Origin of the sequence: Mycoplasmopsis adleri, from assembly GCF_045276205.1 — a bacterium.
GTDB lineage: Bacteria > Bacillota_I > Bacilli_A > Mycoplasmatales > Metamycoplasmataceae > Mycoplasmopsis > Mycoplasmopsis adleri.
On the sequence record NZ_CP174162.1, the window covers coordinates 749,729 to 865,071 of the forward strand.

Here is a 115,343-nt window from a genome sequence, read left to right on the forward strand (position 1 = left end):
ATTGTAAAAGCAGCAACTTTACATAATTACAACTTTATAACTACATTGAATATTAATATTAACGATAAAGTTAAAATTATTAAAGCTGGTGAGATTATTCCTAAAGTTATTGAATTAAGTGAAAAAGATTCAATAGGTGTATTTCCAAAAATTTTAAATTGTCCCTCATGTAATTCATTATTAGTTGAAATTGATGATAATGTTGATCAATTCTGTATTAATCCAGATTGTCCAGAAATGAATATAAATAGTATTTATCATTTTTGTGATAGAAAAGCTTTGAACATTGTTGGTTTAGGTTTAACAACTGTTAAGGATTTATATCCAAAACACATTAAAAATATTCTTGATGTATTTTCTTTAAAGAACTATAAAACAGAGTTAATGGAATTAAATCGTTATGGAGAATTAAAGGTAAATAATTTACTTAATAATATTGAAAAATCGCTTAGTAGTCCATTTTTCAAAGTACTTTTTGCTTTAGGAATTAAGCATTTAGGAATTAGAGCAAGCAAGTTAATTGCTAAAGAATATAATAACTTTAATGAACTTTTAGAAGATAAAGGTTTAAGCAAAATTGTTAATATTAAAAACATTGGTCCAAAAATTATTGAAAGTTTAAAAGATTATTTAGCTAATGAAGACAACCAAAAATTACTCAAAGCATTTGATGAAATTTTCTCATATTCATCAGTAGCAAAAAAAGCTTCTAATATTTTTGAAAACTATTCATTTGTTATCACAGGTAAATTAAGTAAGCCTAGAGATTATTTTGCTAATTTAATCGAAAATAATGGTGGTTCAGTTCATTCATCTATTTCAAAAAGTACTAATTATTTACTTTTAGGAGAAAATGCCGGAAGTAAATTAGACAAAGCAAAAGAGTGGAATATTTCCATAATTAGTGAGCAAGAATTCGAAAATATGCTAAAAAAAGCATAATTTATTTAATTATTCGTTTAAATATTTAATGATTGATTATAATATAAGATATTTTTAGAAAACGAGGTTATATGAAAAAGTTTATTATTATCGGTAATTGAAAAATGAATAACACATTTACTGAAACATTAGATTTTTATGATCAATTTGCTAAAGAATATAAAAAATTTATTAAACAAAACCGTGATTTAGAAAAATATATTAATAATAATACTTTCGCAATTGCTCCCGCTCATTGTAATTTAGCAGCTTATTTTACAAATAAGATTGACAATTTAAAATTATGTAGTCAAAATATGTCAAGACATGATGAAGGTGCTTACACTGGTGAAGTTAGTGCCCGCATGTTACAAGACTTAAATGTAACTTATGCTTTATGCGGTCACTCTGAAAGAAGAAAATACCACTCACAACATGAAAATGATGAAATGATTAACAAAAAAATTCAACAATCAGTTAAATTTAACATTACTCCAGTAATTTGCATAGGTGAATCTAAAGAACAACATGATAATAATAAAACTGAAGAATCATTGAAAAGACAAATTCAAGTTTTATTAAATGAAGTTAATATTGACAAAGTTATTATTGCTTACGAACCAGTTTGAGCAATTGGTACAGGTATTACACCTAACCCCGAAGAAGTGCAAAAAGCATGTGAAATGATCCATAGATTAACAAGCAAAAATGTCCCAGTTCTTTATGGTGGGAGTGTAAATGTAAATAATATTTATGAATTTGCAGAACAACCTGATGTTAACGGTTTTCTTGTTGGAAATGCAAGTTTAGATATTGATAAATTTTTACAATTAATTTCAATTCACGTTGACTAAAAAAATTAAATTAGGTTATATTATAACAAAAAATACTCTATAAGTCTCTAATATGACTAAATAGGGTGTTTTCCTGAGTTTCCAAGTTGGAGCTCTTTTTTATTACTTTTTTCAGTGTTATTTATATATAAATAAAAAAAAGTTATTTTTTTACATAATTACATTGTAATTTGTGGTATAATAAAGATATGAAAAAAGACAAATGACTATTAATTTCAAGAAAAAATAAGAACTCTACTTACTTATCTTTAGCACTTTCAGGAGGATTTGGCAAAGGTTATAAGAAATCTATCGGTATCGGTACAGTTGAAAAATGAGAAAAATATTGTTCTGATCCAGTAGAAAAAATTAAAAAACTATCTCAAAACTACAATACTGATTGAGATAGAAATATGATAATTAGACAATTAGAGTTAGATATAAGCAAGGTTAAAATTGAAACAAAACAGTTCAATTATGGATATGATTTGTTATACAGTTTCTTAGAAAAATTAAATCCTTTTAAAGATGCTAAAGTATCAAAATCCAAGTATTTAAATGATTTATTAAAATATATGATTTCAAATAGAATTGTAAATCCGGGTAGCATGCTTTCATCCTTTAAAAATAAAGACAAATTCAATATAAATTTAGAAGTTGAAAAGACGACATTTTATAATACTTTAGACTATTTAGCTGAAAATAAAAATAACATTTTAAAGAGTGTTAACGATACATTGATCAAAGATAAAAATAGAAAAATAGATATTATTTGATACGACTCTTCAACGGTATATTTTGAAAGTTTTGTAAGAGAAGGATTGAGATATCCAGGTTATTCTAAAGATGGAAAATTCAAAGAAGATCAAATTGTTTTAGGTTTAGCAACAGATGAAAACGGCATTCCAATTCACTATAAATTATTCAAAGGGAACACTGCTGATGCATCAACATTTATTAATTTTATTTTCAATATAAAATCACAATATGAATTAAACAAAGTAACACTCATTGCTGATAGAGGAATGAGTACAAATAGAAACATAAGATTCTTAGAAGATAACGATATTGATTACATTTTATCTTATAGATTAAAAGCGGCTTCAAATGACCGAAAGACCTTTGCAATAGATGAATCCGGCTATTTTGGAGACAATAATTTTAAATATAAAGAAACTACTTTTTATTCGTTTTGAAAGAATAGAAGAGCAAACGGACACAAGAGAAGATTGGTAGTAACATATAGTAAAAAAAGAGCATTAAAAGATAAAAATGATAGACAAATTTTAATCGATAATTTTATTAAAAGACAAGATAAAGACGGACTAGTTCATGATCAAGTAATGTTCGGTCAAAAGAAATTTAAATTCTTCGAAAAAGTTGGTGGTAAAGGTTATTACAAACTTAACTATGACAAAATTATCGAAGATGAAAAGTTTGACGGATATTATGCTTATGAAACCTCTAGATTTGATTTATCACCTGAAGAAATTGTGAATTTATATTCAAAACAATGACAAATAGAATCAAACTTTAGAGCTTTAAAAAGTGCTTTAGCTGTAAGACCTATTTATGTATGAAGTGAAAAGCATATTGAAGGTCATTTCGTACTTTGCTTCTTATCTCTTGTTTTATTAAATTTTGTTATTTATTATTTAAACAAAGGTTTGAAAGAACTCGGTGTTGTAGATGAAAAAATCACAATCAAAAAATTACAAGATGTAATAAAAGAAACAATCAAAACATGCAAGATTATTGACGGAAAAATTGAAAGTGAAGAATATATTATTAACGACAACAATAATCAAGCAATTCAAGATTATCAAACATATTTAAGAATTTTAAATGAATTAAAATTTTAAATTATTAAAAACAGCTCATCAAACAGATGAGTTGTTAAAAATTACATTGTAAAAGTTGGAAACTCGGGAGCAATTGGTACAGGTATTACACCTAACCCCGAAGAAGTGCAAAAAGCATGTGAAATAATCCATAGATTAACAAGCAAAAATGTCCCAGTTCTTTATGGTGGGAGTGTAAATGTAAATAATATTTATGAATTTGCAGAACAACCTGATGTTAACGGTTTTCTTGTTGGAAATGCAAGTTTAGATATTGATAAATTTTTACAATTAATTTCAATTCACGTTGACTAAAAAAATTAAATTAGGTTATATTATAACAAAAAATACTCTATAAGTCTCTAATATGACTAAATAGGGTGTTTTTTCATATAAATGTGAGAAAAATACCACTTTATAATTAAAAAATTATAATTATATTGCTAATAAACGAATAATTTCAAGGAGTAAAAATGAAAAAAATTAAAAAATTTATATTAAGTGGTACAGCTTTGTCCACAATACCATTTATTTCTTTAGTTTCTTCATCATGTTCAGATAAGTATGCTGATTATAAAACAACAATTGAAAAAGAATTAGAAGAAACAATAAGCAAAATTAATGAATCAAATTTTGTTATTAAAAATAAAGCAAATTTACTTCCAAGTAAAGTTACTGTAAGTGAAAAGGCATTTGAAGCAAACACAAATGGAGCAAGTGCAAATATTACTATTTTAAAGAAAGATGATTCTACTGGTACAATAACTGTTCAAATCATTTTAACCAAAAATAATATTAAAACTGACCCTAAAGTAATTATTATCACAGGTTTTAAAGTTGCAACTACAGTTAAAACACGTGTTGATGAATTAAATGAAATGCTAGACAATATTAACGAATCTAGTTTAGTTATAGATAAAAATGTTGAAGCATCGAAATTTAATCCTTCTACAATTCAAGTAAAAAACAAAGTTGCTGGTATTAAATATATTTTTAGCGTACAAAATCCAGATGATGTAAATGGCAAATTAACTTTATCAATTCAACTAGAAGATGAAACAACAAAAGATAAATCAAATACTAAAACATTCACAATTTCAGGTTTTAAAGTTGCAACTACTGTTAAAACTCGTGTTGATGAATTAAATGAAATGCTAATCAATATTGATTTATCTAAGCTAGTTATAGACAAAAATATTGAAGCTTCAAAATTTGACCCTTCTACAATTCAAGTAAATGACAAGATTCCGGGTATTAAATATATTTTTAGTGTTTCAGAACCAGATGATGCTAAAGGTGAATTAACTTTATCCATTCAATTAGAAGATGAAAAAACGCACGATAAATCTGATACTGCAGAACATCTAATTGAAGGATTTAAAGTTTCAACTATTGTTTCAAAGGCTCAACTTGATGAAATAGTTGCAAAAGTTACTGCTGAGAATTTCTATTTCCCAAATATGAAAGACAAAAAACCTTCGGAATTTGATGTTAATACAATAAAAGCTAATTATAAAAATTATGGTCCTTTAAAAGCTGTTGCTAATGAAATTGATTTAAAAGTATCTAAAGTAAGTTTTAATGATGATGACGGAACAATGGTTATTAAGGTACAACTAAAGTCTAAAAGTGATCCATCGATTATTTCTAATGAATCGCCTGAATTATTAATTAAAGGTTTTGAAGCAAATAATGCAGCCCCCGTAGAAAATGATTTAATTAAATTCATAGAATCTGGAAAACCTTTATTTATAGTTGATGAAGCTAAAAAACAAGCAGTGTTTAATACACTTAAAGAAATTGCTGAGAAAAAATTAAATGATTCAACAATAACAATTATTAAAAGCAAAATTCAAACACAAAGAAAAAATGGAAAACCAATTATCGGACTTAGTATCAATAGTGAATTAGGTGAACCTCTTAATACTCATGGTGGAGATGCTAATATCGGTTATAAAAACATACCTGGTAATAAATCTAGAAAAGGTGTTTATATAACTTATGATAAAGCTAAAAATGAAGTGACCATTCATTTCCAAATAATAGTAAATAACAAATGAAGTAAAATTTATACTCAAGTTATTACAGCAAAATAAAAACATAATTTAACTATAAAATAGGCATCTTAGTATTTAAGATGCTTTTATTTTTGCTAGTATTAGCGCGCGGAAACATAAATTTATAACCTATTATAAAATGTAGAATCATTAATTTATATTTAATAATAATTATGTTAAAATATAAAAGAATTTATAAATCACAACGATTTTATCCTGAGTTTCCAAGTTGGAGCTCTTTTTTATTACTTTTTTCAGTGTTATTTATATATAAATAAAAAAAGTTATTTTTTTACATAATTACATTGTAATTTGTGGTATAATAAAGATATGAAAAAAGACAAATGACTATTAATTTCAAGAAAAAATAAGAACTCTACTTACTTATCTTTAGCACTTTCAGGAGGATTTGGCAAAGGTTATAAGAAATCTATCGGTATCGGTACAGTTGAAAAATGAGAAAAATATTGTTCTGATCCAGTAGAAAAAAATAAAAAACTATCTCAAAACTACAATACTGATTGAGATAGAAATATGATAATTAGACAATTAGAGTTAGATATAAGCAAGGTTAAAATTGAAACAAAACAGTTCAATTATGGATATGATTTGTTATACAGTTTCTTAGAAAAATTAAATCCTTTTAAAGATGCTAAAGTATCAAAATCCAAGTATTTAAATGATTTATTAAAATATATGATTTCAAATAGAATTGTAAATCCGGGTAGCATGCTTTCATCCTTTAAAAATAAAGACAAATTCAATATAAATTTAGAAGTTGAAAAGACGACATTTTATAATACTTTAGACTATTTAGCTGAAAATAAAAATAACATTTTAAAGAGTGTTAACGATACATTGATCAAAGATAAAAATAGAAAAATAGATATTATTTGATACGACTCTTCAACGGTATATTTTGAAAGTTTTGTAAGAGAAGGATTGAGATATCCAGGTTATTCTAAAGATGGAAAATTCAAAGAAGATCAAATTGTTTTAGGTTTAGCAACAGATGAAAACGGCATTCCAATTCACTATAAATTATTCAAAGGGAACACTGCTGATGCATCAACATTTATTAATTTTATTTTCAATATAAAATCACAATATGAATTAAACAAAGTAACACTCATTGCTGATAGAGGAATGAGTACAAATAGAAACATAAGATTCTTAGAAGATAACGATATTGATTACATTTTATCTTATAGATTAAAAGCGGCTTCAAATGACCGAAAGACCTTTGCAATAGATGAATCCGGCTATTTTGGAGACAATAATTTTGAATATAAAGAAACTACTTTTTATTCGTTTTGAAAGAATAGAAGAGCAAACGGACACAAGAGAAGATTGGTAGTAACATATAGTAAAAAAAGAGCATTAAAAGATAAAAATGATAGACAAATTTTAATCGATAATTTTATTAAAAGACAAGATAAAGACGGACTAGTTCATGTTCAAGTAATGTTCGGTCAAAAGAAGTTTAAATTCTTCGAAAAAGTTGGTGGTAAAGGTTATTACAAACTTAACTATGACAAAATTATCGAAGATGAAAAGTTTGACGGATATTATGCTTATGAAACCTCTAGATTTGATTTATCACCTGAAGAAATTGTGAATTTATATTCAAAACAATGACAAATAGAATCAAACTTTAGAGCTTTAAAAAGTGCTTTAGCTGTAAGACCTATTTATGTATGAAGTGAAAAGCATATTGAAGGTCATTTCGTACTTTGCTTCTTATCTCTTGTTTTATTAAATTTTGTTATTTATTATTTAAACAAAGGTTTGAAAGAACTCGGTGTTGTAGATGAAAAAATCACAATCAAAAAATTACAAGATGTAATAAAAGAAACAATCAAAACATGCAAGATTATTGACGGAAAAATTGAAAGTGAAGAATATATTATTAACGACAACAATAATCAAGCAATTCAAGATTATCAAACATATTTAAGAATTTTAAATGAATTAAAATTTTAAATTATTAAAAACAGCTCATCAAACAGATGAGTTGTTAAAAATTACATTGTAAAAGTTGGAAACTCGGGATAAAATGTAGAATCATTAATTTATATTTAATAATAATTATGTTAAAATATAAAAGAATTTATAAATCACAACGATTTTATTAATTCACATTTATGGAAACATAAATTTAAGCACTATTATGAATTCACTTGGGTGTGCCTTGAGAAAAGGTGCTAGGTGTTCGAAATAATAGGATGATATAACAAACTAAAGGAAACACAACATGGAAAAAGAACAAAAAGAAGTAGCTGAAAAAGTTACTAAAAAAACAGAAGAAAAGAAAGAAGTTGCTAAAGAAAACAAACCTCTTATCGTTTCAAAAGAAAAATTATTAGAAGCTGGTACATATTTTGGTCACAAAAAGAGTTTATGAAACCCTAAAATGAAGGAATATTTATACCCTCAAACAAAACGTGGAATGCACATGATTAATTCAAACTTTACATTACAACGTTTAGAATTCATTTACAACTTATTATTAAAATATGTTTCAAAAAACCCTAGAACATCATTTATTTTTGTTGGTACAAAGAAACAAGCTAAAGACACAATTAAAGATAATGCTTTAAGAACTGGTAGTTTCTACGTATCAGAAAGATGATTAGGTGGTACATTAACAAACGCATCAACAATTTTCAAAAGAGTTGGCGCTATGGAAGAATTAGAAAAACAAGCTGCTGAAGGTTTTAAAGGTTACACCAAAAAAGAAGGTCTTTTAAAACAAAAAGAACTTGATAAATTACACAAAAACCTTGAAGGTATTAGAAAAATGAGATCAATACCTCAATTCATGATTGTAGCTGATCCAAACGAAGATACTATTGCTATTAGAGAAGCTAGAAGCAAAGGCGTTAAAGTTATTGGTATTTTAGACTCAAACACAGATCCTGATTTAGTAGACTTTGGTATTCCTGCTAACGATGATTCAGCAAAAAGTATTACTTTAATTATTACAATTTTAGCTGATGCTATTGCTGTAGCACGTGGTGGAAAAGCTAAATTTGCTTACCAACCTGATGACAAAATTGTTTTACCTGAATTCAAATCAGAAAAACCAGTATTTCAAAGAAATACAAAACCATTTCAAAGAAGACAACACACAGTTGAAAATGTAACTGAAGAAACTTCAAACACAAGCGAAAGTAAATAATTATAAAGGCGGTATTCATTATGGATAAAATGGCTTTAATTAAAGAATTGCGTGAAAGAACAAACGCAGGTATGGTAGATTGTAAAAAAGCTTTAGAAGAATCAAACTGAGATATTGAAAAAGCTATTACATGATTAAAAAGCAGTGGTAAAATCAAAGCTGCTAAAAAAGCAGGTAGAGTTTCAGCTGAAGGTATGATCGCTGTTGCATCAGATTCAAACACAGCAGTTATGGTCGAATTGAACTGTGAAACAGACTTTGTCGCAAAAAATGAAGACTTTACAAAATTGCTTAATTTAATTGCTGAAACCATTTTAGCTCACTCAAATGTTAAAAATGTTGAAGAAGCATTAAAATTAACTCCAGCTAAATCAAAAGAAACACTTAAAGATTTAATTGAAGAATTTACAGCAAAATGTGGCGAAAAAGTCGAATTAAGAAGATTTGAAATCATTAAAGCAGGAAAAGGTGAAGTTATTTCATCATTCGTACACGTTAATGGTCAAATCGCAGCAGTTGTTAAAGTTAAAGGTGCTGATGCTGAAAGTGCTCGTAATGTTGCTATGCATGCAAGTGCTATGAAACCTGAATTCATCTTTATTAAAGATATTCCAGCTGAAAAATTAGCACAATTTGAAGCTGAATTTGTAATTCCAGCTAACTTCGATAAGAAACCAGCAAACATTCAAGCTATGATCAAAAAAGGTTCATTAGACAAGAAAATTGCTGAAGTTACTTTAGAAGTTCAACCATTTATGATGGATGATTCAAAAACAATTAACCAATACTTATCAGAACACAAAAACCAATTAGTAGAAGTAATTCGTTACGGTGTTGGTGAAGGTGTTGAAAAGAAAGAAAGTGACTTTGCAGCTGAAGTTGCTGAACAAATGAAATCAGCTCAATAATTTATTCATTTAATAATTACTTAGTAGCAATACTAAGTTTTTTATTTTTAAAAATTACGAATATAGAATAATTTCTACAAAATTTATAATTATCTAGCGATTTTTATATCAGAAATAATTCAATATTGATAAAATAATAACAATATGAATATCCTATATAGTATATTATTAAATTTATCATTAGTTTTAATCGGCTATTTCTTAATTGGTTCATTTAATACTTCAATTATTTTAAGTAAAAGATATAAGCATGACGATATTAGAAACCATAATAGCAAAAACGCCGGAGCAACAAACAGTTTAAGAACTTACGGTAAAAAATTTGCTTTAGCAGTTTTTGTTATTGATGTATTAAAAGCTTTCATACCAATTTTAATTGTCGCTTTAATGTTTCAATTGATACCTGGCTGAAAAGAATTTGGAACAACTTATTTTATTAGTTTTCAATCAATTGGCTTAGGAGTTGTATTAGGACATGTCTTTACAATTTATTATAAATTTAAAGGTGGTAAAGGTGTTGCTTGTACAATTGGGGTTGTAATAAGTATTAATATCATTTTATTTTTAATAGCTTTTCTTATATTTTTAATTATTGTTTTAACATCTAGATATGTTTCATTAGGTTCTATTTTAACTGCTGCTTTAATGTTAATTTTTGTTTGAATTCCATGAATGATTGATGGTCCAGTAGGCTATTGAATGAACAATGTAATGAGACAAACCTCATTTACAGCACTTTCAGATTATTGATATGTAAGTCCTATTATTTATACTATATTAGCTACACTAGTAATTTCATTGCACTGAAGCAACATTAATCGTTTAATAAAACATACAGAAAGCAAATTAAAATTTAAAAAAGATAAACAAAATAAAGATGATATGTTTTCTGATGATGATAAAAATAATATTGTTCAAAATACAGCTTGTTAATTTCTTATTTGGCTATAAAACAGTCAAATAAGATTTTTTTATTAATATTTATTAATATGAATTTAGCACCTTTATGATGCATTGACTTTGATTAAAATAAACATATTAAAAACTTTTGTTTACGTTACTGAATTTAAGGTAATTCATAAATTATTTTAAGTTGTCGTTATTTCTGCAAAAAATAAGGTATTGTTTTGTTTTTAAATTAATGCTTATTTTTAGTATTACAAAAAGCCACTTTATATTACCTATTATTAATCTATTTTTTAAAGATTTTATAACATATTATAAAACCCGCTTTTTAATGAATATTAATAGAACTTCAAACTAAACAAAAAACAAGATTTTAATTATTTACATTTTATTAACATAACAAATTTTTACAAAAAATTCATTTTTGCGATAAAAAACAACTAAAAACTAACTTTTTATATTTTATTCACAAAACTCAAAGTAGAAACTTTATATTAAAAATCGCATAATGAAACTTTATAAAATAGAATTATGAAAACAAATAAAAAAGATTTAATAAAGGTTGAATTACCTATTTTAAAACCGCTTCCATTAACATTAGAATTTGTTAAAAAAATAAAAGGAGATAACAAATTAGAAACAAATGTGATAATGTTAATTGCCGAAGACGGTGACGACTTATTTTTTGTAAATTGTTTACAAAAAGAAGACACAGAACAAACATTAATTAATAGTTTAGAAATTGATGTTGATCAAGGTATTTTAGATGATGGTTCATTTAAAAAGATTGAGTTATGTGACACTATTAATTTAGATGTTATTTATAAAATGGATAGAAACGAGTTAATTACAAAGATTGATTGGCTAAAAGATTATTCAAGCGATGAATTACCTTATTTAGCTATTAAAGATCAGTTAATTATTGTAGATAAAATTTCAGATTTATTAGCTGATGATAATACTAAACCAAAGTTAGTTTTAATTCGTAAGAAAACTCGCTTACAATCACCGACCAGTTCTGCAGAAGAGTAGCAAACGCTACTTTTTTATATTTATTATAAAAAAGCAAGGGGTTATCGCCCTTTCTTATTTTTAAAAATGCCTTTTTTGATATAATAAAACATATATTTTAGAATAAATAAGGAGCATAAATATGATTAATGTTAATACATTCAAACCTGGTATTACTTTCGAAGACGATGGCGAAATTTATGTAGTTATTGAAGCTCAACACTCAAAACAAGGTAGAGGTCAAGCTAACGTTAAAGCTAAAGTTAAAAACTTAAGAACAGGTAGTACAACAATTAAATCATACACCGGTGGTGTTATGGTTAACAAAGCACACATTGACAAACGTCCAATGTCATACTTATATTCAGATGGTGAAAACATTGTTTTAATGGATAATGATACATTTGAACAAGTTGAAATTCCTCTTTCACACGTTGAATGAGAAATGAACTTCTTAAAAGAAGGTATGATCGTTAAAATTAGAAAATATAAAGATGAAATTCTTGATATTGAATTAGACGACAATGTTACATTAGAAGTTACTGAAGCACCTGATGCTGTTAAAGGTAACACTGCTAACAACCCTCAAAAGAAGGTTAAAGTTGAAACAGGTTATGAATTAGAAACCCCTATGTTTATAAACGAAGGTGATCAAATCATTATTTCAACTGAAACTGGTAAATATGTAGGAAGAGCTAATAAATAATGAATTTATTAACTACAACTTGTGGAATTAATGAAACTTTTTCAGTAACTGAAGATGCTTTATTAGATTTAATTCACAACGCTATTGCGGATACTAAAAATATTAAATTGGCATCTGAACCTAGAATTTCATTTTTAGATGACCACTCAAATGTTTCATTTGTAATTGATGTAAAAGTAAAACGTAATAGTTCATTGAAAGAGACAATTGAATCATTGAGAACTGAAATAACCAGTCAGTTTGAAACATTATTAGATTTCAAACCTAAGAGTTTAAGAATTTGTTTTATAAGTTATTATTAATAATTTGAAGCACTATTTCAGTGCTTTTTATTTTGCTTTAATGTAGTTGAATAGCCCTTAATATTAAGAGGTTAAGTATCTTAAATTAAGGCAAAAATTGCGATAAAAAACTTTGCCTGATTAAAGTTCATTGGCAAAGTTATATGATTTTAATTATTATAATAAAGCACCATTAGCATGATTTATATGATGATAACAAGCTTTACGATTTTTTACATATTTGGCTATAAAACAGCTATATATTACAATTAATGTGATAGTGATTAAACCAACTACAATCATTCAAAAGAGAATTTCAATTTGGCTTTGAGTTAAGCTTGAATTTAGTGATTTCACGCTAATCATTAATTGGCAAGCAGGACATGAACAAGGCGCAGAATTAATTTGAATTATATTATCCATTTAGCCTCCTTATAATTGTTATACTACAGCGTAAAGAATACCATAAGCTATTCCAAAAATAATTGATGATGTAGCAAAGTCTAATAATGTATTAAGCATAATTGCTGAAATTGAGGTAGGATCTTTTTTGTTAGTAGCAAAAGCGATAGGAATTAATGCTCCGAATAAAGTTGAGATAATAATTGAGATAAATAAAGCTAATGAAGTAGCAATTATTAATGCTCAGTATTTTAATTTTTCATCGCCAATTAAATCTTTAGTTATAGCGAAGTAAGCACTTAAACGTCCAAAGTTTAATACGAATAAAACAAGTGCTACAAATAAACCGACTAAGAATTCTTTTAAGATAACTTTCTTATATTCTTTTCTTTCAATTTCATCTAAAGCAAGAGCTCTTGAAACACTTATATTAGATTGCAAGGTTGTGTTATTTGTTGCTCCAATAATTATTGGGATAATAGCGGCAAAAGCAATAGTTAATAAGTTAGTTGCTCCAAGTGCTGCGTTTTTGTTAATCAAAGTGCTTGTTTTGAATAAACATCATTGAATGATGATTTGAGTTACTGTTGAAAGAAGCAATAGAATTGAAAGTCATAAAATTCTTGATTGAAGTAATTTATATCATGGTGTTTTCATATATTCGCTATCAGCAGCTTTTTTATTAATACCAGCCATTTTATAAATATCTTCAGTAGCTTCATCTTGAATAACATCAATTACATCATCACTAGTTATCATACCAATCAATCTTTTTTCATGGTTAACAACTGGTAAAACTGACATATCATGTTCGCTAAATACTTTAGCAGCATTTTCTTTTTTCTCATTAGTTTCGACGTAAGCAACTGGGCTATAGATGTTATCGATTAATTCATTAGGATCAGCAAAAGCTATTTCTTCTAATGTTAAAGAACCTAATAATTTATTTACATTATCAGTAACATAGTAATAATGCACTAGTTCTTTTTTATTTTTATCATAGTCTCTTCTAATTTTATTAAGAGCTTGTTCACAAGTATAAGTATTAGGAATATTTGAAATATCAATACTCATAATACTTCCAACTTCATCGTCATTGTAACTTAATAGTTTATTAAGTTCGCTTCTTTTATCAGCAGGTGTATAAGCTAAAATCTTGCTTGTAACATTAGCAGGAAGTTCATCAAGCACGTCAACTAATTCATCACTTTGAAGTTGTTGAAGTAATTTCATACCTCAATCTTCAGTAAAACTTTGTGCTAGTTCAACTTGAATATCTTCATCTAAAAAACTAAAGATTTCAGCAGCTTCATCAGTTTTAATTAAACGCAAGAATGTTAATTGTTCTTCTGAAGTTAAATCAGGGAATAATGATGCTATATCAGCATTAGGAATTTCATCAACAAATTCTCTTGCTTTAGCAACATTTAACTCTTTTGTAATTTCTTTTAAACGTAAAACGTTTTTATCATGTTGTTCTTCCTCGTGCATTTCCTCAGAAATTTCGGGTTGAGTATTTTCCAAATTGTTTTGTTGTTCTTCGTTCATTTTAGTCCTTTAAGTATTTAACAAGTTGTTCTTGGAATTGTTCAATTTTTACATTGTAGAATGAACCATTCTTAACAAACTTGATGTTTCCTGTTTCTTCTGAAACGACTATAGTTGTAGCATCACATAATTCGCTAATTCCCATTGCAGCTCTATGACGAGCCCCATATTGGTTATCTATAGATTTTTTAGTAATTTTGTAAAAAGTTGATGCATAGTAGATTTTATTATCTCTAATAATTACTGCCCCATCATGTAATGGCGAATATTTATTAAAAATTGAGATTAATAAACTTGAAGAAATATTAGCATTAAGAATAATTCCGTCAGTTCTTAAGTTATCAATATTATCATTGTTTTCAATTGTGATTAAAGCACCAATTTTATTTTTAGATAAATATTCAACTGCTTCACGAAGTTGGTTGATCAATCTAATTTGTGTACTTTTACCTAGTTTTTTAAAACGGCTCTTTTTCACTTTCATTCTAAATAATGAAACTAAAAAAGGAATAATTGAAATAATTAATGATAGAGAAGAAATAACTAAAACTGTAATAATTAAAATTCTATCCATGTTTTATCTCCTTATAATTTACTAATCATAACTGCTACAAGTGTGCAAGTTACAATTACTAAAATACTTACTACTACAGCTAGAATTTTAATTGTTAAAGCCGCTTTATATTCAGCTGGACTCATATTTTTTCTAGCAATTTTGCATAAAGGATCATCACACTTTTTATTAATTGGTTTGTCTTCTTCTCTAATTGATTCTGGGTGAGCTAATTCATAAAGATTTTCTTCATGTAATTTAATTAATAATTGTCTTCTTTTTTCGATTCTTTCAGCACATGCTTCAGGATCTCTATCATATGATGCCATATAACTCCTATCTAGATATAAACATATCTTGCTATTTAATTCATATTTAATATTATATATTAATTTTAATTTTTATTTATATATGAAGTTAGCTCAAAAAGCGCGGTTTGGGACTTCAAAAATATAATGCTTTTTGCTTTATTAGTCTGTTTTATAGTTTAAAAAGAAAAACCAGAGAATAACTCTGGCTCTTTTTCAAAATTACTCTGCTGAAACTTGAGCAGCAACTTGTGATTGTTTTTTGAAAACATAATACAAGATAATTTGAGTTGTATAAATCAAAATTGCAATACTTTGGAATACAACAACAATTCAGAACATTGGTGCTACTATTGGTAATAATGTACATAAATAAATGAATAAAGTCATGTTTAAAACTAATCCGCTGTATAACATTGTGATGCTTAAACCTTCAGCGCTTTTTGCTTTTATTGTTTTAACAATTTGGATAGAAAATGGTAATGCTGTACAACAAGTTGCTAAGATTGTTAAAATAGTCATAACAACATTAGAAGGACTTTGATTTAATCTAAATTTAGGACTTGCGTATGCCATAATTGCTCAAATTAAAATGAATGTTGTAAGTGTTCAAAGCATTACACCAATACCAATTTTGAAACCTTTTGATTTATTTTTATCAAAAATAAAGAATGATGTAATAGTGAATGACATTAATATTGTAAATATTACATTACCTAAAATATTAATAATAGGATCAGTATCTTGTGTCTTATCAATATTAAATTCATATGTTCCAACTCCAGCTTTAATTACCATAATTAATGAAAATAAGAAACCGCCGAAGAAGTAAATTAAAAATGTAGCATATGAAATATTTCCAACTTGTTTAGTCTTATAAATTGAAATTAATTGTGGAATACATAAAGCTATCATGATAGCTGATGAAATAACACCAAAAGTTAAATTAACTATTGCTAGTGTAGACATTTTATCTCCTTAAATATAATTTAGCGAAAAAATGAGCCTAAGCTCAAATCGCACAATACAAATATTATTTTACAATAATTTTATTAAATTAAAAAATATTACATTAAGCAAAAATTTTAAAACCGTTTTTGATTTATTCCATTGTTTAATAGTGGTTTTAGGAAAACAGAAAATTATAAAATTTTGGTAAACGACGTAAAAAACATTATTGTTTTTGCAAGAAATTTTGTGAATGATAATTAAATATTAAGCTACTTTATGTTAAAATTTATATATGAATTAATATTCTAAATATTAATCATAATATTAATTAAAATGGAGACGTTATGGTAGATTATTCAATAAAAGATATATTTGAGAACGAAAAACAGTTTGCTGATAAATTCGTAGATATAAGAGGCTGGGTAGTTTCAAACAGAGGAAACAAAAAGATTCGTTTTATTTCAATCAATGATGGTTCAACTGTTGAAAGTTTACAAGTTACAATTAAGGATGAAAAATTTGATTTTGATTTATTGGATCAAATTCATTTAGGTGCTGCTGTAAGAGTTAAAGGAAATATTGTTTTAACTCCTAAAGCACAACAACCTTTAGAATTATTAGCTAGCAAATTTGAACTTTTAGCTAATGCTGAAAATGATTATCCAATTCAAAAACAAGAAATTAACTTAGAAACTTTAAGAGAAATTCCACATGTTAGACATAGAACAAATATTTTAAGATCAGTTATGTTAATTCGTTCAGCACTAGCACAAGAAATTCACTCATATTTTGAAAAGCATGGCTTTTTATATTTTAACGCACCAATTATTACAAGCAATGATGGTGAAGGAGCCGGTGAATTATTTTATGTAAACGATGAAAATAAAGAAGCACCATTTTTTGGAAACAAAAATGCAACTTTAGGTGTTACTGGACAATTACATGCTGAAAGTTATGCTTTAGGCTTTAAAAAAGTTTATACATTTGCACCAACATTTAGAGCAGAACACTCAAACACCAAAAAACATGCTGCTGAATTTTGAATGGTAGAACCTGAAATGGCATTCTACGATTTAGATGATGCTATTAGACTTGCTGACGATTTATTAAAAACGATTATAAAAAACACAATGAAAAAATGTCCAAACGAATTTAAATATTTAAATGAAAATGTTGATCAAACCTTAATTAAAAGACTTGAAGACTTTATCAAAACTAAATTAACAGTTATGGATTATAGAGATGCTTTAGTTGAATTGAACAAAGTTAAAGACATTTTTGACAACAAAAATATCGAATTTGGCTTAGACTTTGGAACTGAACATGAAAGATACTTAGCCGAACAAGTTGTTAAAGGACCAGTAGCTATTACCAACTTCCCTAAATCATTCAAAGCATTTTACATGCATCAAAATAATGATGGTCAAACTGTTGCTGCATTTGATTTATTAGTTCCAGGTATTGGTGAATTAATTGGCGGTAGCCAAAGAGAAGTAAGATATGACAAATTATTGCAAAGAGCTCTTGAAATTGGAATTAGTCAAGAAGAGTTGCAATGATATTTAGACTTGCGTCGTTTTGGTGATGCTGGCTCAGCTGGTTTTGGAATTGGTTTTGAAAGATTAGTAATGTATGTTACTTGTGTAGATAACATTAGAGATGTTATCCCTTATCCTAGAACAAGTGGAAATATTAAAATGTAAAAGGAGAATTTATGCAATTATCAATTATTGTTCCAAACATTGTAAATAATAAAAATCTAACTGCTACACTTGATACATTTAAAAATCAAGATAACCAAGATTTTGAATTAATTTTAGTACTAACTAACACCAATAAAACGATGTATAGTACTATAGAAAAGTATTTAAAGTTTTTTGGTACCAGATTAAAATTCATAACAAATAGCACTCGTAAAAGTATTCAAAATGATATTATTAGTGCTTTCCACTTAGTTAAAGGTCAATATACATACGTCTTCTTTTCAGATAATGCAGACAAGCATTATTATGTTTCAAGATTATTACAAGCTGCTCAAAAATATGATGTGGATGTCGTTGAATTTAGACCAAGATTAGTAAATTCAATTCGTTGAAAACCAGATCCTAGATTAACTTGCGATATGATTTACAAACAAGATAAAAACCCTGAATATATAGCATATGCTTATCCATTTATTTTCAATAAAATTTTCAAATCTACCTTAGTACATCAATTTGTTAAATACAAACAAAAAGAATTAAATGATACAAAATTTGCCGTACAACTTACTTACATGCTTTTAATCAAATCACAATCATATGTTTACATTAACGAAAGAATTGTAAGAGAAAATATTTCATCAAATATTTGATTAACTCCAAGCAACTTCATAGGTCAATTTGCTGACACTATTAGCTTTTTGAAATCTAATAATATTAAATTAACCGAAGAAATTAATTATGCTTCATTTTACTTTTTACAAATCTTTTTAGGTGGTTTATTAAAAACTTGAAGAAAAAGATTTAGCTTACAAATTTTTGCTGACCAAGCAAACTACAATGAAATGCGTTCAAAGAAATACACAGAAGATTTATATAAATATTTAAAACAACAACACGAAGAAAATCACTTATTCTTTGATACCAACATTTACATGATTAAAAATAACAATGAGGTGAGCTTAATTAAAAATTTACCTGAAATTAATAAATGAAATGATATTTTAGGTGAACTTTAAAATGACTCATAAAAATGTAAGTTTTTGAATTCGTATTTTATATCGAACCTTAGATTTAATTACTTTTGCTGCATTAATCTTTTTAACATTCTTTTTATTAATCCAAAAACCAATGAATGTTAAACATCAAATTAAGCCGTTAAATTATTATTTATTCTGAACCTTTACAATAATTTATGCTTTTGTTTTATACATTTTAATTCCGTTTTGTTTTAATGGTAGAACTTTATGAATGATTATTTTTAGAACCCAAGTTTTATTCAATGAAAATCCTGAAGTCATAAACAATAAAGCAATTTTTAAAATGTATTTAGCTAGAAGTGTTTATAACTTTTGAGTTTGAATAGTTATTGCTTTAATATATCTTGCATTAATTTATCCGCCAGATTTTAAAAGTTTTATTGAGTTCTCACTTAAAGCAAAAGATCCTAAATCTCAAAATTTTAAATTCTCAATTGTTTATTATTCAGTCTCAACTTTAATTGGAGTTATTGGAGCTTTTTATGTAATAGATTATGCATTCATTATCTTAAATAAAAAGCATTTAGGTTTAATCGATATGGGTACAAATTCAAGAGTAGTTTACTGAAAACACTATAAAAAAGACGTAAACGAACAAATTGTTTTAATTCCATTTAAAACAGAAAACCAAAAAGTAAATTTCATTAATTAAAATTCATCTTTGAGTTAGAAAGGACAAAATATGTTACAAGAAATGATTAACAACAAAGAAAATATGATTCTTGACGATCTTAATGAAGAACAAAAAGAAGCATTACTTTATTTTGATGGTCCACTGAGGATTATCGCCGGAGCTGGTAGTGGTAAAACTAGAGTTTTAACTCGTAAAATTGCTTACTTAATTAATATTATTGGTATTAGTCCAAAACAAATTTTAGCTGTAACTTTCACAAATAAAGCAGCTAACGAAATGGCTGAACGGGTAAAGCAATACACCAACACAAAATTTACAAAAGAAAATCCTGAAATTTCTACCTTCCACTCGCTCTGTGCAAAAATTTTAAGAGAAGAAGCATTCCATATTAATTTAAAAAATGATTTTCAAATCATTGATGACATCGATAAGAAAAATATTTTAAAATCGATTTATAAAAAATTAAATATTGAACCTTCCGATGCTAATTTCAAAAATATTATTCGTATCATTTCTTGAGCAAAAAACAAGAACTATACGTCAGATGAAATCAAACATCACCTCCAATCAGAATGAGGTGCTGCTTTTGCTGATGATGGTGAAAAAATTGCACATATTTTTAATGTTTATAATGAAACTCTTGCTGAAATGAGGAGTTTAGACTTCGATGATTTAATTATTAAAGTTAATGAACTTTTCAAAAAGAATAAAGATGTTGCTGATAAATGAGCTTCTAGATATTCTTACATTTTAGTTGATGAATTCCAAGATACATCTACTATTCAATATGAAATTATTAAAGCTTTAGCTTCTAAAAATGAACAATTAACAATCGTTGGTGACCCTGACCAAACTATTTATCGTTGAAGAGGTGCTAATGTTAATTTAATTTTGGAATTTGATCATGATTTCAAAAACACTAAAACAATTATTTTGAATAAAAACTATCGTTCAACCCAAAATATTTTAAATGCTGCTAACAACTTAATTAAATACAACAAGAACAGATTTAACAAAAACCTTGTAACAGATAAGGAAGTTGGACCTGAAATTGAATTCATTCATGCTTTTAGCCCAGAAGCTGAAGTTAGATGAGTTGTACAAAAAATTAATGAACTTAAAAAACAAAAAATTCAACTTAAAAATATAGCTATTTTCTATCGTTCAAATAGTTACTCAAGAAACTTTGAAGAACAATTAATGAATGAAAACATTAACTATAAAATTTTTGGTGGCGAAAAATTCTATCAACGTAAAGAAATTAAAGATGCTTTAGCTTCCTTAAGAGTTATTTATGATGCTAATGATTTACCATTTATAAGAATCATTAATATTCCACCTAAAAAAATAGGTGAAGCAACATTAAACAAAATTATTGATTTTGCTAAATCAAAAAATCTTTCTATTTATGAAGCTTTAATGAAATACATTAAAATCGTACCTATTCCAGATGAAGCAAAAAGAAATTTAGTTGTCTTTTTAAATACCGTAAACAAGTATAAAAAAGCCTTAAACAACAATTCATTAAGTGTTGTTTTAGACAAATTCTTAGAAGAAATTGGTTATTATGAATACATTAAAGAAGATGTTGCTCTTAAAGGAACTGGTGAAGAAAACATTAAAGCTTTAATTGATGGTATTAAATCATGAGAAGAAGCAAATAAAGGTAAAACTATCAAAGATTACTTTGAATATGTCTCATTATTATCAACTAATGACTCAGCTGATGAATCGTTAAGCTATGTTTCTTTAATGACAGTTCATGCCGCTAAAGGATTAGAATTTGATAATGTCTTTTTAGTTGGAATGAGTGAAGACATTTTCCCACATTATCGTTCAAACAATGATCCTGAATCTATTGAAGAAGAAAGACGCTTAGCATATGTTGCAATTACACGTGCTAAAAATAGATTATTTGTTAGTGATTCTCGTGGTAAATTGTTTAATTCAAACAAAGATAAAACACCAAGCCGTTTCCTTAAAGAAATGGGTATCGATGTTAATGATTATATTGTAGAAAAAGATATTAGTGCTTCTTATGGTGAAGAAATCACTGATGATAAAAAACTTAAAGAATGAAATAAAAAGATGATTCCAGGTGATGTAATTAGTCATACTTTCTTTGGTGAAGGAACCATCTTAGAAGTTAAAGGTGATACTATTATTGTTCAATTTGGAAAGAATAATATTAAGGCTTTAGCTAAAAATCACCAATCGATTAGATTGCTTAAAAGAAATGAATAATTATTAGGAGTCTTAAAATGTCTATAACATATGGTTTAACAATTGTTATGTTAGTTCTTCTGGTTGCGGCATACATCTTAATTTACTTATTTATGTATCAATCAGTTAAAATGGTAAATAGTTTTAACACCAATGGACTTATTATTTTTAAAATAGATCCAAGTAGAAAATCAGTTATGAGAATTAGCAGCCAGTCATTAAGCGGATCATTAAATTTTGATGATCCTGTTTATGGTATGGAATTAAACTCAATTGTTAACTTAGATGACTTCATTAAATACTTCGATGATAAGAAGCAAAAAATAGTACATAACTATTTGCTTTCGAAAGACTTTACACAAAGTTTAAATGTTTATACAAAATTAACTTCGAATAACTTTTTACAAAGCGAACTATATTTAAATTTCAAAAAACTCAGAATTGATATTAAAAATAAAGAATTTTTAGTTAAATTTTATCCTTCGCAAAAAGAAAGAAAATACTATTGTACAATCCATTGAAACACTAGTCCAAGAAGTCAATATACTTCTAACTTTTCAAAAATTAAAGAAAGTAGCGATTTATTAAAGCTTCCTTATAATTATTATTTATCTTATGCTTTTACAATCGATGATTATTTCTATAATAAAAATTTAAATAGTAATGAAACAAACCAAATTATTAAAGCATTTAAACTAAGTAAATATCAAGGCTCAATTTATTATAAACATGGTATTTTACAATTAATTGTAGGAACTAATTTTTATGGTCATTATCTTAAATTATTAAAAAGAGCAATTAAAACAGTTGAATACCAAAATAAATACAGACATGCTAATCCATTTTTTAATAATGTTGCATTAATTTCATTTACAAAACTAGAAAAAGAAAAAGATATTGAATTATTAAACAATAAAGCTAAGTTTTTACTTTACAACTTAGAAAATAATAATACATCTAAAAATTACAATTTTTGATTTTATAATGACAACAAGTTTTCTGCCGAATTTAATGATTTTATAGATAAATTAACATATTTTGAATCAAAAAATTTAGCCCAAGATTTTATTAAAGAAACATATTATGTTAAAAAATATAGTAATGATGCTAATACAAATATTAAAGTTTTAAAATGTCGTGTTTCAGGTTTTTCGAATGAAGAAATGAACTTTTTCAAAAATATAGGTTGATTTAAATTAAATTACACTAGCATTTGAAACCAATACTTATTGCAAAATGAAAAAAGTACTGATCGTGTTTTAATTCCAACTAATGAAGCCGATTTTAAACATTTAGTAAATTATACTCGTCCTAATACAACACTAGTTTTAGTTCCTAGTCAAACTGATTACAACTATAACTTTATAACTAATGGTTTAAATACTCTTTGAAGACCTAAAATTAATGAAGGTATTTCAATTGGTTTATATATTGATGATTTAAATGAAAGAATTTTTAACTTAATTCAACTTGAAGGTATTTCAACATATATTATTTCAAAAAGCATTTGCAAATATATAGTAGAAAATAATGAAATATTCTTGAAACTACAAGTTTTAATTCAAAAAATTCATAAAGATGAAAATACTTTAGTTATTTTTGAAAACCTTCCAAAAAATATTGAAGATATTATTGTGAAAAAATTAAATATCAAGTATTATTACAATATTAATAATTAAAAATTTCAATTAAATGTTGATTATTTATTGTTAAATAAATATTCGTAGAAAAGATATTATGAAAAAAATAGGATTTATTTTAGATTCATTTGCTTGTGAATCAAAAGAATTCATGGACAAGCATAACATCGGTTTCTTACCTTTAAGAAGTGAAATTGACGGCGTTGTCTATGAAGATGGTGTTAATATTAATCAAAAAGAATTATTAGAAAAAATTAAAAATAGTAAATCATCATGTAAGTCATCTATGCCTAATCCAGGTTTAATGGAAGAAGTATTTCAAGAAATGTCTGCTAAATATGATGATGTTTTATATTTGCCTATCTCAAGTGCTTTATCATCAACCTTTAGCATTGCAAATAATTTAGCGAAAGAATACTCAAATGTTCATGTTTTTGATAACACGTGAGGATCACAACAATTAATTACTGTAGTTGAATTTGCCAAAAAGTTTTACGAAGAACACGATGGCGACATGAAAGCTTTATTTGAAGAGTTAAAAAAGATAGAACAAAAAAGCTTGTTATTTGTACTTCCTCAAGATGTTATACATATTGTCGAAGGTGGGAGAGTTAGTTCGTTCAAAAAATTCGTTTTAAAAACTATTAGGTTATTAAAACTTAAACCATATGTAAGATTTGCAAACCGCGAGGCACATACAGGTGGATTAGCTAAAAGTTTAAAAAGAGCACTCGAACACATTTATTCTAAATTAATTGGTCATCTTTGAATTGGTGATCCAGAAGCTCAAAGCGATGAATATTTAGTTGATGTTACATGAGGAATAGATGAAGAATTCAATAAGCTAATTGATTCTATCGCCACTGATAAAAAAATTAAAATTAATAGTCATAAATTATTATGTTCAGCAGTAGCTGCCCACACAGGCTATGATGCTACAGCAATAAGCATTATGCCTAACTTAAAAAAATGAAAATAAATTTCACTTTATAGTTTCAATGCTTTAAATTAAGTGACATACTATATGTCATTTTTTTATTTCTGCTTTAATAATTAAGATATCAACACATTAAAAATTTATTTGAATTTTCTATAATGTTAGATATTTAATAGTTATTAGTTATATAACTAAAATTAGCATTAAAGAGCAAATATAACAAATATCAATTGTGGCAAAAACACGAACGATTTTTAGAATATTTTAATATTATCAAAATGCCCTTATACACTTATAAAACAGTCAAATATGAAAAATCATATTATATTTAAGGATATATTCAACATTCAATGATCAGCCCGAAATAAACAATAAAAATATAGCCGTAAAGCTATATTCTTAAATAATATTTTTCTCTTTTTTATCTAGTTTTGAAAAGGTACATTAAAGCAACAATTAATAATGGAACTGAGAATATAGCACCTATACACATAACTGATGCTGTAAATGCTTTATAGTCAACACTAGCACCAGCCATCATACAAATAGCATAAATTATAGTTAGTAACATACCTACTAAATAAAGAACAAATGTAATAATTAATGCAAGTCTATATGATTTGTTGCCGGCAAGATTATTAGAAGCGTTCATTACGAATGATGTGATTAATAATGCCATTAAAACAATTGCTGAACCTGAGAAAATTTCACCTGGTGTAATGTTGCTTTGACCTAAAGCAACACCAAAACCAACTAAAAATAAAATAAATATAATTGAGGTAGCAATAGTAACTTCGATTATAAAGCTTTTAAATTGTTTATTCATTTTTCCTCCATATTTTTTATATAAAAACGTATAATAATATTATATAATATTATTTACAAAAAACATTAATATATAACTATTTGTAGAAAGAAGTTTTATGACTAAAAAAAGAAAATTATTTTGAAATTTTTCAGTTATTTCTAGTGTTTTCGGTTTAAGTGTAATTAGTGCTGGTTGTAATCATAATCACAATCATGATGATGACAACGATGACCATAACGACTCAGATCATTCTCATCAAGCAGTTGATAAAAAGAACATTGGAAATTTAATTTTTTATAAAGATTCTCTTGAAAATACAGCAAAAAATATTACTGTCCAAGAATTTAATAAGAAATATAATGAAGAAATAAAAAATAATGAAAAACTTACTCTTCAAGAACAATCTAAAAATATTATTGCTTTTCTTAAAAAGTATTTTAGAATTGAAGGCGAAGTAAACACCAATGAATTTCTTTATATTTTTGAACGAGATATAGGACATTCACATTCAAGTAACGATTATCATATCGTATTTACTCTTAAAAACGTTAAAACGGATACAACAGTAAAGCAAAACTTTGTTTTTGAAGGTTTCAAAAAGGACTAATTGTGATGCGAGAATAAACTTTATGTTTATTTGTGAACTGAACTTCAAAAATAACGATTTTTTTAAAACAAATTAATTATTGGAAAAACATTAAAATTCTTCTTTTTTAAAAGAAAAAAACTATAATCATCTTGGGTAGATTATAGTTTTAAAATTTTAAAATCTTTGCGTTTAAATGACGTCGAGATTTTTTGATTCTATTTCTAAAAGTCATTTATGGAAAAACTCTAGAATTTCATCGTTTTGAACAACAATATTCTTTAATGTTTCATCATCTGGATCAAACTTAATTAAAGGTTCTTTAAGCTTAAAAACTAAGTCATCAAGCATTCTATAAAAAGAATAGCCTCTTTTAGATCATTGATATATTTCTTTCGAATATGACTGACTAGAATCAAATTTAAAGTGAATACAAAATTGCTGAAAATCATTTAGCTCCTTGTCTTTTAAAATTTCAGTTTTGTATTCTTTTTGGTTTATTGAGAAACATAAACTTCCATCACTTTTAATAATAAATGCAGCATCGTCATCAGGCGAAATAAATTGCCTTTTGTTTTCTTCATTAACAGCGACATAAAACTTATTTTGAAATTGTACAGTTGATGCGTATATCTTTCTTTTTATTGTTAAGTAGACACTACATTGACTTTCATCCATTTTAGAAAATATATTTTTCTTGTGCTCATAATCTTTTTTATTTCTTTTATTATAAGCTTGAATGATTTCTTCTTTATTGTGAATAAAATCTTCAAATGTTTTTATTTTCTTTAAATGTAAATATGGAGGTAAGAATTGTTGTAGAGAATTATTTGCTCTTTCAACATGAGGTTTAAAAATGGCAATACTAGAGCTTTGGAGTTCTATACCTTTTGAATTTAAATACTGTTTTAAAGGCGTATCCGAATAATCAGTACCTCAAAAAGTTCTTCTTTTATCAGTTCTAATTATTTTTGGTTTACCATAATTTCTAAATAAATCTTCCAATAATTTCATATAGCCTAGATTAGTCTCTTCTTGTTCAATATGTACTGCTAAAACTCTTGAAGTTGATGAATCTACAGCTACATAAATATTAGATTTTTCGCCATTCATTCAACGATGTTCACAAGCATCAAGTTCAACTATTTCACCAAAATCAAGGTTATTATCTCTACATTTTCTTGCTTTAAACATTGTCGTTTCCATAGTTTCATTATATTTAATTAATCTTTTTATTGCTATTACATCTCCATTATTTTCTTTAAGTTTTCTTAAATTTTCTCTTGCTTTTTTCTTTGTTTTCTTGGTCATATTTTTTGAATAAAAACCCTTAGCAACCAGATTCTTTATGAATGATTTATAAGTCATATTGTTCTTGTCAAAATCTTTTAAGCAATAATCATAAAAAAATATTAATGAAACAGAACAATCGCATTTTCGGTCATATACATCATCAATAAAAGTGAGATATTCATTAATCAACTCATCAATCCTATTAGTGCTAATTTTTCTATGGTGTTGATTACCTTTATTTTTATGAGAAATAATTAAGCAATTGTTTAACACTTTATCTCTAAGTTTCTTTGCTGTATGCCAATTAATTTGCAAATATTTACTAATTCAAGTGATGGATTTATTCATATTTTTTGCTATAAATTCTAATCTGTACTCATTTCTAAGTTCATAATTAGAACAATTTATTTTTTCAATTTTTTTCATAGCATAAATAAAGATACCAAAAAGTTAAAAATTCGTTATTTTTGAAGTTATTATAAGTATCGTATTTTTGAAGTTCACTTCACAGGACTAATTGTGATGCGAGAATAAACTTTATGTTTATTCCTTTTTATTGTTTTAATAGTTATAAAAGTCAAAAAAAGAAAATGCAAAAATTAAACTAGATATAATAACGTTTTTGCTTAACAATACCGTTTTTCATCAAAAAGTACTAATTTTATTAAAAAATATTGAAAAATCCTCAATATTATTATAAATTCCAATTTTAAAAGTCCTAATTTTGCGTAAAATCAAAAATGTTACAAAAATTATAAATTATTACCAAGAAAAGCTTTAAAATCCTAAAAAAATTTAAACGAAAATACCAAGTTTTGTAAAAAACTTGAGTTTTTGCTTACTTTTTTCCAAAAAAGTAAGTGCCTTTTTGTCAAACTTTTTAACACATAAAAAGTTTGGATTAGAAGCGAATGCTTCTCTTGTAATTATTTATAAAATCCATAACAGGAGTCAAATCTTGACCGTAGTAAGGGTCTATAGACTTGCCTTTTTTAAAATACCGTCTTAATAACCTGTGGCAGTTTTCGATAGAGCCTTTTTCTCCCGAACAATATGGGTGACATTTATATATTTTATAAATTCCAATTTTAAAAGTCCTAATTTTGCGTAAAATCAAAAATGTTACAAAAATTATAAATTATTACCAAGAAAAGCTTTAAAATCCTAAAAAAATTTAAACGAAAATACCAAGTTTTGTAAAAAACTTGAGTTTTTTGCTTACTTTTTTCCAAAAAAGTAAGTGCCTTTTTGTCAAACTTTTTAGTACATAAAAAGTTTGGATTAGAAGCGAATGCTTCTCTTGTAATTATTTATAAAATCCATAACAGGAGTCAAATCTTGACCGTAGTAAGGGTCTATAGACTTGCCTTTTTTAAAATACCGTCTTAATAACCTGTGGCAGTTTTCGATAGAGCCTTTTTCTCCCGAACAATATGGGTGACATTTATATATTTGCTTAATACCTGGCACTTCATCTAGTTTCGCATTTTCACTACCATTATCTATGGTTAGCGAATCTATTGTCAAGTTATATTTTTGCATTAGGTATATCAGCCCATCTCTAACACCAGTGCTAGTCCGCCGTACCATATGAAAATAGAAGCGTCTAGTCTTTCTATTAATTAGCGTTACGAAACAACATTGATCAGTTTTTGAACCAATAACAGTATCTAATTCATAATCATTATCTCTAAGTCTTTCATTGATTTCTGTGCTGCGTTGATCAATGCTAACTCCAATCTTTTTAAGCTTTCGACTGTCTCTTTTTGGGGGTCGTTTTTGTTTAATTCCTTTGGTGGATAAATTGACCAAAATGCCTATTTCAAGGTCTTTAAAGACTCTTTGTGATATCAAATTATATACCATAGATTTTGAAGGTTTATAGCTGTTTGGATACTTTTCTTCAAATCTTCTTAATATTTCGTTAGCGCTTAGCTTAGGCGTTCTTTTTGCTAAATCTTTATTATTTCTATTTTGGGTATAATCATCAAAAAGCTCTGTTCAAAAATTTCTAAAATCTTGATATTGTTCTATTTTCTTTTTTGAATATGCTATTCTTTTACTTTTATCAAAATTAGCAACATTTATCATAAATTCATCAAGATTTAAATAACGAACTTTTTTAATTTTAGCATCACAACAATCACAGGTTTTTCTATCGCCTTTGCCTAAATATATTCCTTTTGAATATTTAAATAAAAACCTTTTAATCGCTTTAGTCGATATTTCAATATTTTGAGATATTTCTTTTAAAGATTGAAAATTTAGTAATCCATATATTATCTGAAACACTTCTGCAAAACCGATATGGTTTTTGTGTGTCGAGTAGTTTTTCGAGCGGCTTAAAATTTCAGAGTAATTCTTATCAACAGCGAAATGAATTTGTGAAGTTTGAATTTTGTTATGCACATTTTTACTTCTAACCAAAGTACAGAAAATTTTTTTATCGTTTTTCATATATAATTATGTTGTCCTTTCTTTTTATCATTTTTATTTTACCAAAAGGACAGAAAAATCCCGACATTTTCAAATGTTGGGACTTTTATTTCTGGAATGAATAACATTTATATATTTGCTTAATACCTGGCACTTCATCTAGTTTCGCATTTTCACTACCATTATCTATGGTTAGCGAATCTATTGTCAAGTTATATTTTTGCATTAGGTATATCAGCCCATCTCTAACACCAGTGCTAGTCCGCCGTACCATATGAAAATAGAAGCGTCTAGTCTTTCTATTAATTAGCGTTACGAAACAACATTGATCAGTTTTTGAACCAATAACAGTATCTAATTCATAATCATTATCTCTAAGTCTTTCATTGATTTCTGTGCTGCGTTGATCAATGCTAACTCCAATCTTTTTAAGCTTTCGACTGTCTCTTTTTGGGGGTCGTTTTTGTTTAATTCCTTTGGTGGATAAATTGACCAAAATGCCTATTTCAAGGTCTTTAAAGACTCTTTGTGATATCAAATTATATACCATAGATTTTGAAGGTTTATAGCTGTTTGGATACTTTTCTTCAAATCTTCTTAATATTTCGTTAGCGCTTAGCTTAGGCGTTCTTTTTGCTAAATCTTTATTATTTCTATTTTGGGTATAATCATCAAAAAGCTCTGTTCAAAAATTTCTAAAATCTTGATATTGTTCTATTTTCTTTTTTGAATATGCTATTCTTTTACTTTTATCAAAATTAGCAACATTTATCATAAATTCATCAAGATTTAAATAACGAACTTTTTTAATTTTAGCATCACAACAATCACAGGTTTTTCTATCGCCTTTGCCTAAATATATTCCTTTTGAATATTTAAATAAAAACCTTTTAATCGCTTTAGTCGATATTTCAATATTTTGAGATATTTCTTTTAAAGATTGAAAATTTAGTAATCCATATATTATCTGAAACACTTCTGCAAAACCGATATGGTTTTTGTGTGTCGAGTAGTTTTTCGAGCGGCTTAAAATTTCAGAGTAATTCTTATCAACAGCGAAATGAATTTGTGAAGTTTGAATTTTGTTATGCACATTTTTACTTCTAACCAAAGTACAGAAAATTTTTTTATCGTTTTTCATATATAATTATGTTGTCCTTTCTTTTTATCATTTTTATTTTACCAAAAGGACAGAAAAATCCCGACATTTTCAAATGTTGGGACTTTTATTTCTGGAATGAATAATCCTCAATATTATTAATAACCTAAGTATAAATACTAATATTTAATATATAATAAAAATAATAAGCATATTTTTGATTTAACTATTTTAAAGGAGTTTTGGCATGAAAAAAGTTGGAATATTTTATGATGAGAATTCTACATATCCTTGAGTTTTAAAACATCCAAAAATGGAAACTATTATAGGCAAGTTCAAAAGTCCAGTAGATGCATTTAACTGATTTTTATCATTTAACATTGAAGCTTTAATTTTACTTTCAAATAAAGACAAAGTTCAAACAGGACAAATAGCATATGTTAAAGATGAAGAACATACTAAACAATGATATTGTTATGCATCAGCAACAGGTTTTGATTATGATGTTACATATTTATCAATTTGTAAAGAATTTAATATTGATCCAATTGAAAAAGTTAAAAAAGAATCTCTTAAAGAATTAAAAGATTTAGCTAAAGATTTAATATTCGAATATGATAATGATCCTAAAAAATACTTTGTTCCTAAATATAATATTATTAAGAAAATAAACTTTGATGATTATCTTAACAATGAAGCAAAAACAAGAATTTTAGAACTTGAATTGCGTAAAATGATGACTAACGATACAATTGTTAAAACTCAGATTAATACTGCTAATAATGAAGCTTATAAAGTTACAACTAAGACAAAAATCACTATTAATGGCTCAAAAGAAGCTGAAGACTATTTAAAAGAAGAAAACAAAAAGATAAAATCTGATGATAAAATTCAAAAGGCTAAAATAGAGCCTCAAGTTGAAACAAAAAAACCAGAAGTCGAAATCAACAAAGAAAATGCTACTAGCCAAATCAATTCACAAAATAATGTTTTAGTCAACACTCAACCAATTCCTGAACCTAAGAAAGAAGATGAAATTATTAATGACATTGACTATCATCAAACTGATTTAAAAACCACTGTTAATGATGAACACAAAGATACAACTAAACCTATTGAAATAGATTTTGTTGATGAAGAAAACAATGAATTGGATAATATCTATAATTTTTATAATAATGAGAGTTTAAATGAACAAAATAACCCAAATAAAAAGCATAAAAAGAAAAAAGCTAAACTTTCTGGTATTGCTATTTTTGCTGTAATATTATTTACACTTATAATTATTGGTTCAATTTTCATGCTTACATGATGACTTCTTGAATTGTATGATGTTATTGATATAGTTACATGAATGTAGTAAACAAAAATGAAGAATTTCCCTATAAAACAGTCAATTAGGGAATTTTTTTATTAATTTCTTTTTTTAAAATAACAAAATATTTCATCTGAAAATAATGCGAAAATGAAGTCATAAAATAACAAATTAATTTTGAATTAGACAAAGCTTTTTGATGATTGTAAAGTAAAACATTTGTTAAATTAGAACTTTTAAAATAGTGAATTATATAAATGAGAATTGATGATATATTAAAATATAAGCAAACAAAACTAAATAAAAAAGTAAAATATAAACAAGGAAAAAAAATGAATTCAACTATTAATAGCTCTGGATCTACTGTTCTTAATGTACCTTTAATTATTATTTCAGTGGTTTTCCCATTTTGTGCATTAGTTATATTAATAGCATATTTAATATTCAGATATAAAACTAGGTTTTTCCAAATAACACTATTTTTTAAAACAAAATACTACGAAAAAGATATTAAGGTAAATCCAAAAGTAATTAAGTTTTACTTAAAAATTCATAATATAATTGGCGCGTCTATGCTTTTTTTGTTCGTTATAATGATTTTGCGTGTAAATTTATCTTACTTTTTTAGAGATAAAGACGGTAGTCATCTTTCTTTTCTCTTGACATATTTAGTATGTATTCCATTTGCTGTATTTTTATTTATTGCTATTCCAACTCTTATGTTTAATATGTTTTTGAGAAAATTTTACAAAGATAGTTGTTTAATGGGCGATGATTTATTATATGAAAGATTAGTTAATGATGATAGTCAAAGTGAGGCATACCAAATTAATTTTGATGAAAAAAACATATTACATTTTGAATGAGAAAACAATAATAAAAAAGGAAAAATAGTTTTAAAGAAAATTAACAGAAGTTCTAAATATGCTAAATATTGAGTTTATTTAAGTTCAATAATGAATTTTAACAAATTAGAATTAAAGAAAAATAACAATACTTATCCAATCACAAAATACTCATTTCGTAATGAACTTAATAAATATTGAAATGATGTAACATCTCAAGAAAAATAAATTAAAATTAGTACACTAGCGTGTTTAAGCTAAAAACAAGGAGGAAAAATGAATTCTACTATTAATAGCTCTGGATCTACTGTTCTTAATATACCTTTAATTATTATTTCAGTAGTTTTCCCATTTTGTGCATTAGTTACATTCATCGTTTTTTTAATATTCAAACATAAAACAAGAATTTTACAAATAACACTATTTTGTAGAGGAAATTATTACGAAAAAATATTAAGTTAAATCCAAAAGCAATGAAGTTTTATTTAAAAATAGTTAATGCAATTGGTGCATCTCTGGGTTTATTTTCATTAATTGTATTCATTTTGCATATATCACTGTTATATGTTTATAGAGATAATAGTCATCTTTCTGAAGGCTTAACATATTTAGTATGATTCACAACTTTTGTATTTGGATATGTTGGCCTTCAAGTTCTTTTTTAAATATCTTTGCATGAAAATTTTATAAAGATAATTCTTCAATGAGCGATGATTTATTGTATGAAAAATTGATTAATGATGACAATCAAACTGATGCATATCAAATTAATTTTGACGAAACAAACGTACTAAGTTTTGAATGAGAAAACAATAATAAAAAAGGAAAAATAGTTTTACGGAAAATCAATAGAAATTCTAAATATGTTCAATATTGAGTTTATTTAAATTCAATAGTGTATTTCAACAAATTAGAATTAAAGAAAAATAATAATATCTATCCGATCACAAAATATTCATTTCGTAATGAACTTAATAAATATTGAAATGAATCAATAGTTCAATAAAAGTTTACTAGCAAGTTGTCGGGAATTTATAATACATTAGAAGACTCACAATTTAGAAAATTATAATTATATAAAGATTATGGCAATTTGATTTTCTATCAAAATTTAAATAACTTTCTTAAAAAGTATGGCAACAAAGAATATATATAATTACAAAAGAAATATTAAACTAAACCGAGAAATGAGCTTTAAATATGAAGACTAGTATCATTGTTAAATATATTTATGAATTAACTACATACGCTGCAAATTTAGAAAATGTTAATATCACTGTAAAGCAAACAAAACGAATGATTAATGATTTAAGTGCTCTACCTTTAAGTCAATATGAACAATATATTGTTTTGAATTTATACGATGTATATAAGCAAATTGCCAATGAAGAAATCCAATACAATAAGAAAAATCCATTAATTACTTTAATGAATATTAATAAAGTAATTGGTAATCAAATTATTTATCAAAACGGTACATTAAGACAGGGTCATGTTGAAATTACTGGTACTTCATATACTCCTAAACCAGTTTCTTATGAAGAAGTTAATAATTTAATTTTAAATACTTTATATGAAATGAATGAAGACAATATTTTACTTTTACATTGTAAATTAATGAAAATTCAACCTTTTAATGATGGCAATAAACGCAGCACAATGGTTTTTAGTAATTTATTATTAAACAAATATTTTAATAAGATTTTATTAATTAAAAATAAAGACATAGATAAATATAGAGATTTATTTATTGAGTATTATGAAACTGATGATAATAAACAATTTATTAAATTTTTAAAACAAAGACTTATTTCACATAGTAATAAAATGTAGATAGTATTATATATATGTAGTTTATAAGATTCATTCCAAAAGTAAAAGTCCCAACATTTAAAAATGTCGGGATTTTTCTGTCCTTTTGGTAAAATAAAAATGCTTAAATGAAAGGACAACTTAATTATATATGAAAAACGATAAAAAAATTTTCTGTGCTTTGGTTAGAAGTAAAAATTGTGAAGTGAACTTCAAAAATACGATACTTATAATAACTTCAAAAATAACGAATTTTTAACTTTTTGGTATCTTTATTTATGCTATGAAAAAAATTGAAAAAATGAATTGTTCTAATTATGAACTTAGAAATGAGTACAGATTAGAATTTATAGCAAAAAATATGAATAAATCCATCACTTGAATTAGTAAATATTTGCAAATTAATTGGCATACAGCAAAGAAACTTAGAGATAAAGTGTTAAACAATTGCTTAATTATTTCTCATAAAAATAAAGGTAATCAACACCATAGAAAAATTAGCACTAATAGGATTGATGAGTTGATTAATGAATATCTCACTTTTATTGATGATGTATATGACCGAAAATGCGATTGTTCTGTTTCATTAATATTTTTTTATGATTATTGCTTAAAAGATTTTGACAAGAACAATATGACTTATAAATCATTCATAAAGAATCTGGTTGCTAAGGGTTTTTATTCAAAAAATATGACCAAGAAAACAAAGAAAAAAGCAAGAGAAAATTTAAGAAAACTTAAAGAAAATAATGGAGATGTAATAGCAATAAAAAGATTAATTAAATATAATGAAACTATGGAAACGACAATGTTTAAAGCAAGAAAATGTAGAGATAATAACCTTGGTTTTGGTGAAATAGTTGAACTTGATGCTTGTGAACATCGTTGAATGAATGGCGAAAAATCTAATATTTATGTAGCTGTAGATTCATCAACTTCAAGAGTTTTAGCAGTACATATTGAACAAGAAGAGACTAATCTAGGCTATATGAAATTATTGGAAGATTTATTTAGAAATTATGGTAAACCAAAAATAATTAGAACTGATAAAAGAAGAACTTTTTGAGGTACTGATTATTCGGATACGCCTTTAAAACAGTATTTAAATTCAAAAGGTATAGAACTCCAAAGCTCTAGTATTGCCATTTTTAAACCTCATGTTGAAAGAGCAAATAATTCTCTACAACAATTCTTACCTCCATATTTACATTTAAAGAAAATAAAAACATTTGAAGATTTTATTCACAATAAAGAAGAAATCATTCAAGCTTATAATAAAAGAAATAAAAAAGATTATGAGCACAAGAAAAATATATTTTCTAAAATGGATGAAAGTCAATGTAGTGTCTACTTAACAATAAAAAGAAAGATATACGCATCAACTGTACAATTTCAAAATAAGTTTTATGTTGCTGTTAATGAAGAAAACAAAAGGCAATTTATTTCGCCTGATGACGATGCTGCATTTATTATTAAAAGTGATGGAAGTTTATGTTTCTCAATAAACCAAAAAGAATACAAAACTGAAATTTTAAAAGACAAGGAGCTAAATGATTTTCAGCAATTTTGTATTCACTTTAAATTTGATTCTAGTCAGTCATATTCGAAAGAAATATATCAATGATCTAAAAGAGGCTATTCTTTTTATAGAATGCTTGATGACTTAGTTTTTAAGCTTAAAGAAGCTTTAATTAAGTTTGATCCAGATGATGAAACATTAAAGAATATTGTTGTTCAAAACGATGAAATTCTAGAGTTTTTCCATAAATGACTTTTAGAAATAGAATCAAAAAATCTCGACGTCATTTAAACGCAAAGATTTTAAAATTTTAAAACTATAATCTACCCAAGATGATTATAGTTTTTTCTTTTAAAAAAGAAGAATTTTAATGTTTTTCCAATAATTAATTGTGAAGTGAACTTCAAAAATACGATACTTATAATAACTTCAAAAATAACGAATTTTTAACTTTTTGGTATCTTTATTTATGCTATGAAAAAAATTGAAAAAATAAATTGTTCTGAATTATGAACTTAGAAATGAGTACAGATTAGAATTTATAGCAAAAAATATGAATAAATCCATCACTTGAATTAGTAAATATTTGCAAATTAATTGGCATACAGCAAAGAAACTTAGAGATAAAGTGTTAAACAATTGCTTAATTATTTCTCATAAAAATAAAGGTAATCAACACCATAGAAAAATTAGCACTAATAGGATTGATGAGTTGATTAATGAATATCTCACTTTTATTGATGATGTATATGACCGAAAATGCGATTGTTCTGTTTCATTAATATTTTTTTATGATTATTGCTTAAAAGATTTTGACAAGAACAATATGACTTATAGATTATTCATAAAGAATCTGGTTGCTAAGGGTTTTTATTCAAAAAATATGACCAAGAAAACAAAGAAAAAAGCAAGAGAAAATTTAAGAAAACTTAAAGAAAATAATGGAGATGTAATAGCAATAAAAAGATTAATTAAATATAATGAAACTATGGAAACGACAATGTTTAAAGCAAGAAAATGTAGAGATAATAACCTTGATTTTGGTGAAATAGTTGAACTTGATGCTTGTGAACATCGTTGAATGAATGGCGAAAAATCTAATATTTATGTAGCTGTAGATTCATCAACTTCAAGAGTTTTAGCAGTACATATTGAACAAGAAGAGACTAATCTAGGCTATATGAAATTATTGGAAGATCTATTTAGAAATTATGGTAAACCAAAAATAATTAGAACTGATAAAAGAAGAACTTTTTGAGGTACTGATTATTCGGATACGCCTTTAAAACAGTATTTAAATTCAAAAGGTATAGAACTCCAAAGCTCTAGTATTGCCATTTTTAAACCTCATGTTGAAAGAGCAAATAATTCTCTACAACAATTCTTACCTCCATATTTACATTTAAAGAAAATAAAAACATTTGAAGATTTTATTCACAATAAAGAAGAAATCATTCAAGCTTATAATAAAAGAAATAAAAAAGATTATGAGCACAAGAAAAATATATTTTCTAAAATGGATGAAAGTCAATGTAGTGTCTACTTAACAATAAAAAGAAAGATATACGCATCAACTGTACAATTTCAAAATAAGTTTTATGTCGCTGTTAATGAAGAAAACAAAAGGCAATTTATTTCGCCTGATGACGATGCTGCATTTATTATTAAAAGTGATGGAAGTTTATGTTTCTCAATAAACCAAAAAGAATACAAAACTGAAATTTTAAAAGACAAGGAGCTAAATGATTTTCAGCAATTTTGTATTCACTTTAAATTTGATTCTAGTCAGTCATATTCGAAAGAAATATATCAATGATCTAAAAGAGGCTATTCTTTTTATAGAATGCTTGATGACTTAGTTTTTAAGCTTAAAGAAGCTTTAATTAAGTTTGATCCAGATGATGAAACATTAAAGAATATTGTTGTTCAAAACGATGAAATTCTAGAGTTTTTCCATAAATGACTTTTAGAAATAGAATCAAAAAATCTCGACGTCATTTAAACGCAAAGATTTTAAAATTTTAAAACTATAATCTACCCAAGATGATTATAGTTTTTTTCTTTTAAAAAAGAAGAATTTTAATGTTTTTCCAATAATTAATTTGTTTTAAAAAAATCGTTATTTTTGAAGTTCAGTTCACAAAAAAAGAAGAATTTTAATGTTTTTCCAATAATTAATTTGTTTTAAAAAAATCGTTATTTTTGAATTTCAGTTCACAAACCATTTATTCAATTGCTAAACATATACGAAAATAAAAGTATAATATCTAAAAAATAATTATTAATAATAAGGAGAGCAAAATGGCAAATTATGATGAATTAAAAACAAAATTAAAGAAATACATGGCTATTGAAGCTATGTCTAGATATGAAGAACCAGTTGTTGAAGAATTAAAAAAGAATATTAAAAGTAATAAATTAGAATTTTCAAGAGATGGTTTCGGATCATTAATTATTAAAAATAAACCTAAAGTTAAAAATGCTCCTAAAGTAATGATTGCTGCTCACATGGATGAAGTTGGCTATTTAATTAGAAGTATTGAAGATAATGGTAACTTATTAGTTTCAACAGTTGGTGGTGTTTGACCAGTTGCTGTAATTGGAACTAAAGCAAAAGTTGTAACAAATAGAGAAAATAAAGCGATTTATGGTATTTTTGGACATACATCAATTCATATTTTAGAAACTGAAAAAAGATTAAAAGCGCCTACAGAAAAAGAATTATTCGTAGACTGCGGTTTTATGTCAAAACAAGAAGCAATTGATTTTGGAATTGAAGTTGGTGATAGAGTTTATATGTCAGGTGAAACTATTGAAATGCCTAATAATTTAATTGGTGGTAAAGCAATGGATAACCGTGCTGGTGTTACAGTTATTGATTTATTAGCTAATAGAATTAAAGATATGGACTTACCTAATGAAACATATATTGTTGGAACCGTTCAAGAAGAAGTTGGAACTCGTGGTGCTAAAACTAGTGTAAGCATTATTAACCCCGATGTAGCGTTCGCTATTGATACAGGTGCTTCACATGATACAACCGGATGTATTAAAGGAACTCCAGTTTTAGGAAAAGGTGCCGCATTATTAATTCAAGATAGAGCTGTTATTACAGATCCTAAATTAGTAAATATGTTAGTTGATATTGCTAAAAAACACAATATTCCAGCTTATAAATACATCGCTGAAGGTGGTGGAACTGATGGTGCTGAATTGCAATATGGTCAAGGCGGTGTTCCAACTATCACATTAAGTTTACCTCAAAGATACTTACACTCACCTATTGGAGTTTGTTCATTAGTTGACTTACAAGCCGCTTTAGATTTAATCACTGAATTCTTAAAAGTATTTGATACCAAAATGCTTAATGAATTAAAAAGTAAATAGATAATTTTTAGAATCTTTACATTACGGTGTAAAGATTTTTTTCATGCAAAAATAAAACATCACATCATAAATTGTTATTATGAGTGTGATGCTATTTAATTTATTTATTTAGTTGTTTTATAGTATTTTTAGAAAAATATAAGTTTAATTATTGTGATTAAAAATCATATCGTAAACTAATTTTTCATAATAATCAAATGGTTGAGTTTCACCATGAATAAATACTTCTTTGCAGCCTGGAATATGAGTATAAAACTCGAATAATCCTCTCTTATGTTCTTTATAAAAAGCTGCTTGTTTTGAAGGTTTTTGATTTGAATTATTAATTGCAAAATTCTTTAGAACCTTAGTTGAAATTTTTAAATTAACACGATTAATTATTAGAGTTACATCATTAATAGTTGTTAAAGGATTATTGTTTAATTCTGTTACAACATTTAAATTTTCAGAATCATCAGCAACTAATTCATTATTCATTGTCTTTCATTTAGTTATATTTTTCTTAACGCAAATATATCTTCCAAAGAAATAAAAGATGATAATCGAGCTAATTGAAGTAATGGCTAAGATAAAAATATTTAAAGCAGTTTCTTTTAGAGATGAAGAAAGTAAAATTGCTTTCAATATAATAGTAAATAATATATAGTATATCGTTGTAGCAACTGTAAAAATTAATCATAATAGCGTAATTACAAATAAACTAACTCATAATTTATTAATTTTTTTACCGGTAAATTCTAAGACATCAAAGAATTCATTAGACATACGTTTGTCTTGTTTATTGCAAACTTCTCTAGTAATTCTACCGTGATAAAAATACATTTTATTTTCTGTTGAAAGTCATATTGCTATTAAAAGTGCAAAAATGATTACTGGAAACACAATTAAATTAATAATTCATGAATACATTAAAATAAAATTAGATAACAAACTACCAAAATCATTTGTTGTTTGTGTATTTTCCATATTAATAACCTCCTTTGATATACTTATTATAATATTTTGTTGTAATAATTTAATTTAATACTAAAAATAAAAAGTATAATTTAACCATGAATTTATTAAATATAAAACAAAACACAGTGCAAAATAGTTGCGCGACACAGTTAGAGAAAAATCCTCTAAAATATTTAAGCATTGTTTTTGGACCTGAAAGTGATTTTCCCAAAGTCGATGATCCAAAACAAAAATATAAAGCGATAGTATCAAGAGTATTTAGAGACATCTATTCTGTTATAGTTGGAATTATTATTCTTTTTAGTTTCGTAAACTTTTATTTGCAAAGAGAATTTAATAATATTCACAACTTAACAGTTAAAAATATTGAATTATTTACATTCTTTTTCTTGATTTTTGATTTAGTAATTCACTGAGTAACCTACCCGGCTCGTGATTATACACATGTCAAAATATGGAAATCAGTTTTAACTTATCCACTGACCCCTGGTTTTTGAGTTTTAATTATTTCGATTTTACCATCGTTATATGTAATTAATATTTACACCGGACACGATTATAAAGTTTTAGAAGCTTTTAAAGCATTCAAATTCTTACGTATTTTAAGATTGATTATGCTTTTGAACATGTTCCCAGTCTTTTCAAGAATGGCAAAAGCTTTAAAAAATGACAAAGTAATTTTAATTAACGTTATTATATTCGTTTGCTTGTTATTAGTATTATTTAGTTTAACTATTTGATATACTGAAACTCAATGAGTTATTGAACAAGCTAGAGCAATGTACATTACTTAATATGAGCATTTACATCCTGGCAAAGCAGTCGACATGCAAGGTTTTATAGCTAACCAAGAGTATTGAGTAAATGAATGTTATGAAACTAGTCCAGCTGGATCTTCAACAGTTAGAAATTTCCCAGAAGCCCTATATTTCAGTGCTATAACACTAACAACGATAGGTTATGGAGGCTTTACGCCTAAGAGTCCATTTTCAAGAATGATCGTACCTATTATTTCAATTGTTGGTATTGCAATTATTGCTATCCCTGGTGGTGTTATCTCGGCTACCGTTATTACATCAATTAAGGAATCAAAAACCGCTAAGAAAGCAGAACCTGAAAAAATTTCTGAAGCTAAAAATGAATTTTATAATATGGTCGATAAAGAAATTGAAAGATTAGCAAATAAAATTGTGGATGAAAGAGAACGGCTTAAAAAACTGGAAAGTAAAGCTGAAAAAGAGAAAGAAAATAGTAATAAAAAATAGTATTTATCATTATTTCAAATTAGGTTTAAGTTAATTTAAACCTTTTTTTATTTTTCTAAGTATTCGTAAAATTATTTAGAATGAACTATTTAGAATGATTACAAGAAATTAACAAATTTGCCAAATTTATTTGTTTTATAGTGTTATTTGGATAAATTAGGCTATAAATGTATCTAATAGGTATTTAAATTACTTTGTTATAATATAACAAAGTTAAATTTAAAAAGATAAAAACTTTTTAAGTAAAGGAGATTATCATGAAACTCAAAAGAAAATCACTAATCATTGCCAGCTGCGTAATATTAGGTCTAACTGTATCACTAGCAGTTGGGTTATCATTCATTCCAGTTGGAGATAAAGACATTGAAAGATCTGCTAAACACAAGAATGTTTCATACACTAAAGGTGGAGACATTCCAGGTTTACCAGTAAGAGATAACAATAAACCACTTATTCCAAGTGACGATAAAAATATCGAATTTAACGATAGAGCTGAAAGTCCAAACATTATTACTGAAACAAGAAAAGTAAGATATGTTGCTTTAGGTGACTCTATTACTGCAGGTTTCGATTCTGAACTTACCAAGGATTACCCTGGTTCTTTTGATTTTCACAAACAAATTTTTGATGGTATTTCATATCCTGTTTACTTAGCAAGTTTTATCAATAAAATTTCTGATAAAAAACTAGAATATTTCAAAAACTTTGCGACTTCAAATACAACTTTAAAAGATTGAACATTACTTTTAAGCAGCAAAGAAGATGATCAATTTACTGCTGAAGAAGTGGAACAACTTAAAAATAAATTTGGTGCTAATGTCTTAAGTGGAAAAGTTAGAAGTCAATTAATTAATGAGTTAAGAAGATCTAACTTAATCACAATGACTTTGGGAGCAAATGACTTTATGGAAATCTTGCTCCAAAATTTAGGTAATATTCCGCTTTTAGATATCGTTGCTCAAATCAAAAATAATAACTTAGATTATTCACAAATAGCTCATGTTGTGAGTGATCAATTACTTCCCGTTTTCAACATTTTTAATGAAAGACTAAAAGAATTCATGACTGTTTTAAAGGCTAGAACCAAAACAGCCAACATCAACATTATTGGTTATCCATTACCAATTCCACACATTTTTAGAATTTTAGAATCTTCATTAGCTCCAAATAGTGATAAAGAAGTAAATAGCATTGGTCAAATAGTAATTAACTTGTTAAATGAAAGAATTAAAAATAGTGCCTTTAATAACAAAATTAATTACATGGATTGTTACCAATCATCATATTGAAACCAAAATTTAAGGCAATTAGTACCTAACTTGTTTGAAATTCATCCAGGTGTTTTTGGCTACAAGAGAATAGCTCAAGACATATTCATGAAATTAATAATTCCTACCAGAAAAGAAAGTGTTCTTAAAGAACATAACATTCCATGAGATGCAAAATACTTCGCATCAGATGTTGAATCATTCTACCTACAATTTAAACTTGAAGATCCATTTAAAACAATCACTAATATTTTTGGAGATTCAATTAATAAATTCACTTTTGAAACTTCTAATGATTTAATTTATTTAAGATATCGTAAAGAAAGAAAAGAAGAAAACTACATCAATCGTGTATTACATCGCAAAGACATGTTTTATTTAGCATTCGACAAAATTCAAAATATCTTCTTTGAGTCTAAATTCTATAAGAGTTTAGGAGTAGCTGGTGAAGATTTCAAACAATTCTTATTAAAACCTGGTGATAATATAATGGATTCTATTAAAGAATGACTTTTCAAGTCTAAATATTTCTCAGATTCTTTATTAGAAACTCAAAAAGAATACTATAAAGCAGTTGGAAACGGAAAACCAAACTTTAAAGAATTCACAAAAGCTCTTAAAAATGCATTCACTAATGAACCTAGATTAGTGAAGTTTCTTGTTTCGTTCTTTACTGACACAAAGATCTTTGAATCACCATATAAGATTGTTAACTTCAAGAATAAATTTAGTGCCCTAACTAATGAATGATTTAATGTTTTATCTCAAGATACTCAATTTATTTCAAAAATGGCTGATGCAATATTACTTTCAAAAGCTAAAGATTATACAACCAAAAATGATGTAGAATATCTTCTTAAATCAGTTTTAACAGCTAAAAATAAAGATAATAAAATTTACCTTTCACAAATGATTACTGACATTATCACAAACATCATTGATAACAAGGATGAATATAAAAATGCCACTTCATTCAATGAATTATGACAAATCTTTATTGCAAAAAATAATACTGGTTCAACTAATTTAAATACAATTAGTAATATACTCCAAGGTATTATTAACTCCTTACTTAAAGATTCAAAAGCTAAATTAATTATTTCAAATATTGTTTCTAAATTTACAGATAAATATCCATGATTATTTACTGGTGTTTCAAAACAAGAATCATCTGATTTAATTAACAAGATTTTAAATAGTATAACCGATGTTGATAGTAAATTTAATTTAATTCAAAATGCATTAAAAGGTTTTGTAAATGGTGTTTTCAAACTTTCTGCATCTAAAGGCTTTAACATTAAAAATGTTACTAAGGAACAATTTAAGACTGTAATTGATGAAGTGATGACTAATGTTAAAGATGCATTCAAAGATGTCAATAAAGATATTCTTGAAATTGCTAAGATATTGATCGATAATGACTTCAAAGAAAATAAAGAAACAATTTCTAAGATTGCAACTAACATTTTTATCTACCTTAACAACCGTGAAAAAGATAATCTTGCTACTTTAATTGTTAATAAAATTTATGATGAAAACAAACATAAAGATTTAATTTCTAAAGCTGATCTAATTACTTTAATCCAAAAATCATTAGCAACTAGCGAAGCAAAAAATATCATTCCATACATGATTATTCAATTCTTTAAAATTGATAAAAGTGAAGTTCAAAACATTAATAAATTAAATGATTTACTTAAATTAGTATTCTCAGGATTTACACAAAGCAACGCATATGCTCAATTATCACCATTAATTCAAAGAATTGCTATAATGCCTGAAACAAGCAAAATCTTTAAGGATTTAATTACAAACTTAATTAAAAAGAAAGCTCCAAGTTTTGCTAATTTAATAAGTGCTGACAACGTAATAGATTTAATTACAAGTTCATTAAATGATCCAAACTTCAAATTTATACTTGATAGTTTTATCGAAAAAGGCTTATTCACAGTTGATTTAGTATTTGATAAAAATAAAAATACTAAAGAAAACCTTAAGAAAATATTTAATGATGTACTTAAAAACTGACTTAGCGATAAAAACAGAACAATGGATATTGCTAAATGATCAATTGATTATATTAAGTCAATGCTTAATAAAAACAATGCTTCAAAATTACTAGCAAACATTGTTGTTATAACATTAGAAAAGAAACAAGCTGATATCTTTAAGAATGTTGATAAGAACTTAATAACTTCATTCCTTGAAGAAGTAATTAATAAACATCAAGATATTTTACCTAAAGCAGAAGTTATCCAAAGAGTACTTAGTTCAATCTTGCACAAAGTTGGAGCTTATGGTTTTGAAGTATTTAACAATTCAGCAAAAACTGAAGAACTTATTGGTGACATTTTTAAAGTAATTAAAGAAGAAATTAATAAAGCTGGCAGTGAACAATTCCAAGCTTACTTCTTTAGAGTATTTAAGACAATTGCTTCAATGCCTAACATTAATAAATACACACCTGCTATTAAACAATTAATATTAAATGTAATAGGTAAAGGTGGTGATTTAATTGTTCAACCTCTTGCTAAAGCAATTGCTAAGAAGATTAATAATAGCAAAAAATTATTCAATGTTTCAAATCCACCACAAGAATATATAACTGTTGATCAAACTGTCAAATTATTAAAAGCAGTCTTTGAAACAAACTCAACTAAAAAGATTATTGATAAAATAATTGATTCATTATTTGAAATTAGTCCTAAAGAAATTCAAAGTGCTAAAAACTTTAGTACTCTTGTAGTCGTATTACTTAAAAAAGTTGTTAAGGATATTAAAACAAAAGACTTTGCAAATTGAATTACAGATTTACTTAATCTTAAAGAACTTAAGATATTCTTAGGCACAATTCGTTCAAATACCATTTCAGACAACTTGAAAGTATTATCAACCGATGACTGAATTAAAACATGTAAAGATTTAATTAACATTGATGAAGTTCAATACTTTGTAAAAGAATTCTTTAATGTAATAGTTCTTAATCCAAATGGTGATTTAGCAAATATTACTAAGAAAGAATATATCTTCGAACACTTCTTTGGAGATGAAAACAAGAATGCTGAATATGCTAATAAATTAAATAGCCTTATTATTAAAGTAGCTAAGAGCGAACCAATTATTACTTTAATTGCTTCATTAATTCAATCGAATGCACCTAAAGAAATCTTTAAACAAATTTCAATCAATGACTTTAAGCAATTACTTAAAGATGTTTTCGCTCAATACAATGAACAATTTAGTAAAGACTTCCAGCTTGTTGAAATTTACAAACTTGTATTCAATGCTTTTGGAACTGCTAATTTAAATAATAATAAAGTTAATACTGATGAATTAATGAACAAAATCTTTAAATTATTAGAAGGCAAAACCGCTAACATTTTTGATTTAGTTAAAAAAGTTGTTACTAGAAGAAATGATCATACTGTTAAACAACTTCTTAAAAATGTATTCAATTACTTCATCACTCAAAATAAATTTGGCGATCTTTTAGCAAACAATGTTTACGATAAACATCAATCTAAATTAATTAAATACTTTGCTACTCGTCAAGAATTTATTGACTATATTAATACAGCAATCAAACTTAATAAAGTTCAAACTTTAGTAAATACAATTATTGAAAAAGCAATTAATACTTTAAGTAATCATGCTAGTGCTAACACAGCAAAGAAATTTGTTGATACTTTAATGACCGATTGAATTAGCTCAAATAACTTAAAAGAAATTTACGAAGCTGTCCTTGAAGCATTATCATTACCAGAAACTATTCAAATCTTCAAGAAACTTGTTCCATCATTTAGTGATATTTCAAACGATGAATTTAAGGCATTATTTGAATTAATTCTTAAATCTGAAGATGTTCAAAAATTAGCAAACGCCTTCTTAAGAGATACTATCTTTGATACGACAAAATATCCTGACTTCAATAACTTAAAACCATTTGAAAATGTTGTAAAAGACTGATTTACAGCCAATAAAGAAAAGACAACAATTATTAATTATGTAAAAAACATCCTTAATTTATTATTAAAGAATGCATCCTTTAATGATGTTATATCTTCATTTGTTTATAAACCAATTCATGATAACTATGATGCTATTCTTAAAGGCATTACCGAAAACGAATTTAAGGTATTAATTGAATCATTATTACCATCAGTACCTGAATTATTAGATAAAATTGATCCTTCATCTGAACTAATTAAAACATTACTTGCCTTCTTTGGCAATGTAGGATTTAAGCTCGGTAATAAATATCCTCAAAATAATGACAAATTATTAAATAGCATCAAGAGTTTATTCTCTAAGGGTGGTAAATTAGAATTTAAGATTGATTGAATCTTAACCATTATTAAAGAATTAATCAATAATAATGAATTACAAACCAACGAAAACAAACAAACAGTAACTAAATTGATTAAAAACATTCTTTCATATAGAAAAGTGATTGATGCTATATCAAATGCAATCGATAAAAATACAAAAGTTACTGAATATCTTACTGGTGCTGAATTTACAAAGATTTGAAATCAAATTATTACAAAAGATTCATTTAATAATGTCATTTCTTCTCTAATCGACACATTATTTATATTAAGTAAAGATGAAAAACTTAAAATTAGAAATGCTTCACACTTAAAACCAGTGGTTGGTATTCTTGTTCATAATTTCTCTGATAAGAAAATAGAACATGTATATTCATTAGTTAGTGATTTAATAAGCATTCAAGAAGTTCAAAATATTCTTATTAAAGTCTTTAAGAAATATCTTCCAGATGCAAATATTAATAATACTGAAATTGAAACAACTGTTCAAGTCTTAGCACAAAATGATGGCTTCAAGAAATTGTTAGTAAGTATTTTAAACAATGGTATTTTTGGAACATCATCTAATAATCCTAAATTAAATTCAAATACTTTTAAAGAACTTAAATTTATTAATGCTATTGTTATTTGAGCTGAATGAACTCAATTTAATTACACACGTTTAGGCAATGCAATTAACAATACTAAAAACATTATTAATGCCTTATCTTCAAACGAAACTACTAGATTATTTATAAGCAAAATAATTTGTGAATATATTTATAAAACAGCTAAAGACGGCAAACCAGCAGTTCTAAATGATGTATTAAAGAATATTGAAAAAGGTGATTTAATTCTTCTTACAAATAGCTTATTAAAATCACAAGATAAATTATTAGACGCTTTAGGATTAAGCAATAAAATCTATGAATGATTATTTGAAACATTATCAAAATATGATCCTTCTAAACCTAAGAGTGAAAATCAATTTAAATCATTAACTGATAAACTAGTAACTCACTTTAAAGAACAATTTAGCAAAAATAACTTCGCTAAATCACTTTCAAATGTACTTAAAGCGATTGTGGAAACTAATATTCTTAAAAATGAAAACACAAGAAATACAGTTACTAAATTAGTTCTTAATATCTTAGCTTTAAATTCAGTAATTGAAAAAATTTCTAAAGTAATTAATGAAAAAACAACTAATGCTATTAATAATTACAAAAACAAAGAATCATTAGAACCTATTGCTAAAGCACTTACTGTTGATTCATTAAATGAATTCTTTAAAAATATCTTCCAAGACAACACTAATACAAATAAACTTTCTAGATTATTCAATAACTTATTAAATCTCATTGATAGTAATAGTGAAATTATTATTCAAAATGATAACTTCTTTACTATTTTCAAAGCAATTGTTAATAAAACAAGCAACAAACAAAATATTGATTTATTAATTTCAAGTGTTAGTGGATTTATCGATGTTATTTTAAGACAAAAACTTGCTAAAAATGTTTTATGAAACTTATGAAAACATAATGTTGGTAAATATGATATAAAAGCTGATGATGCTAAAAATAAAGAATTATTTGAATCATTATATGAAGAATTACCTTCTTTATTTGAAAAACTTAAAGTGACTACAAATGTGTTCAATGGATTAATTGAAGCTCTTAAAGTTTCAAATGATAGCAAAGAATTTACTCAAAAAATTGGTAAAGCTATTGTTAAAGAATTTAACTTTAAGGATTATTCATTTGTTAAAATATTACTTAACTCAAATACTTTTAAAAATCACAAAAACACCTTAAAAGAAATCATTTTGGGCATTTTAAGAGCCATTACTAAAAAAGAAAATGGTAAAGCTAACAAACATTTTGAAAGCTTTATAGCTGACTTTGATTTAGTAAAAAGTATTGAAAAACTTGGCTTATCTGAAGAAGAAGCAAAACAATTCTGAAGTGAATTACTTCTTAGTGAAAATGACAATAATAACTATATCTTAAAAATCTTTGATTTCTTATTAACAGAAATCTTTAACAATTCAGAAACATATACAAGTAATGAAGTGAGCGATTGATTTAGTGTAATTATTAAAATCTTTAATTCACACAATATAAATAATTTGAAACAAATTATTAAAGAATGATATAAATACTTAACTACAACTCCAAGTAAAATCGCTGTCTTTAAACCAATTGGTTTTATATTATTTGACTCGCTTAAAAAATCTGGTTATAAATTACCTGATGACAAGAAAGCACAATATGCTAAAACTATATATGATTTTATATGATCATTTGCTACTGGTATTGAAAAGTCAGGTATTTTGGATAATGCTATTAATTCAGTATTTAATAAAATTCAAACTACAAACTTTAGAGGTTATTCAGATGAACAAAGAAAAGAAGCTTTAATAAAAGCATTAAAAGATGGCGCTTTATCATTTATTTCAAATGGTAAAGGAAAAATCTCTATTTCTAAAGTTTTCGATCAAATGGATACAATTCAAATTATTTTCAATGATGTTAATCCAAAAGCTTTTTCAGATTTCTTCAATATGATTTTAGATTACTCACCTGTTCGTGATGATAACAATGGTGAATACTTCGGTATATATAACCCAATGTTTATTAGTAATACAGAGATGGTAAGTCTTGACCCGACAGCAATTGTACAAATTTTTCAGGGAAAATTCTCAAAATTAATATCAATTATTTTTAAACCATTGGCAATTAATTACTTTAATGAATTAATAGCTAATAAAGAAATAGCTAAGAAGGAACTAATTAAATCATATAATGATGCAAGACAATTAAGTGGGTATAAATCAATATGAAGATTCAACACATTCTTATTATCGGCACTTTACATTAATAGAACTGATGTTTTTTGAAGATGACCAGTATACTCATATAAATGAGCCTATAAAGGTTTACAACAAGTATTTAATGATATTCTTAATTCAAAGATAAAAGGTTCAACAGAAACATATAAGGAAAAAATTGAAACGATTTATGGCTCAAATAAAAACTTACTTCAATATGTAGGACTAAATTCAGATTATTCTAGTGATACCAACTATTGATTTGGGGTTGCTCAATGTTATAGTGGAAAGACAAAAAAACCAGTTAATTATTCTAGCACATCTAATGATTTATCAGAAAATACTTATGGTTCTGATTTTGTACTTGTATATATATATTACCCAGATACAAAGGATGTTCTATTTAATCCAGACAAAACAAAAAGAGAAGTATTGATTGAGGGTATGCAAAATGGATATCTTCCAATATTAAATATTAAATAATAATTTAAAAATCTATTTTATAGAAACATTAAGCAAAAATATAAATATTAATTTGAGGTAGTAAAATGACTGCAGAATCATTTAAAAATAGACTTATTGAATACCTTGAAGCAGAAGGTATGTCTAGAAATGAAAATAATATTGCTAAATTATTAATTAAGAATATTGATACTAAAAATTATGAAATTTCTTACGATAATTTAGGCTCAATTATTTTCCATAAAAAATCTAAAAACAAAAATGCTCCTAAATTTTTAGTAGCCGCTCACATGGATGAAGTTGGTTTCCTTGTTAAATCAATTGACAGTAATGGACAAATATTATTGGATGCTGTTGGTGGCATATGACCTAATGTTGTAATCGGTACAAAAGCAACTTTAATATCTTCAGATGGCAAAAGACATCAAGGAGTATTTGGACATACTTCAATTCATATTATGGAAAGAGATAAAGCTAAATTAGCAGTAACTATGAAAGATTTATATGCTGATTTTGGTTTTATAAATAAAGAAGATACTTTAAATCATAATGTTGAAGTCGGAAACTTAGTATTGATGTCTGGTGAAACTATTAGATTTACTAACCAAGATTTAGTTGGTGGAAAAGCAATGGATAATAGAGCAGGCGTATGTACACTAGAATATATTGCTAATAAACTAGCTAATGAAGATCTTGGCGTAGATTTATATTTAGTTGGTACAGTTCAAGAAGAAGTTGGCGAAAGAGGAGCTAAAGCAGTTGCTACTTTAATTGATTCTGATATTGCTATTGCTTTAGATACAACAAGTAGCCATGATACATTAGGATGTATTCAAGGCACTACAAAAATTGGCTATGGAGCTGCCTTGAGAATTATGGATAGAGGCATGTTATCTGATCCAAGACTAATTGAATATATTTGCAAAATTGGTAGGGAAAACAAAATCCCTCATTATAAGTTTGTAGCAATGGGCGGTGGTACCGATGGAGCAATGTTACAATATTCAAAAGGTGGAGCAGCCATTACAACTATTTCATTACCACAAAGATATTTACACTCTCCAATCGGTGTTTGTTCGATTAAAGATTTAATGAGCGCCGGCGATTTGATTGTTGAAACAATTAAGAGCATGAATAGTGATATTTATGATAAAATATTAAAATATAAATAATGTATTAGGAGGATTATATGAGCGTAGGTGGATGAGTCGGCATCATAGTTGGGGTTGCGATTCTTTGCTTAATCGTTGGTGGTTTTTCAGGTTTCTTTATTGCAAAACACAAATTCGAAAAGCAAATTCGTGAAAACCCTCCTATCACTAGAAACATGATCAAAGCTATGTTTGCTCAAATGGGTCGTAAAGCATCAGAAAGTCAAATTAATGCAGTTATGCGTTCAATGACTAATGCTAAAAATAATGAAAAATAATTTAAAGGCTTATTGTTAAAATAAGCTTTTATTTTGCCCTTTAAGGGTTCTTGGGGGAAAATTTAAATTAATTTAAGCAAATTAAATTTATTCATTCTTAGGTGCTTTAGTTTTCCTTCTTAGCCTATTAAACAGCACAAAACAAAAAATAATACCACTTAGCATGGTATTAAATTTTTAATTTATTTTTTGCTGTCATCGTCATCATCTTCAAGTTCAATTAATAAGGTGTCAACTTGATTTTTAAGCTTTTTAACTTCTTCTTTAGATTCATCTTGAGACTTATGATTTTCTGAGATGTAATCTTTTTGTTCGTCTTTAACTAATTTCTTAGCTTCACTAAGTTCAATGCTAAAGAAAGTTGTAACACCACGGTTTTGCATGGTTGCTCCGAATAATACATCAACTCTAGACATTGTTCCATGACGGTGAGTAATAACTATAAATTGAGTTTTTTCTTTAAGTTTTTGTAAGTATTCAGCATAACGAACAACGTTAGCTTCGTCAAGCGCTGCTTCAACTTCGTCAAGGATACATAGTGGAAGAGGACGAGCTTTAAGAATAGCGAATAATAATGAGATAGCAATAAGTGATTTTTCACCACCTGAGAACAATTTCAAGTTCTTAATGTTTTTACCAGGAGGAGTTGCTTCAATTCCAATTCCTGATTCTAAAATATCTTTAGGATCTGAGAAGTATAATCTAGCACTACCACCACCAAACATACTTGCAAATACATTATTGAATTCTTCGTTAACATCATGAATAATGCTGTTTAAACGAGTAGTAATAATTTTATCCATATCACTAATAGCGTTTTCAAGAATTTCTTTAGCTTCAGTGAATTCTTTTTCACCTTCAGCATATTCATTGTAACGTTTTTCTTCTTCAATAAGTTGATCAAGAGCTTCAAGGTTTACATTACCAAGTTTTTCAATTTCTTCTCTTAAATCACGAACGATTTCAGCAGCTTGGTCAGCTGGTAATTGTAATTCAAAACCTTGTTGTTCTGCTGTTTCAACTGTTAATTTATATTGAGTTGAAAGACGTTCTCTAGCTTGATCTAAGAAGATTTTAGCTCTTTCTTTATCTCTTAATTTGTATGAGAATGAATCCATTAATTTTCTTAAGGTTGCATCATAATCATTTTTAAGAACTTGAGCAGCACTAATATCAGCTGATAAAGCACTAATTCTTTCAGTTCTTGATTTGGTTTCAATTTCTAATTCACTCTTTCTTGAACTAAGAGTTTCATAGTCAGAAACATCTGAAGATAATTCTTGCTTTTTAATTTCTTCAGCAATTGAACTATCAGCAATGGTTTTTGCTTGGGCATTTAAATTGTCCAAAATAAGTTGTTCATTGTCTTTTTGGTTAATAAATGAGTTTAATTGTTGAATGTATTGATTATTAAATTCAAGTGCATTTTTACGATAGTTTTGAATTTCATGAACTTTAGCTTCATGCACTTTGATTGCAGCTTCTAATGAAGGTACAAGCTTTTCTAATTCACTTAATTTATCATCTAAATTAAGTATAGTTTGAGCAGTAGATTTAGTACCACCCATGATAACACCACCAGGTCTAATAGTATCACCATCAAGTGTTACAATCATATAACGACGTTCTAGAATGGTTGAAATCTTGTTAGCATTTTCAATATCTGAAGCTACAATTACATTTCCAAGTAAGAACTTAGCTAAAATTTGATACATAGGTTCAGTTACGATTAAATCACTAGCAATTCCAATAAATCCAGGATGTCCTTGGATAGCTAATAAATGATCATCACGAACGGTTTTAGGCTGAATTGAGGCAAGAGGAATGAATGTTGCTCTACCACCATTATTATCTTTTAAGAAATTAACTGCTTTAACAGCCGTTTCTGATTTATCAACTACTAAATGTTGTAAAGCATTAGTTAAAACTGATTCAATAGCAGCTGAATAATCAGAATTAACTTTAATTAAATCAGCTACAGTTCCTTTAAGAGCTTTGCTGAAGTAACCTTTATTTTCGATAATGGTTTTGGTTCCTTTAAATAACATTGAGTTATTTTCTTTTTGTTCTCTAATTGTGTTAATATTAACTTCGATTTTTAATAAATCATTACGTTTTTTATTAATTTGAATGTTAATTGAACCAATTTCTTGTTCATATTTTTCAATTAATTCTTTGTTTTCATTTAATCTAGTTCTAAGAACAAGGATTTGGTTTTCAAAGTATTTAATCTTACGAATTGATTCAGTCATTAATTTTTGGAATGATTCAATTCTTTCTTTATTACTTACTTTAATTAAACCTTCAGCGATTAAACGGTCTTTTTCTTTTTGGGTAGCATTGTGAATATCTAAGTTTTTAAGACGGTCTTTAACTTTGTTTAATTCTTCAATTAATTCCTTAAGTTTTAATTCGTCTTCCGTTTTAAAACGGGTGTTTTGGGCAATTTGGTTTTCAACTTCAGAAATTCTTCTTTTTAAATCATTTTCAGTTTCTTGAACACCTTCAAGTTCTTTACTAAGGTTTTCAAAGATTAAAGAATTATCTTTAATTTGTTTAACTAATAAACCAACTTCAACACTTTTAAGTTCTTCACTTTTAGCAATAAAAATTTTTGCTTTTTCAGCTTGTCTTCTTAAAGGAGCAAGTTTTCTTTCAATTTCCTGAATTAAAATTCTAATTTTGTCTAAGCTTTCTTGAGTTTTAATTAATTTGCTTAAAGCTTCTTTCTTACGGAATTTATATTTTGAAACACCAGCCGCTTCTTCAAAAATTGCCTTTCTTTCTTCAGGAGTAGCTTCAGCTATATCACTAACTGTACCTTGCGAAATAATCGCAAGTGAGCTTTTTCCAATCCCACTTTCCATTGCAATATCTTTAATATCTTTATAACGACATAATTCACCATTTAAATAATATTGGTTATTACCATTACCTCTTTCAAGTACACGACTAATAGTAACAGTTTCATGTGGGATGTTGTTTAATCCGTCTTTATTATCAAAAGTTAAAGTAACAACTGCTTTATCCATTGGTTTAGCAGTTTTTGAACCGGCAAAGATAACATCATCCATGTTATCTCCACGAAGTTCTTTAGCACTTCTTTCTCCTAAAACTCATTTAATCGCATCATTAATGTTTGATTTACCTGAACCATTAGGACCAACAATTCCGGCTACACCACCATCAAATTTTAAAACTACTGGATCAGCAAATGATTTGAAACCGTGTGCTTCAACCTTAATTAATTTCATATTCAACCTCCGTTTTATATTAAACTTTAATACCTGCTTACTAATAATAATTATATTAATAATGATTTGTTTTGTTTATTTTTTTATTAATTTTGTTAATGCAGCTTTTGCCGCATTTTCTTCAGCATGCATTTTATTTTTGCCTACACCAATACCATAAATGATGCCATCATAGCTAACTTCTGAAACAAAATGATCACCATTTTGATATGTGTTATAAGAAACTGGCTTTTTGCTCATAAGTTGTACTTCTTCTTGAAAAATAGTTTTGTAATCTTTTAAATTAGAATAGCTAAATAAATCTTTAGTTTCAATGAATAATGTTTTGTATAAAAAATCTTTAGCAGTTTGTAAATCGTTATCAAGATAAATAGCTGCTGTTAATGATTCGAAAATATCAGCTCCAACTTTTTCTGATTTTAAAATTTTGTCTTTTTCAAATTTAGGATGAATTAATAAAAAATGTTTTAAGTTGAGTTCATCACTTAATTGATTTAAAGTTTCAGTTCTTACCATTTGTGATCTAAGCAAAGTTAAATGACCTTGAGCTTTATCTTGTGTAGTTTTCTTAAAAATAAAATCACTAGCTAAAAATTGAATAATAGCATCACCTAAGAATTCTAAAACTTGGTAATTATTTTCAGAATCATGTGGATGACAAGACCCATGAGTTAAAGCTAAAATGTAGGTATCAAGATTATGAACTTCAATGTGATATTTTTCTAAAAACTTTTTAAATTCATGAATCTTAAATCTCTTTTGAATTTCACTTTTGCGGTATGAAATAGGTGTTTTAGTATCAAAACTATTAAGCATTTACTTCACCTTCAGTAGTAGCTTCTAAGCCTTTTTTAACTTCTTCAAGCACATTATTTTGTAAAACCATCTTGATTTGTTTTAAGGCTCCAATGTAAGCTTTAGTATCACTGTTACCATGGCATTTGATAGCAACACCATTTAGTCCAACTAATCAAGCAGCACCAACATTACGATAATCTAATGTTTCAGCAACATCAACAAAAGCACCTTTTGCTAATAAATAACCAAGTTTTCTTATTGGTTTAAGCATAATTTTATTCTTTAAAAGATTTTTGAAACTAAGGATAGCTCCTTCATAACTTTTAAGAACTAAATTACCACCATAGCCATCAATTACCGCTACATCTGTTGTACCTTCAAGTAATTTTCTTGATTCTATATAACCTATGTAATTTAACGAATTGTCCTGTTTTAAAGCATCATTTGCTTCTTGAACGATTGGTAATCCTTTATAACTTTCGGTACCAATGTTGATTAAAGAAATCCTTGGATTTGAAATATTTAATAATGCTTTAGCATAAATATTTGCTATTCTAGCTCATTCAACTAAATATTCACTTTTAGTTTCAATGTTTGCTCCAACATCTAAAAGTAAAAATTTTCTACCAACAATTGTAGGCATAAGTGGCATAAACGCTGAACGAGAAACACCTTCAAATCTTTTAAGTTTAAAAGTAGCACAAGCTAAATAAGCACCTGAATCTCCGCTACTTAAAACAGCATCAGCTTCTTTGTTTGCTACCATATCTAAAGCAATATTCATCGATGTGTTTTCTCTTAATGATTTGTGAAAATTCTTTTTATCAGTAGGCATATTTGGATTATCAATAATTTTTAAATTATTTGGTTGAATATTTTTCTTATGATCAAATAAAGCAAGAATTTCTTGTTCTGGACCAATTAAAGTAATTTCAAAATCTGGATTTTCTTTTAAAAAAGTAACACTAGCTTGTACGCTAGCTTTAATACCATTATCATTACCATTAATATCAAAAGCTATTTTATACATGTATAACTCCTTTTGCTTTTTTATTCAAAACCTATAATGAAGTGATAGTTAGGTTGATTTCCGCTTACAATTTCGACATCACAGTCATAACTTTTAGAAATATAATTTGATAATTCAAACGCATCTGGTTCAGTAGCATCATTACCATAATAAATGGTAATAAGTTCAGTAGAATTATCAGTAACTTTATCAATGATAGCTTTAGCAGCATCTAAATATGTATCTTTACATGAGATAATCTTGCCATCTAAAATACTAATGAAGTGTCCTTCTTTGATTTTTACACCATTTAATTTAGTATCTCTAACAGCAGTTGTAACTTCACCAGTTTTAACTAATTTGATCATTTCAGACATAAGTTCATTATTTTCTTTTGCTGAAGTATCTTTATTAAATGCGAGCATAGCATTAATACCTTGAATTTGAGTTCTAGTTTGAATGATATGTACTTTTTTATTCGAAATAGCTTGAGCAGCTTGTTCAGCAGTTAAGAAAATATTTGAATTATTTGGAAGAATGAAAACATCTTTAGCATTGCATGATTTAATCGCATCAATTAAATCAGCAGCTGACGGGTTTTGAGTTTGACCACTTTCAACAATCACATCGCAGCCTAATTCTTTCATTTTATTAATAATACCTGAACCTAAGTTACATGAAACAATAGCACATTTTTGTTTTGCATTACTTTCTTCTTTATCATTAATAACAACATTTTTGTTTCTTGAATTTTCGGCTTGTAAAGTCATATTTTCTGACTTAATTTTTAAAAATTCACCATATTTTTGACCAAAGTTCAATAAATCACCTGGTTTTAATGTGTGTCCGTGAACCTTAAGTAATTCATTATCTTGAACAACAACTAATGAATTAGCTTTTTTCATTAAACTTTTTTCAAAGGTTTCTTTATTAAAGGTATCTACATCATTTAAAGTAATAATAAATTCAGTACAATAACCAAATTCACAATTATAAACTTCTTCGCTACTTATGAATTTATCAATTGGTTGTTCACCTTGACTAATTTCAACAGGGGTTCCTAAAACATAACTTGTCATTCCGGAAATGAAAGCTTGTAGACCTTCACCACCTGAATCAGTTACCCCAACTTCACGCAAGATTTTAAGCTTATTAGGTGTATTATCACAAGCCATTCTTGAAAAATCTTTTGCAAAAATAAAGAATTCTTCAAAGGTTGTATTCTTGTTAATCTTCTTTTCAAGTGCTTCGGTTGTTTCTCTAATAACGGTTAAAATAGTTCCTTCAACTGGTTTTAGAACTGATTGATAAGCTCTTTCTGTTGCTTTTTTAAATCCATCTAATAAACCTAAAACATCAACTTGCTCTTTATTAGCAAAAGCTAAAGCAAAACCTTTAAAAATTTGGCTTAAAATAACACCAGAATTTCCTCTCGCACCTAAAAGCATATTTTTAGAAACTATAGTAGCTACTTCACCTAAATTATTACTATTATTATTTTGTAAGGCTTTAGCCGCAACTTCTACAGTACTAGACATATTAGTACCAGTATCACCATCTGGAACTGGGAAAACATTAAGAGCGTCAATTCTTTCTTTATTATTAATTAAGTTATTGGCACCTGAAATAATTAATTCAGCATATGTCTTACCATCAACAACTTTATTATTAATCATTATTTAACCCTCCTATGAATAAATTAATTTTTCCAATTTTTTGATGTTTTTTACTTAAGCTATATTTTAATAAACTTGAAATATTAGCAATAATATCTTTTGCTTTTGTGTTCTTTAAAATTTTAATTGTTGCAGTGAAATTCCATATATCGTCATTATTTTTAATAACGCTAAAATCAGCTGGTGATTTAGTTTCGGCATCATTATTTTTAATGATGGCATGAACACCAGGTGTCGATTCTAGGATACCAAGAAAAATTTCTTCTACTTCATTATTTGTCATTAGTACTCCTTTAATATCATTTAAAGCTTAGAGTGCTTATTATTAGTAATAATATTTAGTATTTTACTATAAATTCCAATTTTAAAAGTCCTAATTTTGCGTAAAATCAAAAATGTTACAAAAATTATAAATTATTACCAAGAAAAGCTTTAAAATCCTAAAAAAATTTAAACGAAAATACCAAGTTTTGTAAAAAACTTGAGTTTTTGCTTACTTTTTTCCAAAAAAGTAAGTGCCTTTTTGTCAAACTTTTTAGCACATAAAAAGTTTGGATTAGAAGCGAATGCTTCTCTTGTAATTATTTATAAAATCCATAACAGGAGTCAAATCTTGACCGTAGTAAGGGTCTATAGACTTGCCTTTTTTAAAATACCGTCTTAATAACCTGTGGCAGTTTTCGATAGAGCCTTTTTCTCCCGAACAATATGGGTGACATTTATATATTTGCTTAATACCTGGCACTTCATCTAGTTTCGCATTTTCACTACCATTATCTATGGTTAGCGAATCTATTGTCAAGTTATATTTTTGCATTAGGTATATCAGCCCATCTCTAACACCAGCGCTAGTCCGCCGTACCATATGAAAATAGAAGCGTCTAGTCTTTCTATTAATTAGCGTTACGAAACAACATTGATCAGTTTTTGAACCAATAACAGTATCTAATTCATAATCATTATCTCTAAGTCTTTCATTGATTTCTGTGCTGCGTTGATCAATGCTAACTCCAATCTTTTTAAGCTTTCGACTGTCTCTTTTTGGGGGTCGTTTTTGTTTAATTCCTTTGGTGGATAAATTGACCAAAATGCCTATTTCAAGGTCTTTAAAGACTCTTTGTGATATCAAATTATATACCATAGATTTTGAAGGTTTATAGCTGTTTGGATACTTTTCTTCAAATCTTCTTAATATTTCGTTAGCGCTTAGCTTAGGCGTTCTTTTTGCTAAATCTTTATTATTTCTATTTTGGGTATAATCATCAAAAAGCTCTGTTCAAAAATTTCTAAAATCTTGATATTGTTCTATTTTCTTTTTTGAATATGCTATTCTTTTACTTTTATCAAAATTAGCAACATTTATCATAAATTCATCAAGATTTAAATAACGAACTTTTTTAATTTTAGCATCACAACAATCACAGGTTTTTCTATCGCCTTTGCCTAAATATATTCCTTTTGAATATTTAAATAAAAACCTTTTAATCGCTTTAGTCGATATTTCAATATTTTGAGATATTTCTTTTAAAGATTGAAAATTTAGTAATCCATATATTATCTGAAACACTTCTGCAAAACCGATATGGTTTTTGTGTGTCGAGTAGTTTTTCGAGCGGCTTAAAATTTCAGAGTAATTCTTATCAACAGCGAAATGAATTTGTGAAGTTTGAATTTTGTTATGCACATTTTTACTTCTAACCAAAGTACAGAAAATTTTTTTATCGTTTTTCATATATAATTATGTTGTCCTTTCTTTTTATCATTTTTATTTTACCAAAAGGACAGAAAAATCCCGACATTTTCAAATGTTGGGACTTTTATTTCTGGAATGAATAATTTAGTATTTTACTATAAATTAATATTAATATTATAAAATTAAATATATATGACTGAAAAAATAGAAAAAATGATTATTTTAGAAGTAAAAGAATATGCAGAAGTTGAAAATGCCGCTCTAGTAACTGCTTTAACTGATCATGGGATTTTAACCCTTATAGCTTCTGGTATTTTTAAACCAACATCTAAAAATCGCCCAAACTTATTGCCTGGTTCAATTTCTGAAATTGAATATTTTCCTACACGTCTTAAAAATAAAGTTGCTCGATTAAAAAAGGCTAATATAATTGTCGAACCAGACTATGAAAATGCGTTTTTCGGAAAAATTTTTATTGATAAAGCTATTAAATTTTTAAAGCATTTTCCTAATCCTTATCCACCTATTTATAATGCTTATGTTGAATGCTTAAAGCATCAAAAAGAAGGTAAAAGTGTATACTTATTAACTTATTTAGTAGCAAACGGTTTAGGCTATTTTGGTATTCAACCTAACATTGAAACCTGTGTAGAATGTGGTAGTCCAGGTAATTTATGTGATTTTGAGCTTTATTATGGCGGTTATTTATGTGGAAATCATATTAAAAATAATAAAAGAAGATGAACTAAAGAACTTAAATGCTATTATTACATTTTCAAAAACCTAAATACTTATTTAAATATTTGTATCCCTGAAGTTAATGAAAAGATTTATCGTGAATTAATCAGCTATTATATTGATAATGGAATTTATGTTGATTGAGAAAATCTTAAAAAGCATTAATTTACTAATTAACCTGTTTTATAGTTAAATAATAAAAATTTTATATAGTTAACTTAATAATTTATTTTTAGCAATTATTAAGTTTTTTTACTTTCAAATCTTTAACAAAATGAGCAGATTTTTTAAATAATGGTTTAAAATTGTATTAGATTAATAATATAACATTTTATAACAAAGAACAATAAAAAAGGAGATTAAATATGGAACCTATTGGTAACTCAAAAGTTGCTTTAAAAGCAATTAAGAAATATAAAAATATTATTATTTTCCATCATATTAGACCTGATGGTGACTGTTTAGGCTGTCAAGCTGGTTTAGCTGAATTAATTAGAACAAACTATCCAGATAAAAAAGTTTGAACAGTTGGTGATAATGTTCATACCTTTGATTTTATGCATTACCATTATGACAAAATTGAAGATATTGATTTCACAGACTCGCTTGGTGTTGTTTGTGACGCTTCAAGCTCAGATAGAATTGAATGTTCGAAATTATTATTAGATAAAAAATTCACAGCAACATTAAGAATTGATCATCACCCAAATGGTAGCGATATTGTTTATGACTATTTATGAGTAGATGAACACTATGTAGCTGCAGCTGAAATGATTGCTCAATTAGCAAAAGATGCTAAATGAAAAATTACACCTAAAGCTGCTGAACACATTTTTCTAGGTATCGTAACTGATAGTGGTAGATTCTTATACCCTGATACATCAGCTAGAACCCATAAATTAGTTGCTTACTTATACGATGAAAGTGGATTTGACCCACAATGAATTTTTAAAGAACTAAACAAAAGAACTTTAAAAGATATTAAATTTATTGGTGAAATTCTTTCAAAATTTGAAAGAAAAGGTAGAGTCTTATATTTCAAAATAACTGATGATGTGTTAAAGAAATTTGACTTCAATAGTTTAGAAGCTGCTGTTTTTGTAAATGAATTAGCAAATATTGATGATAATTCATGTTGAGCTTTCTTTATTCAACTTGAAGATGGTACTGTTAGAGGTCGTTTAAGATCAAATGGACCATTAGTAAATAAAGTAGCTAATAAATATAATGGTGGTGGACATGATAATGCTGCCGGCATTACTATTCCATCATGAGATTTAGTTGATAATGTTTTAGATGATATGAATGATGCAATCAAAGAATGAGAAGGTAAATAATTATGGCTGGAAATATGGTTATTGGCAAATGAGAAGATGCTAGAGATTTAATTGAAAAATATGATTCTATAGTTATTTTTCATCACATCAGACCTGATGGAGACTGTTTAGGCAGTCAATTTGGTTTAAGACAATTAATTAGAGATAATTATCCTAAGAAAAAAGTTTATGCTATCGGAAATAATTTTGGAACATATGACTTTATGGGTTTTGACTTCGATAAAATTCCTAGTGATGAAGTTTTAAAGAAATCATTAGGTATTATTGTTGATGCTAACTTTAAGGAAAGAATCCAAGATAGAGAAGTATTAGATAAAAACTTATTCCCACAAACATTAAGAATTGACCATCACCCAAATGATGACGATTTAAACAATTGTACTCGTTGAGTAGAATCAGCGAGAATTGCCGCAGATGAAATGATTACTGAATTAGCATTTCAATGTAAATGAAAAATTACACCTAAAGCTGCAGAATACTTATTTTTAGGAATTGTTACAGATAGTGGAAGATTCCAATTTAGTGATGTTTCAGCAAGAACTCATGAATTAGTTGCTTACTTATATAAAAATGGATTAAATGCTGAAAAAGTATTTTCAGGACTAGCAGCTACAAGCATTGATGATATTAAAGTTAATAATAAAATCTTTTCAAACATGAAAACAGATGGTAAAGTTGCATACTCAACATTAACATATAAAGAAACTATGGAATTAGGTAAAACACCAAATGAAGTATGTAGGGTTAATGTTATCGCTAACTTAAAAGGATATCCATTTTGAGTTTTATTTAATGAAGAAGAAGATGGAAGAATTAGATGTGAATATCGTTCAAATGGACCTTGTGTAAGAAACGTTGCAGTTAAATGAGGTGGCGGCGGACACGAAAGAGCTTCAGGTTCAATGATTACAACATTTGATGATATACCTAAAGTAATAGCAGATTGTAAAGAAGAAGTTAGCCGTTGAGAAAAATATGGCAATGATGATCAAGTGAAATAACTTGATTTAACAAAACAAACTATAAAACAGATTAATTAGTAAAAATCATAGTATAAAATAGAGTAGGCATTAAACCTGCTTTTTTTGTTATAAAAAGCAAAATTCAAAAATGAATAAGCATAAATTATATTAAGACATGTAAGAAACATGATTTAATTAATATTGAATACTTTGAAAATATAATTCTAAACATCTATACAATTCTACTGATGAATAATCAAATAAAAAACTCCACATAATGTGGAGTAAACATATCTATGATTGTTTATTAAAATTATTTTTTAATAATATTTTAATGTTCAATTTTATAGCTTTCAACTAATTCATTTAAATATTTGTCTAGTTCTTTATCTGAATCAAAGTTATGGCCATTTATGCATCTATATCAAATTGCATTAACTCATTTTTTTGTTAATTTTCCTGAGTTTCCAAGTTGGAGCTCTTTTTTATTACTTTTTTCAGTGTTATTTATATATAAATAAAAAAAGTTATTTTTTTACATAATTACATTGTAATTTGTGGTATAATAAAGATATGAAAAAAGACAAATGACTATTAATTTCAAGAAAAAATAAGAACTCTACTTACTTATCTTTAGCACTTTCAGGAGGATTTGGCAAAGGTTATAAGAAATCTATCGGTATCGGTACAGTTGAAAAATGAGAAAAATATTGTTCTAATCTAGTAGAAAAAAATAAAAAACTATCTCAAAACTACAATACTGATTGAGATAGAAATATGATAATTAGACAATTAGAGTTAGATATAAGCAAGGTTAAAATTGAAACAAAACAGTTCAATTATGGATATGATTTGTTATACAGTTTCTTAGAAAAATTAAATCCTTTTAAAGATGCTAAAGTATCAAAATCCAAGTATTTAAATGATTTATTAAAATATATGATTTCAAATAGAATTGTAAATCCGGGTAGCATGCTTTCATCCTTTAAAAATAAAGACAAATTCAATATAAATTTAGAAGTTGAAAAGACGACATTTTATAATACTTTAGACTATTTAGCTGAAAATAAAAATAACATTTTAAAGAGTGTTAACGATACATTGATCAAAGATAAAAATAGAAAAATAGATATTATTTGATACGACTCTTCAACGGTATATTTTGAAAGTTTTGTAAGAGAAGGATTGAGATATCCAGGTTATTCTAAAGATGGAAAATTCAAAGAGATTCAAATTGTTTTAGGTTTAGCAACAGATGAAAACGGCATTCCAATTCACTATAAATTATTCAAAGGGAACACTGCTGATGCATCAACATTTATTAATTTTATTTTGAATATAAAATCACAATATGAATTAAACAAAGTAACACTCATTGCTGATAGAGGAATGAGTACAAATAGAAACATAAGATTCTTAGAAGATAACGATATTGATTACATTTTATCTTATAGATTAAAAGCGGCTTCAAATGACCGAAAGACCTTTGCAATAGATGAATCCGGCTATTTTGGAGACAATAATTTTGAATATAAAGAAACTACTTTTTATTCGTTTTGAAAGAATAGAAGAGCAAACGGACACAAGAGAAGATTGGTAGTAACATATAGTAAAAAAAGAGCATTAAAAGATAAAAATGATAGACAAATTTTAATCGATAATTTTATTAAAAGACAAGATAAAGACGGACTAGTTCATGTTCAAGTAATGTTCGGTCAAAAGAAGTTTAAATTCTTCGAAAAAGTTGGTGGTAAAGGTTATTACAAACTTAACTATGACAAAATTATCGAAGATGAAAAGTTTGACGGATATTATGCTTATGAAACCTCTAGATTTGATTTATCACCTGAAGAAATTGTGAATTTATATTCAAAACAATGACAAATAGAATCAAACTTTAGAGCTTTAAAAAGTGCTTTAGCTGTAAGACCTATTTATGTATGAAGTGAAAAGCATATTGAAGGTCATTTCGTACTTTGCTTCTTATCTCTTGTTTTATTAAATTTTGTTATTTATTATTTAAACAAAGGTTTGAAAGAACTCGGTGTTGTAGATGAAAAAATCACAATCAAAAAATTACAAGATGTAATAAAAGAAACAATCAAAACATGCAAGATTATTGACGGAAAAATTGAAAGTGAAGAATATATTATTAACGACAACAATAATCAAGCAATTCAAGATTATCAAACATATTTAAGAATTTTAAATGAATTAAAATTTTAAATTATTAAAAACAGCTCATCAAACAGATGAGTTGTTAAAAATTACATTGTAAAAGTTGGAAACTCGGGAAACAAACTATAAAACAGATTAATTAGTAAAAATCATAGTATAAAATAGAGTAGGCATTAAACCTGCTTTTTTTGTTATAAAAAGCAAAATTCAAAAATGAATAAGCATAAATTATATTAAGACATGTAAGAAACATGATTTAATTAATATTGAATACTTTGAAAATATAATTCTAAACATCTATACAATTCTACTGATGAATAATCAAATAAAAAACTCCACATAATGTGGAGTAAACATATCTATGATTGTTTATTAAAATTATTTTTTAATAATATTTTAATGTTCAATTTTATAGCTTTCAACTAATTCATTTAAATATTTGTCTAGTTCTTTATCTGAATCAAAGTTATGGCCATTTATGCATCTATATCAAATTGCATTAACTCATTTTTTTGTTAATTTTATATCTAATAATTCAGGAGAGCATAATTTATTTAAAACATCTCTATAAGTGATAAAGTAATATTCTTTAAAATTATATTTTACAACGAATATATTGAATTTGTATTCTGGGTATAATTTTGAATAAAATTGTTCTCCTCGGTCAATGCTTTCTGTTGAAACACTTTTAGACTCAACTTTTGTTCTTTTTAAAAATAATTCTTTTAATTCATTAATTATATTTTCTTCATCTTTTAAAGAATTATTAATTTTTACATTGCCATTGTAAACTATTACTCTATCATTCATAATATTTTTGGCTAACATTTCTTTAATTTCTTTGGATGTGTATATTAATTCACCATCTTTATTATCAACAATTAAACCATCTTTGTTTTTTGGAAGTTGTACTACATATGTAGGTTTTAGTTTATTCTTTATGAAATCTATAATTTTGCTATATGCTGTTTCAAAAGTATCATTTGGCAATATTTATTGTTCATTAAGTGTTATGGTATTGTCAATGTAATCATTAATATGTTTTTTAATATATTTAAGCGATGATTCTTTAGTTGGAAATAATTTGTTACTATCTAATTTATTAGGATCTCCTTCATCTACTGAATAGACCTTACAATCGTCAAAAAAACTTATAGAGTTCTTTTCATTAAACATTATTTCAGACTTAAGTGTTCCAAATTCACTTTCGGTATATATTCTGCCATTATATAAGTAAACATTTTGCATTACTGGTTTTATGAATTGAACAGGTTTTAAAAGTTTAGCATCTTTAATAGTTCTTTTTTCATCTTTTCATAAGCCTCAAAATCTATAAACTGTTTTGCCACCATTTCAAGTATATTTGTTATTTTCATTTTGAGCATCTATAAAAGTATAATCATAATATTGTGTATGTCCAATTCCCTCAGAAATGATTGTTAGTCCTAATTTTAAAGAAGCGGAAACCAATGTGCATATAGGGGTTGGAGGTAAGAGTGCTAAAACAGAATCAGTGATATTTGATATTGCGCCAACGATTAATTCAGCTTGTTTATCTGGATCGTTATTTCAATTATTAACTACATCAGTAATTGTGCCTATTGAAGTTAAAACAGTATTTGTTGCCGCTAATGCAACTGTTGCATTATTATATTTCTTGTTTTTATTATCTTTGTTCAATTGTACGATAATTTCATTAATTTTGTCATTATTAATTTCAGATTGAAATTTTGGTGAATATATTTTTTCTTTATCACCTTCTGATATTTCATTTTTATAATAATTAATTAAAGTATTAACATCATTTGAATTAGATATATCGCAATTTTTCAAAAAGTCTGTATTAATTGAGCCGTTTTTTTCAAGATAATTTATTAAATGAGTTTTAAACTTGCCTAATATTTCCTTATCTTCTTTAGTTAAATTATGAGTGTTGTCTGTTCATTTATTTAAGAATTCTTTTAGCCCATTATTGTAACCTATCTTAGCTATTGAAAGCACTTCATTTGCTTATGATATTGCTGAAGAACTAATGAATTTTGTAGCATAACTATTTAAATTTATATTGTCTTTAAGTTTAAATTTATTTTGTGCAGCATCATAATTAATTAATGATTCAGATCCTCTACCAGAATATTTATCAAAAAGCTTTTCTAATTTGTTGAACATTGAAGCACTTATCTTTTCATTATATAGATACTTAATATCATCAAATTTTTGTACTCCTGCTTTTTGAATCATGTTTGTTGTAGCATATTCTATAGTTTTAATTGCATTATATATTGATGCATTTGAAACAAAGATATTAATAAAAGCATTAATATTAGAATTTATATCAGCATCAATACCGTTTGCTTTAAATTCATCTCAAAGATTTAATTTTTCGCCATTATCTTTTTTATAAAGATCTTCACCAATAATATTTTCTAAAACTTCATTTAAATAAGTTATTAATCTTCCAAAAAAAGATTTAAATATTTGAATTTGAGATGCATTAGCTTTACAATCAATTAAGTAAGATAATGTAGCAAAATAAAGCACTGGTATTTGTGAAACAAAATTGCCGTTTTTACCTTTTTTCATAATGGTTAATATTTCAACTATTTTGTCTAATAAAGTTTGAGATTCATTAATTTTTATATTTCTCATTTCCTTTAAAAAGCTTATTGTGATTGAGTCTAAATCAGCTATATGAAAAATATCTAAATTTTCAAAATAATTTTGTGTATCTTTCTTACCTTCATTCATGTTTAAGAAAAATTCAGATAAGTTATTATAATAGTCAACTTTATTATGAGTTTGATGTTCATTTAAAGAAGAAAGGATAAATGATATAAAGTTATTAGTTAAGTTAGTTTTATCGTTTGTACCTTTTAAAAAGCCGCTTTGTTCTCGTTTAACTCATTTAGTTGCATCTTTAAATTCTTCAATGTAATTACTTGGAGTTCTATAAATATAATCTCCATTTAATGAGTATTCATCATCTTTGTCTATATCTACAATATAACTTGCGTTTCCTTGCGTGGAGTTAATTTTTAATATATTAAAATTGCTAAGGTTGCTTAGAAATAAATCATTATTGTTAAAAATCTCTTCTTCTGTATAATAATGATTCCCGATTTTATAATATTCATGAAGATTATTTAAGAAGAATGTTTCAACATCCTTATCATCTAATAAATTATTAATATCTTTTACAAATGGCATGTAATTGTTATTAAACTTTAGAAATTTTAAGTCACTTTTTGTATCTAATGAAAATCATTTTATAAGTTTCCAAAGTTTTTCATTTGAGCTTAAGTTTGAATCCGAATTAATTTCATTATATACTTTTGTTGCTTCGTTAATAAATTCTTCTTTATTGTAAAATACTTTTTTATTGTCTCCAATGCCATGCATATAAAACTTATTTAATGTAAAATAAGACAATTTAGCTTGGCATTGATCTTTAAATCATCTGTCATCTTTAGCTTTATAAATGGTTGTGTTTTTGCCAGAATTTGTCAAATCAATATAGTTTAAACCTTCACCGTTTATTTCACCAGAAGAATCAATATAAGAACGAATTGTATCTGAGGGAACATTTGAGGAAACTTCTTGCTTTTCTATATGTTCTTTGAATAATGGGTAGAAAGCATTAAAGTTAGAAAATTCTTTACCGTCTTTCCCCGTATAACAATCTTCAAAAATATTTTCTTTTTTTAGTTCAACCAAATGTTCCTTAGCAAATTTAACTGCTTCTTCTTTTGATTTGAACTTTTTACCATTAATATCATATTTATAATCTTTTTCATTTGCAGAATTATTATTACTTCCTTTTCTTGAAAAGACACAAGCACTTGAAACTACGGGTAGTAAGGATAAGGATATTGAAGAAGTTGTTAGTATAGTTCATTTAATTTTTTTATTCATGATTCCTCCTATAAATTTGTTTTATGAGTTTCTATATATCTTATAATGTAATCAATTGCCACATTCTGATTGTCAAAGTATTTATCTTCATTGTTAAAATGAATTTTAACAGCGTTATATATATTTGATTGCAATATATGCTGATTAACTCTGTTATCTTAAAAGATAAATTGTTTAAAATGACTTTATTAGGAATACGTTTTACAATATTCTTAATTTCTATATAATCATCACTTTTCATTAGAAAATAAGTTTCCGTAAATTATTCTTATATTATTTTTTTAATACATTATAATACTTTGAAAAAAATATATCAACAAAATAAAAAGTGTGAATAATCAATAAAAAAACTCCACATAATGTGGAGTAAAACATATTTAGAATTGTTCATTAAAATTATTTTGAAAATATTTTAATGTCCAATTTTATAATTTTCAACTAATTCTTTTAAATGTTTGTCTAGTTCTTTGCCTGGACCGATTCCTGGGTTTCGGAGTTAAACACAAAAAGTTGAAAATATAGCCTTTTTTAAGTTAAATTTTAACTTTTTGCGTTCATTATATGCTATTTTTTAAGATTCTCATAAATCTCTTCAGTACTGTGTTTGACATAAGATTTTAATTTTAATTCAATATAAGGCGCATTTTGCCACATTCAGCTATTAAAAGAATTGATCTAACGCCTAATAAACTTTTTGCAATTTCTAAATTTTTTCCTGTTTGTCATTGTTCTCAATATTTTTTATGCTTAAGTATTTAGGAAAAAATTAAGATCTTAACTATAAGCCGAAAAAAGATAATAAAAAAGTTTCTTTTAAAAAGAAACCTATATAAATGGTGCCGGTTACGAGAATCGAACTCGTGGCTACTGGTTACGAGTCAGTTGCTTTACCACTAAGCGAAACCGGCATAATAAGCCTATTTTATAGGCATTTTTGTTATATTGTTTTAAGCAATATAGTTTGTTTCTTACCTTTTTTGAAGAATGCATATCTACCATCAAAGTTAGTTGGTTCATAAGTGGAATCAAGTGTGATTGCAACATCATCAACTTTTAAAGCATTAGTTCCAATCATTTCTCTTGCTTCTCTGTTTGATTGAATAAAATTATTTTGGATTAGAGTTTCAACAAGTTTTGAACCTTTTGTAATTTTGCATGTAGGTAAGTATTTTTCAATGATTTTTAAATCAGATACATTTAAGGATTTAAAATCAAAATTTTTGTGAAATAAAATATTTGTAATATTTTGTGCTTGTTTTAATTCTTCAGCACCATATAAATCTTTAACCACTAAATCAGCTAACATTTTTTGAGCATAATGATTAGCTGGGTTTAAATTATGTTTTTCCATAATTGCATTAATTTCATCAACACTAATAAATGTTAGTCAATTAAGTAATTCTTGAACTTTTGAATCAGGTTGATTTACTAAATATTGATACATATTATATGGAGATGTTTTTTCTTTGTCAATTCATAACGCTCCGCCGCCATAAGATTTACCAATTTTTTTACCGTTTTCATCTGTTAATAAATTAACAGTAACAGCTACCGCTTTATGATCATCACCAACTACTTTAGAAATCATATCTAAACCAGTTGTGATGTTTCCTCATTGGTCACTTCCACCAACTTGAATGCATATATTTTTATTTTGGTAAAGTTTTAAAAAGTCATTTCCTTGAAGCAATTGATAAGTAAATTCAGTAAATGAAAGTCCTCTTTCAAGTCTACTCTTAACTGAATCTTTAGCTATCATGTAATTAATATTAACTAGTTTACCAGTATCTTTTAAGAAGTCTAAAATTGATACATCTTTATAAAAATCTAAATTATCAATTACAGTTAGACCAAATGATTCTAACTGTTTTTTGATTTTATTTTTATTTTTAATAACTTGTTCTTTATCTAATAAAACTCTTTCAGTGTCTCTAAAAGATGGGTCACCAATCATACCAGTCGCACCACCAATTAAAGCATATGCTTTATATCCGAATTGTGCAAAACGTTTAAGAATGGAAATTAAAATATAATTACCTAAATGTAAACTATCAGCACTTGGATCAAATCCAACATAAACTCCAATTGTTTTAGGATCAAGTTTATTGAATTTGTCTAAATTACTTACATTATTTAAAATTTTTCTTCTCTTTAATTCATCAATAATAGTCATTCTTACCTCTATTTTCAATTTAAAACTTCAAATATATTTTTGCCTAAAAAGTTATCATTGCATTTATTTAAAAATTCAGCAAATTCATTAGTTTTCTTTTCATTTAAATCTAAACTTTCACTTGAACAAAGCATTCCTAAACTTTTAACTCCCATTACTTCACCATCTTTAATTTCTAAACCTTTTGAAGTAATAGATCCTGGCATACATCAGACAAAATATTTGTTTTCTAATGTGTAAAGTGTGTTTGTAATAATTTGTTTCACTTCATCTTTAAAATCTACTTGTAAAACAAAAAGTTTTTCGCTTTTTGGATGAGCTTCTCTTTTAATTATTTTACCAATTCTGAAATAATTTAAATCGTCATTAAAATGATAATTACTATTAAGTTTTAGTAAATCTTTTTTAATGTTTTCATCTGTTTTATAGTTTAATAAGCCAAAATGTGAATATTCTTTTGCTTCAGGATAATTTAAAACATTAACAGATTTTACATTAAATTTTTCATCACGAAAAACAACATAATTTTCGTAATAGTCTTCTTTAGTAGTATTGATTCTTGAATCATAATAAATGATTAAAGTATCTTTAAATTTGTCATTAATATTGAAATAAATACTCATAATTCTTAAATTATAAATAATTTAATAATATTTAATAACATTTAATTTTGCAAAGCAAAATAAAAACAAGGCTAATGCCTTGCTTGATTGGTAAATTCAAAAATAAATTATTTAATAATTTTTGTAACGTTACCATAACCAACAGTTCTACCACCTTCACGAATAGAGAATTTTGTTCCTTCTCCTGAGTTTCCAAGTTGGAGCTCTTTTTTATTACTTTTTTCAGTGTTATTTATATATAAATAAAAAAAGTTATTTTTTTACATAATTACATTGTAATTTGTGGTATAATAAAGATATGAAAAAAGACAAATGACTATTAATTTCAAGAAAAAATAAGAACTCTACTTACTTATCTTTAGCACTTTCAGGAGGATTTGGCAAAGGTTATAAGAAATCTATCGGTATCGGTACAGTTGAAAAATGAGAAAAATATTGTTCTGATCCAGTAGAAAAAATTAAAAAACTATCTCAAAACTACAATACTGATTGAGATAGAAATATGATAATTAGACAATTAGAGTTAGATATAAGCAAGGTTAAAATTGAAACAAAACAGTTCAATTATGGATATGATTTGTTATACAGTTTCTTAGAAAAATTAAATCCTTTTAAAGATGCTAAAGTATCAAAATCCAAGTGTTTAAATGATTTATTAAAATATATGATTTCAAATAGAATTGTAAATCCGGGTAGCATGCTTTCATCCTTTAAAAATAAAGACAAATTCAATATAAATTTAGAAGTTGAAAAGACGACATTTTATAATACTTTAGACTATTTAGCTGAAAATAAAAATAACATTTTAAAGAGTGTTAACGATACATTGATCAAAGATAAAAATAGAAAAATAGATATTATTTGATACGACTCTTCAACGGTATATTTTGAAAGTTTTGTAAGAGAAGGATTGAGATATCCAGGTTATTCTAAAGATGGAAAATTCAAAGAAGATCAAATTGTTTTAGGTTTAGCAACAGATGAAAACGGCATTCCAATTCACTATAAATTATTCAAAGGGAACACTGCTGATGCATCAACATTTATTAATTTTATTTTGAATATAAAATCACAATATGAATTAAACAAAGTAACACTCATTGCTGATAGAGGAATGAGTACAAATAGAAACATAAGATTCTTAGAAGATAACGATATTGATTACATTTTATCTTATAGATTAAAAGCGGCTTCAAATGACCGAAAGACCTTTGCAATAGATGAATCCGGCTATTTTGGAGACAATAATTTTAAATATAAAGAAACTACTTTTTATTCGTTTTGAAAGAATAGAAGAGCAAACGGACACAAGAGAAGATTGGTAGTAACATATAGTAAAAAAAGAGCATTAAAAGATAAAAATGATAGACAAATTTTAATCGATAATTTTATTAAAAGACAAGATAAAGACGGACTAGTTCATGATCAAGTAATGTTCGGTCAAAAGAAGTTTAAATTCTTCGAAAAAGTTGGTGGTAAAGGTTATTACAAACTTAACTATGACAAAATTATCGAAGATGAAAAGTTTGACGGATATTATGCTTATGAAACCTCTAGATTTGATTTATCACCTGAAGAAATTGTGAATTTATATTCAAAACAATGACAAATAGAATCAAACTTTAGAGCTTTAAAAAATGCTTTAGCTGTAAGACCTATTTATGTATGAAGTGAAAAGCATATTGAAGGTCATTTCGTACTTTGCTTCTTATCTCTTGTTTTATTAAATTTTGTTATTTATTATTTAAACAAAGGTTTGAAAGAACTCGGTGTTGTAGATGAAAAAATCACAATCAAAAAATTACAAGATGTAATAAAAGAAACAATCAAAACATGCAAGATTATTGACGGAAAAATTGAAAGTGAAGAATATATTATTAACGACAACAATAATCAAGCAATTCAAGATTATCAAACATATTTAAGAATTTTAAATGAATTAAAATTTTAAATTATTAAAAACAGCTCATCAAACAGATGAGTTGTTAAAAATTACATTGTAAAAGTTGGAAACTCGGGATAAAAACAAGGCTAATGCCTTGCTTGATTGGTAAATTCAAAAATAAATTATTTAATAATTTTTGTAACGTTACCATAACCAACAGTTCTACCACCTTCACGAATAGAGAATTTTGTTCCTTCTTCAACAGCGATAGGAGCGATTAATTTAACTTTTAAGTTAACATTTTCACCTGGTGTAACCATTTCACGACCTGGTTCAAATTCTAATCCACCTGTAACGTCTGTTGTACGGAAGTAGAATTGAGGTTTATAGTTTTTGAAGAATGGTGTGTGACGTCCACCTTCTTCTTTTGTAAGTACATAGATAGCAGCTTCAAATTCTGTGTGAGGAATAATTGAACCTGGTTTAGCTAAAACTTGACCACGTTCGATAGCTGATCTTTCAATACCACGAAGTAATAAACCTGCGTTGTCACCAGCTTGAACTTCTTTTAAGTTCTTTCTGAACATTTCCATACCTGTAACAACTGTTTTCTTTGTAGGTTTAAGACCAACGATTTCAACTTCTTCGTTTAAGTTTAATCTACCACGTTCAACACGACCTGTAGCAACTGTACCACGACCTGAAATTGTGAATACGTCTTCGATAGCCATTAAGAATGGTTTGTCATATTCTTTAACTGGGTTTTCGATTCATGTATCAACAGCGTCCATTAATTCTAAGATTTTTTCTTCATATTCTGGTTTACCTTGTAAAGCTTGTAAAGCTGAACCACGAATAACTGGTGTGTTGTCACCATCAAAACCATATTTAGATAATAATTCACGAACTTCCATTTCAACTAAGTCTAACATTTCTTCGTCTTCTGGTTTGATCATGTCGCATTTGTTTAAGAATACAACCATTTTTGGAACACCAACTTGTTTAGATAAAAGAATGTGTTCTTTTGTTTGAAGCATTGCACCATCTGTTGCAGCAACTACTAAGATAGCACCATCCATTTGTGCAGCACCTGTAATCATGTTTTTAATATAGTCAGCGTGACCTGGACAGTCAACGTGTGCATAGTGACGTTTTTCTGTATTATATTCAATGTGTGAAGTATTAATTGTTATACCACGAGCTTTTTCTTCTGGTGCGTTATCAATAGCATCGTATGATTTAGCTTCTGATAAACCTTTTTTAGCTAAAACTGTAGCAATAGCAGCAGTTAAAGTAGTTTTACCATGGTCAACGTGACCAATTGTACCAATATTAACGTGTTCTTTACTACGATCAAAATCTAATTTTGCCATATTGTAAAAATTTCCTTTCGATTAATAAATTGTATTTTAGCGCTAAAACCAACCTAAGCACGGTCTTTCATCCGTGTCCTATCCATACTACTATTTATTTAATCTAAATAGCATTAATATTTTAGCAAATAAGATACTTTTTAAAACAATAATTTTAATTATTGAGATATGGTTAAAATAATAACATTTTTATAATAAAACCTAAACAAAACTTTTGGTAAAAATTATTTCAATAATCTTCTCATTTATATTATTTTATTCTGCTCCACAATTAAAAATTTATATCTATATTTTATTTAATGCGTGTGCTTTAGTTAATGTAAGATCGCCAATCATTATTTTTTAAGTATTTTAAATATTTAATAATAAGGATTAAAAAATGTTTTTTGTTATGTAACAATTATTAAATTAGACTTTGACTAATTCCACTATAAAACAAAGATATTATAAAAATTGTTTAAAACTCTATAACCTCAATTTTCATACATAAATATGGCTTATTATTTAATAAATTATTTATTAAAAACATTTTAAATACTTTCTATATTAATTATTTATGTTTATATTTCCACAAAAATTATGTTGTAAAAAGATAATATAAAAACGCGATTTTCCATTATGCTATAATAATGATATAAATATCATTATAAAAAATTGAGGAGGCAAAATGCCAATTATTGAAAAAATTCACGCTAGAGAAATTCTTGACTCTCGTGGTAACCCAACAGTACAAGTAGAAGTTTGAACAGACTATGGTGTTTGTGGTCTTGCAAACGTTCCTTCAGGAGCTTCAACAGGAAGTAGAGAAGCACTTGAATTAAGAGACAAAGGCACAAAGTACGAAAAGAATTGATTTGGTGGCAAAGGTGTTATGACCGCAGTTGATAATGTAAATAACATTATTGCTCCAGAAATTGAAGGTTTAAGTGTATTTGATCAAAGAGCAATTGACTTGCTTATGATTAAATTAGATGGTACACCTACAAAATCAAAATTAGGTGCTAACGCTATTTTAGGTGTTTCATTAGCAGTTGCTAGAGCAGCAGCTCAAGAATTAGAAATTCCTTTATATAAATACATTGGTGGTGTTAATGCTCACATGTTACCATTACCTATGTTAAATGTTATGAATGGTGGTGCTCACGCATCTAACACAGTAGACTTCCAAGAATTCATGATTATGCCAGTTGGCGCAAAATCATTAAGAGAAGCTTCACAAATGGCTAACAAAGTATTCCACAACTTAGCTAAATTACTTAAAAGAGATGGCCACGGAACACAAGTTGGTGATGAAGGTGGATTCGCTCCTAACTGCAAGAGCCACGAAGAAGTTCTTGATTATTTAGTTGAAGCAATTAAAGTTGCTGGTTTCAAACCTGCTACAAAAGGTAAGGACGCTATTGCTATTGCTATGGATGCTGCATGTAGTGAAATTTACGATGAAAAAGCTAAAAAATATGTATTTAAAAAACTTAAAAAAGCTATCGAAGAAAAACGTCCTGGTTTCGAACACTTAGACAATGTTAAATTAGAATATACAACCGATGAATTAATTGAATACTTTGGTAAATTAATTGATAAATATCCAATTATCTCAATCGAAGATGGTTTAGCAGAAAGTGACTGAGCTGGCTTTGCAAAAATGACTGCAAAATTCGGACACAAAATTCAAATCGTTGGTGATGACTTAACAGTTACAAACCCTAAATTATTAGAAAAAGCTATTGAAGAAAAATCAATGAACGCTATTTTAATTAAGTTAAACCAAATTGGTACATTAACCGAAACATTAGACACAATCAATATGGCTCAAAAAGCTAACATGGCTTGTGTTGTTTCACACCGTTCAGGCGAAACTGAAGATACAACATTAGCTGACTTAGCAGTTGCTTTAAATACAGGTCAAATTAAGACAGGTTCTATGTCAAGAACAGATAGAATTGCTAAATACAACAGATTATTACAAATTGAAGAAGAACTTGACTTTGAAAGTGAATTCCCTGGTGTTAAAGCTTTCTACAACGTTAAATAATTATAGAAAATAAATAAAAATTGATAGGTTTAATTACCTATCTTTTTTTGATTAAAATGTCTGTTTTCCCGAGTTTCCAACTTTTACAATGTAATTTTTAACAACTCATCTGTTTGATGAGCTGTTTTTAATAATTTAAAATTTTAATTCATTTAAAATTCTTAAATATGTTTGATAATCTTGAATTGCTTGATTATTGTTGTCGTTAATAATATATTCTTCACTTTCAATTTTTCCGTCAATAATCTTGCATGTTTTGATTGTTTCTTTTATTACATCTTGTAATTTTTTGATTGTGATTTTTTCATCTACAACACCGAGTTCTTTCAAACCTTTGTTTAAATAATAAATAACAAAATTTAATAAAACAAGAGATAAGAAGCAAAGTACGAAATGACCTTCAATATGCTTTTCACTTCATACATAAATAGGTCTTACAGCTAAAGCACTTTTTAAAGCTCTAAAGTTTGATTCTATTTGTCATTGTTTTGAATATAAATTCACAATTTCTTCAGGTGATAAATCAAATCTAGAGGTTTCATAAGCATAATATCCGTCAAACTTTTCATCTTCGATAATTTTGTCATAGTTAAGTTTGTAATAACCTTTACCACCAACTTTTTCGAAGAATTTAAATTTCTTTTGACCGAACATTACTTGATCATGAACTAGTCCGTCTTTATCTTGTCTTTTAATAAAATTATCGATTAAAATTTGTCTATCATTTTTATCTTTTAATGCTCTTTTTTTACTATATGTTACTACCAATCTTCTCTTGTGTCCGTTTGCTCTTCTATTCTTTCAAAACGAATAAAAAGTAGTTTCTTTATATTTAAAATTATTGTCTCCAAAATAGCCGGATTCATCTATTGCAAAGGTCTTTCGGTCATTTGAAGCCGCTTTTAATCTATAAGATAAAATGTAATCAATATCGTTATCTTCTAAGAATCTTATGTTTCTATTTGTACTCATTCCTCTATCAGCAATGAGTGTTACTTTGTTTAATTCATATTGTGATTTTATATCCAAAATAAAATTAATAAATGTTGATGCATCAGCAGTGTTCCCTTTGAATAATTTATAGTGAATTGGAATGCCGTTTTCATCTGTTGCTAAACCTAAAACAATTTGATCTTCTTTGAATTTTCCATCTTTAGAATAACCTGGATATCTCAATCCTTCTCTTACAAAACTTTCAAAATATACCGTTGAAGAGTCGTATCAAATAATATCTATTTTTCTATTTTTATCTTTGATCAATGTATCGTTAACACTCTTTAAAATGTTATTTTTATTTTCAGCTAAATAGTCTAAAGTATTATAAAATGTCGTCTTTTCAACTTCTAAATTTATATTGAATTTGTCTTTATTTTTAAAGGATGAAAGCATGCTACCCGGATTTACAATTCTATTTGAAATCATATATTTTAATAAATCATTTAAATACTTGGATTTTGATACTTTAGCATCTTTAAAAGGATTTAATTTTTCTAAGAAACTGTATAACAAATCATATCCATAATTGAACTGTTTTGTTTCAATTTTAACCTTGCTTATATCTAACTCTAATTGTCTAATTATCATATTTCTATCTCAATCAGTATTGTAGTTTTGAGATAGTTTTTTAATTTTTTCTACTGGATCAGAACAATATTTTTCTCATTTTTCAACTGTACCGATACCGATAGATTTCTTATAACCTTTGCCAAATCCTCCTGAAAGTGCTAAAGATAAGTAAGTAGAGTTCTTATTTTTTCTTGAAATTAATAGTCATTTGTCTTTTTTCATATCTTTATTATACCACAAATTACAATGTAATTATGTAAAAAAATAACTTTTTTTATTTATATATAAATAACACTGAAAAAAGTAATAAAAAAGAGCTCCAACTTGGAAACTCAGGAACAGATAGAATTGCTAAATACAACAGATTATTACAAATTGAAGAAGAACTTGACTTTGAAAGTGAATTCCCTGGTGTTAAAGCTTTCTACAACGTTAAATAATTATAGAAAATAAATAAAAATTGATAGGTTTAATTACCTATCTTTTTTTGATTAAAATGTCTGTTTTATAGTATTAAAATAAAAAGATATAAATTTAGTATATATAATGAAAAATTAATATTTTTTATAGTTTTCTATTAAGGCGTTAACAATTAAATCAGTTCTGTTATTAATTTCATATTTATCGAAAAGTAAAATATTTTGATTAATAAATGATGTGGTGATATTTAATTGATTGCCTAAAAATTCTTTAATTTTTTTAATTTTATCTTTATATTCTTTGTTACCTAAATCTGAATTTTTGATAGATGTTATTAAAGTTAAATTACCAATTTTATGTAAGTAATTCTTATGTTCTTCTTCAGAAAAGTGTTCTCATCAACTACTATCTGTTTTTGGTTTTTGTGGAAGAATATGTTCAATTGTAATTTTTTCTTTAGTTTCAATCATAGGATCATCATCTGTTAAAATGGTTTCATACTTAAAAAGTAAATAATTACAATATTGTTTTAAATAAATATCGCCTTTTAAAATTTGTGTTAATTCTTCAATATTGAAATCTGATTTTCAAATATTTGATTCTAATACTTCCTTAGGAGAATTAGAATTTTCAATTAATAAAAGTATGTTACTTATATCTACGGTCTTTTTAGTGAATGAATAACCTAATAGTCATCTGTAAGAATGATAATTATCAAGCATTTTAATAAATGTAGTTAGCAATTTTGAATTCAATTTTATTTCATTTTCAAATTTATCTATAAATTTTAATAAAGCGGGGACTCAAATTTTATCTTTATATGTTTTTTTCATAATTTTGATAATGTTTTTATAGGCAAATTCCAAATGTTCTCCATCTTTCTTAAGACCAATATATATTTCGTAAATGTTTTTATAATGAAGCATTTTTTCAATAAATTCAATTCCGGGGTTAATTAAAGGTTTTTCAATTTCGAAAATTTTGTTTTCAAATTCATTATATAGTTGACTTTTAGCTTTATCTTTAAGATAAATTGTTCTAATATAATTTAAAAATAGGTCCATATCGTCTTTAAAATAATTTTCAATTTGTTCTCAAATCTTAGAGTATTTCTTATTTTCTTGTAAATCTTTAATTTTTTCAAGATTATATACTTTCAAAATCTCAGCATTAGTTAATTTAAGACCTCTATTATTTATAATGGTAAATAATTTAAAGGCATCTAACATTGTTTTAGATTCAATGAGAGCAAAAAAAGTTTGAGATAAGATAGATTTAGTGAAATAGAAAAATGAATTTTCATTTTTTATTATGTTTTCGTTGTTTTTATTATCTAGAAATTTAATTATTTCATTAATTGCATCAATAATATTAGACAATGATTCAGAATTAATTTTCTCTTTTTCTTTTAATTTTAAATATGATTCGAGTTCGCCTTTAATAGCATATTCTATTGCTGATTTTATAAATTCATTCGCTTCTTCTCTAATTTCAAAAGATATTTTAGGTTCAACTTTTTTCTCTTTAGGTGTAACTTGTGTTATTTTGGATATTAAATTTTTTACATCATTACTAACAAAATCTTTAATATTTTCGCTTTCTTTATAATAAGAATTTCCAAAATTTAATATATTAATCAAAATAAGCATTAATGTCGTTAATCTTTGTTGGCCATCAATTATGTAATATTCTTTTTTGTTTATTTCACTTTCTTTTTCATAAATAATTATTGAACCAATAAAAAAATCATTTTGATCATTTTCATAATCAGTAAAGTTTTCTAAAAGATCTTCTAGTAATTTGTTGACATTTTCAGGTTTTCATACATAAGATCTTTGGTATGAAGGAACTACATAAAATTTTTCACTTGAGAATAAATATACTAGATCACGACCTTCAATATCGAATTTTGTATTCATTATTTTCTCCTATATTATTAAAAACATAAAATAGAAACTATTTTATGCTATTTTTTGTTATTTTTTTCATTTAATTGTTTATTAATTTCTTCTAGCTTTTTTAGTAATTCAGCACTTCTTTTATCACTATTCAATTCTTTCTCTATCTTAATTTTTTCGTCTTCTAATTCTTTCCGTGTTTTAGATTTATTTTTTGGAACACCAGATACAAGTATTATTACCCATAGAGGAAAAATACTTCCTCTAATAAGTGTGCATAATAAAATAATTCCTATATGCTTAAAAACAATACCAACTTTATAAGAAGTAGATGCTTTAGGTTCTTGGTTGATTTTTTGGGCTAAAAAATTCGCAACTTCCTTATAATTTGAACAATCAATATTAATTGTTTTATTGGTTTTTAATTTTAAAAATACTCTACCAAAGGCTGATGTAACTTTTTCGATATCACTATATCGAATTACGTCAGCATTATTTAAATTGGTTTCTTGTTCTTTAAAAATACGAAGTTTATCTCCATCGATATAAGCCAAACGTCCTCAACATATTTTTGATCATAACATTGATCATGTGATAAAACCAAAGAATGGTCCAGCACATATAGAAAATGATATGAGTATGAATCAAACCTTATATTCATCCTTTCATTTTAAAAATGCATCCTGAATTTTTTCGCCAAATATTTTATCGCCCTTTACAATAAGTATCTTCATAATAGTTATAGCTAAAATTAATCATAAAAATGCAATTAGTCCACTACGTAAAAATGCAACACCTCTGCCTTTTGCTGTACTTCTGTTTTTTATTTCCATTTATCCCCCTTATTTTTAGTTTACAAAAAAATGAAGCATTTGGTAATGCTTCAGGTTCAAAAATATATTATATAAAATTATTTTTTTGTGGTTTTAGCTTTATTATTAATGCTTGCTCTAACTTGACCTGTTGTACGGTGAATTAATACAGAACCACCATTTCTTTTGGTTAAGTCGTTTGCGTATTCAATAGCTTCTTTTTGTGTGTAAAAGATTTTTGTTGCTCTTTGAGCTCCAGAACCTTTAACTTGTCATTGATTGCCTTTAGGTGTTACATGTCATACTGTAACTTTTTTGTCTTTTTCATCTAAAGCAGCCATAATTCTCCTTTATTTAATTTTATTTATATTTTAATTTTATCATAAAGTGTTTAATTACAATGTGTATAGTGCAATTTAGGCAAAAATAAAATCCAGTTAAACTGGACTATTCTTAACATTAAAGCTTTTACCTCAATGTCGGCTCAAAAATAATTCTACTACGAAACATTAAAGTTGCTAATAAAATTATTTTTTATTTTCTTTTGTTTCTTCTTTAACTTCTGAATTAGGATTATCATTTTCCGAATTTTCTTGTTTTATAGATGAATCAGTATTTTCAGAGTCTTTAAATTCATATTCTAAAAATGTATGATCTTCTTTAGACTCTTCAGGTTTATATTCTTCAAAAATAAATGAACTAGCTGTAGATTTAACTTCTTCTTTTGGTTTTTCTTCATCTATGAAAATTTTGTTAGCTTGTTCAGCTTGAGTTTCAATTTGTTCTTTAATTGAATAATACATATTTAATAAGTATTTTTCTCTATCTTCTTCAGTATCTTGAGTTAAAACTAAAGTACTTAAAAGTTGGCTAAAGATTGGGTCAGATCTAACTTCTCTAGGTATTAAGCTTGGAATTCCAAGTCTATCGCTGAAGATTTTCTTAGTTACATCATAAGCAATATTTCTAAGCATTTCTTCAAATTTCTTGCTTCCTTCTTGTGTATAAACTTGGTAAGGGTTCTTTTGAGCATATTGTACTAAGTTGGTATTAGAACGCAATTTATCCATTGTATCAATATGGTTTTGTCAATATGAATCAACGATTTCAAGCACAATTCTCTTTTCATATCATCTAGCATATTCTAAGTCAGTTTGGTCAATTACAGTGTCTCTTCATTTCTTGTATTCTTCAAGTAAATAATCTTGTAAGAATTGAGCAATTTCTGAATCATGAACATCTTTAACTATATTAAAATCAAGCTTGCCTCTTCATAATTTTCCTAGTAATTCATTATTTACATAATTTACAAAGTCTTGATATTTAAATGTATTACTTTTGTCTTTAAAACGAGGCATATTAGCGACATTATTTGCAGTATTAATAATCATTCTTTTAATAATATATTCAATATCATTATTAACCAAAATTAAGTCTCTTTGAGCATAGAATAAATCTCTTTGTTGACGAATAACGTCATCATAGTGAAGCACGCTTTTACGGCTATCATAGTTAAATCCTTCTATTTTCTTTTGAGCTTGGTTAAAACCATGAGTTAATGATCTACTTGTAATTTCTTTATCGCCTTCGTTTTTGAATTGTTCTTTAAACTCTTCATAGTTTGAAAAACGTTGCATTAATTGGTCATCAATAGAAATATAGAACTTAGACATTCCAGGGTCACCTTGACGTCCACTACGACCACGTAACTGGTTATCAATTCTTCTACTTTCAGCTTTATCAGTACCTAAAACAAATAATCCGCCTAATTCTAAAGCTTCCTTAGTTGGCTTAATATCGGTACCACGACCAGCCATATTAGTAGCAATTGTTACTGATTTAACTTCACCAGCATGTGAAATAATTTCAGCTTCTGAAGCATTTTGCTTAGCATTTAAAACTGTATGAGGAATTTCAGCTTTAACTAAAAGTTCGCGCACAATTTCTGAATCTTCAATTTGAGCTGTACCAACTAAAACTGGTTGTCCTTTTTCATATAATTCTTTAATTTTTTCAACAACAGCATTTCATTTTGCTGGATATGAAGCGAAAATAGCATCTGGTAAATCTTTTCTTATAACAGGTTTATTAGTAGGAACAACATTAACACGCATGTTGTAAATATCAATAAATTCTTGTTCTTCAGTTTTAGCTGTACCGGTCATACCACAAAGCTTATCAAACATACGAAAAAAGTTTTGGTAAGTAATAGTTGCTAATGTTTTAGTTTCAGGTTCTATTTCAACCATTTCTTTAGCTTGGATAGCTTGTTGTAAACCTTCTGAATAAGCTCTACCTTCCATAATACGTCCGGTAAAGGCATCAACTAATTCAATTTTATTATCTCTAACAATGTATTCAACATTAAGTTTCATAACTTTGTGAGCTCTTAATGCATTTTGAATTCTATGAACCATTTCTGAGTTTTTAATATCATATAAGTTTTCGAAGTTGAAAAATTTATTAGCTTTTTGAACACCATTATAAGTTAATGAAATTGCTTTTGATTCTTCATCAATTTCATAATCGTTAGTATCTAAGGTTCTAACAAATTGGTCGGCAGCCATGTATGTATTAGTATCTTCACCTTCACCACCAGAGATAATTAAAGGTGTTTTAGCTTCGTCAATTAAAATAGAATCGGCTTCGTCAATTAAACAAAAGTGTAAACCACGTTGCACTTTCTTTTCAACACTTTCAGCCATATTATCTCTTAAGTAATCAAAACCTAGTTCTGAGTGAACTGAATAAGTAATATCACATGCATAAGCTTGTCTTTTTAATTCTGGATCCATTTGAGCTTTATTAACTCCAACTGTTAAACCAAGGAAATTAAATACTCGACCCATTTCTTCAGCGTCCCGTTCAGAAAGATATTCGTTAACAGTTGAAACAATTGCTCCTTTACCACTCAATGCGTTTAAATACACTGGAGCAATCGAGGTAATTGTTTTACCTTCCCCAGTTTTCATTTCAGCAATACTACTTAAATCAAGAAGAACTCCACCAATCATTTGTACATCGTAAGGTCTTTTACCTAAAATTCTTTTAGTTGCTTCACGACAAACAGCAAAAGCTTCAGCTCTAATTTTGTCTAAAGTTTCACGATTTGCTAACCTAGCTCTAAATTGATTAGTTTTATTTTTTAAATCCTCGTCACTAAGTTTTTCAATAAGTGGTTCAAATTGATTTATTTTCTTTAATGCTTTTTCAGCAATTCTCATTTCAGTCGACTTAAATAAATTCATATTATTATAATTTTATACTATATTATGAATCTAAGCTTAAATTAATTAAGATGTTTTTGAATAAAAAATAGTCAAAATTTTAGTCAAATTTTAAAGTATAAATTTGACTAATTTAACTATAAAACAGATAAAAAATAATAAGACGAATATCTTATTATTCTAAATTGTTATTTACTTGTTCTGTTGTAACTTCTTGATTATCTTTTTTAAATAAAACATAATATGAAGATATTATTTTAAGAACAGCTCAAAGCATAATTAATATTGTGAAAATCATAAAGAATACAGCTACTGGTGGATAGTAAAACATAAATTCAACACAGAATTGTACAATTCCAAATGGGAGAGCAAGTTGCGGAATTAGAAATAGAATTTCTGATACAAATAATCCTTTATGAATTTTCTTAATTAAGCAAATCATACTAACTCAAAATACAAAAGAAGCTCCAAAGCATGCTCCAGCAATTCCTAAAGCTACATAGTGCCATACCGAATGCCATTGATACTTTTGTGTGTTTTTTGGAGGAATGACTCTTGCACAAAATATATAATTCATTAAGATTCCAATAACAATTAAAGTAGAAATTAAAAATAGTAAAAACTGTATTAAGGAATAATTGATGTATTTCTTTTTATTAGTGTTCTTCATAATTAACTAGGGTTTTGAGGTCCGCACAATCTTGGGTGAAATGCATAATTTCAGACATGACCGGTTCAATTAAGAACCAAAAATAAAGCAGCACATACAATTATTCCTACAATAAGTCAAATGATCATTTTTTTACTCATAATTTTTATAAGGTTTTAGGCAATTCGTTTGCCGAAACCATTTCTCCTTTATAATTCTAATATTTTTAGTTTTCTATTTTTTTGTTGAACCATCTAAATAAGACTTTCACTTGTAAGTTTAGATAATTTAGTAATAATAATTACTTACAAATTTACTAAAACCACTAAAGCGAAGACAGCTTTTAAAATCAAAAAATAGATTAAAAATTTTAGGATAATTTTAATGTTGAATTCGTCTAACTTTTTTCGCTTTTTCTTTTTTGATATTAGTTTTTTTACTTCTTACAAAGTGTAAAAATAAAGCTTATTTAAATGTTCAATATATTAAATTCTTTTCTTTACAAACCTCCTGTCTATATTATAATTTTTTTTTTTTTTAGATCGGCGAATAATATTCATGCTCTACTTTTTACGTATATCCCTATTTTATAGTCAAAAAACACAACACATCTAACGTGTTGCATCCTTTTAAGATATATGAATATTATTCTATTCATTTGTTTTCTTGGTTTTATTGTATTTTACAAAACGTCTTTTCTTTTGCTTGCCTTCTATGCTTCTTGTGTATCTACATTTAGGGAAGTTTTCACAACCTACAAATTTTTCACCTTTTCAGTTTCTTCTAATGATTAAAGCGCCATTATCTACTGGACAAGGTTCATTTAATACTTCAGGTTGAATTGATGTATGTTCAAGTGTAGCAGTTGCAGCATTAAAACTATTTTGGAACTTACTATAAAAGTCACTCATAACTGGTTCAACAGCAATTTTATTTTGAGCAATTAAGTCTAATTCGCCTTCAACTTGTGCTGTATAACCTTCGTTGATAATGTTTGGGAAACCAGTAATTAATTTAGTTAAAACTAAAATACCATATTCTGTTGGATATAAAGCTCCATTTTTGTTTTCAACATATTCTCTTTGTAAAATAATTTTTACAGTTGAGGCAAAAGTTGATGGTCTACCTACTTTAATTTCATCTAATTTTTCAATTAAAGCACCTTCAGAATATCTAGCAGGTGGTTTGGTTTCATGATTACTGATGTCATAATTAAGAACTTTAACTTCTTGATTTTCTTTAAAATCAGGATCCTTAACTTCTACTTTATCACCTTTAATTATGTAATATCCGTCAAAAACAATTGAACTCACTGTACTTCTAAATACTAATGTATGTTTTTTAAAAGTATAAGTTTTTGCTTTTCTAATAGGTGGAGTAATCAAACATTGAAGAGTGTGTTCATATATTAATTTATATATTTGGTAATCGTAATTATTTAAATTATATTTAGCTTTAGCAGCTTCTGGTTTTAAAGTAATATCGGTTGGTCTAATAGCTTCGTGGGCATCTTGATCACCTTTAAAACCTTTAACTTCAGATAAAACATATTCTTTACCATATGTTTTTTCAATATAGTTATGTGCTTGGTCAATGAAATGTTGGCTTAATCTAGTACTATCAGTACGTGGGTAGCTAATTAAACCACCTTCGCCATAACCTTCATATAATCTTTGAGCACTAGCTTGTGTAATACCAGATGAAAATGGGCTCCTTTTATATAAAACAGCTTGTTTAAGAGGAGTTAATTTTCCAACGCTCTTAGTAGTTTCTTTAATATTTTGAACTACAAAAGTATTAGTAGGTTCTTTATCAAGAACTTTTTTAACATTTTCTAATTCTTCTGGATAAACTCAAGTTTTTTCGTCAGCAACATGCTTATCCATATAAATAGAAGCAGTTGCATCTTTTTCCAATTTAGCTTCAATTAAGTGGTATCCGCGAGGTACGAAATTTAAAATTTCTCTTTCACGATCTACTACTAATTTTAAAGCAATTGATTGAACTCTACCAGCTGATGGATTAGTTGGTGAGTTTGAAAGCTTTTGCTTCATAAGTTTGCTTAATCTAAAACCAATAATTCTATCAAGCATTCTTCTAGCTTTTTGAGCATTAATTAAGTTTTGATCTAATTTACCTGGATGTTCAATAGCATTTAAAATTGCTTCTTTTGTAATTTCGTTATATTTAATTCTTGCGCATTTATCTTTAATTTTTAACACATCGACTAAATGATCGCCAATTGCTTCCCCTTCACGGTCGGGGTCAGTTGCGATATAAACAAATGAAGAATTTTTAACTGCTGCTTTAAGTTTTTTAATAACATCTTTTTTCTCTGGATCAATAACATAATTAGGTTCTCAGGTTTGTAAATTAATACCTAAACCCATTTCGCCAGATGTGCTTAATTTGGTTATGTGACCAACTGAAGCCATAACATCATAACCTGGTCCTAAATATTTTTTAATTGTTTCTACCTTATTTGGTGATTCCACAATAACTAATTTGTTCTCAATGTTTGTATTCATATTATGAATTTTATACTATAAATTTTTAATTATTATGATTATTTTGCTTTTCGTTACCTTTATATAATAATATAAAAATATTTACGAGCAATCCAGCCTCCTGAATATAAAGATTAAATTTATTTAGGTGAAAATAAAACTTAAAGTTTTATATTATGCTGGCATTTAGCACAAAGCTTTCTTTTTAACATTTTCAATAATAAATCAATTTTTTTGAAACTTGAATGGACTAGCTACAATTTTAAAAGGTTATTAAAACTGGATTTTGAATTTTAAAGCTATCTATTTACTTCGTAATAATTTAAACTTTTTAAACAATTTTATTTATGAAAACTAGGACTTTTAAAATTGGAATTTATAATTTTTCGTTAATCTATTATTTTTATAGCAATTGTTTATAATATTTAAGAAAATATAAACACAACAACCTGACATTAAATTCTTTAAAGGGAAGTGATGGTAATAATATGAATGAGAAACAAAAAAGAGTTTATGAGCTTTTAAAAGAATTCATTGAAATTGCAAATAAACATAACTTAGATTATATGGTTTTTTATGGCACACTTTTAGGTGTTATAAGACATGGCGGATTTATTCCATGAGATGATGATATCGATTTAGTAGTAACAAAAGAAACTCTTGATTTTTTAGTTGCTAATTATCCTGAAAAAGTAAAAGTTAATGAAAACAGTGATAATTTTTTATTAATTCCTAAATTTACAAATGATGATGAATGAGATGAAGACGCAGTCTTTTTAGATTTATTTGTTGCTGCTCCAACTACACCTGAAAGAGTAAAAAAATTCTTATCTACCAAAACCAAAATTAGATACTTGCACAGTTATACACATAGAAGAATTTCACCACGTCAATGAGGAATGAAACTTGCAAAATTCTTTTTATGTTGAACATGAGGTACAAATAGATACTTATTAAAAGATGCTTGAAATGATTTATATGATCCAAATGGCACAGAAGTAGCAGTTATTTGCTGACCTTTTAAAAAAGTAACTATGAGTAATGTTTTTGACGAATTGGACTTTAAAACAACGGAAATGAAACAATTTGAAGATCTTTCTGTTAAAGTTCCTAAAAATTGAGAATCTATTTTAGTTAAAAACTACGGTCCAAAATGATACATCCCTAAAAAAATTAAAATGTCTGAACATTTAGGTTTATATGATATTGAAATTTATACACACAAGAAAAAGAAACCTTCAAAAAAGGAAACAGAAAAAGAATAATTCGTTTCATTAAATACATTTTGAAATTTATGATGTTTTCAAATTGAGAACATCTTTTTTTATTACTTTTTGCTTTGCCTAAATATAGGTTTTATCCTGTTTTATTTTTTTATACCCTTACATTATTATGGTTTAATGCTATCATTTAAAAGTTAGAGAACTATTCATAATTAGTAATTTTATTAACTTAAAAATAACTAAAAATAGTAGTTAGAGTATTGAACCAATAATTTGTTTTGATCATAAAAAATGCAACTCAAAACTAATGTTTTAACGTTAAAAAATTATTCAATTAATATTCTTACTTTCGAATCTTTTCAATCTAAATTATATTTTTTTAAAATTGAATTTATTGCCACTTCTAATTAAAACTATTTATTAAGTTATATTTAATTTTTATATAAAATTAAGTTATGGGATTTTTTAGTTATTTAAAAGAAAAATTATTTGGTCGCAAGAAAACCAAAGAAGAAAAAGTTGCACAAAAAGAAGCCGAATTAGAAAAACAACAAGAACAAGAGTTAATTAAATCACAAAAATTAGAAAAATATAGTACCGGTTTAAGTAAATCTAGTTCGCTTGGTTCTAAATTATTAACTCTTCAAAATAAACACAAGCAAATTGATGAGGAATATTTTGATGAACTTGAAGAAATTTTAATTATGGCTGACATTAGTGCAAAATTAGTTAATGCGATTATTACTCACATTAAAAATGAAGTTAAAATTAGGGATTTAAAGAATCCAAAAGATATTGGTGAATTAATTGCTGACCAAATGTTTGTTATTTATACAAACAAGAGTGTAGTTGATACAACATTAAATGTTGAAGATGGTAGACTCAACGTTTTAATTTTTATTGGTGTTAACGGCAGTGGAAAAACAACAAGTATCGCCAAAATAGCTCATAAATATATAAAAGAAGGTAAAAAAGTTTTAATTGCAGCGGCTGATACTTTTAGAGCTGGTGCAGTTGATCAATTAAGCGTTTGAGCTAATAGAGTAGGCACTGATATAGTAAAACCAGTTAAGGAAAATGCCGATCCTGCTAGTGTTGTTTATGAAGCTTTAGACAAAGCTAAAAAAGAAAACTATGACTTATTATTAATAGATACAGCAGGTAGATTACAAAATAAAGTTAACTTAATGAAAGAGCTTGAAAAAATGTATCAAATTATTCATAAATTTGATGAAAATGCTCCTCATGAATGTTTATTGGTTTTAGATGCAACTACTGGTCAAAATGGTGTTAGTCAAGCTAAAGCATTTAGCGAAGTAGCAAAAACAACAGGTATTATTCTTACAAAAATGGATGGTACATCTAAAGGTGGTATTGTTCTTTCAATTAAAGATGAATTTGGTATTAATGTAAAATACATTGGACTTGGTGAAGGTTTAGAAGATTTACAAGAATTTGATTTAGATAATTTCATCTATGAAATGACAAAAGATTTAATGGATAGAAATGAATAAAGATATTAAAGACATCGAAAACATTGAGCATTTATGTGAGTTATTCGAAAAATACGAATCATTTCTAACTCAAACACAAGGTCAAGCTTTTAGATTATATTTTCATGAAAATTTAAGCTATTCTGAAATTGCTGAAATTACTGCAACAACTCGCAGTGCAGCTTATGACAGTGTAAATAAAGCTATTAAAAAATTAATTCAAATTGATAATAAAATGAAATAGGCACTTAACTAAAAGTGCTTTTTTATAGCCTTTTTAGAAAACAACTTACAAAATAATGTTATGAAAAAAATTATGAAAACTAATTTTTATCCTGAGTTTCCAAGTTGGAGCTCTTTTTTATTACTTTTTTCAGTGTTATTTATATATAAATAAAAAAAGTTATTTTTTTACATAATTACATTGTAATTTGTGGTATAATAAAGATATGAAAAAAGACAAATGACTATTAATTTCAAGAAAAAATAAGAACTCTACTTACTTATCTTTAGCACTTTCAGGAGGATTTGGCAAAGGTTATAAGAAATCTATCGGTATCGGTACAGTTGAAAAATGAGAAAAATATTGTTCTGATCCAGTAGAAAAAAATAAAAAACTATCTCAAAACTACAATACTGATTGAGATAGAAATATGATAATTAGACAATTAGAGTTAGATATAAGCAGGGTTAAAATTGAAACAAAACAGTTCAATTATGGATATGATTTGTTATACAGTTTCTTAGAAAAATTAAATCCTTTTAAAGATGCTAAAGTATCAAAATCCAAGTATTTAAATGATTTATTAAAATATATGATTTCAAATAGAATTGTAAATCCGGGTAGCATGCTTTCATCCTTTAAAAATAAAGACAAATTCAATATAAATTTAGAAGTTGAAAAGACGACATTTTATAATACTTTAGACTATTTAGCTGAAAATAAAAATAACATTTTAAAGAGTGTTAACGATACATTGATCAAAGATAAAAATAGAAAAATAGATATTATTTGATACGACTCTTCAACGGTATATTTTGAAAGTTTTGTAAGAGAAGGATTGAGATATCCAGGTTATTCTAAAGATGGAAAATTCAAAGAAGATCAAATTGTTTTAGGTTTAGCAACAGATGAAAACGGCATTCCAATTCACTATAAATTATTCAAAGGGAACACTGCTGATGCATCAACATTTATTAATTTTATTTTGAATATAAAATCACAATATGAATTAAACAAAGTAACACTCATTGCTGATAGAGGAATGAGTACAAATAGAAACATAAGATTCTTAGAAGATAACGATATTGATTACATTTTATCTTATAGATTAAAAGCGGCTTCAAATGACCGAAAGACCTTTGCAATAGATGAATCCGGCTATTTTGGAGACAATAATTTTGAATATAAAGAAACTACTTTTTATTCGTTTTGAAAGAATAGAAGAGCAAACGGACACAAGAGAAGATTGGTAGTAACATATAGTAAAAAAAGAGCATTAAAAGATAAAAATGATAGACAAATTTTAATCGATAATTTTATTAAAAGACAAGATAAAGACGGACTAGTTCATGTTCAAGTAATGTTCGGTCAAAAGAAGTTTAAATTCTTCGAAAAAGTTGGTGGTAAAGGTTATTACAAACTTAACTATGACAAAATTATCGAAGATGAAAAGTTTGACGGATATTATGCTTATGAAACCTCTAGATTTGATTTATCACCTGAAGAAATTGTGAATTTATATTCAAAACAATGACAAATAGAATCAAACTTTAGAGCTTTAAAAAGTGCTTTAGCTGTAAGACCTATTTATGTATGAAGTGAAAAGCATATTGAAGGTCATTTCGTACTTTGCTTCTTATCTCTTGTTTTATTAAATTTTGTTATTTATTATTTAAACAAAGGTTTGAAAGAACTCGGTGTTGTAGATGAAAAAATCACAATCAAAAAATTACAAGATGTAATAAAAGAAACAATCAAAACATGCAAGATTATTGACGGAAAAATTGAAAGTGAAGAATATATTATTAACGACAACAATAATCAAGCAATTCAAGATTATCAAACATATTTAAGAATTTTAAATGAATTAAAATTTTAAATTATTAAAAACAGCTCATCAAACAGATGAGTTGTTAAAAATTACATTGTAAAAGTTGGAAACTCGGGTAGGCACTTAACTAAAAGTGCTTTTTTATAGCCTTTTTAGAAAACAACTTACAAAATAATGTTATGAAAAAAATTATGAAAACTAATTTTTATATATAAAAAACTTTTTATATTTTGCCTTTAAATTAAAATAAAATTATGGAAACAAATGATAAAAAACGTAAAAATACAAATTATATACATCAACAAGAATTTAAAGGCGAAGAAGGATTTATTAATAAACTAAAAAATAAAATTATTAGTAATGATAGTATAATCATTGCCTTAATTGGACAAAATGGATCTAAAAAGCAACAATATTAGAGAAACTTTGTGAAATTGTTAGCAAAGATGAACGGGGTATTAACCTAGCAATCATGAAACTAAAAAAACATGAAGAGGAATATTTTGAATGCATCAAAAATTATATTGGTAATAATTTAAAAAATTTTATTAAATCTCTTATTAGTAGCATAACAAATGAAAAAAAGATAATTCAATGTGAAAAATTTTTAAACGCATTTAAACTTGAATGTGAAAAACAAAAGGATGAATATTTCCTTGAAGAAGACTTTGATTTATTTATAAAATCTAACGATGAAAATTATATTAATTTAAACGATAAAACAATTCGCAGGATTATCAAGAATAATCAATCGACTTATATTTTCTTATGTCTATTGGTAGCATTTGTTAATACTTGTTTAAAATTGAAGAAGAATTATGAGTTTGTTAAAAATATCATGATTTTAGAATATCCAACTATTTATTGTCGCGCTTCTTTAACAAAGAGAATTGCTAACAAAATAAATGTTTTACAAATGAAGAACTTTTGTTCTTTTGTGTTTTCAACACATTCGTCACAATTGTTTTTTGAAATTGCGAATTCGTTAAGACTAAGCTATACTAAAGATGATTTTAATAATAAATTCTTAATAGCGCAAGGTTTAAAAATTAATGAAAAATTAAAATATCGTTTAATTGAAAACAATTTTACACAAGAGGGAATTAATTCAAGAAACTTAGAAATTATTATAAATTGTTGTTTTTCTGAAAACGTTATATTGGTTGAGGGTCTAAAAGACTATGAGCTAGCAAATCAAATTATCAAAAACAATAATCAATTAAACGATTATCTTTGTGATGTTTATGATTGCAACTCAAAAGGTGAAGTCATAAAAGTTTATACTTATTTATGGCAACACAAAATAATTGAGCCTTTTGCTTTTGTAGATATAGACAACGACCCACCAGATTCCCTCAAAGCAAAGTTTACAATTAACAACAAAGAATCTTTCTTTTATGCTTTCGATACTACATTGGAAGAGGAAACTAAGGATAGTAATCCATCTTCTAAAAATAATTTAAAATGATACACATTCCAAAATATACAAAAATGCCAACATATAAAAATATCATTAATGCAGTTTATGAATATTTTAATCGAATAAGACCTGACAAAAATAATTAAAACTTCTTATGCCGGTTTAAAAATCTATTTAAAATATTTTTGTTTATTTTTATTAATTATATTGTTTTATAGAGCTTTTGCTTTATGAAGAATATAGAAATTAAAAAATGAATCTTTTGTTTTTGCGGCTTAAGATTCATTTTTTAAATTAATTTAGTTTGGATAAATTTCGTTTATGTTTACACCTTTAGCATAAATGCCTAATTTATTATCTATAGCATGTTGTTTGCATTTTTGTAAGTAATTATAATATTCTATATTTCCACTATAATATTTATTCCTTTTTTTGTTGGAAATATAATTAACCCTTGCTTTCCCGAATCATGCTATCTGACCACATAAGTTGTAATATTTATTTAAATTATTTTTGTAATAAATGATAGCTACAATTCTTCCATATGGATCACAAATATCCCTAGGAACTCTGTTTTTTGTTGAATTACCTTTATTTGTTTTTTGAGGAACAACATAAATTTCTACAGGTCTACCATCTATATTGCTGTTTTTATATAAATTAATATCAGCATATTTTTTAGTATATTTCTCAGCAATTTTACCATATTCATATTGTATGCCTGTTGTATCAATGAAATACCCATTTGAATCTTTTTTGTGTGTTTCAGGTGTATCTATTCCGTTAAAACGAAATTTATATCCGTTTTGTTTTATTGTGAAAGTATCGCCATCGGCGAATGTTAACACATCAACTTTATAAGCAGTTCCAATTCTAAGAGTATCTTTTTGTATATCTCCTAAACTATAATTAAATTCAGCAGGTGCAAATCCTTCAGGTACAATTGATTCATTTGTTGATACAATTGGCTTATTTGTTTCGTTTGGTTTATTAGTTTCGTTTGGCTTGTTTGTTTCATTTGGAACACTTGTTACATTGTTATTTTTATCATTTGTTTCATTTAAAACACAAGTTGATGAAATTGCTGGAGAAATAAATACAACCGATGTACTTAAAGTTCCTAAAAATAATAATTTTTTGTTTTTCTTCATAGTGTATAAATTATATTCTTTTTTTATAATTAATTACTTGCCTAAAAAGTTAATGATTATGAATGTGAAGTGAACTTCAAAAATACGATACTTATAATAACTTCAAAAATAACGAATTTTTAACTTTTTGGTATCTTTATTTATGCTATGAAAAAAATTGAAAAAATAAATTGTTCTAATTATGAACTTAGAAATGAGTACAGATTAGAATTTATAGCAAAAAATATGAATAAATCCATCACTTGAATTAGTAAATATTTGCAAATTAATTGGCATACAGCAAAGAAACTTAGAGATAAAGTGTTAAACAATTGCTTAATTATTTCTCATAAAAATAAAGGTAATCAACACCATAGAAAAATTAGCACTAATAGGATTGATGAGTTGATTAATGAATATCTCACTTTTATTGATGATGTATATGACCGAAAATGCGATTGTTCTGTTTCATTAATATTTTTTTATGATTATTGCTTAAAAGATTTTGACAAGAACAATATGACTTATAGATTATTCATAAAGAATCTGGTTGCTAAGGGTTTTTATTCAAAAAATATGACCAAGAAAACAAAGAAAAAAGCAAGAGAAAATTTAAGAAAACTTAAAGAAAATAATGGAGATGTAATAGCAATAAAAAGATTAATTAAATATAATGAAACTATGGAAACGACAATGTTTAAAGCAAGAAAATGTAGAGATAATAACCTTGATTTTGGTGAAATAGTTGAACTTGATGCTTGTGAACATCGTTGAATGAATGGCGAAAAATCTAATATTTATGTAGCTGTAGATTCATCAACTTCAAGAGTTTTAGCAGTACATATTGAACAAGGAGAGACTAATCTAGGCTATATGAAATTATTGGAAGATCTATTTAGAAATTATGGTAAACCAAAAATAATTAGAACTGATAAAAGAAGAACTTTTTGAGGTACTGATTATTCGGATACGCCTTTAAAACAGTATTTAAATTCAAAAGGTATAGAACTCCAAAGCTCTAGTATTGCCATTTTTAAACCTCATGTTGAAAGAGCAAATAATTCTCTACAACAATTCTTACCTCCATATTTACATTTAAAGAAAATAAAAACATTTGAAGATTTTATTCACAATAAAGAAGAAATCATTCAAGCTTATAATAAAAGAAATAAAAAAGATTATGAGCACAAGAAAAATATATTTTCGAAAATGGATGAAAGTCAATGTAGTGTCTACTTAACAATAAAAAGAAAGATATACGCATCAACTGTACAATTTCAAAATAAGTTTTATGTTGCTGTTAATGAAGAAAACAAAAGGCAATTTATTTCGCCTGATGACGATGCTGCATTTATTATTAAAAGTGATGGAAGTTTATGTTTCTCAATAAACCAAAAAGAATACAAAACTGAAATTTTAAAAGACAAGGAGCTAAATGATTTTCAGCAATTTTGTATTCACTTTAAATTTGATTCTAGTCAGTCATATTCGAAAGAAATATATCAATGATCTAAAAGAGGCTATTCTTTTTATAGAATGCTTGATGACTTAGTTTTTAAGCTTAAAGATGCTTTAATTAAGTTTGATCCAGATGATGAAACATTAAAGAATATTGTTGTTCAAAACGATGAAATTCTAGAGTTTTTCCATAAATGACTTTTAGAAATAGAATCAAAAAATCTCGACGTCATTTAAACGCAAAGATTTTAAAATTTTAAAACTATAATCTACCCAAGATGATTATAGTTTTTTTCTTTTAAAAAAGAAGAATTTTAATGTTTTTCCAATAATTAATTTGTTTTAAAAAAATCGTTATTTTTGAAGTTCAGTTCACATAATTAATTACTTGCCTAAAAAGTTAATGATTATGAAATTATATTTGTTTCAAAAATATTAAATTAGAATAAATTTTTGTCTTTTTTAATCAATAAATTTAATGACTTTTTAATATAAAAATAACAAAAATGATAATTTTAAAAATTAAGATATTTTAAATATAATTTTACGTATTAGCCTATAAAACAGGCAAAATAAAAAAGCACATACGTGCCTTTTAACTTCTAGCATTAACTTCAGCAGTATCAATTAATACTTCTCTACTTAATACTTGTTCTCATTCTTTAGTGTTCTCATCGAATGCTTTAACTGGTTTAGTATTACGAGGAATATCATAAGAATCTTTTACTATTAATTTATAACTTAAAAGCATTTTAATTTCTTTTTGTTCAAGTTGTTGATGTTCTAAATTGGTTTCATCATTATCGCTATTATCATCTAAAACAATTGTAGTTGCAGTATCTTCATCAACTAATGCTGGTGAATATTCTTCATTAGTTTTTGTTGCTTGTTCAATTTCAATTTCTTTGGTTTGAACTTTTGCTTGTTCTAAATTATTTTCTAAAATTGAAATATCATCTTCAAGATATGAATTTTCATTAGCAACAACTTCCGAATTATCATCCATGGCTTCAAGTTGAGAACTTAAAATTTCTTTAGTGTCATCATTTAAGTTATATTCTGATGTACTTTCATAAGCGTTGATTAATGCTAAAATCTCATCTTTTTTAGCTTCTCAAGCTACTCTATCTAATTTATAAACTGTATATTTTTTGCTTCTTATAAAATTACATAAATCCTTAAGCATTACATATTCTTCAGGATTATTAGCATATTTGTAATCATCGACTACAAAACATAAAGCAGGTTTATTATCTTTCTTAAGAACATAATTAACTTCTAATGTACCAATTGATTCATTTTTAGCTAATTCTAAAAATGGTTTATCTTTAATAGCATTAGCTAGAGTTTGTTCAACTTCTAAGCTAAGATCAGATTGTTCTAGTTCAACTTTTTCTTTATCTAAAGCTAAGAAACTTTGTTTTTGTTTGTCACTTAATTCGAGGAACTCTAATCAACGTTTAAAAATAATTGCATCTTCATTATTTGTTAAAACGTTAATGTCTTCAGCTTTAATCGATTTAATAACAATCATTTTGTCTTTAGCTCTTGAAACCGTAACATTAAGAGCATTCATACCACCAGGACGTCCAACATAAGTTGAATGAATTGCGGTATTAGCATCGTAAGCTACTGACATAATAACTAAATCAGCTTCATCACCTTGAATGTTTTCAATGTTTCTTAATAATAATGTTTGACCATTAATAGCTTTTTCTAAATCAGGATGGTTTTTGAAAATATTGGCTGTAATGAAATCTTGTTGTTTAGCATTAAAACATAAAATAATTATCTTATTATATTTATATAAGTTTTGCTTACATAAATTAATAGCATATTCAGCTTCAACTACATTTTGATTATTTTCTCAAGCTCCATTTACTTCATAAACTTCAATTGGTTTAAAGTCAACATCGGTTTGAGCTGAGTCAATAACATCTAATGTACTATCATAAAAGTATTTACTACTAAAAGTCATTAATGAAGCATAATTAGAACGATAGTTTTTATCTAGTAAAACACTATACATACCTAAACTACGAGCAAAGTCTAATAATGAATCAACCTTGCCATAAATACTTTCTTCATCACTAACTCTAACACCAAATCAGTTACTTGGTTTCATTTGTTTGTCATCACCGGCTAAAATTTTGATCTTAGCTAAGTATAAAACTGGCAAGCCTTTTTCTAAGAAAATTTGGCTTGATTCATCAAGGATTGAATAATCAAATTCTTCCTTTTGTCATGCACTTAAATCAGCATCAGGTGTAACAATAACAATTGGAAAAATTTTCTTAATCATCTTAGCATAACGCTTAATAAATTTATATGGTTCAAGCGATGCTAATCTAACGGTTGCCGCGAATTCAGTGTACTCAGATTTTTCCTCAATATCAAATTTAGAAATACGTTTGATAATGTTTTTAGCAATGAATTTTTTAAGTTCATTTTCATCGCTAATTTGTTTTTCATCAGCATTAGGCAAAATGTTGAATAAGCTTGTTAAATAGTCATAATCGTCAATTTTAAATGTTTTAATTTCTTTTAAAATTTCATTTAAATTGCCTTGGAAATATTTGAAATCGTTAAATAAAGTTTTTGAAATTTTCTTAATTGTTCAATTCATTTTTTTATGAATTTTAAAACGCATATGATTTTTTCTAAGCATGTAATTACATAATTGTTTAGAATCATCAAAATTAAATACTTCAGGATAAATAATGCCTCTTGGAAGTGATACAACTTTAGCTCAAAATTCTTTTGTGAATGATGCTCAATAAAGATGAATTTTAGCTAGAATTTTGCAAGCTTCGATAAAGCGAGGATCTTGAGAAATTGGCTCAATATTATTAACAAAGTTAATATCTTTTGTGCTAATTATTCTAAGAGGTTTTAAATTATCTTGTTCATCAAAGTTTTCTAAATATGATAAATATTCTTTGATAGGTTTATAAAAACTTTTCTTATTCATGTTCTTTGAATTAAGCATAAATAAACAGAAAGTTTTAAGCTCACCCATTCTATTTCTAATAACTTCAAGAGCCGCTTTCTTTTGGCTACATACTAAAGAATTTTTGCCATAAACTAGTAAATTAGTCAAGATGTTTACAATGGTTTGACTCTTACCAGTACCTGGTGGACCTCAAATAATTGTGTTTTGGTTGAGTGAGCTAGCAATAGCTTTATCTTGTGAAAAGTTGGTTGGAGTAATTTTAAAAATACTTGTTTTAGGATTAAAGATTGTTTCTTTAACTCTATTTTTATAGATGTTTTTGTTAAATTCAACTTGAATGATTTTATTAAGTTCATTGTTTTCAATAATTTCAAGCATCCTATTTCTAACATATCCACCTGAAGGATGGAATAATCCTAAGACCACCCCAGGAGCAAATTCAAGTGATTGATTAGTAATTGATTCAGCATCAATATTAGTAAAGCTTTCATTAATGTTAATATCCATTTGGTAAATTTCGCCCCAAACTGAGTGTAAATATTTAATTAATTCTTTAATGGTTCAGTCACCAAAGTTTTCATTAACTTCTAAATCAAAACCGGCATTATTTAATAAGAATAATAATTTTTCATTAATCTTAATATCGCCATTAGATACTAAAAAAGGACGGGCATTACGAATTTCTAAATAAACTTCTTTGAAAAATAAAGGAGCATAAATACTTTTACCTTCAATTGAAGTTTTCACAAATAAAAAGCCTAAATGCATAGGTCAGATGTTAGTTTCAGTGTTTATTTCATTTGCTTTATTTAAAAATAGTTTTCATTTTAATGATTGCTTTTGGAAACTAGCTTTTAATTCTGAAATGATTTTATCACGTGTATTTGCAAAATCTTTTTTAAGCATAATTGTACGGTTCATGCTTACTTCAACATTGTTTTCAGCTAGAATAGTTAAAACTTCTTCAGCATCTTTAGTTTCTTCAAGCAATTGACACATGTTAATTAAATTAAGCTCTAAAATCGGAATATCAAAAGTTTTATTTGAATAAATAAAATCAAAAGCTTTAGGGCCAAATAATGAGTAAAAATCAAAACTATTTTTATTATTCACTCTTGTAAAAACCGCAGTATCTGTTGGACTAACATCTAAAAGATTATTTAAAATACTTTGATATTGTTTGTTTTTATTTGCTTCGTTCATAATGCCTCCTATAATAATCTAAATCATATATATTAATTATAATGATATTTAAATAGTTGATAGAATTTATATAAAAAAATGTAGGCAAATGCTACATTGTTAGTTAAAAAGGTTCATTAAATATAATAATCACTTTGTGTGTCTTCATTATGAAGTTTGCTTAAATAATCATTATCATATGTATAGTTTGTTGAGGTTTGTTCTCATTGCAAGGAATTACGAGAATTTGTAATTTTTGCTGTAATTTTAATGATGATTATTAAAACGAATTGACCTATTAATAAGCCTAATACGGTTCAATAAATACCTTTATTTATAAAAGAATCAAGCTTAATTTTAAGTCCAAAAATTCATAAAGCAATTAATGCTGCATAAGCTAAAGTACAGAAAAGATTGATTAAACCTAAGACCATTAGCTTTTTGCCTTTACCTAAAAGCACAAAACTATATTGAATAATTGAATCTAACACTCATAAAGCTGAAAAAACAATAAATAATTGTTCGCAAATAAAGGCAAAAATCATAATGCTGCTTTTTCCATATAAGCCTGTTTGATAGATGTTTTGTACAGATTTATAAAACTCTTCAAGCCCTCTAGAATCACTGAAGTTATATAAAATGAATGCTTTGAAAAAACCTACAAAATTTATTTGATTTTTGTTTTGTGAAGCAAGAGCTGATAAATATAAATTAAGATTATTATATTGTTGTATTGAAGCATTTAAAGTATTTTGAAAAATTGAAATCATATAAGGCAAGCTTAACAAAATTAATATGAAAATGAATATCATAGCAGCTGCTATCGATACCTTAACTTTCTTCTTAATTTTGATTTTATGTTTCATTTTTAGCTCCAAAAATTTGTAAAAACAAAAAGCAAGCTTTTAATAAGGCTTAATTATGTTTTCTATTATATTAGGAATTTTATTCTCCTCTTAATTCTATTAATTCTTTGTTCAATTCGTACATTCTTTTTTCATAATAAGTTGTATCAAATGGCAAAGTAGTTTGAGAATGAGCTCAAAGTACAACTAGATAATTAACTAAAATTTTGTGTCTAATTAAATAAACTGGATCGTAATCTTCATATTCATCTAGCACTCATTTTTCTTGTTCTTTATTTAATTGAGCGCTTTCAATAAAGTATGCTAATTCAAAGTTAACATCGCCTAAAGTTGCATATTCTCAGTCGCAAAAGTAAATTTTACCTTCTTTAGTTTGTACTAAATTTCTAAGTCACATGTCATTATGTAAAGGTTTAGTTTTATCCATTTTACTTAAGGTTTGGTTCACGCTTCTGTAAAAATCGTTTAGGGCTGGAATATTAATATTCTTTTCTTTTAAAATAGCTCTATAACCTTTAACTCTCGCGGCATGATTAGATGGAGGAAAAGGTAGTTTTGAATTATGTAAGATTTTTAAATCTTTAACAATTTGGATTAAGTTTTCTTTTGAAGCGCTTGGTTCATGACCTTCGATAAATTCTCAAGTGTTTACATCTTTAGTTTCTTTAATTAATTTTGGAACAAAATCGAATTGTTTTAGAAGGCTGTAATTAATTTTATGATTAAAGCCAGTTAATTTCTTTTCTTGGACAAAATAGCCATTTTCAATATATGAAATATTAGTAAAACCAGTTTTTATTATTTGTTTGCTCATGTTACCTCTCAAATTCTTTTTAATTATATAACATAAATGGTTTTTTAGACTTTTAGATTAAGAAAAGTTCATTTTTTGGTATATTTTATACATAAAATATATAGGAGAGATATGGATAAATCAAAAATTAGAAACTTTTCAATTATTGCCCACATTGACCATGGTAAAAGCACACTAGCTGATAGAATTTTAGAACTTACTAATACAGTTAGCTCACATGATATGGATGATCAATTCCTTGATCAAATGGACCTTGAACGTGAAAGAGGAATCACAATTAAATTAAATGCAGTTCAAATTAAATACAAGGACTATATTTTTCATTTAATTGACACTCCAGGGCATGTGGACTTTACCTATGAAGTTTCTAGATCGCTTGCTGCTACAGAAGGTGCTTTATTACTTGTTGATGCAACACAAGGGATTGAAGCCCAAACCTTAGCAAATATTTATCTAGCTCTTGAAAATAATTTAACTATTATTCCTATTATTAATAAAATTGATTTACCTAGCGCTGATATTGAAAGAACAAAAGAAGAAATTGAAAATGTAATCGGCTTGCCTTGTGATGATGCAATCTGCATAAGTGCTAAAACTGGTTTAAATTGTGAAGCAGTTTTAGATGCTATTGTAAAATACATTCCAGCACCAAAAGATGCTGATGACAATAAACCTCTTAAAGCTTTAATTTTTGATTCATACTTTGATGAATACCGTGGCGTTGTTATGCTTATTAGAATTTTTAATGGTACATTAAAGGTAGGCGATAGGTTTAAGTTTATGTCTAATGGTGCTGAATATCACGTGATTGAACTTGGTGTTAGAAACCCAAAAGAAACTAAAAAACAAATGCTTGAAGCTGGTGAAGTTGGTTATGTCGCTGCTACAATTCGTGATGCAAAAGAAGTTCATGTCGGTGATACAATCACGCTAGTTGATAATCCGGCTAAAGAAGCATTGCCTGGTTATAAGAAAAAGCAACCTGTATTATTCACCGGTTTTTATCCAATTGATACAAGAGACTATATGGAACTTAAAGAAAGTTTGGAAAAGATTTCTTTAAGTGATAGTTCAATTACTTGAGAACAAGAAACCTCAAAGGCTTTAGGTTTTGGTTTTGGAGTTGGTTTCTTAGGTATGCTACACATGGAAATTATTCAAGAAAGATTAAGTAGAGAATATAAAATTGGAATTATTGCTACTAGTCCAACAGTTGAATATAAAGTATTCATGACTAATAAAAGTATTGAAATGATTTCAAACCCTAGTTTATTGCCTGATAGAAACTATATCGATCATATTGAAGAACCTTATATCGAAGCAACCATCTTATTGCCTAATGAATATATTGGAAATATTATGGAACTTTGTCAAAATAAAAGAGGGGTTTATAAATCACTTAATTATATAGATTCAGCTAGAAGCAAATTGGTTTATGAATTGCCTTTAGCAGAAATAGTGTTTGATTTCTTTGATAGAATGAAGAGTTTAAGTAAGGGCTATGCATCATTTGAATATGACTTAATTGGCTATAAAACAAGTGAATTGGTAAAAGTTGATATTCTTTTAAATGGTGATAAGATTGATGCTTTCAGTATTATTACTCATAAAGATTCAGCTTACGAAAAAGCTAGAGATTTATGTATTAGATTAAAAGAAGCTATCCCTAGACAAAATTTTGAAGTGCCTGTACAAGCTGTAATTGGTGGTAAAGTTATTGCAAGAGAAACAATTAAAGCATATCGTAAGGATGTTACTCATAAATTACACGCTTCTGACTTAAGTAGATATAAAAAATTACTCGAAAAGCAAAAAGCTGGTAAGAAAAAAATGAAGATGCTAGGTACAGTTGAAGTGCCTCAGGAAGCTTTTTTAAATATTCTTAAAACTAATATTGATGATAAGAAATAATCGATGTGTTCAAATGAATACATCATTTTTTGTGCTTTTTTAGGGCAAACAAAAAAGACATTCTAAGTAAAGAATGTCTCAATGTATTTTTGATTTATTAGCCTATTAAATAAGCAAATTAGGCTTGAGAAGATTTAAATTATTCGAGGATTTTTTCAATGCCTTTTTTCTTCTTTTCTTCTTCAAGAGCTTCTAGAACAACTGGATCAACGAAGAGTTCATAAGCCATGTTTTCATCTTCTAAACGTTCCATTGGTGAGTTAGCAGCACTTTTATTAAACATATAAAAGACAACTATCACAATTCCACCAACTATAAATGCGTCAGCAAAATTAAACACGCCAGCACTTCTTCCTAATCATTTATCAAAAAATGGACTATAAATAATATCTTTAACAGTGTTGTCATTAGCCATACGGTCAATAAAGTTACCCATATCACCAGCAGCAATACCCGCTAGAACTATTACAATAAAGTAATCATTAATAAATAATGGAGTTAGAAGTAAAACCATAAAAAGCACTACACTTAAAATATGAATAAAGATAAAACTAGTTTCTTTATTTATTTTAAATAAAGTAACACCATGGTGATTTAAAGGCGTAAAACCTATAATTCCATAATTATAATCTAGGTTTCTGCGCAATAAATCATCTGAAAAAGCTTCTTTTGGAAAAATATAATTTTTGGTAACTTGGTCAATGATTAATAAAATTGTAAATACTCCAAGAAAGATTATGTATTTAAAAAGGATATTTTTTCAATCGCGCATTATCCTTTGTCAAAAAAGAGCGAATCTGTCTTTAAAAGGTAATTTTATTTTTTCTCTTTCCATATTCCTCCTTATTGTGTTTCTTTATGTTCTTGTTCATACTTAGTAACAATTTTATTACATAATAAACAAAGATTGTCTTTAACTTGTGATGGAGCAAAATGGTTTCAGCATCTTAAACATTTAACTGAATCAAATAATTCAACTTTAGTTTCATTACCAAACTCAACTGAACCTACCATTAATAATTGTTTTAAGTCTAAACTCATAATAAATTCACTAGGATCTTTAATTTGAATTTTAGCTTCGTTGGTACGTTTGATAACATCATCTTTAATTGCTTTTTCTAAAGCTAAATTAATTTCATCTCTTAATGTAAAGAATTCATCTCATTTAGCAAGTAAATCTTTATCATATCCACTTGGATATTCGATTGTTTCTAGATGTACACTTTCTTGTTTATTTGCTTTATTAAAGTATCTATAAGCATCTTCAGCAGTAGTTGGTAAAATTGGTGCTATAGCTTTAATTAGAAAGTCTGTAATTTCGTAAAAGTTCATTAAAGTCATTAAACGTCTTTTTGAATCTAGTTCATCGATGTAAAGTACATCTTTTGAAATATTAAGATAAAAACTTGAAAGTTCAACTACATAATTATTAATTAATTTTATAGCGTTCGAGAACTTATATTCATCGTAAGCTTGATAAACTTGTTCTTTAACTTGTTCAAGTTGGTTTTTAATAAATTCATGAACGCCTGTTCTCTTTAAGTCTGTTTTATAGGTATAACCGTTTAAATTGCCTAAAAGGAATTTGATAGTATTTCTTATTTTACGATATGTTTCGCTGTTTTGATTAATGATATCATCACTAATTGTAATATCGTTTGTATATTCTGAATTAGCTACTCATAAACGTAAAATATCAGCACCTGATTTTTTAATAATTTTAAGCGGATCAACTGTATTACCTTTTGATTTAGACATCTTTTCACCTTTTGAATCAAGTACAAAGCCGTGTGAAACAATTTGCTTGTAAGGAGCATGAGATGTATAAGCTACTGAGTTAATTAATGATGAATTAAATCAACCACGATATTGGTCACTACCTTCAAGATATAAATCATATGGACTATGAACTTTTGGATCAATTTCAACTGCGATGCTGGTTGAACCAGAGTCAAATCATACATCCATAATGTCCATTTCTTTAGTGTAACCTAAGTTTCTAAATTCTTTTGGAAGTAATTCATCAGCTTCTTTTTCTCATCAAATGTCGGCGCCGTATTTTTCAACTAAATCTATTACATAGTCAAAGATTTGAGCATTAATAATTGGTTTTTTATCTTTATCATAAAAGACAATAATTGGAACACCTCAAGTTCTTTGACGACTAATTGTTCAGTCAGTACGTTCACTAATCATAATTGAAAGACGTTTTTTAGCTCATTCCGGATAAGTTGAAATGCCATTTAATTCATTTAAAAGTTCTACTTTAATTTTGTCAATTGAAACAAATCATTGTGGAGTACCTCTAAATAAAATTGGCTTATGAGTTCTTCAATCATGCGGATATGAGTGTTTTATAGAGCTTTTAGATAAAAGTAAATCTTTAGCAAGTAAGTCTGAACAAATTAATTCATTAGCTTTTTCATAAAATTCGCCTTGGTATTTGCCACCTTTATCATTAAGAACTCCATCATCTTCAACGTGCATAATCATTTCAAGTGAGTTCTTAGTTCCGATTTGAAAGTCATCTTCACCAAATAAAGGTGCAATATGAACTAAACCACTACCTGAATCTAAATTAACATGGTACCCAAATACAACAGGACAAATATTACTATTTAAAACACTACGATATTTCATGTTTAATAACTCGTGTGCTTTAAATTCGCTAGTAATAGTTGCTTCAGTCATATGACAAGCTTCGGTAACTTGTTCAAATAAATCACGAGCTACAATATAACCTTTATTTTTATATTCAAAGCGGCAGTAATTAAACTTTTCTCCAACTGCTATACCAGCGTTTGCTAATAAAGTTCAAGGAGTAGTTGTTCAAATAATTAAATTGTCACCTTTTTTAACTTTTTGAGAATCATTATTATCAGTAATTGGAAAAGCAACAAAGATTGAAGGAGATTCAATGTCTTTATATTCAACTTCAGCTTCAGCTAAAGCAGTTTGACTTGATGGTGATCAATAAACTGGCTTTAATCCTTTATAAATCAAGCCTTCTAAAATCATTTTCTTGAATAATCTAAGTTGAGCTGCTTCAAATTTAGGATCTTTAGTTACATAAATTTTCTTAAAGTCAGTAAGCATTTGTAATTGTTCAAATTGACTAATTTGGTGTGCTACTTGTTCATCAGCATAAGCACTAGCTTTTTTTCTAAGTTCAATTTTGCTTAAATTTTTGTAATTTAATTTAGCTTCTGTAAGCATTTTGTGTTCAATAGGTAAACCGTGTGTATCTCAGACAGGTACATAAGGGCTATAAAAACCACGTAATGATTTATAACGAACAATAATGTCTTTTAAAATCTTGTTTAAAGCATGCCCAATATGAATATTACCATTTGCATATGGAGGTCCATCATGTAAAACAAATGGTGTATTTTGAGCATTCTTTTTTAAGACTTTTCCGTATAAACCAATTTCGTTTCAATGCTTTCTAAATTCAGGTTCTTTAGTAACTAAATTTGCGCGCATGTCGAAATCGGTTTTAGGCATATTTAAAGTTTTCTTCAATTCTTCTGCGTTCATAAATATCTCCTTTTTAGATTGTGGTTTTTATTTTTAAACAAGTTTGAATAAATTTATCAAATAGTGGGTTAGAGGTTAAAACTCTTGTATCAAATTCAGGATGGTAAGCCACACTAAGATAAAATGGATGATTTTTTATTTCCAAACTTTGTGCTATTTTTTGCTTGCTATCGTATGAAGATAATATAAAGTTATCATCTTCTAAAAGACTATTAAATAGTGGATTTAGTCAATTTTTAGAATAATATCTTGGATTAATTTGTGGACTATTTTTATAAATGTCTGCTATTAAGCTTTTCTTGCTAATAGGCACAACTAAATGCGAGCCAACTTTTGGTTTAAGTAAATCAACCTTAATTAATGATTCATTAATTTTAGTTTCAAATGGTTTGAATGGATTAGTATCAAAACTTAAAAGTTTTTTGCTTACAGCCTGCATAAATAGGACATTAAGCATAGCATCATCATATGCTAATGTAGGTATTTTTAAATCTTTTAAAATGTTTGCTAGTTTGCTTTTTATAATAAATGATTTATTAAAGTCTGTATTGCCAGGTAATAAAAGTACGCCATCAATTTTATTTGTTAGTATGTAGTTCTTAAAATCTTCATTTTCAAAAAAGGTAGGATGTTTGAAAATGAGATTAGCTTTGCTCTTAAAATGAGTTGCAGCAATTTTTAAAGAAGCAATCGTTGATAAATAAGCATCTTCCAAAACAACATTTTACCAATTAATAATAAGTTGAGTTGAGTACTATCTAAATTATTATATTTATTTACAAATGATTTTCATTTAGTTAAAGCTTTAGGATTAATAGGACTAGTTAATTGAAAATGTTTATAAATTTTGTCTAGAAGTTTATTGCTATATAAATATAATGGAATTTCATAAATATTTGACGTATCAGGTACTGAAATAACATTTTCAGGATTTAAAAATGATGTTTTAGCAACCTTTGAAACAATACTTTTATCAATTTCACCAGATGATCTTAATAATAATAAATTAGGATTAATACCAAATGATCTAAGCTCAGCAATTGAAAATTGTGATGGTTTCGATTTATATTCTTTCGAGGCAGTTAAATAAGGTACAAAGGCTATATGAACAAATAAAACTTGTCCGGGATGTTCTAAAGCAAATTGACTAATAGCATAAATATGTGCTCTACTTTCAATATCTCCAACTGTACCACCAATTTCAGTTAGAATGAAATCAGGCTTATTTTCTTTAGCAGTATTTTCAAGTATTTCAATAATATGATTTGTAACATGTGGCACGATTTGAATTGTTGAACCATGAAAATCGCCATTTTGTTCTTTTTGAAATAAATCTTGAAAAATTCTACCGCTTGAATAATTGCTGTTCTTATTTAGTTCTGCGTCAATGAATCTTTCATAATGACCTAAATCTAAATCACACTTTCAGCCGTCTTTAGTAATGAAAGTTTCACCATGTTCAATTGGTGATAATAAACCGGGGTCTAAATTTAAATATGGATCCAACTTTAATGGATAAACTGAAAACCCTTGGCTTTTTAAGAGATTACCAATACTTGCTGATGTAACTCCTTTGCCTAACCCAGAAATTACTCCTCCAGTTATAAATATATATTTAGTCATTTTGCTTCCTCAATTCAACTTATTTAAAATATATTTAATTTTAAATTTATTTAAAATTATTTACCATTATATTTTAACATTTCTAGAATATTTTCTTTGTTTTTTTCAATAATCCCAATAGTTAAGTGATTATGATCTTTAGGAATTTCTTTAAGAAACTTAGCTTCAAAATATCCCACATTTGCAGGCTTCGAGGAATTATTTAAAACAATATTTCTATTTAAATTTGGTATATCATCATTTTGAAATTTAAAAGTTAAATAAAACTCAGAAAAATTTTGTAAATTATGATTAACATCTATTAATTTAATTGAATAAGGCTTATCAAAATTACTCTTAATTTTAATTAACCCTCTTCCTCATAAATAGTCAAATATAAAATTATCAAGTTGAGGTTTTAAATCCTTAATTCAAGGATAATCTGCTTCTTTTGAAAGTGATTTAATTTTTTTAACTTCTTCTTCTAGCTCTTTTTGATTAGGAAAAACTAGACAGTAATTTCATTTTTTTAATGTTTTATTTTCGCCATTAATGATATAACCATCAAATTTTAATTCTTTGTTAACAAGAATAAATTCTTCTTTAGCATTTGGATCTACACAAGAAATAGTTAAACAAGATAAGCTAATTGTTGATATTGTTGATGAAAAAATAATATTTTTTGTTTTAATCATAATAGTGTTATTTTATCAAAATAATCACATAAAAAAAATAAAAACTTCCTTAGAAGTTTTATCATGGTGGCTCCGGCAGGAATCGAACCAGCGACACACGGAGCTTCAGTCCGTTGCTCTACCAACTGAGCTACAGAGCCAAATGGCGGTCCAGACGGGAATTGAACCCGCGATCTTCTCCGTGACAGGGAGACGTATTAAACCACTTTACCACTGGACCAAAATGGTGGCGGAGACTGGACTCGAACCAGTGATCTCAAGGTTATGAGCCTTGCGAGATGCCAACTTCTCCACTCCGCGATATGAGATAAATTGGTGTTCGTAAGAACAAATGGCGGGTGATGAGGGATTCGAACCCCCGCGGGCCGTGAAGCCCCTGCTAGTTTTCAAGACTAGTCCCTTCAGCCAGGCTTGGGTAATCACCCGTGGTGGACCTAACTGGATTCGAACCAGTAGCCAACCGGTTATGAGCCGGTTGCTCTAACCGTTGAGCTATAGGTCCTTCAGTTAGATTTATCCATATAAATGGTAGCGTCGAAGAGAGTCGAACTCTTGACCTTTCGGGTATGAACCGAACGCTCTAACCAACTGAGCTACAACGCCATAAATGGTGGAGGATATGGGATTCGAACCCACCACCTCCTGCGTGCAAGGCAGGCGCTCTAGCCAAATGAGCTAATCCCCCATAAATGGTGAAGAAGACAGGATTTGAACCTGCGACCACTACGTCCCAAACGTAGCGCTCTGCCAAGCTGAGCTACTTCTCCTGTTAAGCTTAAAAAAGCATATTTATTATACAATATAAATTAGTAATCAAAAGTTTTTTTATAAATATTTTTTTCTCACTAATATGCCTATAAAACAGTGCTTTTAGTCATTTTTTCAAAGAATAAAAAAACGCCTCAATGGCGATTTGTTCTCTGAAAACTGAATAGTAATTTATGTTTCATTGAAATGTTTTAAAATCACATCTCTACTTTTAAACCTATCAATTTATTAGTACTGGTCAGCTCAACACATTGCTGTGCTTACACATCCAGCCTATCAACCTCATAGTCTATAAGGAATTTCAAGGGAATACTCATCTCTGAGGAGGCTTCCCACTTAGATGCTTTCAGCGGTTATCCTTTCCATACTTAGCTACCCAGCTATGCTCCTGGCGGAACAACTGGACACCAGCGGTATGTCCACTCCGGTCCTCTCGTACTAAGAGCGGCTCTCATCAATATTCCAACGCCCACATCAGATAGGGACCAAACTGTCTCACGACGTTTTGAACCCAGCTCGCGTACCGCTTTAATGGGCGAACAGCCCAACCCTTGGAACCGACTCCAGCTCCAGGATGCGATGAGCCGACATCGAGGTGCCAAACCTTGCCGTCGATGTAATCTCTGGGCAAGATTAGCCTGTTATCCCCAGGGTAACTTTTATCCGTTGAGCGACTGCCATTCCACAATGTACAGCCGGATCACTAAGTCCTGCTTTCGCACCTGCTCGACTTGTAAGTCTCACAGTTAAGCACACTTCTACCTTTGCGCTCTACATACGGTTTCTGACCGTACTGAGTGTACCTTTGAACGCCTCCGTTACTCTTTAGGAGGCGACCGCCCCAGTCAAACTACCCACCACGCACTGTCCTCCCACCTGATGATGATGGCAAGTTAGAAACTCAACATAACAAGGGTGGTATTTCAAGGATGACTCCACCGTTACTAGCGTCCCGGTTTCACAGTCTCCCACCTATCCTACACATGTTAGGCCAAATTTCAATACGAAGTTGTAGTAAAGCTCCATGGGGTCTTTTCGTCTTGATGCGGGTACCCAGCGTTTTCACTGGGACCATAATTTCACCGAGTCTAGTGTTGAGACAGTTGAGAGATTATTATGCCTTTCGTGCAGGTCAGTATTTAGCCGACAAGGAATTTCGCTACCTTAGGACCGTTATAGTTACGGCCGCCGTTCACCCGGGCTTCATTTCAACGCTTCGCATAAGCTAACGCATCCACTTAACCTTCGGGCACTGGGCAGGCTTCGCCCCCTATACATCACCTTGCGGTTTAGCAGAGAGTTGTGTTTTTGATAAACAGTTGCCCCTCATAATTTACTGTGACCTATGTGTTACCATAGGTACCCCTTCTTGCGAACTTACGGGGTCATTTTGCAGAGTTCCTTAACACTAGTTTTCTCGCTCGCCTTAGAATACTCATCTAGGGGACGTGTGTCCGTTCTCGGTACAGGTTTCCATATGCTTAAGTTTAGAAGCTTTTCTAGGAAGTGTGAAATCATCAAATTCAATCTTGCGATCTATGCATCATAACTCCCAGTTATAGGTTGCGGATTTGCCTACAACCACCAGTCGTTACTTACCCCTGAATCCAATAACAGGTATGACTGTCCTCCTCCGTCACTCCATCACACATATAGAAAGTACAGGAATATTAACCTGTTGCCCATCGGCTACGCTTTTCAGCCTCGTCTTAGGTCCTGACTAACCCTGGGTGGACGAACCTTGCCCAGGAAACCTTCCCCAATAGGCGTCGTAGATTCTCACTACGAATCGTTACTCATACCGGCATTCTCACTTCTTAGCACTCCACCAGTCCTCACGGTCTGACTTCTTTGTCCTAAGAACGCTCCTCTAACGTACAAATGTACCCGTAGCTTCGGTATCGTGTTTTACTCCCGTTACATTGTGGGCGCAAGATCTCTTGACTAGTGAGCTATTACGCACTCTTTAAAAGATGGCTGCTTCTGAGCCAACTTCCTAGTTGTTTATGAAATCTCACAACCTTTCTGACTTAACACGATTTTGGGACCTTAGCTGACGATCTGGGTTGTTACCCTCGCGAGCCGGGACGTTAGCACCCCGGTTCCGACTGCATAGTAATACATAGTGGTATTCAGAGTTTGATTATAGTCAGTACCCCTAGGCGAGGCCATCCCATATTCAGTGCTTTACCACCACTACTTAACACTACACGCTAGCCCTAAAGCTATTTCGAGGAGAACCAGCTATCTCCAAGTTCGATTGGAATTTCTCCGCTATTCACAAGTCATCCGGGCACTTTTCAGCGTACTGCGGTTCGGCCCTCCACTTGGGGTTAACCAAGCTTCAGCCTGCTCATGAATAGGTCACATGGTTTCGGGTGTACTTCAACATACTAATTCGCCCTATTAAGACTCGATTTCTCTATGGCTCCGCTTTTCTCCGCTTAACCTCGCATGTTAAAGTAACTCGCCGGTCCATACTGCAAGATGTACGCCATCACCCATTAACGGGCTCTGACTAATTGTAAGTAAGTGGTTTCAGAATCTATTTCACTCCCCTCTCGGGGTTCTTTTCACCTTTCCCTCACGGTACTAGTTCACTATCGGTGTCTGGTTAGTATTTAGCCTTACCGGGTGGTCCCGGCAGATTCAGACAGGGTTTCACGTGCCCCGCCCTACTCAGGATACAGTCAAGAGATTTAATAATTTCACTTACGGGGGTATCACCCTCTATGCCGCTTCTTCCCAAAAGCTTCTGCTATCATTAAATTTTGTCACTCTATGTAGACTGTCCTACAACCCCATTTTAAATGGTTTGGGCTCTTTCTCGTTCGCTCGCCGCTACTGAAGAAATCATTATTTATTTTCTCTTCCTCTTGCTACTAAGATGTTTCAGTTCACAAGGTGTCTCGCTAATATGTCCTATGAATTCAGACATATGCAACTAGGCATTACCCTAGCTAGGTTTCCCCATTCGGAAATCCCCGTTTCAATGCGCATTTCCAGCTCCACGAGGCTTATCGCAGGTAATCACGTCCTTCATCGACTTCCAGACCCAAGGCATCCACCACAAACTCTTCCTTATTTAAAAGTAGTATTTTCCTATTGTTATGTTTAGATGTGTATTTTAAGACATTTCAATGAATCATAATATTTCTTTATGATTACTCGATGAATCAAAACAAATTAACCAAATTAATTTATTTGATGTCGTTGTAAATATCGAAAAATATTTTACTATTCAGTTTTCAAAGAACAATTGAGAGATGTTCTCTCAAAACTAGATATAAGACTCCGACCATAATAAAAGTCA

The 115,343-nt window shown here is 27.2% G+C and carries 83 protein-coding genes, 9 tRNA genes, 1 rRNA gene and 2 pseudogenes (1 of these 95 cut by a window edge); 46 read left to right on the top strand and 49 right to left on the bottom strand.

The annotated features are described in order from the left end of the window. From ligA to ACJA22_RS03220, 12 genes are all read left to right on the top strand, one after another. A protein-coding gene (gene ligA, locus ACJA22_RS03165) for an NAD-dependent DNA ligase LigA (protein ID WP_406616828.1) crosses the window boundary here: on the top strand, nucleotides 1-942 show its 3' end. The gene continues 1,041 nt to the left of window position 1, outside the view; 942 of the gene's 1,983 nt are visible here — the last part of the coding sequence; its start codon lies beyond the left edge, outside the window; it ends in the stop codon at nucleotides 940-942. Between the two features lie 71 nt (nucleotides 943-1,013). Beyond that, entirely contained in the window at nucleotides 1,014-1,775 is a 762-nt protein-coding gene (gene tpiA, locus ACJA22_RS03170) for a triose-phosphate isomerase (RefSeq protein ID WP_406616829.1), read from the top strand. Nucleotides 1,776-1,963: 188 nt separating this feature from the next. After that, the gene (locus ACJA22_RS03175; protein WP_406616830.1) at nucleotides 1,964-3,616 is read left to right on the top strand and encodes an IS1634 family transposase; all 1,653 of its coding nucleotides are present in this window, start codon (nucleotides 1,964-1,966) and stop codon (nucleotides 3,614-3,616) included. 72 nt (nucleotides 3,617-3,688) lie between these two features. After that, entirely contained in the window at nucleotides 3,689-3,910 is a 222-nt protein-coding gene (locus ACJA22_RS03180; RefSeq protein ID WP_406617570.1) for a triose-phosphate isomerase, read from the top strand. A 158-nt stretch (nucleotides 3,911-4,068) separates the two neighbouring features. Further along, entirely contained in the window at nucleotides 4,069-5,691 is a 1,623-nt protein-coding gene (locus ACJA22_RS03185; protein ID WP_406616831.1) for a lipoprotein 17-related variable surface protein, read from the top strand. A gap of 291 nt (nucleotides 5,692-5,982) precedes the next feature. Beyond that, complete coding sequence (locus ACJA22_RS03190) at nucleotides 5,983-7,635, top strand: IS1634 family transposase (RefSeq protein WP_406616832.1); 1,653 nt, start codon at nucleotides 5,983-5,985, stop codon at nucleotides 7,633-7,635. Between the two features lie 271 nt (nucleotides 7,636-7,906). Beyond that, the gene (gene rpsB, locus ACJA22_RS03195) at nucleotides 7,907-8,833 is read left to right on the top strand and encodes a 30S ribosomal protein S2 (protein ID WP_406616833.1); all 927 of its coding nucleotides are present in this window, start codon (nucleotides 7,907-7,909) and stop codon (nucleotides 8,831-8,833) included. 20 nt (nucleotides 8,834-8,853) lie between these two features. Beyond that, nucleotides 8,854-9,741 (top strand): translation elongation factor Ts, encoded by an 888-nt coding sequence (tsf, locus tag ACJA22_RS03200; RefSeq protein ID WP_406616834.1) that lies wholly within the window; start codon nucleotides 8,854-8,856, stop codon nucleotides 9,739-9,741. Between the two features lie 144 nt (nucleotides 9,742-9,885). Continuing rightward, nucleotides 9,886-10,674, top strand: a complete 789-nt coding sequence (plsY, locus tag ACJA22_RS03205; RefSeq protein WP_406616835.1) for a glycerol-3-phosphate 1-O-acyltransferase PlsY — start codon at nucleotides 9,886-9,888, stop codon at nucleotides 10,672-10,674. A gap of 504 nt (nucleotides 10,675-11,178) precedes the next feature. Beyond that, complete coding sequence (locus tag ACJA22_RS03210) at nucleotides 11,179-11,679, top strand: hypothetical protein (protein WP_406616836.1); 501 nt, start codon at nucleotides 11,179-11,181, stop codon at nucleotides 11,677-11,679. A gap of 121 nt (nucleotides 11,680-11,800) precedes the next feature. After that, complete coding sequence (gene efp / locus ACJA22_RS03215; protein ID WP_406616837.1) at nucleotides 11,801-12,364, top strand: elongation factor P; 564 nt, start codon at nucleotides 11,801-11,803, stop codon at nucleotides 12,362-12,364. Then, nucleotides 12,364-12,666: an MMB_0454 family protein gene (locus ACJA22_RS03220; protein ID WP_406616838.1), complete on the top strand. Its 303-nt coding sequence runs from the start codon at nucleotides 12,364-12,366 to the stop codon at nucleotides 12,664-12,666. The genes efp and ACJA22_RS03220 overlap by 1 nt, the downstream gene beginning before the upstream one ends. A gap of 156 nt (nucleotides 12,667-12,822) precedes the next feature. Here ACJA22_RS03220 and ACJA22_RS03225 read toward each other — a convergent pair whose 3' ends face one another. The 5 genes from ACJA22_RS03225 to ACJA22_RS03245 all read right to left on the bottom strand — a co-directional run bounded on the left by ACJA22_RS03225 (nucleotide 12,823) and on the right by ACJA22_RS03245 (nucleotide 16,425). After that, complete coding sequence (locus tag ACJA22_RS03225; RefSeq protein ID WP_406616839.1) at nucleotides 12,823-13,068, bottom strand: hypothetical protein; 246 nt, start codon at nucleotides 13,066-13,068, stop codon at nucleotides 12,823-12,825. 18 nt (nucleotides 13,069-13,086) lie between these two features. After that, nucleotides 13,087-14,595 (bottom strand): magnesium transporter, encoded by a 1,509-nt coding sequence (gene mgtE, locus ACJA22_RS03230; RefSeq protein WP_406616840.1) that lies wholly within the window; start codon nucleotides 14,593-14,595, stop codon nucleotides 13,087-13,089. Nucleotide 14,596: 1 nt separating this feature from the next. Further along, nucleotides 14,597-15,169 carry a diadenylate cyclase gene (locus tag ACJA22_RS03235; RefSeq protein WP_406616841.1) on the bottom strand — a complete coding sequence of 191 codons (573 nt, stop codon included), beginning with the start codon at nucleotides 15,167-15,169 and terminating at the stop codon, nucleotides 14,597-14,599. A gap of 11 nt (nucleotides 15,170-15,180) precedes the next feature. Further along, nucleotides 15,181-15,477, bottom strand: coding sequence for a hypothetical protein (locus ACJA22_RS03240; RefSeq protein WP_406616842.1), 297 nt, complete (start codon nucleotides 15,475-15,477; stop codon nucleotides 15,181-15,183). 201 nt (nucleotides 15,478-15,678) lie between these two features. Further along, a complete protein-coding gene (locus ACJA22_RS03245; RefSeq protein ID WP_406616843.1) occupies nucleotides 15,679-16,425 on the bottom strand; it encodes a PQ-loop repeat-containing protein in 747 nt (248 codons plus the stop codon). Nucleotides 16,426-16,751: 326 nt separating this feature from the next. On the opposite strand from ACJA22_RS03245, the gene asnS reads away from it, so the two are divergent. Genes asnS through ACJA22_RS03275 form a run of 6 tightly spaced genes read left to right on the top strand, consistent with a single transcriptional unit; the run spans nucleotide 16,752 to nucleotide 24,623 of the window. Beyond that, nucleotides 16,752-18,110, top strand: coding sequence for an asparagine--tRNA ligase (gene asnS, locus ACJA22_RS03250; protein WP_406616844.1), 1,359 nt, complete (start codon nucleotides 16,752-16,754; stop codon nucleotides 18,108-18,110). A gap of 11 nt (nucleotides 18,111-18,121) precedes the next feature. Further along, complete coding sequence (locus ACJA22_RS03255; protein WP_406616845.1) at nucleotides 18,122-19,126, top strand: glycosyltransferase; 1,005 nt, start codon at nucleotides 18,122-18,124, stop codon at nucleotides 19,124-19,126. A gap of 1 nt (nucleotide 19,127) precedes the next feature. Further along, the gene (locus tag ACJA22_RS03260) at nucleotides 19,128-19,799 is read left to right on the top strand and encodes a hypothetical protein (protein ID WP_406616846.1); all 672 of its coding nucleotides are present in this window, start codon (nucleotides 19,128-19,130) and stop codon (nucleotides 19,797-19,799) included. Between the two features lie 42 nt (nucleotides 19,800-19,841). Beyond that, on the top strand, nucleotides 19,842-22,025 hold the full coding sequence (locus ACJA22_RS03265; RefSeq protein ID WP_406617571.1) for an ATP-dependent helicase: 2,184 nt from the start codon (nucleotides 19,842-19,844) through the stop codon (nucleotides 22,023-22,025). Nucleotides 22,026-22,042: 17 nt separating this feature from the next. Further along, nucleotides 22,043-23,683: an MHO_4530 family protein gene (locus ACJA22_RS03270; protein WP_406616847.1), complete on the top strand. Its 1,641-nt coding sequence runs from the start codon at nucleotides 22,043-22,045 to the stop codon at nucleotides 23,681-23,683. Nucleotides 23,684-23,741: 58 nt separating this feature from the next. Then, a complete protein-coding gene (locus ACJA22_RS03275; protein WP_406616848.1) occupies nucleotides 23,742-24,623 on the top strand; it encodes a DegV family protein in 882 nt (293 codons plus the stop codon). A gap of 379 nt (nucleotides 24,624-25,002) precedes the next feature. On the opposite strand, the gene ACJA22_RS03280 is transcribed toward ACJA22_RS03275, so the two are convergent. Beyond that, nucleotides 25,003-25,407, bottom strand: coding sequence for a hypothetical protein (locus tag ACJA22_RS03280; protein WP_406616849.1), 405 nt, complete (start codon nucleotides 25,405-25,407; stop codon nucleotides 25,003-25,005). A gap of 97 nt (nucleotides 25,408-25,504) precedes the next feature. On the opposite strand from ACJA22_RS03280, the gene ACJA22_RS03285 reads away from it, so the two are divergent. Continuing rightward, nucleotides 25,505-25,996 (top strand): hypothetical protein, encoded by a 492-nt coding sequence (locus ACJA22_RS03285; protein WP_406616850.1) that lies wholly within the window; start codon nucleotides 25,505-25,507, stop codon nucleotides 25,994-25,996. 171 nt (nucleotides 25,997-26,167) lie between these two features. Here the strand turns inward: ACJA22_RS03285 and ACJA22_RS03290 are convergent, their stop codons facing one another. From ACJA22_RS03290 to ACJA22_RS03305, 4 genes and pseudogenes are all read right to left on the bottom strand, one after another. Further along, the gene (locus tag ACJA22_RS03290; RefSeq protein ID WP_406616851.1) at nucleotides 26,168-27,694 is read right to left on the bottom strand and encodes a hypothetical protein; all 1,527 of its coding nucleotides are present in this window, start codon (nucleotides 27,692-27,694) and stop codon (nucleotides 26,168-26,170) included. 475 nt (nucleotides 27,695-28,169) lie between these two features. Beyond that, a pseudogene (locus ACJA22_RS03295) lies at nucleotides 28,170-28,349 on the bottom strand (IS30 family transposase); the annotation flags it as partial. A gap of 200 nt (nucleotides 28,350-28,549) precedes the next feature. After that, nucleotides 28,550-29,725 (bottom strand): IS30 family transposase, encoded by a 1,176-nt coding sequence (locus ACJA22_RS03300; RefSeq protein WP_406616729.1) that lies wholly within the window; start codon nucleotides 29,723-29,725, stop codon nucleotides 28,550-28,552. A gap of 85 nt (nucleotides 29,726-29,810) precedes the next feature. Next, on the bottom strand, nucleotides 29,811-30,845 hold the full coding sequence (locus ACJA22_RS03305) for an IS30 family transposase (RefSeq protein ID WP_406616852.1): 1,035 nt from the start codon (nucleotides 30,843-30,845) through the stop codon (nucleotides 29,811-29,813). Between the two features lie 205 nt (nucleotides 30,846-31,050). Here ACJA22_RS03305 and ACJA22_RS03310 point away from each other — a divergent pair, with 205 nt between their 5' ends. From ACJA22_RS03310 to ACJA22_RS03340, 7 genes are all read left to right on the top strand, one after another. Further along, on the top strand, nucleotides 31,051-32,163 hold the full coding sequence (locus tag ACJA22_RS03310; RefSeq protein ID WP_406616853.1) for an MAG3090 family protein: 1,113 nt from the start codon (nucleotides 31,051-31,053) through the stop codon (nucleotides 32,161-32,163). 719 nt (nucleotides 32,164-32,882) lie between these two features. Continuing rightward, nucleotides 32,883-33,191, top strand: coding sequence for a hypothetical protein (locus ACJA22_RS03315; RefSeq protein WP_406616854.1), 309 nt, complete (start codon nucleotides 32,883-32,885; stop codon nucleotides 33,189-33,191). Nucleotides 33,192-33,666: 475 nt separating this feature from the next. Further along, nucleotides 33,667-33,969 (top strand): hypothetical protein, encoded by a 303-nt coding sequence (locus ACJA22_RS03320; RefSeq protein ID WP_406616855.1) that lies wholly within the window; start codon nucleotides 33,667-33,669, stop codon nucleotides 33,967-33,969. A 194-nt stretch (nucleotides 33,970-34,163) separates the two neighbouring features. After that, nucleotides 34,164-34,796, top strand: coding sequence for a Fic family protein (locus ACJA22_RS03325; RefSeq protein WP_406616856.1), 633 nt, complete (start codon nucleotides 34,164-34,166; stop codon nucleotides 34,794-34,796). A gap of 262 nt (nucleotides 34,797-35,058) precedes the next feature. After that, nucleotides 35,059-36,585 (top strand): hypothetical protein, encoded by a 1,527-nt coding sequence (locus tag ACJA22_RS03330; RefSeq protein ID WP_406616857.1) that lies wholly within the window; start codon nucleotides 35,059-35,061, stop codon nucleotides 36,583-36,585. Between the two features lie 262 nt (nucleotides 36,586-36,847). Beyond that, nucleotides 36,848-38,296, top strand: coding sequence for a hypothetical protein (locus ACJA22_RS03335; protein WP_406616858.1), 1,449 nt, complete (start codon nucleotides 36,848-36,850; stop codon nucleotides 38,294-38,296). 299 nt (nucleotides 38,297-38,595) lie between these two features. Then, nucleotides 38,596-39,681, top strand: coding sequence for a M42 family metallopeptidase (locus tag ACJA22_RS03340; protein ID WP_406616859.1), 1,086 nt, complete (start codon nucleotides 38,596-38,598; stop codon nucleotides 39,679-39,681). A 144-nt stretch (nucleotides 39,682-39,825) separates the two neighbouring features. On the opposite strand, the gene ACJA22_RS03345 is transcribed toward ACJA22_RS03340, so the two are convergent. Continuing rightward, entirely contained in the window at nucleotides 39,826-40,647 is an 822-nt protein-coding gene (locus ACJA22_RS03345) for a hypothetical protein (RefSeq protein WP_406616860.1), read from the bottom strand. An 86-nt stretch (nucleotides 40,648-40,733) separates the two neighbouring features. Between ACJA22_RS03345 and ACJA22_RS03350 the strand changes: the two genes are divergently transcribed. The 5 genes from ACJA22_RS03350 (at nucleotide 40,734) to ACJA22_RS03370 (ending at nucleotide 52,202) form a co-directional block, all read left to right on the top strand. Continuing rightward, on the top strand, nucleotides 40,734-41,432 hold the full coding sequence (locus ACJA22_RS03350) for a hypothetical protein (protein WP_406616861.1): 699 nt from the start codon (nucleotides 40,734-40,736) through the stop codon (nucleotides 41,430-41,432). 33 nt (nucleotides 41,433-41,465) lie between these two features. Next, nucleotides 41,466-41,903: an ion channel gene (locus ACJA22_RS03355; RefSeq protein ID WP_406616862.1), complete on the top strand. Its 438-nt coding sequence runs from the start codon at nucleotides 41,466-41,468 to the stop codon at nucleotides 41,901-41,903. Between the two features lie 257 nt (nucleotides 41,904-42,160). Next, nucleotides 42,161-50,794 carry an SGNH/GDSL hydrolase family protein gene (locus ACJA22_RS03360; RefSeq protein WP_406616863.1) on the top strand — a complete coding sequence of 2,878 codons (8,634 nt, stop codon included), beginning with the start codon at nucleotides 42,161-42,163 and terminating at the stop codon, nucleotides 50,792-50,794. A gap of 65 nt (nucleotides 50,795-50,859) precedes the next feature. Next, nucleotides 50,860-51,945 carry a M42 family peptidase gene (locus tag ACJA22_RS03365; protein ID WP_406616864.1) on the top strand — a complete coding sequence of 362 codons (1,086 nt, stop codon included), beginning with the start codon at nucleotides 50,860-50,862 and terminating at the stop codon, nucleotides 51,943-51,945. A gap of 17 nt (nucleotides 51,946-51,962) precedes the next feature. After that, nucleotides 51,963-52,202, top strand: a complete 240-nt coding sequence (locus tag ACJA22_RS03370) for a YneF family protein (RefSeq protein ID WP_406616865.1) — start codon at nucleotides 51,963-51,965, stop codon at nucleotides 52,200-52,202. A gap of 182 nt (nucleotides 52,203-52,384) precedes the next feature. Here ACJA22_RS03370 and ACJA22_RS03375 read toward each other — a convergent pair whose 3' ends face one another. The 6 genes from ACJA22_RS03375 to ACJA22_RS03400 all read right to left on the bottom strand — a co-directional run bounded on the left by ACJA22_RS03375 (nucleotide 52,385) and on the right by ACJA22_RS03400 (nucleotide 60,671). Continuing rightward, nucleotides 52,385-55,456, bottom strand: coding sequence for an AAA family ATPase (locus ACJA22_RS03375; RefSeq protein WP_406616866.1), 3,072 nt, complete (start codon nucleotides 55,454-55,456; stop codon nucleotides 52,385-52,387). Nucleotides 55,457-55,531: 75 nt separating this feature from the next. After that, complete coding sequence (rnc, locus tag ACJA22_RS03380; protein ID WP_406616867.1) at nucleotides 55,532-56,272, bottom strand: ribonuclease III; 741 nt, start codon at nucleotides 56,270-56,272, stop codon at nucleotides 55,532-55,534. After that, nucleotides 56,265-57,284 (bottom strand): phosphate acyltransferase PlsX, encoded by a 1,020-nt coding sequence (gene plsX, locus ACJA22_RS03385; RefSeq protein ID WP_406616868.1) that lies wholly within the window; start codon nucleotides 57,282-57,284, stop codon nucleotides 56,265-56,267. Before plsX ends, rnc begins: the two co-directional genes overlap by 8 nt. Nucleotides 57,285-57,304: 20 nt before the next feature. Beyond that, nucleotides 57,305-58,939, bottom strand: coding sequence for a DAK2 domain-containing protein (locus tag ACJA22_RS03390; RefSeq protein ID WP_406616869.1), 1,635 nt, complete (start codon nucleotides 58,937-58,939; stop codon nucleotides 57,305-57,307). Further along, nucleotides 58,932-59,222: a hypothetical protein gene (locus tag ACJA22_RS03395; RefSeq protein WP_406616870.1), complete on the bottom strand. Its 291-nt coding sequence runs from the start codon at nucleotides 59,220-59,222 to the stop codon at nucleotides 58,932-58,934. Before ACJA22_RS03395 ends, ACJA22_RS03390 begins: the two co-directional genes overlap by 8 nt. Nucleotides 59,223-59,495: 273 nt before the next feature. Continuing rightward, a complete protein-coding gene (locus tag ACJA22_RS03400; RefSeq protein WP_406616871.1) occupies nucleotides 59,496-60,671 on the bottom strand; it encodes an IS30 family transposase in 1,176 nt (391 codons plus the stop codon). Nucleotides 60,672-60,824: 153 nt separating this feature from the next. On the opposite strand from ACJA22_RS03400, the gene recO reads away from it, so the two are divergent. The 4 genes from recO (at nucleotide 60,825) to ACJA22_RS03420 (ending at nucleotide 65,895) form a co-directional block, all read left to right on the top strand. Next, nucleotides 60,825-61,535, top strand: coding sequence for a DNA repair protein RecO (recO, locus tag ACJA22_RS03405; RefSeq protein ID WP_406616872.1), 711 nt, complete (start codon nucleotides 60,825-60,827; stop codon nucleotides 61,533-61,535). Nucleotides 61,536-61,735: 200 nt separating this feature from the next. Further along, on the top strand, nucleotides 61,736-62,707 hold the full coding sequence (locus tag ACJA22_RS03410; RefSeq protein ID WP_406616873.1) for a DHH family phosphoesterase: 972 nt from the start codon (nucleotides 61,736-61,738) through the stop codon (nucleotides 62,705-62,707). Nucleotides 62,708-62,721: 14 nt separating this feature from the next. Then, complete coding sequence (locus ACJA22_RS03415; protein ID WP_406617572.1) at nucleotides 62,722-63,708, top strand: DHH family phosphoesterase; 987 nt, start codon at nucleotides 62,722-62,724, stop codon at nucleotides 63,706-63,708. 534 nt (nucleotides 63,709-64,242) lie between these two features. Beyond that, nucleotides 64,243-65,895 carry an IS1634 family transposase gene (locus ACJA22_RS03420; RefSeq protein WP_406616874.1) on the top strand — a complete coding sequence of 551 codons (1,653 nt, stop codon included), beginning with the start codon at nucleotides 64,243-64,245 and terminating at the stop codon, nucleotides 65,893-65,895. 348 nt (nucleotides 65,896-66,243) lie between these two features. Here ACJA22_RS03420 and ACJA22_RS03425 read toward each other — a convergent pair whose 3' ends face one another. The 6 genes from ACJA22_RS03425 to tapR all read right to left on the bottom strand — a co-directional run bounded on the left by ACJA22_RS03425 (nucleotide 66,244) and on the right by tapR (nucleotide 72,555). After that, complete coding sequence (locus ACJA22_RS03425; RefSeq protein ID WP_406616875.1) at nucleotides 66,244-66,837, bottom strand: hypothetical protein; 594 nt, start codon at nucleotides 66,835-66,837, stop codon at nucleotides 66,244-66,246. Nucleotides 66,838-66,840: 3 nt separating this feature from the next. Beyond that, on the bottom strand, nucleotides 66,841-67,848 hold the full coding sequence (locus ACJA22_RS03430) for a hypothetical protein (protein ID WP_406616876.1): 1,008 nt from the start codon (nucleotides 67,846-67,848) through the stop codon (nucleotides 66,841-66,843). 9 nt (nucleotides 67,849-67,857) lie between these two features. Continuing rightward, complete coding sequence (locus ACJA22_RS03435) at nucleotides 67,858-69,759, bottom strand: hypothetical protein (protein ID WP_406616877.1); 1,902 nt, start codon at nucleotides 69,757-69,759, stop codon at nucleotides 67,858-67,860. A gap of 834 nt (nucleotides 69,760-70,593) precedes the next feature. After that, nucleotides 70,594-70,667, bottom strand: a tRNA-Thr gene (locus ACJA22_RS03440). 29 nt (nucleotides 70,668-70,696) lie between these two features. Beyond that, complete coding sequence (tyrS, locus tag ACJA22_RS03445) at nucleotides 70,697-71,932, bottom strand: tyrosine--tRNA ligase (protein ID WP_406616878.1); 1,236 nt, start codon at nucleotides 71,930-71,932, stop codon at nucleotides 70,697-70,699. An 8-nt stretch (nucleotides 71,933-71,940) separates the two neighbouring features. Further along, on the bottom strand, nucleotides 71,941-72,555 hold the full coding sequence (tapR, locus tag ACJA22_RS03450) for a TyrS-associated PheT N-terminal domain-related protein TapR (RefSeq protein ID WP_406616879.1): 615 nt from the start codon (nucleotides 72,553-72,555) through the stop codon (nucleotides 71,941-71,943). A 298-nt stretch (nucleotides 72,556-72,853) separates the two neighbouring features. Between tapR and ACJA22_RS03455 the strand changes: the two genes are divergently transcribed. Beyond that, complete coding sequence (locus ACJA22_RS03455; protein WP_406616880.1) at nucleotides 72,854-74,506, top strand: IS1634 family transposase; 1,653 nt, start codon at nucleotides 72,854-72,856, stop codon at nucleotides 74,504-74,506. A 116-nt stretch (nucleotides 74,507-74,622) separates the two neighbouring features. On the opposite strand, the gene tuf is transcribed toward ACJA22_RS03455, so the two are convergent. Beyond that, complete coding sequence (gene tuf / locus ACJA22_RS03460; RefSeq protein ID WP_406616881.1) at nucleotides 74,623-75,813, bottom strand: elongation factor Tu; 1,191 nt, start codon at nucleotides 75,811-75,813, stop codon at nucleotides 74,623-74,625. Nucleotides 75,814-76,480: 667 nt separating this feature from the next. Between tuf and eno the strand changes: the two genes are divergently transcribed. Then, the gene (gene eno / locus ACJA22_RS03465; RefSeq protein ID WP_406616882.1) at nucleotides 76,481-77,845 is read left to right on the top strand and encodes a phosphopyruvate hydratase; all 1,365 of its coding nucleotides are present in this window, start codon (nucleotides 76,481-76,483) and stop codon (nucleotides 77,843-77,845) included. Nucleotides 77,846-77,980: 135 nt separating this feature from the next. Here eno and ACJA22_RS03470 read toward each other — a convergent pair whose 3' ends face one another. Continuing rightward, nucleotides 77,981-79,633: an IS1634 family transposase gene (locus ACJA22_RS03470; RefSeq protein ID WP_406616883.1), complete on the bottom strand. Its 1,653-nt coding sequence runs from the start codon at nucleotides 79,631-79,633 to the stop codon at nucleotides 77,981-77,983. 110 nt (nucleotides 79,634-79,743) lie between these two features. On the opposite strand from ACJA22_RS03470, the pseudogene ACJA22_RS03475 reads away from it, so the two are divergent. Further along, nucleotides 79,744-79,851 (top strand): annotated as a pseudogene (locus tag ACJA22_RS03475) (hypothetical protein); the annotation flags it as partial. 114 nt (nucleotides 79,852-79,965) lie between these two features. Here the strand turns inward: ACJA22_RS03475 and ACJA22_RS03480 are convergent. The 6 genes from ACJA22_RS03480 to topA form a co-directional block, all read right to left on the bottom strand. Then, complete coding sequence (locus ACJA22_RS03480; RefSeq protein ID WP_406616884.1) at nucleotides 79,966-81,750, bottom strand: DUF262 domain-containing protein; 1,785 nt, start codon at nucleotides 81,748-81,750, stop codon at nucleotides 79,966-79,968. A gap of 47 nt (nucleotides 81,751-81,797) precedes the next feature. Beyond that, a complete protein-coding gene (locus tag ACJA22_RS03485; protein ID WP_406616885.1) occupies nucleotides 81,798-82,562 on the bottom strand; it encodes a hypothetical protein in 765 nt (254 codons plus the stop codon). 77 nt (nucleotides 82,563-82,639) lie between these two features. Then, a complete protein-coding gene (locus ACJA22_RS03490; protein WP_406616886.1) occupies nucleotides 82,640-82,882 on the bottom strand; it encodes a DUF2188 domain-containing protein in 243 nt (80 codons plus the stop codon). Between the two features lie 186 nt (nucleotides 82,883-83,068). Continuing rightward, the gene (gene secA / locus ACJA22_RS03495) at nucleotides 83,069-85,789 is read right to left on the bottom strand and encodes a preprotein translocase subunit SecA (RefSeq protein ID WP_406616887.1); all 2,721 of its coding nucleotides are present in this window, start codon (nucleotides 85,787-85,789) and stop codon (nucleotides 83,069-83,071) included. Nucleotides 85,790-85,943: 154 nt separating this feature from the next. After that, complete coding sequence (locus tag ACJA22_RS03500; protein ID WP_406616888.1) at nucleotides 85,944-86,345, bottom strand: hypothetical protein; 402 nt, start codon at nucleotides 86,343-86,345, stop codon at nucleotides 85,944-85,946. A gap of 722 nt (nucleotides 86,346-87,067) precedes the next feature. Continuing rightward, the gene (gene topA / locus ACJA22_RS03505) at nucleotides 87,068-88,945 is read right to left on the bottom strand and encodes a type I DNA topoisomerase (protein WP_406616889.1); all 1,878 of its coding nucleotides are present in this window, start codon (nucleotides 88,943-88,945) and stop codon (nucleotides 87,068-87,070) included. 467 nt (nucleotides 88,946-89,412) lie between these two features. Here topA and mf1 point away from each other — a divergent pair, with 467 nt between their 5' ends. From mf1 to ACJA22_RS03535, 6 genes are all read left to right on the top strand, one after another. After that, nucleotides 89,413-90,189, top strand: a complete 777-nt coding sequence (gene mf1, locus ACJA22_RS03510; protein WP_406616890.1) for a diacylglycerol cholinephosphotransferase Mf1 — start codon at nucleotides 89,413-89,415, stop codon at nucleotides 90,187-90,189. Between the two features lie 413 nt (nucleotides 90,190-90,602). Continuing rightward, nucleotides 90,603-91,661 carry a signal recognition particle-docking protein FtsY gene (gene ftsY, locus ACJA22_RS03515; protein ID WP_406616891.1) on the top strand — a complete coding sequence of 353 codons (1,059 nt, stop codon included), beginning with the start codon at nucleotides 90,603-90,605 and terminating at the stop codon, nucleotides 91,659-91,661. After that, nucleotides 91,654-91,884 carry a hypothetical protein gene (locus ACJA22_RS03520; protein ID WP_406616892.1) on the top strand — a complete coding sequence of 77 codons (231 nt, stop codon included), beginning with the start codon at nucleotides 91,654-91,656 and terminating at the stop codon, nucleotides 91,882-91,884. The genes ftsY and ACJA22_RS03520 overlap by 8 nt, the downstream gene beginning before the upstream one ends. A gap of 205 nt (nucleotides 91,885-92,089) precedes the next feature. Beyond that, complete coding sequence (locus ACJA22_RS03525; protein ID WP_406616893.1) at nucleotides 92,090-93,742, top strand: IS1634 family transposase; 1,653 nt, start codon at nucleotides 92,090-92,092, stop codon at nucleotides 93,740-93,742. A gap of 206 nt (nucleotides 93,743-93,948) precedes the next feature. Further along, nucleotides 93,949-94,113 carry a hypothetical protein gene (locus ACJA22_RS03530; protein WP_406616894.1) on the top strand — a complete coding sequence of 55 codons (165 nt, stop codon included), beginning with the start codon at nucleotides 93,949-93,951 and terminating at the stop codon, nucleotides 94,111-94,113. Nucleotides 94,114-94,166: 53 nt separating this feature from the next. Beyond that, the gene (locus tag ACJA22_RS03535; RefSeq protein WP_406616895.1) at nucleotides 94,167-95,240 is read left to right on the top strand and encodes a TOPRIM nucleotidyl transferase/hydrolase domain-containing protein; all 1,074 of its coding nucleotides are present in this window, start codon (nucleotides 94,167-94,169) and stop codon (nucleotides 95,238-95,240) included. Between the two features lie 173 nt (nucleotides 95,241-95,413). Here the strand turns inward: ACJA22_RS03535 and ACJA22_RS03540 are convergent, their stop codons facing one another. Then, on the bottom strand, nucleotides 95,414-96,265 hold the full coding sequence (locus ACJA22_RS03540) for a thermonuclease family protein (RefSeq protein ID WP_406616896.1): 852 nt from the start codon (nucleotides 96,263-96,265) through the stop codon (nucleotides 95,414-95,416). Nucleotides 96,266-96,412: 147 nt separating this feature from the next. Between ACJA22_RS03540 and ACJA22_RS03545 the strand changes: the two genes are divergently transcribed. Next, entirely contained in the window at nucleotides 96,413-97,939 is a 1,527-nt protein-coding gene (locus ACJA22_RS03545; protein ID WP_406616897.1) for a hypothetical protein, read from the top strand. Nucleotides 97,940-98,297: 358 nt separating this feature from the next. Here ACJA22_RS03545 and ACJA22_RS03550 read toward each other — a convergent pair whose 3' ends face one another. From ACJA22_RS03550 to ACJA22_RS03560, 3 genes are all read right to left on the bottom strand, one after another. Beyond that, nucleotides 98,298-101,858 (bottom strand): DEAD/DEAH box helicase, encoded by a 3,561-nt coding sequence (locus ACJA22_RS03550; RefSeq protein WP_406616898.1) that lies wholly within the window; start codon nucleotides 101,856-101,858, stop codon nucleotides 98,298-98,300. A gap of 116 nt (nucleotides 101,859-101,974) precedes the next feature. Further along, complete coding sequence (locus tag ACJA22_RS03555; protein WP_406616899.1) at nucleotides 101,975-102,703, bottom strand: hypothetical protein; 729 nt, start codon at nucleotides 102,701-102,703, stop codon at nucleotides 101,975-101,977. A gap of 79 nt (nucleotides 102,704-102,782) precedes the next feature. Next, complete coding sequence (locus ACJA22_RS03560; RefSeq protein WP_406616900.1) at nucleotides 102,783-103,517, bottom strand: phosphotransferase; 735 nt, start codon at nucleotides 103,515-103,517, stop codon at nucleotides 102,783-102,785. Between the two features lie 111 nt (nucleotides 103,518-103,628). Between ACJA22_RS03560 and lepA the strand changes: the two genes are divergently transcribed. Then, nucleotides 103,629-105,428 carry a translation elongation factor 4 gene (gene lepA / locus ACJA22_RS03565; RefSeq protein WP_406616901.1) on the top strand — a complete coding sequence of 600 codons (1,800 nt, stop codon included), beginning with the start codon at nucleotides 103,629-103,631 and terminating at the stop codon, nucleotides 105,426-105,428. 139 nt (nucleotides 105,429-105,567) lie between these two features. Here lepA and ACJA22_RS03570 read toward each other — a convergent pair whose 3' ends face one another. The 14 genes from ACJA22_RS03570 to ACJA22_RS03635 form a co-directional block, all read right to left on the bottom strand. Further along, entirely contained in the window at nucleotides 105,568-106,263 is a 696-nt protein-coding gene (locus ACJA22_RS03570; protein WP_406616902.1) for a signal peptidase II, read from the bottom strand. 8 nt (nucleotides 106,264-106,271) lie between these two features. Continuing rightward, complete coding sequence (gene ileS / locus ACJA22_RS03575) at nucleotides 106,272-108,965, bottom strand: isoleucine--tRNA ligase (RefSeq protein WP_406616903.1); 2,694 nt, start codon at nucleotides 108,963-108,965, stop codon at nucleotides 106,272-106,274. Between the two features lie 13 nt (nucleotides 108,966-108,978). Next, nucleotides 108,979-109,680, bottom strand: coding sequence for a hypothetical protein (locus ACJA22_RS03580; protein WP_406616904.1), 702 nt, complete (start codon nucleotides 109,678-109,680; stop codon nucleotides 108,979-108,981). Then, entirely contained in the window at nucleotides 109,644-110,588 is a 945-nt protein-coding gene (locus ACJA22_RS03585) for a CTP synthase (protein WP_406616905.1), read from the bottom strand. The genes ACJA22_RS03580 and ACJA22_RS03585 overlap by 37 nt, the downstream gene beginning before the upstream one ends. A 56-nt stretch (nucleotides 110,589-110,644) precedes the next feature. Then, the gene (locus ACJA22_RS03590; RefSeq protein WP_406616906.1) at nucleotides 110,645-111,262 is read right to left on the bottom strand and encodes a hypothetical protein; all 618 of its coding nucleotides are present in this window, start codon (nucleotides 111,260-111,262) and stop codon (nucleotides 110,645-110,647) included. A gap of 64 nt (nucleotides 111,263-111,326) precedes the next feature. Next, a tRNA-Phe gene (locus tag ACJA22_RS03595) sits at nucleotides 111,327-111,402 on the bottom strand. 3 nt (nucleotides 111,403-111,405) lie between these two features. Beyond that, nucleotides 111,406-111,482: transfer RNA gene (locus tag ACJA22_RS03600), tRNA-Asp, on the bottom strand. A 4-nt stretch (nucleotides 111,483-111,486) separates the two neighbouring features. After that, nucleotides 111,487-111,562 (bottom strand) — tRNA-Met (locus ACJA22_RS03605). A gap of 32 nt (nucleotides 111,563-111,594) precedes the next feature. Further along, nucleotides 111,595-111,687: transfer RNA gene (locus ACJA22_RS03610), tRNA-Ser, on the bottom strand. Between the two features lies 1 nt (nucleotide 111,688). Further along, nucleotides 111,689-111,764 (bottom strand) — tRNA-Ile (locus ACJA22_RS03615). A gap of 24 nt (nucleotides 111,765-111,788) precedes the next feature. Beyond that, a tRNA-Met gene (locus ACJA22_RS03620) sits at nucleotides 111,789-111,865 on the bottom strand. 5 nt (nucleotides 111,866-111,870) lie between these two features. Then, nucleotides 111,871-111,947: transfer RNA gene (locus ACJA22_RS03625), tRNA-Ala, on the bottom strand. Nucleotides 111,948-111,952: 5 nt separating this feature from the next. Continuing rightward, a tRNA-Pro gene (locus tag ACJA22_RS03630) sits at nucleotides 111,953-112,029 on the bottom strand. Nucleotides 112,030-112,237: 208 nt separating this feature from the next. Beyond that, nucleotides 112,238-115,121 (bottom strand): 23S ribosomal RNA (locus tag ACJA22_RS03635). Nucleotides 115,122-115,343 lie beyond the last annotated feature (222 nt).